General features: G+C 54.7%; 59 protein-coding genes (2 of these 59 only partly in view). 11 read left to right on the forward strand and 48 right to left on the reverse strand.

The features are described 5' to 3' along the window. From A3850_RS03115 to A3850_RS03145, 6 genes are all read right to left on the reverse strand, one after another. On the reverse strand, positions 1-710 hold the 5' portion of the coding sequence (locus A3850_RS03115; protein ID WP_068214106.1) for a hypothetical protein. Its footprint begins 31 nt before the window's first position; 710 of the gene's 741 nt are visible here — the first part of the coding sequence; it begins with the start codon at positions 708-710; the stop codon falls past the left edge of the window. Positions 711-816: 106 nt separating this feature from the next. Continuing rightward, a complete protein-coding gene (locus A3850_RS03120; RefSeq protein WP_068214108.1) occupies positions 817-2244 on the reverse strand; it encodes a regulatory iron-sulfur-containing complex subunit RicT in 1428 nt (475 codons plus the stop codon). 66 nt (positions 2245-2310) lie between these two features. After that, a complete protein-coding gene (locus A3850_RS03125; protein WP_068219366.1) occupies positions 2311-3429 on the reverse strand; it encodes a hypothetical protein in 1119 nt (372 codons plus the stop codon). A gap of 375 nt (positions 3430-3804) precedes the next feature. After that, a complete protein-coding gene (locus A3850_RS03130) occupies positions 3805-5757 on the reverse strand; it encodes a SulP family inorganic anion transporter (RefSeq protein ID WP_068214110.1) in 1953 nt (650 codons plus the stop codon). Between the two features lie 347 nt (positions 5758-6104). Then, the gene (locus A3850_RS03135; protein WP_068214112.1) at positions 6105-6785 is read right to left on the reverse strand and encodes an EB domain-containing protein; all 681 of its coding nucleotides are present in this window, start codon (positions 6783-6785) and stop codon (positions 6105-6107) included. Between the two features lie 358 nt (positions 6786-7143). Further along, positions 7144-8910: an ABC transporter ATP-binding protein gene (locus A3850_RS03145; protein ID WP_068214116.1), complete on the reverse strand. Its 1767-nt coding sequence runs from the start codon at positions 8908-8910 to the stop codon at positions 7144-7146. A 91-nt stretch (positions 8911-9001) separates the two neighbouring features. Between A3850_RS03145 and A3850_RS03150 the strand changes: the two genes are divergently transcribed. Continuing rightward, a complete protein-coding gene (locus A3850_RS03150) occupies positions 9002-9370 on the forward strand; it encodes a DUF2237 family protein (RefSeq protein WP_068214118.1) in 369 nt (122 codons plus the stop codon). 86 nt (positions 9371-9456) lie between these two features. Here A3850_RS03150 and A3850_RS03155 read toward each other — a convergent pair whose 3' ends face one another. The 11 genes from A3850_RS03155 to A3850_RS03210 all read right to left on the reverse strand — a co-directional run bounded on the left by A3850_RS03155 (position 9457) and on the right by A3850_RS03210 (position 52497). Then, complete coding sequence (locus A3850_RS03155) at positions 9457-10005, reverse strand: carboxymuconolactone decarboxylase family protein (protein ID WP_068214120.1); 549 nt, start codon at positions 10003-10005, stop codon at positions 9457-9459. 227 nt (positions 10006-10232) lie between these two features. Beyond that, on the reverse strand, positions 10233-11489 hold the full coding sequence (locus A3850_RS03160) for a 3-phosphoshikimate 1-carboxyvinyltransferase (RefSeq protein WP_068214121.1): 1257 nt from the start codon (positions 11487-11489) through the stop codon (positions 10233-10235). A gap of 139 nt (positions 11490-11628) precedes the next feature. Further along, on the reverse strand, positions 11629-12348 hold the full coding sequence (gene hisA, locus A3850_RS03165; protein WP_068214123.1) for a 1-(5-phosphoribosyl)-5-[(5-phosphoribosylamino)methylideneamino]imidazole-4-carboxamide isomerase: 720 nt from the start codon (positions 12346-12348) through the stop codon (positions 11629-11631). A gap of 70 nt (positions 12349-12418) precedes the next feature. Next, entirely contained in the window at positions 12419-13291 is an 873-nt protein-coding gene (gene sucD, locus A3850_RS03170) for a succinate--CoA ligase subunit alpha (protein WP_068214124.1), read from the reverse strand. A 333-nt stretch (positions 13292-13624) separates the two neighbouring features. Further along, the gene (locus tag A3850_RS03175; protein ID WP_157500852.1) at positions 13625-43231 is read right to left on the reverse strand and encodes an Ig-like domain-containing protein; all 29607 of its coding nucleotides are present in this window, start codon (positions 43229-43231) and stop codon (positions 13625-13627) included. 839 nt (positions 43232-44070) lie between these two features. Next, positions 44071-45168, reverse strand: a complete 1098-nt coding sequence (locus A3850_RS03185; protein WP_068214131.1) for a TIGR03032 family protein — start codon at positions 45166-45168, stop codon at positions 44071-44073. A gap of 163 nt (positions 45169-45331) precedes the next feature. Then, positions 45332-47605 carry an FG-GAP-like repeat-containing protein gene (locus A3850_RS03190; RefSeq protein ID WP_068214133.1) on the reverse strand — a complete coding sequence of 758 codons (2274 nt, stop codon included), beginning with the start codon at positions 47603-47605 and terminating at the stop codon, positions 45332-45334. A 391-nt stretch (positions 47606-47996) separates the two neighbouring features. Next, positions 47997-48317: a septum formation initiator family protein gene (locus tag A3850_RS03195; RefSeq protein WP_068214135.1), complete on the reverse strand. Its 321-nt coding sequence runs from the start codon at positions 48315-48317 to the stop codon at positions 47997-47999. 328 nt (positions 48318-48645) lie between these two features. Beyond that, the gene (gene eno / locus A3850_RS03200) at positions 48646-49941 is read right to left on the reverse strand and encodes a phosphopyruvate hydratase (protein WP_068214137.1); all 1296 of its coding nucleotides are present in this window, start codon (positions 49939-49941) and stop codon (positions 48646-48648) included. 111 nt (positions 49942-50052) lie between these two features. Next, complete coding sequence (gene carA / locus A3850_RS03205) at positions 50053-51171, reverse strand: glutamine-hydrolyzing carbamoyl-phosphate synthase small subunit (RefSeq protein WP_068214139.1); 1119 nt, start codon at positions 51169-51171, stop codon at positions 50053-50055. A gap of 255 nt (positions 51172-51426) precedes the next feature. Further along, the gene (locus A3850_RS03210; RefSeq protein ID WP_068214141.1) at positions 51427-52497 is read right to left on the reverse strand and encodes an App1 family protein; all 1071 of its coding nucleotides are present in this window, start codon (positions 52495-52497) and stop codon (positions 51427-51429) included. Between the two features lie 140 nt (positions 52498-52637). On the opposite strand from A3850_RS03210, the gene mscL reads away from it, so the two are divergent. Both mscL and A3850_RS03220 read left to right on the forward strand, forming a co-directional pair. After that, a complete protein-coding gene (mscL, locus tag A3850_RS03215; protein ID WP_068214144.1) occupies positions 52638-53078 on the forward strand; it encodes a large-conductance mechanosensitive channel protein MscL in 441 nt (146 codons plus the stop codon). A 145-nt stretch (positions 53079-53223) separates the two neighbouring features. After that, entirely contained in the window at positions 53224-54780 is a 1557-nt protein-coding gene (locus A3850_RS03220) for a response regulator (protein ID WP_068214146.1), read from the forward strand. A gap of 139 nt (positions 54781-54919) precedes the next feature. Here the strand turns inward: A3850_RS03220 and A3850_RS03225 are convergent, their stop codons facing one another. Beyond that, positions 54920-56467 (reverse strand): OmpP1/FadL family transporter, encoded by a 1548-nt coding sequence (locus A3850_RS03225; protein WP_157500854.1) that lies wholly within the window; start codon positions 56465-56467, stop codon positions 54920-54922. 248 nt (positions 56468-56715) lie between these two features. Continuing rightward, a complete protein-coding gene (locus tag A3850_RS03230) occupies positions 56716-57753 on the reverse strand; it encodes a hypothetical protein (protein WP_068214149.1) in 1038 nt (345 codons plus the stop codon). A 302-nt stretch (positions 57754-58055) separates the two neighbouring features. Between A3850_RS03230 and proS the strand changes: the two genes are divergently transcribed. Continuing rightward, complete coding sequence (proS, locus tag A3850_RS03235; RefSeq protein WP_068214151.1) at positions 58056-59525, forward strand: proline--tRNA ligase; 1470 nt, start codon at positions 58056-58058, stop codon at positions 59523-59525. A gap of 138 nt (positions 59526-59663) precedes the next feature. Here proS and ileS read toward each other — a convergent pair whose 3' ends face one another. Next, positions 59664-62984 (reverse strand): isoleucine--tRNA ligase, encoded by a 3321-nt coding sequence (ileS, locus tag A3850_RS03240; protein WP_068214153.1) that lies wholly within the window; start codon positions 62982-62984, stop codon positions 59664-59666. Positions 62985-63421: 437 nt separating this feature from the next. Then, entirely contained in the window at positions 63422-63892 is a 471-nt protein-coding gene (locus A3850_RS03245) for an OsmC family protein (protein WP_068214155.1), read from the reverse strand. A gap of 99 nt (positions 63893-63991) precedes the next feature. On the opposite strand from A3850_RS03245, the gene rsgA reads away from it, so the two are divergent. Next, positions 63992-64966, forward strand: a complete 975-nt coding sequence (rsgA, locus tag A3850_RS03250) for a ribosome small subunit-dependent GTPase A (RefSeq protein ID WP_068214157.1) — start codon at positions 63992-63994, stop codon at positions 64964-64966. Positions 64967-64992: 26 nt separating this feature from the next. Here rsgA and A3850_RS03255 read toward each other — a convergent pair whose 3' ends face one another. After that, positions 64993-65868, reverse strand: coding sequence for a hypothetical protein (locus A3850_RS03255; protein ID WP_068214159.1), 876 nt, complete (start codon positions 65866-65868; stop codon positions 64993-64995). Positions 65869-66098: 230 nt separating this feature from the next. Here A3850_RS03255 and A3850_RS03260 point away from each other — a divergent pair, with 230 nt between their 5' ends. Then, positions 66099-67661, forward strand: a complete 1563-nt coding sequence (locus tag A3850_RS03260; protein WP_068214161.1) for a YifB family Mg chelatase-like AAA ATPase — start codon at positions 66099-66101, stop codon at positions 67659-67661. A gap of 207 nt (positions 67662-67868) precedes the next feature. On the opposite strand, the gene A3850_RS03265 is transcribed toward A3850_RS03260, so the two are convergent. The 4 genes from A3850_RS03265 to A3850_RS03280 all read right to left on the reverse strand — a co-directional run bounded on the left by A3850_RS03265 (position 67869) and on the right by A3850_RS03280 (position 77446). Further along, a complete protein-coding gene (locus A3850_RS03265) occupies positions 67869-68594 on the reverse strand; it encodes a LytTR family DNA-binding domain-containing protein (protein WP_082921588.1) in 726 nt (241 codons plus the stop codon). Beyond that, positions 68591-69757, reverse strand: coding sequence for a sensor histidine kinase (locus A3850_RS03270; RefSeq protein ID WP_082921589.1), 1167 nt, complete (start codon positions 69755-69757; stop codon positions 68591-68593). Before A3850_RS03270 ends, A3850_RS03265 begins: the two co-directional genes overlap by 4 nt. A 289-nt stretch (positions 69758-70046) precedes the next feature. Continuing rightward, positions 70047-76058 (reverse strand): alpha-2-macroglobulin, encoded by a 6012-nt coding sequence (locus A3850_RS03275; RefSeq protein WP_068214163.1) that lies wholly within the window; start codon positions 76056-76058, stop codon positions 70047-70049. A 197-nt stretch (positions 76059-76255) separates the two neighbouring features. Continuing rightward, positions 76256-77446 carry an NADP-dependent malic enzyme gene (locus tag A3850_RS03280; RefSeq protein ID WP_068214165.1) on the reverse strand — a complete coding sequence of 397 codons (1191 nt, stop codon included), beginning with the start codon at positions 77444-77446 and terminating at the stop codon, positions 76256-76258. 315 nt (positions 77447-77761) lie between these two features. Between A3850_RS03280 and A3850_RS03285 the strand changes: the two genes are divergently transcribed. Continuing rightward, positions 77762-79123: a DUF2851 family protein gene (locus A3850_RS03285; protein ID WP_068214167.1), complete on the forward strand. Its 1362-nt coding sequence runs from the start codon at positions 77762-77764 to the stop codon at positions 79121-79123. Positions 79124-79163: 40 nt separating this feature from the next. Here the strand turns inward: A3850_RS03285 and A3850_RS03290 are convergent, their stop codons facing one another. Next, complete coding sequence (locus A3850_RS03290) at positions 79164-79679, reverse strand: dihydrofolate reductase (protein WP_068214169.1); 516 nt, start codon at positions 79677-79679, stop codon at positions 79164-79166. Between the two features lie 136 nt (positions 79680-79815). Here A3850_RS03290 and priA point away from each other — a divergent pair, with 136 nt between their 5' ends. Further along, the gene (gene priA, locus A3850_RS03295; RefSeq protein WP_068214171.1) at positions 79816-82299 is read left to right on the forward strand and encodes a primosomal protein N'; all 2484 of its coding nucleotides are present in this window, start codon (positions 79816-79818) and stop codon (positions 82297-82299) included. An 82-nt stretch (positions 82300-82381) separates the two neighbouring features. Here the strand turns inward: priA and A3850_RS03300 are convergent, their stop codons facing one another. From A3850_RS03300 to A3850_RS03340, 9 genes are all read right to left on the reverse strand, one after another. Further along, on the reverse strand, positions 82382-83368 hold the full coding sequence (locus tag A3850_RS03300; RefSeq protein ID WP_068214173.1) for an IS3 family transposase: 987 nt from the start codon (positions 83366-83368) through the stop codon (positions 82382-82384). Next, positions 83365-83766: a transposase gene (locus A3850_RS03305; protein ID WP_068214175.1), complete on the reverse strand. Its 402-nt coding sequence runs from the start codon at positions 83764-83766 to the stop codon at positions 83365-83367. The genes A3850_RS03300 and A3850_RS03305 overlap by 4 nt, the downstream gene beginning before the upstream one ends. Before the next feature lie 74 nt (positions 83767-83840). Then, on the reverse strand, positions 83841-84569 hold the full coding sequence (locus A3850_RS03310; RefSeq protein ID WP_068214177.1) for a head GIN domain-containing protein: 729 nt from the start codon (positions 84567-84569) through the stop codon (positions 83841-83843). A 147-nt stretch (positions 84570-84716) separates the two neighbouring features. After that, positions 84717-86978, reverse strand: coding sequence for a polyribonucleotide nucleotidyltransferase (locus A3850_RS03315; protein WP_068214179.1), 2262 nt, complete (start codon positions 86976-86978; stop codon positions 84717-84719). A gap of 395 nt (positions 86979-87373) precedes the next feature. Beyond that, the gene (locus A3850_RS03320) at positions 87374-87826 is read right to left on the reverse strand and encodes a DinB family protein (protein WP_068214181.1); all 453 of its coding nucleotides are present in this window, start codon (positions 87824-87826) and stop codon (positions 87374-87376) included. A gap of 1 nt (position 87827) precedes the next feature. Then, positions 87828-88643 carry a glutamate racemase gene (gene murI / locus A3850_RS03325; RefSeq protein ID WP_068214183.1) on the reverse strand — a complete coding sequence of 272 codons (816 nt, stop codon included), beginning with the start codon at positions 88641-88643 and terminating at the stop codon, positions 87828-87830. A 229-nt stretch (positions 88644-88872) separates the two neighbouring features. Then, entirely contained in the window at positions 88873-89388 is a 516-nt protein-coding gene (locus A3850_RS03330; RefSeq protein ID WP_068214185.1) for an OmpH family outer membrane protein, read from the reverse strand. Positions 89389-89479: 91 nt separating this feature from the next. Beyond that, complete coding sequence (locus tag A3850_RS03335; RefSeq protein ID WP_068214187.1) at positions 89480-89998, reverse strand: OmpH family outer membrane protein; 519 nt, start codon at positions 89996-89998, stop codon at positions 89480-89482. A 393-nt stretch (positions 89999-90391) separates the two neighbouring features. Beyond that, positions 90392-90820 carry a cupredoxin domain-containing protein gene (locus tag A3850_RS03340; RefSeq protein ID WP_068214189.1) on the reverse strand — a complete coding sequence of 143 codons (429 nt, stop codon included), beginning with the start codon at positions 90818-90820 and terminating at the stop codon, positions 90392-90394. Positions 90821-91380: 560 nt separating this feature from the next. Between A3850_RS03340 and A3850_RS03345 the strand changes: the two genes are divergently transcribed. Next, positions 91381-95391, forward strand: coding sequence for a T9SS type A sorting domain-containing protein (locus tag A3850_RS03345; protein WP_068214191.1), 4011 nt, complete (start codon positions 91381-91383; stop codon positions 95389-95391). A gap of 569 nt (positions 95392-95960) precedes the next feature. On the opposite strand, the gene A3850_RS03350 is transcribed toward A3850_RS03345, so the two are convergent. From A3850_RS03350 to A3850_RS03385, 8 genes are all read right to left on the reverse strand, one after another. Continuing rightward, positions 95961-96185, reverse strand: a complete 225-nt coding sequence (locus A3850_RS03350) for an HTH domain-containing protein (RefSeq protein WP_068214194.1) — start codon at positions 96183-96185, stop codon at positions 95961-95963. Positions 96186-96307: 122 nt separating this feature from the next. Beyond that, the gene (locus A3850_RS03355) at positions 96308-97822 is read right to left on the reverse strand and encodes a tail fiber domain-containing protein (RefSeq protein WP_068214195.1); all 1515 of its coding nucleotides are present in this window, start codon (positions 97820-97822) and stop codon (positions 96308-96310) included. A 399-nt stretch (positions 97823-98221) separates the two neighbouring features. Then, the gene (locus A3850_RS20380; RefSeq protein ID WP_068214197.1) at positions 98222-98428 is read right to left on the reverse strand and encodes a hypothetical protein; all 207 of its coding nucleotides are present in this window, start codon (positions 98426-98428) and stop codon (positions 98222-98224) included. A 9-nt stretch (positions 98429-98437) separates the two neighbouring features. Further along, complete coding sequence (locus tag A3850_RS03365; RefSeq protein WP_068214198.1) at positions 98438-98926, reverse strand: hypothetical protein; 489 nt, start codon at positions 98924-98926, stop codon at positions 98438-98440. Between the two features lie 9 nt (positions 98927-98935). Next, complete coding sequence (locus tag A3850_RS03370; RefSeq protein ID WP_157500856.1) at positions 98936-105454, reverse strand: RHS repeat domain-containing protein; 6519 nt, start codon at positions 105452-105454, stop codon at positions 98936-98938. A gap of 19 nt (positions 105455-105473) precedes the next feature. Continuing rightward, positions 105474-106535, reverse strand: coding sequence for an IS630 family transposase (locus A3850_RS03375; protein ID WP_068214202.1), 1062 nt, complete (start codon positions 106533-106535; stop codon positions 105474-105476). 389 nt (positions 106536-106924) lie between these two features. Next, the gene (gene rnr / locus A3850_RS03380) at positions 106925-109267 is read right to left on the reverse strand and encodes a ribonuclease R (RefSeq protein ID WP_068214204.1); all 2343 of its coding nucleotides are present in this window, start codon (positions 109265-109267) and stop codon (positions 106925-106927) included. Between the two features lie 170 nt (positions 109268-109437). Then, the gene (locus A3850_RS03385; protein WP_068214206.1) at positions 109438-110007 is read right to left on the reverse strand and encodes a GNAT family N-acetyltransferase; all 570 of its coding nucleotides are present in this window, start codon (positions 110005-110007) and stop codon (positions 109438-109440) included. 127 nt (positions 110008-110134) lie between these two features. Between A3850_RS03385 and lysM the strand changes: the two genes are divergently transcribed. Next, positions 110135-110584: a peptidoglycan-binding protein LysM gene (gene lysM, locus A3850_RS03390; protein WP_068214207.1), complete on the forward strand. Its 450-nt coding sequence runs from the start codon at positions 110135-110137 to the stop codon at positions 110582-110584. 139 nt (positions 110585-110723) lie between these two features. Here lysM and A3850_RS03395 read toward each other — a convergent pair whose 3' ends face one another. The 3 genes from A3850_RS03395 to A3850_RS03405 form a co-directional block, all read right to left on the reverse strand. Beyond that, positions 110724-111689: a transketolase family protein gene (locus A3850_RS03395; RefSeq protein ID WP_068214209.1), complete on the reverse strand. Its 966-nt coding sequence runs from the start codon at positions 111687-111689 to the stop codon at positions 110724-110726. A 111-nt stretch (positions 111690-111800) separates the two neighbouring features. Then, entirely contained in the window at positions 111801-112646 is an 846-nt protein-coding gene (locus tag A3850_RS03400; protein WP_068214213.1) for a transketolase, read from the reverse strand. Positions 112647-113072: 426 nt separating this feature from the next. Further along, the gene (locus A3850_RS03405; protein ID WP_068214214.1) at positions 113073-113345 is read right to left on the reverse strand and encodes an HU family DNA-binding protein; all 273 of its coding nucleotides are present in this window, start codon (positions 113343-113345) and stop codon (positions 113073-113075) included. A gap of 165 nt (positions 113346-113510) precedes the next feature. On the opposite strand from A3850_RS03405, the gene A3850_RS03410 reads away from it, so the two are divergent. After that, complete coding sequence (locus tag A3850_RS03410) at positions 113511-113690, forward strand: hypothetical protein (protein WP_068214216.1); 180 nt, start codon at positions 113511-113513, stop codon at positions 113688-113690. A gap of 69 nt (positions 113691-113759) precedes the next feature. Here A3850_RS03410 and A3850_RS03415 read toward each other — a convergent pair whose 3' ends face one another. Next, a protein-coding gene (locus A3850_RS03415; RefSeq protein WP_068219371.1) for a DUF5916 domain-containing protein crosses the window boundary here: on the reverse strand, positions 113760-115343 show its 3' portion. It continues 1059 nt past the right edge of the window; the window shows 1584 of its 2643 coding nt (coding positions 1060-2643); its start codon lies beyond the right edge, outside the window; the stop codon is at positions 113760-113762.

Genomic DNA, 115343 nt, shown 5'->3' on the forward strand with positions numbered 1-115343 from the left:
ACCAGTAGTTGTCCACCGTACACGCAGAGCCACAGCAACAGGGTGGTGAAGGAGAGCGCTTGCGCGTCCGCGTACCAGAACTGACTCCGCATATCCGCCCAATTGTATTTGTAAGCAAAGAAATCCGCTAGCGAAAGCACGGTGTAAGCGACCATGAAGAAAACGACGCCCTTCAGTAGTTTCCTCAGGTACCACAGCAGCCGGGGAAGGCTCCGCTTGTTCATCCTCTTTCGGCGCTGACGCAGGTACATAACGGAGAACAAGACGTACAGTGGCCACCCCATCAGGAAAAGTGCCTGCTCCAAGCCTCCGTAGAACGGATTATAGAAGTACCTCCCCTCCTCGTGCCGGAGGGCTGGCCAGAGCCAGATCGCAATGAAATAGATCGTTTGTCCGATGGGGAGGGACAGGTGCTTGAGGTCCGTCCACCGAAATTGGTACGCCGGGAACAGACTGATCTTCACGTAACTGAAGAGCAGCACGGGCAACCACAGGCTGAAGTAGATGGGGAGGTATTTCCATTCCGGATGTGCCTCGAACTGACCTGTAAAGTCCAATAGGAAGTGGAGCTGGGTGAAACCGCCCGTCAGCAGTAAGGTCCCGTACAAAAAGTTAGCCCTGCGGTCTCCGGATCGTTTGGCAAAATGCAACCCACCGATCAACAGTGCGGCCAGCGTCGTAGCGGCCATCAAAATCGGGGTGAGGAACATGGTGGTTAGGAGCAATTAAGTGGACACAGTAGACGGTGTGACAGTAGGAATAGTTGGCTAGCTAGCCTACATCCCTTACCCAAGATAAACACTACCTCGCAGTCCCTTACTTCTTCTTCCGCGGCGTACGCTTCTTGCGGCCCGTACTGCCACCATCTCCGTTTCCGGATGATGCTTTAGGGGCGTTAGTCTGAGGACTATTGCTAGAAGTGTTCTCTGAACCTTTGGGCTTGTTCCGTTGGGGCCGGCGTTTGGAGCGGCTACTCCGTGGTTTATCACCGGTAGCAGCTGCCTTTTCGCCCGATCCACCTTCGGATTTCTTAGCGGAAGCGTCTCCACCACCAGCACTTGATTTGCTCCGGGACCGTGAGGACCGGCCGCTGCGCCCCGAAGCGCCACCACTGCCTGGTTTGCCGGATTTTTTCTTCCGCCGCTTCTTCCGCTTTTCGGCGGGGAGTTCGATGGCGCCGGTTACGTCCTCGTAGCCAAATACGTCGTCTGGCTCCTCCACTACCAACTGAGCGGACTGGAGATCCGCCGGCAGGTTGCCCGCCTTATTCATGGCCTGCATCTCGTGCACCTTCTCTACCGGGATGGGGTACAGCAGACCGCGATTGTCCTTGTACGTGTAGTACATGATCTGCTTGAAGATGTCCGTCTTGATCAGGATGGCCAGGCCGGCGTGGGTCTTGATCTTGTCCGCGCGCTTAGGGAAGGCCTCGAGGGCTTCCATGTAGGTATCCAACTCGTAGTTGAGGCAGCACTTGAGGCGGCCGCACTGTCCGGAAAGCTTAGCGTTGTTGATGGCCAGGTTCTGGTACCGGGCCGCCGAAGTATTGACGGCGCTAAAGTCACTCAGCCACGTAGAACAACACAGCTCGCGGCCACAGGTGCCGATTCCACCGAGGCGGGCCGTCTCCTGGCGGGGGCCGATCTGCCGCATCTCGACTTTCACCCGGAACTGATGGGAATAAGCCCGCACGATGTGGCGGAAATCCACCCGGTCGTCCGAAGTGTAGTAAATGGTGATCTTCTTACCGTCGCCCCGGTACTCTACGTCGGAGACTTTCATCTTGACGTGGTTCTGCCGGGCGATGGCGCGGGCTTTGACGAGCGTCTCCTTTTGCATCTCGCGGAACTCCAGCATCTTCTCCAGGTCACGCTCGTTGGCGCGGCGGATGATGCTGAGGTTTACGCCACTTTCCTTCGTTTTCTTTTTCTTCATCTGCAGGCGGACGAGGTCGCCGCTCAGCGTGATCCGGCCCACGTTGTAACCCTTGTCATCTTCCACGACGACGTTATCACCCGTGGCGAGTTCCAATTCCGCGGGGGCGAAGCAGAAGCACTGGGTGGTGCCTTCGTTGAAGGACACCTCGACGATGCTTTCCGCGTAGGGGTCGTCAATACCCAGATCCGCCAACCAGTCGTAGGCGCTTCGTTTATTGCAGGCTCCGGTATTGCAGGCGCCCTTCGAGCCGCAGCCCTTGGGGGTGCCGTCTTCGTTCTTACCGGTTCCGCATGATGCACATGCCATTTTAAGTAATTGAGTCGCAAGTTGCGAGTTGCGAGTTTTGCGGTAGTACTTGACTACTCGCTACTCTCAACTCGCAACTCGTAATGCTTGGTGAATACGAATGCCCGCATCCAGAAAGAGAATCTTTGGATTCGCGTTCCTTTCGACGTACTCGGTACATTCGCTAATGATGGTAGCTATAGTTTCAACCTGATCGGGGGAGACCAGCTTGCTTAGTTTTTTTGCGGCCGTAACTTCTTTCTCCGGTAGGCGGGCCTCGTACCCTTCTCCAATGACGGAGATCATCAGGAATTCCCGCCAGAAGTGGATGGCGTAACGCAGGAAGTGCTTCTGGTTCTCCCGGCCGATCTTGGCGAAAGCTTCCGTCCAGGCGACGAGTTTGGAGGCGCTGCCACCGTAGCAGGTGCGGACCCAGGTGAGCAGACGATCATCGTGGGCCGCAGCGCCGGAGTTGGCGATCTGGAGGGCCAGGTTATAGTTGCCGTCCGCCAACCGGGAGGCGTTCGCCGCTTGGTTGGGAGCGACGCCCGTACTACGGAGCCCCGCAGCGATGGCCTCCGTGCTTGGTGCCGTCAACTTGGTGAGTTGACAGCGGCTGAGGATGGTATTCAGGATGAGTTCCACCCGTTCACTCACGAGGAGGAATACCGTATTCTCCGGCGGCTCCTCGATCATTTTGAGCAGGCGGTTGCCTTCGTTGCCGAGGTACTCGGGGAGCCAGATCAGCATGATCTTATACCGCCCCTCAAAGATCTTCAGGTTGAGCTTGCGGATGATGGCCGCACAGTCGTCGCGCGAAAGGTTGCCCTGTTTATTTTCGGCACCGATGCGTTGGAGCCAGTCGTTGGCTTCCTGGTACGGCGTTTCCGCGAGGGACTCCCGCCACTGGGGTAGAAAATTATCGCTCACCATCTTGGAACCGATGGTGGGAAAGGCGAAGTGAAAGTCCGGATGGATGAACTTGCCCGTCTTGCGGCAGGCCCGGCACTTCAGGCAACTCGTGTCCTGGTTCGCTCCCTGCCGATCCTCACACAGCAGGAGGTTGGCGACCGAGATGGCCGCCGCCAGCCCTCCCCCACCCGGCGGCGCCTGGATGATGTTCGCGTGCGGCAACCGGTCCGCCGCCGCCATTTGGCGAAGTTGGTCCAGCGCGGGAGGCGTATGTAGGAGGTTAGAGAATTGCATGGAGCTCGTTACGTAGCTTCCAGCGTTGACGTAGCCCACGAACTTCCGAATTGAATACGGGTACTCAGGTGGCGGCCCCGTACTTGGCGGTACCCGTTCCCTATTTCTCTGCACCCGCGGCAGCGCCCTTTTGAGCGTAAGAACCACGGGAATATTTATCTCAGCTCTTCGAAAAGAGGCGTATTCTTTCGGTTGGGGCCGGGGCCCCGTTTCGCAAGCCGTAACACCGGAGGCATTGGACTTGTGTAGTAAACGCACCGGATGTTCCGGATCGTGCACCCACTGGCAAGCGTGAATTCAAACCTGGCATTTAAGGTGAGAACCGGCGACTTACCGCCCCCAAAGATAGCCAAAAAGAACTGGATATTGGACCGATCAGGCCTCGTCAATATTGTCGCTGATCCGTGGTGGGCCGGCCTGCTGATCGTCGCTGACGCCACTGAGGTTACCCTCCTCCAAACGTTCGCTGAGCCACTTACGGCAATTCTTGAAATCGCGGAAGATGTACTGGTCGGACACGAGCCCGGGGACAAGGTTGATGCGCTCCATCATACTGCGCACCTGCTCGTTCATGCCCACGAAAACAACGGCCACGCCCCGTTTCTGGAGATCAAGAATGGCGTCCTCCATGGCGTACAGGCCGGATTGATCGATGTAGGGCACGCGGCCCATGCGGATGACCACCACGTCCAAATCGGGCAAACTCTGGATGATCGTTTGAAAGGAAGAGACGAAACCGAAGAACAGGGGGCCGTCGAGGTGCTTGATGAATACCCGGTCGCCGACGCGCTCGATGAGGTCCCCTTCATCCTCCCAGGATTCCTCATTCGCGAAGGCTTTAATGGACTCCGACCGGGCGCCAGCCTCCACAGTATCCGCGGACTTCTTCATGTACAGCAACGTGGCCATGACCATGCCCACCGCAACGGCCTCCAGCAGGCCGATGAAGACCGTCAGCAACAGGACGACGATCATGACGGCGGCATCCCCGCGAGGGACGGATTTCAGGTGGCGGAAACCTTTGTAATCGATGATGCCAATACCGACTGCCAGCAGGATACCCGCCAGGACGGCCTTTGGAATGTATTGCACAATTCCACTCAGACCAAGGAGTACGGCCAGCAGGAAAACGCCGGCGATCATTCCAGAGATCTTGGTCCGCCCACCACTCTCTACGTTGATGACCGTCCGGACGGTTGCGCCGGCGCCGGGCAGGCCACCGATAAAGGCCGCGCCCATGTTGCCGATTCCCTGGCCAATTAATTCCTGGTTAGGGTCGTGGCGCGTCTTGGTAATGTTGTCCGCTACGACGGAGGTAAGCAGTGAATCAATCGCCCCCAGTGCCGCCAGCGTTGCGGCGAACTTGAGGATGAGGCCGGTATTGCCGAAATCCAGCATGGCTGCAAAGAAGCTAATGTTGATTGGCGGCAACCCTTGCTGCACCGAACCGATGATGGGTACCGTACCGGGCTCAATGAAGAAGAACGCTACGATGGTCAGCACCACCAAGGCGACGAGGCTGGAGGGAACGGCTTTCGTGATGCGTTTAAAGCCATAGATGATAATAATGGTGGCGGCTGCCAGCAGGAAATTGACCCAATTTATGCCATTCGGTATGGAGAAAGGACGGGTAAACAACGTAAATACACCCGTGGTGCTTTTGGATTCCCGCCGGGCAAGGTTCTGCGCTCTTTCCTGAATCTCCGAATTCTCTACGGCCGTGAAGCGACGGCTGGTTTCGGTGATGACGTTGCCATCCATGGTACCCTTTAGCACCCCTTCCTGTGCTTCCTCCCGGATGATGCCTTCAAGGATCTGTTCTTCCGCCAGGGGAAGTTGGGCGGTAACAAGCTCGGTATCCGCCCCCGCGTCGTAACCTAAGATGGGAAAGATCTGCGTCAGGATGATGATGATGCCGATGCCCGACATAAATCCGGACACGACGGGATAGGGAATGTACTTGATGTACCGCCCCAGCTTGATGATGCCAAAGACCACTTCGAGCGCGCCGGCGATGAAGAAGGTAGCCAGGATCAAGGGGACGGCTTCCGCTACCGTTTCCGCTCCGGTTTCCAGGAGGGCATTGGAGATCACGGAAGCTGAAACTACCGTCATTGGTGCCGTTGGCCCGGAGACTTGCGTGGCCGTCCCGCCAAACAAGGCTGCGAGGATGGCAATGGCGATGGCACCGTATAGGCCGGACATGGGGCCCAGCGCGGTTTGGTCACCAAACGCCAGGGCGAGCGGGAGGGCAACGATACCGGCGGTGAGGCCACCAATGAAGTCACCTTTAATGTTGGAGAAGTCGAATTTGAAGGGGTTCGTCATAGTGCTGGTCGTCCTGGTAAACAATCCCTCACTGTACCGTGGAACGCGGCATCTTGTTCAGATAACCCCGCCATGAAGCGGTGTGGGGACTTATCAGGCCGTTTCCAGGAACTGCATCTCGTAGAGCTCCTTGTACCGACCGTTCTCGTTCTGCAGCAGCTCCTCGTGGGGGCCGATCTCGCTGATCTCTCCCTTCTCCAGGACCATGATGTTGGTCGCGTTGCGGATGGTGCTTAGGCGGTGGTTGGCAACACTGGTAATACGGTGAAGTAGTTAACTGTGTAGCCCGCAGGCCTCCGATACGCCTCTTCATTCAGCTGATATTCGATTAGACACCTCATTGGGTATCACAATATTCGCTTGAACGTAACCGGGTACGTTCTGCTGATTTCCTCTTGCAACCCCGCTGGCAGGAGGGAATCCGGAAGGATGCCCTCGTCGGTTCCATTATCTTGACAGAAATAAATATAGATGTTCCCCTCGATAGTATTCCTATCGGTAAAAGCGCCGACGAAATTTTTTCGGCAGGAATACTTAGGGTAATAATAATAACGGGTTGAAGTGCGAGTCGGCTTATCAATTATCTCCGGAATAATAATGGTATCAACGGGTATATTCGGGTCACCGGGGTAAGGCAGGATGGCTACGAAGTGTGGTAGCTGACCAATAACCCATGGGTCACGGTTGTACATTCTTCCGTCTACTGACCGGTAGTAATTATCTCCATCCTTCCAGGTGTGGGAAAAGGGTTCAACTTCAAACTCGATAACCAACGTATCGATGAGATTATTATACTGATCGTAGGTAATGAAGGTGGGTTTATTCCAGGACTGCAGACAAAATTTTGGTGCAACTTCCAGTACACCCGGAGGGCACTGGCAAAAACCATCGTCGCAAATAGCGAGGCCCTCGCAGCTATCCGACTGACATTCGTTGCCCGTTAAACCTGAACCCATATCGTCATCGGAAGAAGGGCAGCCATAAAATAGTAGGCTGAATAAGAGCGTGAACCAAATATTGTATTTCATCGTACAAGAACTTTACCGGCGACACGGCTTCCATCTTTAAGTTTGGAAGCCACTAAATAGATTTCTACTGGCATGTTGAATCCAGAGAGACGATAAGTACTGGATAGACCTGCAATACAAAATTGGTTAATCAAACGCCCATTAATATCAAATATAGCTAATTCATCGAGCTGATCTGGGCTAAACTTTAGACTCAGCGTCATATCGTTGCTGGTGTGCCCCGTAATGTGGAAAAGATCATCAAAGGTTGCTACAACGTACAGCGACACATCATCTGCCCCATGCACTATATCACGTCATCTACCCAAAGAAAAACCTACAGACCCAAAACCCTAAGAAAGTTCAAGCTTAAATCACCTTACCCAGCCGTTTCCAAAAACTGCATCTCGTAGAGTTCCCGGTACCGACCGTTCTCGTTCTGCAACAATTCCTCGTGGGGGCCGATCTCGCTGATTTCCCCCTTCTCCAGGACCATGATGTTGGTCGCGTTGCGGATGGTGCTTAGGCGGTGGGCGATGATGATGCTGGTACGGCGTGCAATCAGGGTTTCGATGGCGTGTTGGATAACCCCTTCGGTTTCCGGGTCAACGCTGGAAGTAGCCTCGTCCAAAATGAGGATGTTGGGGTCAAATACGAGGGCCCGGACGAAGGAGATGAGTTGGCGTTGCCCCATACTCAGGGTGGCGCCCCGCTCCTGGACATCGTAATCGTAGCCACCCGGCAGCCGGTCGATAAAATCGTGAGCACCAATCATTTTTGCGGCGTCAATAACCTGTTCGCGGGATATTTCTGGGTCCCGTAGCGTGATGTTGTCCATCACCGTCCCCGTGAAGAGGAACACGTCCTGCAATACCATGGCCATCTTACTGCGGAGGGCGTAAAGCTCGTAGTCGCGAATATCCACGCCGTCCACCTCGATGCTGCCCTTTTGGAATTCGTAGAAGCGGTTCACGACGTTCGTGATGGTGGTCTTTCCTGACCCGGTGCTGCCGACGATGGCGAGGGTTTCACCGGGCTCCAGTTCAAAACTAAGGTCCTTGAGGATCCAGTCCTCATCGACGTAAGCGAACCAGACGTTGTTGAAGGAGACGCGCCCGGCAACTTCCGCGGGGGCGTGGGTGCCTTTATTTTCGATGACGTCCGTTCGGTCCAGCACCCCAAACACGCGGCCAGCGGCGATCAATCCCATTTGCAGGGTGTTAAACTTATCCGCCAGCACCCGGATCGGGCGGAACAACTGCTGAATATAGATCGGGAACACAACCAGTGCGCCCAGGGTAACGCCTCCAGCCCGGGCCACGTCCTGAGCCCCCCACCATACCATTAGGGCGAGGGAGGCAGCTACAATGATCTCCACCACGGGAAAAAAGACCGCGTAGTAAAAAATGGCGTTGATGTTCGCCTTGCGGTACTCGCTGTTGATGGCGGCGAAAGAGGCTCGTTCCTGCCGCTCCGCATTGAAGATCTGGACGATGCGCATGCCGCTGATCCGCTCCTGCAGGAAGGCATTCATCTTTTGAATCTGCGTTCGTACGTTTTGGTAAGATTTCTTCACCGCTTCCTTAAAGACGTAGGAGGCTACGATCAGAAACGGCATCGTCGTCAAACAGATCAGGGTAAGCTTCCAACTGGTGATGATCATCATGATCAGGACGGCGATAATCGTCAGCAAATCCGCCATGATCGTCACGATTCCCTCGGTAAAAATGGAGTTGATGCTCTGGATGTCACTTATAGCCCGGGTCGTCGAAGTTCCAATTGGCGTCCTATCAAAATACCCCAGCTGCAAGTTGTTGATGTGCCGGAACACCCGTACCCTGAAGTCACGGATAATGGATTGCCCCAACCAGTTAGAACTATAAATGAAGGCGTACCGGCACAGGGCCTGAAGGACGATCGCCACAAACACAATCATTACCCAAAAGGTAATCCCTTCAATATCCCCCACGAAAATGTAGTCGTCTACAATCTTCTGCACAATGCGCGGTCGGGCAATGGAAAGCGGAGCCAACAGAATAGCCAGCACAACGGCAATGATTGCGATCCGCTTGTAGGGCAACGCCAGTTTGAGTACCCGCTTGAAAAGGCCAAAATCGATCTTCTTTTTCTGGTCTTGCTGCGCCATGGGTTACAGAACAGCTTTCGCCCAATAAAGATGAGTTTATTTGGAACTCTATTTTTCCCTACCTATTTACCCTGCAACAGACCGCTCAACCATGACCAAAAACGTACTCGGCACCCCACTCATCGCTTGCTGCACGGACCCCATGACCGGCTTTTACCGCGACGGCATCTGCAACACGGGGCCCACCGACAGCGGCCGCCACGTCGTATGCGCCATCATGACGGAAGACTTCCTCACCTTCACCAAATCCCGGGGCAACGACCTTTCGACGCCGCGTCCGGAATATCAATTCCCTGGCCTACGCCCGGGCGATGGCTGGTGCCTTTGTGCCCTCCGCTGGAAGGAAGCTTACGACGCCGGCCACGCGCCCTTCGTTAAATTGGAAGCGACCCACGAGAAAGCACTGGAGTACGTCGACTTCGAAGCGCTGCTGGAGTATAAGCTGGTGGTTGAAAAGTAAAGTGGTCAGTCTCGTACCCCACAACGCAAATAGCCACTCATCGCTGAGATGAGTGGCTATTTTTAAAAGCAGATAAGCGCTAAAGCTTACGCATACACTTCCTCCAGGGCTGGCGCGGCGGGGAAGTCAACGGGTACTTGCGTTACGCCGTGTAGGTAGTTGGAGATGGTCTTGTCGCCGATCAAAACGATGGTATCCACCAGGTTTTCCTGCGTAAATCCAGCGGCCAGGAAGGCGTCGGTGACGTCCGCCGTCGGCTTACCGCGGTTAATGGTTACGGCGCGGGAGAAGGCCACCAATGCGTCGAGTTTTGCATCGAAGGAAGCCCGGCCGGCCCGGAGTTCCAGGATCTGTTCGTCGGTAAACCCATTCATTTTGCCCAGCGCAGTGTGGGCAGCCAAACAGTATTCACATTCATTGACTTGGCTGACGGCCAGGTTCACGGCTTCGCGCTCCTTAGCTTTCAGGCTGGTTTTTGCGTTGGAAAGGGCGAGGTAATTACCCAGTGCGTTCTTACTGTGGGCGTAAGTAGCGTAGAGGTTCGGGACGAAACCGAGTCCGCTTTCCAGGTTGTCAAAAATCGCCTGATTAGCTTCAGAAACGGTTGCGCGGGTGGGAACTTGAAAAGTAGCCATGGTATAAAAATTAATTGGAGATTGATAAAATGAATATCACTTCGTTTGTGATACTGCAAATATCAGCGCCTCCCTAGGGCGACCAATTAGCTTTTCTTCCCGGCCATTGACCGAATCTTCCCAACGTTCAAGCGGGCGCTGCCGCAGGTGCGGGGGAAGTAGGCAAGTAGGACTAAAGACGTCCGTTCAAGGTTTAGGATCCCTATTCTGCTAAAGTCCAGCTAGGACTACTCCGCCGTACTCAAGATCCCCAGCTTCTCCAGATCCGTATAGAAATCAGGATAGGACTTCCCCACCACTTCCGGGTCGGCAATCCGGAGTGGGCTCAGGAGTGCCAGTGGAGCCATAGCCATAGCCATCCGGTGATCGTGGTAGGTAGCAAACTCGGGTGGCGTATCCGTAAAGGTGGCCTTCCCCTCCTGCCCGAAGTACTGGATACCGGATTTTCCAGACATCTTGGCCGGGATCTTGTAAAGGGCAATTCCCAACTTACCCATTTCAGTCTTCATGGCCTTAACGCGATCGGTCTCCTTGATGAAGAGCGTCTGCAAACCACTGTACAATCCCTGCACGCCCAGGCCCGCGCAGGTGGCCATTAGGGTTTGGGCAATGTCCGGGCACTCTACGAAATCCTGCTCAAAGAACTCCGGCGCGGGCGTACCAGCAGCCTTAGTGATGTGTACACCGGTACTATTGAAGGTGGACTGTACGCCAAAACGTTCGTAGAGTTTAGCCACCACTGAATCTCCCTGCACACTCTCGGCGAATAAGCCGTCTACCTGGATGTCCGCTCCCTCCGTTGCCAGCGCGGCCAGGCTGTAGTAATAGCTGGCGGCAGACCAATCAGCTTCCACCGTAAATTCCTTGGCTTGATAAGCTTGAGGGGGGACCACGATAGTCTGCCCCTCCCATTCGTGCGCTACCCCAAAATACTGCATCAACGACAGCGTCATCTTGATGTAGGGAACGCTGACGATCTCGCCCTCTAGAGTAAGACGAAGACCTTTCGGCAACGTGGGCGCCAGCATCAACAAACTGGATATGTACTGGCTACTCGTATCGGCGGCAATGGTCAGTTCGTGGGTAGCATCGAGTCTGCTCTGGCCAATACGGAGAGGGGGGTAACTCTCATTTTCGGTGTATTCAATCTCCGCTCCCAACGTGCGTAAGGCATCTACCAGGATTCCGATTGGCCGTTCCTTCATGCGTTGGCTACCCGTCAGTACCTGGTGGCCGGGTCGGCGGCTGAGGTACCCCGTTAAAAAACGGAAGGTCGTACCGGCCGGGCCAGCATCAAGCACTTTGTCAGTGCTAGCTAGTAGTCGCTCCAGCCGCACGGTGTCGTCGGCCGCCGCTAAACGATGAATGGGAAAATGCTCTTCCGTGAGCGCCCGAATGATCAGCGCACGGTTGGCAATGGATTTAGATCCTGTCAGTTGAATTTGCCCCTTCAGCGGGCCACCAGGGTAGGAAAGAGTAAGCATAAAAGTTGGGCTGGTTGGCTTCGGGCGAAACCCATTTTAAAGAACTGAGCCGGAAACAGGATTAGTCCGATTTCGCTGCAATTGGTTCGTTTATCACACCAATTTGGAGTTCTGAGGTTGCCGGTAAAACTACTGCGGCTTATTCTTGGTAGCCAACCAATTCTTCGAGGGAAATACGACCCTCATAAAAGGCCTTGCCCACGATAACTCCGTAGCAGCCAAGAGACTGGACGGCATCGAGGTCCGCGGTTGTAGCTACCCCTCCACTAGCAATCAGGTTAACCCGAGGATTCTCGGCGATGATCTGCCGGTACATAGCTTCGGAAGTACCCGCGAGCATCCCGTCTTTACTGACGTCCGTACAAATAGTGTAGCGCAAGCCCTGCTCTACGTAGTGGCGAATGAAATCATAAACGCCCAGGTCACTACTCTCCTCCCATCCGGATACGGCGATCTTCCCATTTTTCGCGTCTGAGCCAAGGATGATCTTCTCCGGTCCGTAGCGTTCGATCCAACCCATGAACACGTCGGGGTCCTTCACCGCTATCGTCCCACCGGTAACTTGGTGGGCACCGGAAGCGAAGGCGATGCGCAGGTCTTCGTCGGATTTCATTCCCCCACCCCAGTCAATCTCCAGGTTGGTGTGGCCAGCGATGCGCTCCAGTACTTTATGGTTGACGATCCCACCTCCACGGGCCCCGTCAAGGTCCACTACGTGAATTTTCGTCAGCCCGGCAGCCTCGAACTCCTTGGCCTGAGCGAGTGGGTCCTCATTATATACCGTCTTACGGCTATAATCGCCCTGAGAAAGGCGGACGCATTTCCCATCGATCAGATCAATGGCGGGGATGATATACATTTTCAGTCTGTAGTCTGTAGTCCGTAGTCTACAGACTGTGGACTACAGACCATAGACTAGAGACTAAGTTTTATCCTTTCAGCGCAGCCACCATCGTTTTACCAATATCTGCTGGTGACTTGACTACGTGGATGCCACATTCCGCCATGATTTTCATCTTGGCTTCGGCCGTGTCCTCGTGGCCACCTACGATGGCGCCGGCGTGGCCCATGGTACGACCCTTAGGCGCAGTCTGGCCGGCGATAAAGCCGACTACGGGTTTGGTGCCGTGTTCTTTAATGTAGTGGGCCGCATCCGCTTCCATGGTGCCACCAATCTCACCGATCATGACGATGGCATCCGTATCGGGGTCCTCCATCAGGAGTTTTACCGCGTCTTTAGTAGTCGTACCAATGATAGGGTCTCCACCGATTCCGATGCAGGTACTCTGGCCCATTCCGGCCTTGGTGATTTGGTCAACCGCTTCGTAAGTAAGGGTACCGGAGCGAGATACAATACCAATCCGGCCGGGATTGTGAATGAAGCCGGGCATAATGCCACACTTAGCTTCGCCAGGCGTCATTACGCCGGGGCAGTTGGGGCCGATGAGCGTCGTATCGTAATCATTGATGAATGACCGCACTTTCACCATATCCTGTACGGGGATACCCTCCGTGATACAAATGATGACCTTAATGCCGGCAGCGGCTGCTTCCATGATGGCGTCTCCAGCGAATGCGGGGGGAACAAAAATCACGGAGACATCCGCGTTCACCTTCTCTACTGCTTCCTTAACGGAGTTAAAGACCGGAACGCCGACGGCTTCCTGGCCTCCTTTTCCTGGGGTAACACCGCCTACCAAATTGGTACCGTATTCTTTCATCTGGCCGGCGTGGAAACCGCCTTCCTTACCAGTGATTCCCTGGACGATGATGTTTGAGTCTTTGCGTACTAGGACGGCCATATCTTTTAATTTTGCTTTGTTAGTATTGGTCTAGCGGGTCATTTGTTCGGAGAAAGCGCGCCTCAATTGGTGTTGCGTTTCTCTTCGCATTCGAAATTCCTACGAGAGTGAACTTCGTTTCAAGCAGCCAGTGTACTGACCCGGAGGTATGTTCCCGTAGATTGGCGGCGAAGGTAAGGAATTTCACGGCCTTAAGTTGGGCCTCTCATTGCTTTTCGTTTGAGCTTCGGCGCTTGCCTTCATGAGATTTATTGGCAGCGACCAAATCGCCTAAAGCAAAAATGCCCCGGCTACCTACTGGCGGCCGGGGCATTTCATTCGTCCAGCAACGACTTACCTGAGCACCACCATCTTCTTGGTTGCACTCCAGTCGCCACTCGTTACCGTGTACTTCAGTACGCCGGCGGCCTGCATCAATTCCGAACGGTCGAACGTCAGCGTGTTGATACCGGGCATGCCTTCCAGCGTCCGCGTGGCCAGCACCCGACCGCGTACGTCGCTGATCTCCAGCGTCGTCTCGCCGGCCTGAGCCAGTGTGAACGTGATTGTTGTTTGGTCCACAACCGGGTTGGGCGTGTTCTGGTACAACGCATTTTGCTGCGCGGACGCAGGTGCCGAGGTACGGACGAACGACAGACCCAACTGGCCCGGCGTACCGTACTCGTCAACCCCTTCCTGGTACACCAGGTCGTCCGTCAACTCGATCGCTTCGGACAACCGCACCGCGTTCACCGCGCGCACCGTCAGCGTGATCTCACCCTGCGTACGCACCGCAAAGCCGATCAGGCCCTCCGTCTCGTAGTTCAGGTTCAGACCACCCTGGCCCGTGACACTCACGTCCAGTAGCTCCAGGTCGCGGCCGAGATCGAGCGTACCCTGGAAGCCGTACAGATCTTCGTTCGTGAACGTCAGCTCGTGTGTCTGTCCGCTCTCCAACTTCGCGTCCTCCGTCTCTAGGTTCAGGCTCGTACGCCCTGCAGCGTTCAGCACGTTACCCATCTCGACGGCTACGAAGTCCGCGTCCAGGATGTTCGCCGCCAGGTCGTTCACGTTGTACACCTCGGGGAAGGTGTTCATCCACGTGTCCGCCGTCATCGCGAAGTCCGCGTTAACGAAGCGCCAGCTCTCACCCGTACGGTACATGTCGTCCAGACCCAGGATCACCCGTTGGATGGCCACCATGTCCAGCACGTTGATCAGACCGTCCTGCGTCACGTCCGCCGCCACGTAGTCGTACGCGTTGTCGAACGGTGCAATACCCAGGATCATGCGCGAGATGCGCACCACGTCGGATACTTTCACCGACTGCAGGTCGATCGCCACGGCGTGCGCCGGCGTGACCGTGTAGTCCATGCCACTCGGTACTTCCGTGAAGGCAAAGGCACCGTCGGCGTCCGTAGCCCGCATCACGTCCATGTCGTCGCCACCTGTCAGGGTCACTTCAACGTCGCTTACCGGCGCGGCGTCCTGCGTCAGGATCGTACCCGCTACCAGGTTGCCACCCGTTCCGCAGTCTACGTTGTCGCCCTCGTCCACCTGGATGAGCACCTGGCACGAAGCCGGGGCCACTTCACTGGCGTCGAGGTTGTCGCTGAACGCGTACACGTCCACCGAGACAAACTCACCGGCGTCGCTACAGAAGACCTTCAGGCCCGTCTGTTCCGCGGCCAGTTCGGCGCCGCCACCGGCCCGGACGATACCGTAGCTCGTCACTTCGTCACCGAAGCAGTCCACCAGCGGGGAGTTCGTCAGGAAGTCCGTCGCCCACACTTCGGCCATGGCCATCGTGCCTTCGTCGTTCATCTGCAGCGTGGCTACCAGCGTCTGGATACACAGCGGTACCGGAGCTACGTCGCCACATACGCTCAATGGTACGATCACCGGAGTGGCGTTGCCGCAACCGTCGATGGCCGTGATCCGGATGGCGTGGTCGCCGGCCGGTACGCCCGTGGCGTTGATCACGTAGTTGCCGTTGTCGGCGTCCGTGGCATCCAGCGTAATCACTACGCCGTCCACCGTGGCCGCTTCGAACGTACCCGTGAAGTTCGGATCGAGCTCCAGCTGGATACGTGGGGCCAAACAACCGTCAGTGGCCGTGAACGGCAGGCTGACGTCGGCCGTACAGCCGGGGATGCAGGCCGTCGGTGCGGCTACATCGACCACCGGTGAAGTCCGGTCGAAGACGTTGATCGTCTGCACGTAGGTGAACGATCCGCGGCCCGCGCTCGTCGCGTAGCCCGTCAGTTCGTTGTCGTCGTCATCGTTCGGCGTGAACTGCGCGTTGGCGCTGCCGCTCGTGAAGGCCAGGTCATCAGCCGTCGTTGCCGCGTTACCGCTCACTACGTTGAGGTAGAAGACCGACTCGTCGTCCACGTCCAGACCATCGCGCGTGATGAGCGTCGTGCCGCCCAGGGCGGGGTCGTACTCACACGTGTTGATGATGGTGTAGGTCGTCACGATCTGGTAGCACTCCTCACCGGCGGTGTTGAACACTTCCTCCGTGACGCTCGAGACAACGGGTGCGTCGCAGGCACCACCGGTGATGCTCAGCTCCTCGGCTTCGAACTCGTCCATACAGTCGAACGTCGTGGCGTCGCCCGGCAGCGTGATCTGGTAATCGTAGACACCCACGATCGTGATGAGCTGCGTACAGTTGTCGCCGCTCACGCCGCCCTGCGCGTCCGTGGCTACGTAGGACCGAACGGCCGTACCGATACCACACTCGTTGAGGTTGTTGACCACGAAGGTGCTCGTCACCTCGGACTCACAGGTCGAGACAATGCCCGGCGTCCCGAAGGCCGCGTCCAGCTCAGCGCTCGTCGCTTCCTCCAGGTTACCGCCCGGGATGGCCGCACCGAACTCGGAGCAGGTCAGCGTCACCGCGCTCGGCGCGATACAGGTCGGTACGTCGTTCACTTTGAGTTCCACCAGGACCTCACCCCAACAGGTGTTGGAGTTGCCGGCCTCGTCCGTCACCTCGAGGGTTACGAACTGGACGCCGAGGTCGTCACACGTGAAGGTCACCTCGTCGAAGAACTCCGTTGGCATATCCATCGTCGGAGCGAAGGCAATACCGTAGGTCAGGTTCGTCGAACAGTCGTCCTGCGAGCCTTTGTCGAACTGGGCCGGTGTCAGCGTGGCCGTGCCGCCGGGGCGGGAGAGGCTTACGTTGAGGCCGTTCTCACAGAAGGCGGCCGGTCCGCTGCCGTCCACGACCGTGAACGGTACGGTGGTCACCGTCTGGTTACCACACGCGTCGGTGGCCGTGTAGACGAAGGCGTAGTCACCCAGCGGCAGGGCGTCGGATAGCTCCGGCGCGCCGTTGGTCAGTTCAACCGGGTAGGCGCCGTACGGAGCCTGCGTCAGGTCACCCTCGGGGTAGATGGCTACCATCAGCTGTACGGCACTGCCGTCACAGGCGTCGAGGGCAGCTACGCCCGGTCCGTCGAGGCGGACGAAGGCAGCACACTCTCCCCCCACGTTGGTGCGGTAGGTCAGTTCATCGTCGAGGTTACCCTCGCCGTCGATGGTCATGCTCGGGCCGGAGAAGTCCGGTCCGGTCGTATCGCCCACTTTGACGAACTGGCTGAAGGTGCGTACGTCCGTCGGGTTACACCAGTCAACGACCGTGTAGGTGCGCTGGAACTTGACCGTGTTGGGGCAAGTCTGGATGGGGTTGGGCGAGTTCTCGTACGTCACGGCGATCATCGAACACATCGCATCGGCCGAGCCGAGGGAGAAGGTCCGCTCACCGAGCGTGAGTACGGGGTAGTCATCCTCTTCGGGAACGAACTCCAGCGGGGAATCCATATTACCACAGGCTTCAATCTCGACGACGGGCTCGATGCTCATCGCATCGAGGCTATCGAGCGTCGGGCGGTCGAAGGCGATCGTGAAGCTGGTCACGAGTTCGTCGTCGCCAGTCTGCTCGTCGGCGTTGAGCGGAGCACAGCCGTCGGCTTCGTTGGCGCGGAAGAAGCGCTCGATGACCGTCTGTCCACAACCATCGGCCGGGCGGGTGACGATATCGGAGACACACACTTCGATCTCGGAAGCACAGTTGTCGGTGAAGACCGGGATCATGGCCACGTCGGCGTCGGTGTTGTCAAACGGCGCGGGGCTGAGTACCGCCAGCAGTTGTGGGTCGATACTACCGTCGATGATCTGTCCGGCAGCGTCGACGCGGAAACACTTGCTCACATCCGGTCCGAGTTCGTTCACGTTGTTGGCATCTACGTCAGCGCACAGGAGACCTTCGGTGATGTTGTCAGGCGTCTCGACGAGTACCGGAGGCGTTTTGTCCTCGGCATTCACCGTACCCCAGCAGCGATCGAAGCCTACGATCGTCGCGCCGTCGGGCACGCTGACCATGTAGGTGTAAGTACCACAACCGTCGATGATGTTGCCGTTGCTCTCATCGCTGTCGTTGACGACGATGTCGAGTACCAGGTTCGGCATGACGGGCAGGTCACCAGTCAGTACTTGCTGGGCGATGAGTTCGAAGGAACAGTTGTCGTCCAGCGTAACGTTGATCTGGCTGATGCAAGCAACATTCGCAGTGTCGGGGACAACGTTGATGTCAACGAATGCCGTATCGATCAAGCCATTCTCATCAATAACCAAGACGCAGAAGCTGTCAGCGCCCAGGTAGTTGAGATCAGGCGTGTACTCAACGCAACCCGTTTCAAGGTCGACGTTGGTGATACTTCCATTATCTGGATCGTCACAGCTACCCAGTTCTACCAGTTCTCCCGTCAGTTCACTCAGGTCGACACAGACGGTGACCGGGATGTTCTGGAAGGTGGTTACGCTGATGAATTCTGGAATGATTGGGCCTGTGCTTAAGTAAAGCGTGGCCATCGCCATTGCGGGATCATCGACGTTGCTATCGGTAATACCGTAGGGTACTACTTCCGTGCCTACGAAGCCGGGCAGCGGTTCGTAAACGTAACTACCATCGGCGTTCAACGTAAGGATACTTCCGCTCGGTAGCATAAATGGTACACCAATTGTAATGGCGTTGCCTTCACTGTCCGTTGCGGAAGTGACCATCTGGTCATCACCTTCGGGGTCGAAGTCATTCGTCAGGATGTTGCCCGACTGGTCTACCCCGGCGGGGCCGACGCTGACGTCGTCACTGGCAAAGGTTTGGTTACCGAAGTCTGGTAGGATGTTGATACTAAGTGAAGCACCGTCAGTCAATCCGTCCTCATCCTCGATTTCGTACTCCGCCAGCACTTCACCAATGAAGTTGGCTTCGGGAATGAATTCGAAGCTACCATCAGGATTTAGTGTCAGCGTTCCTGCTGGGATGGTGTCCCCGTTGAAACTGATACCAAATACTGGAGTGGGTACGCCAAGCGTCAATACGTCGTCTACCTCCCCATCGCCGTCAAGGTCGGCGAGGCTGCTGACTACGGTGACTTCCTGGCCTTCAGGATCGAAGTCGTTAGGATCAATTACGTTTCCTCCAACAGTTACACCTTGCTCCGTAGTAGCTACGTCGTCAACGGCAACTGGTGGTTGCGGTACGTTTGGATCATTCCCTCCAAATACTTCGATGGTAAGTGTGGCCTGGTCTGAAGCAGGGTTGTCATTGTCGTCAATAACTCCGTAGATCAGGCTGACAGATCCAGTAAAGTCGAGTTCCGGAACGTAGAGGTAAGTACCATCCGCGTTCAACGTAATAACACCGGCACGTACAGTCTCACCATCGCTATTCACACCGAATACTGGAGTCTCGACACCTACCTGTACGGTATCATCAATCATTCCGTCACCATCAAGATCAACGATCAGGAGGTTAAGTTCCTGATTATCTCCCTCTGGGTCAAGATCATTCGTTGGAATTGAGCCTTCAACTGGCGTGTTGATCGGGGTTACATCCACATCATTGACTGCGACCGTAATGTTGGTTGGTGCCAGCGTGGTGAGGTAGAGCGTGGCCATGTCCGTGGCGGGCATGTCCGTGTTGCTGTCAACGAGACCGTACGGGATGGCTTCCGTGCCTACGAAGCCAGGAGCTGGCGTGTAGTCGTAGGATCCGTCCTCGTTGATCGTGATCGTGCTTCCACTTGGCAGCGTGTACTCTACGCCAACCATGATCGTATCACCGTTACTATCCAGAGCGAAGGTGACCGTTTGGTCGTCTCCTTCCGGATCGTTGTCGTTGTCGATCACGTTACCGGCCAGTGGCTCACCGGCGGGGCCGATGTTGACGTCGTCGTTAGCGAAGGTCTGGTTGTCGTCCGCGTTCGGCGTGACGCTGATGCTCAACGTTGCACCGTCGGTCAGCATGTCCTCGTCTTCGATCTCGTAGTCGAGGTTCACTTCACCAACGAAGTTCATCTCAGGATCAAAGTCGTAGCTACCGTCTTCGTTCAGTGTCACTACACCGGCGACGACCGTGTCACCGTTGGTATTCACACCAAAGATCTCCGTCGGAACGCCTAGGACCAGCGTATCGTCATTGATGCCGTCTCCGTCCGTATCGGCTACGCCGTTCGTCAGGGTCAGCATTTGACCTTCGGGATCGTAGTCATTCGTAGAGACCAGTTCGCCGCTAACGTTGACGTCTTGCTCCGTGGAGTTATTGTCGTCAATCGCAACGGGTGGCTGCGGTGTGCCGGGATCGTCCGATGGAATGATGGAGATACTGATCTCAGCGTCATCCGTAGCGGGGTTGTCGTTACCGTCAATCGCAACGTAGCTACCGGGGATCTCTCCAAAGAAGCCAGGCTCGGGAGTGAACTCGTAAGTGCCGTCAGGGTTGACCGTGATCTCACCACCGACGACTACCATACCGTCTTCGTCGATGCCGAAGATTGTTGTCGGAGTTCCGAGGGTTACGGTATCATCTGGCATGCCGTCACCATTGGTGTCGAACAATACGGAGTTGACCATCTGGTCGTCCCCTTCCTGGTCGGAATCGTTGGTGAGCAGGTTACCCGTTGCTGGTGTATCCTCCGGTGTGTTGATGATGTCGTTCTCGGCGATCGTGGCGTTCGGCGGTGCGAGCGTCGTCAGGTAGAGCGTGGCCATGTCCGTGGCGGGCATGTCCGTGTTGCTGTCAACGAGACCGTACGGAATGGCTTCCGTGCCTACGAAGCCAGGAGCTGGCGTGTAGTCGTAGGATCCGTCCTCGTTGATCGTGATCGTGCTTCCACTTGGCAGCGTGTACTCTACGCCAACCATGATCGTATCACCGTTACTATCCAGAGCGAAGGTGACCATCTGGTCGTCTCCTTCCGGATCGTTGTCGTTGTCGATCACGTTACCGGCCAGTGGCTCACCGGCGGGGCCGATGTTGACGTCGTCGTTAGCGAAGGTCTGGTTGTCGTCCGCGTTTGGCGTGACGCTGATGCTCAACGTTGCACCGTCGGTCAGCATGTCCTCGTCTTCGATCTCGTAGTCGAGGTTCACTTCACCAACGAAGTTCATCTCAGGATCAAAGTCGTAGCTACCGTTATCGTTCAGTGTCACTACACCGGCGACGACCGTGTCACCGTTGGTATTCACACCGAAGATCTCCGTCGGTACGCCGAGGACCAGCGTGTCATCATTGATGCCGTCTCCGTCCGTATCGGCTACGCCGCTCGTCAGGGTCAGCATTTGACCTTCGGGATCGTAGTCGTTGGTAGAGACCAGCTCGCCGCTAACGTTGACGTCTTGCTCTGTAGAGTTATTGTCGTCAATCGCAACGGGTGGCTGTGGTGTGCCGGGATCGTCCGATGGAATGATGGAGATACTGATCTCGGCGTCATCCGTAGCGGGATTGTCGTTGCCGTCAATCGCAACGTAGCTACCTGGAATCTCTCCTACGAAGCCAGGCTCGGGAGTGAACTCGTAGGTACCGTCAGGGTTGACCGTGATCTCACCACCGACAACCACCATACCGTCTTCGTCGATGCCGAAGATCGTGGTTGGAGTCCCGAGGGTTACAGTGTCATCCGGCATGCCGTCACCATTAGTGTCGAACAGTACGGAGTTGACCATCTGGTCGTCTCCCTCCTGATCGGAGTCGTTGGTGAGCAGGTTACCCATTGCTGGTGTATCCTCCGGCGCGTTGATGATGTCGTTCTCAGCGATCGTGGCGTTCGGCGGTGCGAGCGTCGTCAGGTAGAGCGTGGCCATGTCCGTGGCGGGCATGTCCGTGTTGCTGTCAACGAGACCGTACGGAATGGCTTCCGTGCCTACGAAGCCAGGAGCTGGCGTGTAGTCGTAGGAGCCATCCTCGTTGATCGTGATCGTGCTTCCGCTTGGCAGCGTGTACTCTACACCAACCATGATCGTATCACCGTTGCTATCCAAGGCGAAGGTGACCATTTGGTCATCGCCTTCCGGATCGTTGTCGTTGTCGATCACGTTACCGGCCAGTGGCTCACCGGCGGGGCCGATGTTCACGTCGTCGTTAGCGAAGGTCTGATTGTCATCCGCGTTCGGTGTGACCGTGATGCTCAGCGTAGCACCGTCGGAAAGCATGTCTTCGTCTTCGATCTCGTAGTCGAGGTTCACTTCACCAACGAAGTTCATCTCAGGATCAAAGTCGTAGCTACCGTCTTCATTCAGTGTAACTACACCGGCGACGACCGTGTCACCGTTGGTGTTCACACCGAAGATCTCCGTCGGTACACCGAGGGCCAATGTATCGTCATTGATACCGTCTCCGTCCGTATCGGCAACGCCGCTCGTCAGAGTCAGCATTTGACCTTCAGGATCGTAGTCATTCGTAGAGACCAGTTCACCGCTGACGTTGACGTCTTGCTCCGTAGAGTTATTGTCGTCAATCGCAACGGGTGGCTGTGGTGTGCCAGGATCGTCCGCGGGGATGATGGAGATGCTGATCTCGGCGTCATCCGTAGCGGGATTGTCGTTGCCGTCAATCGCAACGTAGCTACCTGGAATCTCTCCTACGAAGCCAGGCTCGGGAGTGAACTCGTAGGTACCGTCAGGGTTGACCGTGATCTCACCACCGACAACTACCATACCGTCTTCGTCGATGCCGAAGATCGTGGTTGGAGTCCCGAGGGTTACAGTGTCATCCGGCATGCCGTCACCATTAGTGTCGAACAGTACGGAGTTGACCATCTGGTCGTCTCCCTCCTGATCGGAGTCGTTGGTGAGCAGGTTACCCATTGCTGGTGTATCCTCCGGCGCGTTGATGATGTCGTTCTCAGCGATCGTGGCGTTCGGCGGAGCAACGGTAGTCAGAACGAGTGTGGCCATATCCGTTGCGGGTCCATCAACGCTATCGTCAGTGATACCGTAGGGGATTACTTCCGTGCCGACGAATCCAGGAGCAGGTTCATACTCGTAAGTGCCATCATCATTAATGGTGATCATGCCGCCACTTGGTAGCGTGTACGGCACACCAACAGTGATTGTGTCACCGTTGCTATCAACAGCGAAGGTTACTGTCTGGTCATCTCCTTCGGGATCAAAATCATTTTCCAGGATATCACCGGCTAGTGTTTCACCAGCTGGACCAATATTCAGGTCATCATTTGCGAAGGTCTGGTTCATGCCGAGTAGGTCGGGGACAATCTCGATAGAGAGCGTAGCGTCGTCGGTAAGACCAGTTTCATTCGTGATCTCGTAGGACGAAGGCACATTACCCGTAAAGCCAGATTCTGGCGTGAAGGTGAACGTTCCGTCGGGGTTGACGACCAGTGTACCAGCGGGAATAGTATCTCCCTCGGTGGATACGCCAAATACTGGAGTCGGAGTACCTACCGCAACGGTATCGTCCGCCATACCGTCTCCGTCAAGATCAACGAGAACGGTGGTCACCATGATGTCTTCACCGCTTGGGTCGCTATCATTACCGATGACGGTGCCACTAACTGGTGTGTCAGGATCCGTGGTCGCCACGTCATTGATGGCAACGGGTGGTTCTACCACGTTGGGATCATCGCCGTCGATTACCGTGAGGGTCAGGGTGGCCATATCGGTGGCTACACCTCCGGCGTTGTCATCAACGGCCGTGTAAACTGCGGGTACGTCACCGGTGAATCCGGGCGTGGGTTCGAAGTCGAAGCTACCGTCTTCGTTGACGGTGAGGGTACCGGCAGGCACCATATTGCCTTCAGTATCCGTACCGAACACCGTTGTAGGCGTACCAAATTCGAGGGTATCATTAAGGATACCATCTCCATCGGTATCGGCTACTACGCTCTGTACCATCTGGCCATCACCCTGCAGGTCATAGTCATTGGTAAGGAGGTTGCCGCCAACCGGGGCCGCTACGGGAGTTACAATTACGTCATCACTAGCGATGGTGTTATTCTCCACTGCCGTAGTAGTGAGGAAGAGCGTCGCCATGTCCATGGCGGGGTCATTCGGGTCGTTATCAACGATGTTGTACGGAATCACTTCCGTTCCTACGAAGCCAGGTGCAGGATCGTAGACGTAGCTACCATCTTCGTTAATCGTGACCATACCACCACTCGGGAGGGTGTAGGGTACGCCGACCATAATGGTATCGCCATTGCTATCGGTAGCGAAGGTGACCATTTGGTCGTCGCCTTCCGGATCATTGTCGTTCGTAAGGACATTACCGTCGAGCGGCTGACCGGCAGGACCAATGTTCACATCATCATTGGCGAAGGTCTGGTTCAGTTCAGGATTTGGCGTCACGCTAATGCTTAGCGTAGCGTCGTCCGTTAAACCGTCTTCGTTTGCGATGGTGTACATCAGATTCACTTCACCGATGAAATTCGGATCGGGATCGAAATCGTAGGTACCATCAGGTGTCAGTACGATGGAACCAGCGATAACCGTATCTCCGTTAACGTTTACACCGAAGACGTCAGCGGGTAAACCGACGAGGACTTCGTCATCATTTATGCCGTCGCCATCCAGGTCCGCCAGGATCATGGTCACGGTAAGCATCTGGCCCTGCGGATCATAATCGTTGGGGTCAATCACATTACCGCTGACATCAGTGTCCTGCTCCGTGGAGTTGGCATCATTGATTGCAATTGGAGCTTGCGCACCGGCGGCCGTTGAAGGCGCTGGGATAACCGTGATATCGATAGTAGCCATATCCATTGCGGGATTCGGGTTATCGTCAGTCACGGTGTAATTACCCGGTACATCTCCCGCGAATTCGGGGTCGGGCTCGAACGAGTAGGTGCCATCGGGATTGACGGTCACCATACCCGCAGGTACGATCATACCCGCCGTATCGACGCCAAACACAACCGTTGGGGTGCTTAACATGACGGTATCATCCGGCATTCCGTCACCATCCGTGTCGAAGAGAACGGCGGTTACCATCTGGTTATCACCTTCCTCATCCGAATCGTTCGTGAGCAGGTTACCGTCTGCCGTTACTCCGGCAGGCGTATTGATAACATCATCTTCCGCAACGGTGTAATTCGGGTTGGGAACCGTCGTCAGGTAGAGTGTAGCCATATCCATTGCTGGATCATCCACATTGCCATCAACAATACCGTAAGGAATTACTTCCGTACCGGTGAAGCCCGGTGCGGGGACGTACTCGTAAGAACCATCTTCATTGATCGTCACCATACTTCCACTTGGCAGGGTGTAGGGTACGCCGACCGGAATGGTATCGCCAGCTGGATCGATGGCGAAGGTTACCATTTGGTCGTCGCCTTCAGGATCAAAGTCATTATCCAGGAGGTTACCGGCGAGGGTACTATCCTGAGCGCCGATGTTGACATCGTCACTTGCGAAAGTGTTGTTGGCCGCTGCATCCGGAACAATAGTAATACCCAGGGTCGCGTCATCCGTGAGTCCATCTTCATCGATAATCGTGTAGTTCGCAGGTACTTCACCGACAAAGTTGGGCTCTGGTTCGAAGTTGTAGGAACCGTCAGCGTTCACGCTGAGGACACCCGCCACAACGGTATCACCGTTGACGTTTACTCCGAATACATTGGCTACGCTTCCTACGGCTAGTGGGTCGTCGACCATACCATCACCGTCCAGGTCAACGAGCACGGAGGTAACCATTACTTCCTGCCCTTCGGGGTCGTAGTCATTATCGATCAGGTTACCACCTACCGCAACACCTTGCTCGGTAGTAGCGGCATCATCAATAGCAACTGGTGGCTGTGGTGATACGGGGTCATTGCCAGGAATCACACTAATGTCCAGCGTAGCAGAATTAGTAGCAGGGTTAGCATTATCATCCGTCACCTCATAGCTGGCGGGTACATCACCGGTGAAGCCCATTGCGGGAACATAGTCGTAACTACCGTCTTCATTGACAACCAGCGTACCAGCCGGTACGATGTTGCCATCGCTATCCGTACCGAATACGTCAGCCATTGTACCAGGCGTAATGGTATCGTTAGCGATTCCATCTCCGTCAGTATCAACAACTACAGTTGTTACTTCCTGCAGGTCACCTTCCAGGTCACTATCGTTAGTCAGGAGGTTACCAGAAACCGGGGTGTCCTCAGTAGTCTGATTAACGTCGTTCTCAGCAAACGTGTAGTTCGGTACGGGTAGAGTTGTCAGGTACAACGTGGCCATGGCCATCGCCGGGTCATCGTTATCGTCCGTGATTGCGTAAGGAATCACTTCCGTTCCTACGAAGCCGGGGGCAGGCGTGTAATCGTAAGATCCATCTTCATTGATGGTAATCGTGCCACCGCTTGGTAACGTGAACTCTTCGCCGACGCGAATGGTGTCACCGTCAGCACTGAGCGCGAAGGTTACCGATTGGTCATCTCCTTCGCTATCATTGTCATTGTCGAGTACATTACCGTTGACGGGAGTATCCGCAGGTACGGTTGCAACATCGTCAGAAGCGAACGTAGAGTTCAAATCAGATTGAGGCGTGACGGTGATGGCGAGGTTCGCTTCATCCGTTAGTACATCCTCATCTTCGATGGTGTAGTCCACGTTGACTTCACCCACAAATTCAGGAGACGGTACGTAGTCGTACGTACCATCCTGGTTGAGGGTAATCGTACCGGCGGGTACAATTGCGCCACCGAGGTTGGTACCGAATACCGGAGTTGCCGTTCCAACCGGGAGGGCATCATTCAGCATTCCGTCACCATCCGTATCCGCCAAGGCGGAGATAACGGTGAGGTCCTGACCTTCCGGATCGTAGTCGTTAGAAGCAATAACGCTTCCGCCAACGGGTGTTCCTTGCTCAGTCGTATTTACGTCATCGATTGCAACCGGAGGTTGTGGTTCAACCGGGTCGTTACCAGCAGCCACTGTGATCATGAGCGTAGCCATGTTGGTCGCAGGCATGTCGTTGTCGTCAGTGATGGTGTAGCCACCGGCTACGTCACCCACGAATCCAGGCGCTGGCGTGTAAGTGTAAGTGCCGTCCTCATTAACGGTAATTGTACCGGCGGGCACGGTGTTACCATCCAGATCAGTACCGAATACAGGAGTTTCGGTCATCAATGGTATAACGTTGTCCGGAACTCCATCACCATCCGTATCGGCGGTGAATTCGGTGACCGTTTGTACATCGCCTTCGCCATCGCTATCGTTGGTCAGGAGGTTGCCGCTGACGGGGGTCTCGAATGGTGTTTGATTCACATCATTATCCGCCATCGTGAGATTCACTGGAATCACGTCGATGGTTACCACCGTGGTGTCCTTGAACTCCTGATCGTCGCAGAGCACGATACAGAAAGTATCAACTCCTTCGTAGCCGGGGTTCGGGGTGTAATCTACACAGCCCGTCACGGGGTCGTAGTCAGAAACCATACCGTTCATTGCGTCTCCGCAAGTCACTGCACCAGTAATGTTACCTGGTAACTCAGTGGTATCCAAGCAAACAGTGATGGTACTATCCACAAAGGTGACTACCGGGATGGTATCCGGTGGAGGCAGTACCGTTACCGTTACCGTAGTAGTATCCTTGAAGCCCATGTCGTCACAGAGCACGACACAGAATGTATCGAGACCTACAAATCCAGTGTTGGGGGTATAGTCAATACATCCAGTTACAGGATCATACATGGCGGTTGACCCATTTACTGCATCACCACAACTCACGGCACCTGCGACAGCGCCCGGAATCATGGTAGTATCGAGACATACCGTGATGGTAGAATCTTTCTGTGTGATAACCGGAATAGTATCCGGTGGAGGAATGACCATGATCTCAACGACGAAGGTGTCTTTGAAGCCCTGGTTGTCACAGAGGACCAAGCAGATTTCGTCGTTACCTACGAATCCAGCATCCGGCGTGTAGTCGATACATCCGGTGATTGGGTCGTAAGTGCCCGCCGTACCATCAGTAGGTAGGCCGCAGAATACTGCCCCGGTTACGTCTCCCGGCAGCATAGTAGTGTCCAGACAAACCGTGACCGTACTATCCATTGGGGTAACTACGGGTATAGTATCTACCGGCGGGGTAACCATTACTACGATAGTGGTGGTGTCTTTGAAGTCCATATCATCGCAGAGGACGATGCAGACGGTATCAAATCCGATGTACATGGGGTCGGGCTGATAATCTACACAACCGGTGAGCGGATCGTAGGTAGCCGTTCCGTTGTCCGGATCATCGCAGAACACAGCACCGGTAATCATTCCTGGCAATTCCGTGGTATCGAGACAAACCGTCACGAGGCTATCCATTGGCGTAGTGACCATCAGGGTATCGGGAGTAAGTGGGATCATCGTTACGATGATCGTGGTATCCTTGAAGCCAAGATCATCACAAACAACCAGACAGATGGTGTCAGAAACGCCACCTTCAGCTGGTGCCTGGTAGGTCACACAGCCAGTTGACTGATCGATGTTAGCAAACCCATTTTCGGGGCCTACTCCATCGCAGTAAGCAATACTGGTGAACGTTCCTGGCAGCATGCTGGTGTCCGCGCAGACCATGATGGTGCTATCCGGTGGAACGCTCAGCATGATCGTATCGGATTCCGTTTCTGGAATATTGACAAGTACGACTGTAGTGTCGGTGAAGCCGAGGGTATCGGTAACAACCAAGCAAACGGTATCCATCACTCCTTCCTCGGAGCTGGCGGTGTAGGTTACACAACCAGTAGCCTGATCGAGCACAGCCGTTCCGTTAACGGGCTCTTCGCAAAACTCAACACTGGCGTAAGGACCAGGGAGCATGCTGGTATCCGCACATACGGTTACCGTAGAATCCGGAGCCAGAAGAACCATTACGGTATCCGGGGTAGTTTCCGGGATGTTGACAACTACGATAGTAGAATCGGTGAAGCCAAGGGTATCGGTAACTACTAAGCATATGGTATCCATCACCCCTTCTTCAGGGCTCGTGGTGTAAGTAACACAGCCAGTAGCCTGATCGAGGACGGCCGTACCGTTGGTTGGTTCTTCGCAGAACTCAACGCTGGCGTAGGGGCCAGGGAGCATAGACGTATCCGCACAAACCGTAACCGTGGAATCTGGTGGCAGCAGGAGCATGATTGTATCTGGCGTCGTTTCCGGCGTTTCGATCATGACGATCGTAGTATCCGTAAAGCCAAGCGTATCGGTGACGACCAGACAGATCTCATCCGTGACGCCTTCGTCCGGCCCGGCGGTGTAGGTTACACAGCCCGTGGCCTGATCGAGAACAGCGGTACCGTTAGTTGGCTCTTCACAGAAGGCAACGGACTCGTAAGGAGCGGAGAGCATAGTGGTATCGGCGCAAACCGTAACCATTTCACCCGGAGGCAGTAGAACGGAGATCGTATCGTTCTCATTCATTGGTACGGATACCTGAACGATCGTCGTATCGGTGAAGCCGAGGGTGTCGGTGACTACCAAACAGATCTCGTCCATTACGCCTTCGTCGGGGCCGGCCGTGTAGGTCACACAACCCGTGGCCTGATCGAGGACGGCGGTACCGTTGACTGGTTCTTCACAGAACGCGACACTTGCAAACGGAGCAGAGAGCATGGTCGTATCGGCACAGACCGTAACCATTTCACCAGGTGGGATAACGACAGGGATCGTGTCGTTCTCGTTCATTGGAACTTCGAAGATGATCCGGGTCGTATCCGTTACGCCCAGTGTATCCACCACGACGAGACAGATGGTATCCGAAGATCCTTCTTCGGAACTGGCCGTGTAGGTCACACAACCAGTCTCCTGGTCGAGGACCGCAGTTCCATTAACTGGCTCTTCGCAGAAAGCAACACTCTCGTAGGGAGCAGAGAGCATGGAGGTATCAGCACAAACGGTAACCATTGAATCTGGTGGCACAACTACGAGAAGAGTGTCCGTTACTGTTTCTGGTACCATAATCTCAACGATAGTCGTGTCGGTGAAGCCGAGGGTGTCGGTTACCACCAAACAGATTGAATCCATGACGTCGCCGTCAGGGCCAGCGGTGTAAGTGACGCAGCCAGTAGCCTGATCAAGAACGGCCGTACCGTTTACGGGCTCTTCACAGAAGGCAACGCTTTCGTATGGTGCAGCCAACATAGTAGTGTCGGCACAGACCGTGATCTCTCCATTTGGAGGTACGATGACAGGAATGGTATCATTCTCGTTCATTGGTACGGAGACCTGGACGATCGTGGTGTCGGTGAAACCAAGCGTGTCGGTAACGACCAAGCAGATCTCATCCATGACGCCTTCGTCGGGACCTGCCGTGTAGGTTACGCAACCCGTAGCCTGATCGAGAACGGCGGTACCGTTGGTCGGCATTTCACAGAACTCGACACTTTCGTACGGAGCGGAGAGCATAGTGGTGTCGGCACAGACAGTGACCATTTCGCCCGGAGGTACGACGACAGGAATGGTGTCATTCTCGTTCATTGGTACGGAGACCTGTACGATCGTGGTGTCGGTGAAACCGAGGGTGTCGGTAACTACTAAGCAGATCTCATCCATCACGCCTTCGTCGGGACCTGCCGTGTAGGTCACACAACCGGTAGCCTGGTCGAGGACAGCAGTGCCATTGGTAGGCATTTCGCAGAACTCAACGCTTTCGTAAGGTGCAGAGAGCATGGTGGTATCCGCACATACGGTAACCATTTCACCCGGAGGCACAACGACTGGAATGGTATCATTCTCATTCATTGGTACGGAGACCTGTACGATGGTTGTATCGGTGAAGCCGAGGGTGTCAGTAACAACCAAGCAGATCTCATCCATCACGCCTTCGTCAGGACCAGCCGTGTAGGTGACACAACCCGTAGCCTGATCGAGGACGGCGGTACCGTTCGTCGGCATTTCGCAGAACTCAACGCTCTCATAAGGAGCTGAGAGCATCGTGGTGTCAGCGCAAACGGTCACCATTTCACCCGGAGGCACGACGACTGGAATCGTGTCGGTCTCGTTCATTGGTACGGAGACTTGGACGATGGTTGTATCAGTGAAACCGAGCGTGTCGGTAACTACCAAGCAAATCTCATCCATTACGCCTTCGTCAGGTCCAGCTGTATAGGTAACACAACCCGTGGCCTGATCAAGAATGGCGGTGCCATTTGTAGGCATTTCACAGAACTCGACACTTTCGTAAGGTGCGGAGAGCATGGTGGTGTCCGCACAAACCGTCACCATTTCGCCCGGAGGTACAACTACCGGAATAGTGTCGTTCTCATTCATTGGTACGGAGACCTGGACAATTGTGGTGTCGGTGAAACCGAGGGTATCGGTGACAACCAGACAGATCTCATCCATAACGCCTTCGTCAGGACCGGCCGTGTAGGTGACACAACCCGTAGCCTGATCGAGAACAGCAGTGCCATTGGTAGGCATTTCGCAGAACTCAACACTTTCGTAAGGAGCAGAGAGCATGGTGGTGTCGGCACAAACCGTGACCATCTCACCTGGCGGTACGACTACCGGGATGGTGTCATTCTCATTCATTGGCACGGAGACCTGAACGATCGTGGTGTCGGTGAAGCCGAGGGTATCGGTAACTACCAGGCAAATCTCGTCCATCACGCCTTCGTCGGGCCCGGCGGTATAGGTCACACAGCCAGTAGCCTGATCGAGAACCGCGGTACCGTTCGTCGGCATTTCGCAGAACTCAACGCTTTCGTAAGGTGCAGAAAGCATAGTTGTATCCGCACAAACCGTGACCATTTCACCAGGAGGTACGACGACTGGAATCGTATCGGTCTCGTTCATCGGTACCGAGACCTGGACAATCGTGGTGTCGGTGAAACCGAGCGTATCGGTAACTACCAAGCAAATCTCATCCATGACGCCTTCGTCGGGGCCTGCGGTGTAGGTTACACAGCCAGTAGCCTGATCCAGAACCGCGGTGCCGTTGGTTGGCATTTCGCAGAATTCGACGCTTTCGTAGGGAGCGGAGAGCATGGTGGTATCAGCACATACTATTACCATCTCACCTGGAGGTACGACGACGGGGATAGTATCATTTTCGTTCATCGGTACGGAGACCTGAACGATCGTTGTGTCCGTGAAGCCGAGGGTATCGGTAACGACCAAGCAGATCTCATCCATGACGCCTTCATCAGAACCGGCCGTGTAGGTAACACAACCCGTAGCCTGATCGAGAACGGCTGTGCCGTTGGTTGGCATTTCACAGAACTCAACACTTTCGTACGGAGCAGAGAGCATGGTGGTATCCGCACAGACAGTGACCATCTCACCCGGAGGTACGACGACTGGAATCGTGTCGTTCTCATTCATTGGTACGGAGACCTGAACGATGGTGGTGTCGGTGAATCCGAGCGTGTCGGTGACGACCAAGCAGATCTCATCCATTACGCCTTCATCGGGGCCAGCTGTGTAAGTCACACAACCCGTAGCCTGATCGAGAACAGCAGTACCATTGGTAGGCATTTCGCAAAACTCAACGCTTTCGTAAGGAGCAGAGAGCATGGTGGTGTCCGCACAAACCGTGACCATTTCGCCCGGAGGTACGACTACGGGAATGGTATCATTCTCATTCATGGGTACGGAGACCTGAACGATTGTGGTGTCGGTGAAACCGAGGGTATCGGTAACCACTAAGCAAATCTCGTCCATCACGCCTTCGTCAGGACCGGCAGTGTAGGTAACACAACCCGTGGCCTGATCGAGAACGGCGGTACCGTTAGTAGGCATTTCGCAGAACTCAACGCTTTCGTAAGGTGCAGAGAGCATGGTGGTATCAGCACATACTGTTACCATCTCACCCGGAGGTACGACGACGGGGATCGTATCATTCTCGTTCATTGGTACGGAGACCTGGACAATTGTGGTATCGGTGAAGCCTAGGGTATCGGTGACTACCAAACAGATTTCGTCCATCACCCCTTCGTCGGGACCAGCCGTGTACGTTACACAACCCGTAGCCTGATCCAGAACGGCGGTGCCGTTGGTTGGCATTTCACAGAACTCGACGCTCTCGTAAGGAGCAGAGAGCATGGTGGTATCAGCGCAGACGGTGACCATTTCACCCGGAGGTACAACCACTGGAATAGTGTCGTTCTCATTTTCGGGAACTTCGAAGAATACGCGCGTGGTGTCCGTAATACCCAGCGTATCGGTTACTACCAGACAGATGGTATCCATGATACCTTCTTCAGGCCCGGCGGTATAAGTAACACACCCCGTGGCCTGGTCAAGAACGGCGGTACCATTGGTAGGCATCTCACAGAATGCAACGCTTTCGTAAGGAGCGGAGAGCATACTGGTATCCGCGCAAACGGTGATCATCGAATCCGGAGGAAGGACCACCATTACCGTATCCGGCATGGTGGAAGGAATCATTACCTCCACAATGGTGGTATCCGTAAACCCTAAGGTATCAGTTACGACCAAGCAGATCATATCATCTACACCAGCATCAGGGCCTGCGGTGTACGTCACGCAACCAGTCATTTGGTCGAGGACGGCGGTGCCATTGGTAGGCGTTTCACAGAAGGCTACGCTTTCGTAGGGAGCGGACAACATTGTTGTGTCGGCACACACCGTAACCATTCCGTTAGGAGGCACAATGACGGGGATGGTGTCATTTTCATTCATCGGCACTTCGATGAAGACCCTGGTGGTATCAGTGAATCCAAGAGTATCCGTTACCACGAGGCAGATGGTATCCATTACTCCTTCATCCGGACCGGCAGTGTAGGTAACACAGCCAGTTGCCTGGTCTAGAACAGCCGTTCCGTTGGCAGGTTCCTCACAGAAGGCGACACTTTCGTAGGGTGCAAGTAACTCGGTTGTGTCTGCACATACAGTTACCATGTTATTTGGTGGAACGACCAACATAACGGTATCCGGCACCAGTGGTGGGACCACTTCAATTGGGATGAAGAAGGTATCCTTTACCCCGAAAGTGTCACAGAGGACGACGCAGAATGAGTCGAGACCAGTGAATCCCATATTTGGTGTGTAGGTGATACAACCGTCCTCATCCAATGCAGAGGTCATACCATTCTGCGCATCGCCACAGCTGGCGACTGATTCGATTGGCGCAAATAGTTCGGTAGTGTCGAGACATACGACCACCATGCTATCCTGAGGGATAATTTGGGGGATAGTATCCGGTGGGAGGATTGGACACTCCGCATCGAGAACGATGGGATCTACGACCAGCGGACAAACGCCATTGAAATTAGTTACTTCAACGTTGTAGGTGCCATTTTCCAGATCGGTGAATACACCGCTGGTTTGAGGCGTACCGCCATTGAGGGAGTACATCAATGGAGCGACGCCGCCGGATGCAACGACGGTGATGGATCCATCATCGGTCGTACAGTCAGTAGGTTCTACGCCAGCTGCATTTACGAGCATTGGCATTGGGGGCATCATCAGCGTTACCGGAGTAGCTTGTTGAACGACACAGTTGCCCGCAACGCGTGAGATGGCAATGTTGTAGTCGCCGGCAGCCAGTCCTGGATAAGTTCTGGAGAAGACCCCAAATGGAGGCCCAGGAACCACGGAACCCGCCTGGAAGCTAGCGCCGCCATCGATGCTAAATTGTAGTGGCGCACCGGGGAAGGAACCGTCGGGTTCCTCTTCGATGCTCGCGAAAATGGTAATGGAGCCAGTGCTACCGGCCATACAGTCCATGATGCTGTCTACCACCACGCTGTCAATCGTAGGTGCGGGTGGTGACTTCAGTAGGATCGGGTTGCCAGGAGCGGCAACCGGACAAGCATCCGCTGCGTCAGCAAAACCTGCGTTACGCACGAATACTTCGAAAGTACCTTCCGCCAACATGGTGAAGGTATTGGATGCCTGGTAGGTGGCACCACCGTCAATTGAATACTCGTAGGCGCCAAGGCCACCGCTCGCCGTAATGGTAAGAGCACCCTCCGTCATGTCACACATGTCGGGGTTGGTGGGTGTTACTGCATCCACGGTTGGTAGTGGGTTTGTGGTTACCATCGTAGTTACCTCACAGCCGTCCGCCGTAGTGAAGGTCACTACCTCACTTACGGGGGCGGTAGTCGTATTGTTACCGAGTGTAACGACGCCAGTCATTGCATCGATGGTTGAACCGATGGTTGCGGTAATGGAGAAGGTGCCCATCTGGCCATTTGCCTCAGCGAGAGGAGCCAGCACGGTTCCGCTACAACCCAGGGTATCGGTGATGACTAGCTCTGGTGCGGCGAAGATGGTCAGTGCCACAGCGGTGCGACCACTCGTACAGCCGGTGACGTCGTCAACAGCTTCCGCGTAGAAGGTGTAGGTGCCGGGCATCGTTTCGGTTGGCGTATAGCTCGTAGTGCTGCTGGCAACCTCAGTTCCACCGGTGGCGGCATCAAACCAATTGACGCTGGTTCCAGTGGCAGTCGTTACCGTTAGGGCAGGGTTAGGCTGATCAGAGCAGACGGTTTGGTCACCATCTGAAACTGGGTCCGCAGGTAACGGATTAATCGTAATGTCGAGGGTGTCAGCACCAACACACATAGTGGCGGGGTCCGTGAAGGTATAGATCACTGTTTCCGTGCCCGCACCCAGGGCAGCTGGATCAATCATGGTCACAACCGTACCATCGATGGTAAATTCACCACCCGTTGGCATACCCATTAACGTTACGGCGGGGTCATCAGCACATAGTGCGCCCGGGTCCGTGATCGTCACCATTGGGATTGGTTGCGTCGTGACTTCGATGGTGTCAGCGCATACGTCCGTAGTGAAGATGATCATTTCGGTAACGGGATCCGTACCGGTATTTTGACCGAGGGTGATTTCACCCATTTCAGAAACGGTGGTACCGATTGAGCCCGTAACCGTGAATACACCCGTGCCGTCGTCACCAGCAATGGTAATGGGGCCGAGCATTTCACCGCTACAGCCAGTTGTATCGGCAAGAGTGAGCAGGACGGGGCAGATGGGGAAGCCGTAGTCTTCCACTTCACCGTTGATGAATGAACCGGTGAGGTCAGCCTCAGCGAGTGCTTCAACGGCCGCGCGGACACGGACGTAGACGGAGTCCGTCGTGATGCTGGCTGGTGCCGTTACCGTTACCGGCACGACGGTCAGACCATCGACGTTGGCGGAACCGGAGACGAAAGTCTCGGGTGTACCATCCAGATCAAAATCAAGCCATACGCCGTAGAATACTTCGTCGGCGACGTTGCTGTTCAGGGTGAGGTCAAAGGTGAAATCATTACCAGACGTAACCATCATTGGGAAGTTGCCGATACCGTCTTCGTCAGCGAGGCCGTCGTCATCATCACCCAAAGCATCATTGCTGTTGAGCTGGTTGTCTTCAAAGTCGATAATGGAGCCTAGCCAAACACCTCCGGGGTCGTTGGGAATACCTCCGGGTGCCTCGGCACAGTGGACGTGGTTTGCCGTACCGAATGGTTCGTAATCGGCGAAGTCGTTGAAGATTTCTACTGGTGCATCGTTACAGCGGGCACCGTCGTTACGGGTTAAGCCACCTATGGATTGAGAAACAATTATGGTTTGCGTTTCGTCAACATCCAATGCGTTGATTGCTGTGGCAAACGGAATGCGGTAAATATCCCCCGTTAGGTTGCGGTAGATATACATATTACCATCGACATCGAAGTACTGACCGCCGTAAAGGTCGCTTCCATTACCCACCGGTACTCCACTCGGACCGAAGTCAGTGACAACGCCATTAGATCTTTGAATTCGGTAGAGACGGCCGTTAGTGGCTACCCCCCAAATAAAACCTGTATAAGGCGCGAAGGAAGAGAAAGCGAAGTCAAAGAGCGCCCGGGGTACGGACGGCACGATACTGTCTGTTAGTTGCAGGTAAGTTGGACTCGCCGGATCCACGTCTATTCGATAGATGACGCCACCACTGCTGGACTCGCTAATGTACAGTTCGCCATTGAGCACATCACCGGCTGGGTAGGCACGTTTTGGCAGCCCCTCAATGAAGGGGGAGAGTGAGGTGACCCAGGTATTATTGGGTCCGGGTGACGAAATCGCTACCCTGTTCTGTTGGTCTACCGGGCGGGCAGTAATACCGTAGATCCTGCCGTCTATTTCATTATACCCGATGGCGTTAAGTTCGCCCTGGTAGTTGTCAACTTGGTCGGCAACCGTAGTTCCCTTTGCTAATTCAATCTCATTCCAAAGACTAGTTCCGCCCTGGACCATATAGGCCGTTCCGAGACAGGGTACCATAATTTGGCAGGCAACCTGCCAGTCGGCATTTTGGAAGTCGGGCCCAGCGGAGGTAGAAGCTAATGGTTCACCGCCACCCAATACCGGCACGCCGTTAGCGTCGACGTCCGTCATAGCGTCGAACACTAGGGTAGAATCGGCGGGGTTGAAGCCGTTGTCCATATCAATACCGGCAAAACCTGCTTCCAATGCGTCGGGGCAACCGTCGCCATCGGAGTCTAGGTCACAGAAATCTGGGATACCGTCCATATCGGTATCGAGATCCATAAATCCACAAGCACTAATCGTGAACTGGTGCTCATCGGTTTGAGTCGCTGCGGAACCGTTATCAATGTAAGTGTAAGTGATCGTTGTTAAACCGGCAGGGTCAGTTGCCATGATGGCAATTGTACCAAACCCGTCGCGCGCCTCGTCGTCGATGGTGTTAGGACTAGAGTCTTCCAGGATTCTATTTGCCAGGACTAATTCAGTGCCACCGCTGAGTAGCGTCTCGGTGTGGTCCGTTCCGGTGAACTGAATACGACTGTAGTCCAGACCACGAATCTGTAAGGCGACATCTTTGACGGGTTGGTCAAATGTGATGACCACGTCAATAAAGTCGTTGTTTCTGTTATTGAGGTCGGTGTTCATTACAATTACACCAGCATCGTCAGTTGCTGGGGAATAGATGTCTGAGTTAGCGAAGAAAGTACCGGGAGGGAATAGACGCATCCCCTGGTTAGCACCTACGCCACTATCACCCAAGCTACCACCGGACCGTTCGCTCATTGTAATAGTAAACGGTACATCCGAAACGGTACCGCCAGTAGCCGTTAGGGTTGGTCCACGGGGATTAGCGATGGTGTAGTTCGAGAGATCAGCGTAAAGAGGTACTGAACAAGTTTCGAGGCTATCCAGGATACCATCATTGTCATTATCCAGGTCAACGATATCTGGCACCCCATCTTCGTCCTTATCATCACAAGCGTCCGTATTATCGGGGTCACGGGATGCGCCGGAGTCCATATAATCGATCATGCCGTCACCGTCGGTATCGGCCACTACGGGGATACCGTTGGGTTGTACGCCACCGGTCAGGGTTGAATCGACAGGGTTGAAACCATTTAGTGCGCTGACGCCAGCGATGCCTGCTTCCAGCGCATCGGGGCAGCCGTCGCCGTCAGAGTCCGTATCGCACTCGTCGGAAATGCCGTCGTTATCAAAATCACAGTTGGGGTCGATGTATGCGCTTAGAAAAGCGCCTGCGGGCTCGATACAGGTGTAGGTGCCATCTTGGCCTAAGTCACCCGTGTTACCATCACCGAAGGCACCGGCCTTATTGTGACCAACGTTACAGAAGTTCAACCCTTCCTGAGTAAGCGGGGTGATGTGACCGCCATTTTCAATTGTGAAAATCACAAGACCTTCCGAGCCACGAGGTACCTGAGGCACGTTGATAGTTGCTCCACCTACGGCACCAATTTGCTCCCGATTATTGGAGCCAACGCTGAGGACTCGGCCACCGGTGCGAAGCACAGATGCGGAAGGAAATAGTAGATCATTATCAAGAGCGGAAACATATACAACATCGTCAAGATCAGCCGCCCCAGTTTCGTCGAGCATATTGTCCCATTCAGGGAAGTCTGCGAACGCCCCCAGGCCAAGTTGACCATCATCGCTTTCACCCATCACGTAAACCTTGCCGTCGGAGCCCAGAATATAGTAGCTGGTGCCGTTCGCTGCTGATGGGTTGATTCCGGTAGCATCGCCAGAAATAGCAATCTGGGATAGCTCTACTCCAGCGGGCAGCGGGTTTACCATTAATGTAGGGAGCAGACGCTCCATTACTGGAGAGCCATCTCCCAGGAAGGTGGCGGAACCCCAAGTGTAAAGTTGACCACTTGCTCCTACGGCAAAAACGTTGCCGTAATACGTACGTGCCATCGTAATAGGTTCCGGTAGGACTGGTGTGTGCCATACGGCGTCGTTGCTAGTAGAACCATCTCCGTACACTTCATCCGCAATACCAATGGTCCTCATGGATCCATCGTTCAGAATCATGATAAAGGACTCAGTACCAGCCAAGATCTTCTTGACGTCCGTTGGGGCTACCCCAGGAGGCATAGCGATCTGTTGAAAGTTGCGGCTGGAAGTCAGGCTATTGTCAATGACAATACCTTCAATACCCCAAGCATAGAGACCATCAGTACTCAAGAGGAAGTACTGCGTACGTTCTTGTGATTTACCTCCCACCGTAGCGACTATCGGGTCGCCGGTATAGTTGTATCCGTTTGCCGGAGTAATTAGAGTTGGTATGCCCTGGTCAGCACCAGTAGGACTACTCTGGTCGCCAAAGGCCGCATAGCCTTCCGGAGTTTCCGCGAGTACACCGTGGAAAACGGCTTGGAGCAGGTCAAGACCGTAGCCGTTAGAATTGGTGAAGTTGAAGAGCAGCGCCCCACACTCCTCCGTATCAGGAATACCGTCATTATCGTCATCCAAGTCGTTCTGATCTGGCACCCCATCCATATCCTTGTCGATACAGGGGCCGGGATTAGTGACCGTTACCGTTGCCATGCAGGATAGGTTGGTCGGGTCCGTGATCATGATCGCAAGATCGTTCACGTCTCTGACGGCGGGGATGGTGATGACGTTATCCTGGCCGTAGGCGAGTCCGGTGGTATCAACGGCGCCGCTGATGTTGAACGTAGGTCCGCTCAATTCAGAATCCGCGGTAACGTTGATCGTAAAGGTGAAATCACCACTCGGGCTCATACAAGTAGCGTCGACGCTTGCTGGTGCAGAGATCGTACAGAGACACGCGAGGGCAAACTGGGTATCATCGTTTGCGGACTCAAGCGCAGCAAAAGTTACCGTAGGTGCCGTGTTGGGGACGCCCGTAGTGGCATTAATACCACCGTTGGGGACGAAGTAAGTGATACCATCTACCTCGACCTCCATGATATCGGTACGCTCGAGGTCGGGGTTGTATTCTAAGGCGTCCGGGCAACCATCATTATCTGAATCAGTATCGCAGATGTTAGGGATGCCATCGCCATCCGTATCACAGGGCAAGGACGTAATATTGAAGAAGACTTCCTGAACGGCCAGGTTACGGACAATCCGTCCGCTTATTCCTTGAATCCGGTAACTAGTGTATTCCGTAGAATTCGTGAACGAAAAGTTCGTGGCGGGGCTGGTACCAGACACGACTCCCGTCTGTCCCGTAACTGGGTTGATATCATCCGTTAGTGGCACCCAAGTCATTCCGTCCAACGATCCCTCAATGCGGACTATCTGAGTATTGACCGTATTGAAAATACCGTTCGCAGTCTGGTCCTTCAACTCAATGGCATCAATCGCCGTCGGTACTGGAAGATCAAATTGGAAGATTGTTGCATCACTGTAGGTTACACTGGAAGAAAAGGAGAACGTGTTGGCGGGGAGACTATCAACGACCGCCTGAATGTTTCTCGTACCAAAGGGCAATTCGGAGGTCACAGTGATATCACTCGCGGGGTATCTACAAGCAAACAATTCATCGGCATCGGTTACCCCATCGTTGTCATCATCATCGTCGCAATCGTCAGCGACGCCGTCGCCGTCTTTGTCCTGGCAACTGTCCGTATCATCCAGATCGACCAGCATGTCAAAGTCATTGTCAACGCCGTCGCAGCAATCTTCCTCACAGGACTGGCCGTCGCTACACGTATTATCAACGGGCGTGTAGTTCACACCACCGGCACCGTCGGATACGGCCATGGGAATACCGAAGGCATCCACCATCGCGGCGTTGAAGGAAGAATCGGCGTAGGTTACTGAGTTAGCGGAGGTGTACGTGTCTTCAACTACGAAGCCCTGGAAGCCAGATTCGATGGCGTCCGGGCAGCCGTCGCCGTCGGAATCTAGGTCACAGCTGTTAGCAATACCGTCTCCATCACAATCACAGGGAACTGCCATGGTGCCGAAGTTTACGGAGGTTCTATCCGGAGCTCTTCGGGATCCTGCATTGTCCGAAATACGGTCGATGTTTGCAGTAACCGAGGTGAAGGTTCCGTTTAGCTGAATTACACCGACGGCACCACGGTTAGCACCACCTGCCTGGGCAGCATCCGTACAGGTGAAGAAATCGTTGTTTGTAGTTTCGTTAGAAGCTGCATTGAGCCTGCCCACTAGTAATCCATCTACAGCAAGGTTGCCGTTTCCGCTTAAGAGGTCGATTGAGGTAAGACCGGAGGTGGCACTAAAGTCCCACCGAGCGTAATCCATATTAGTGTAGTAGATCAAAGGGTTTGTGACCGGCTGGTCGTAGGTGATCGTCACGCTACCCAGAGGGGTGCCTAGATTAGCTCGGGGGAAGTCGATCGTAACAACTCCAGCTCCGGGTAGTGGTGCCCCCGAGAAGTTGGAAGTGGTGTAGGTACACTGATCGACTTCGGCGGCGTTGAAAATGATGTTGTCGCTCAGTTCGATCGTCATCCCGATCGTGTTACAAGCGTTTTCTGCGGTTGCATTCAAGGTTTGGCTTCCGCTCGTTACTGCGGTGTAGTCAGAGATGTAGGAGCCACCGTTCTCCTGGGTGTCCAACAGGCCGTCGTTGTCATCATCTAAATCCGTAATGTCAGCAACATTATCCCCGTCCTTATCCGCGCAGGAGCCAGGGTTAGTGATGGTAACCGTATCGCGGCAGGAACCGTTGGTAGGGTCAGAAATGAAGATCATCAGATCAGCATTCGTCTGTACGTTGGGGATGGTAAAAGTGACGTCCGTGTTGTAGGCGTTACCGGTGGAAGAGACCGCCCCATCCACGTCGTAGGTCATGCCACCGTTGATGTCGTCACCGGTTACGTTGAGGGTGAACGTGAAATCACCACTTGGAGCGCTACAGGTAGCAGCTACGGAAGCCGGGGCATCAATGGAGCACAGGCATTCAACAGCAAATGCATCCGGATCGGATACAGTAGAATAGTCTGGCGTCATGCCAGCAATTGCGGTCGGGATACCCGTCATGGGGTCCACACCTCCCGCAATGGTGATGTACTCGCTACCGTCCGCACAAGCGACGGTATCCAGGTCAGCGCGACTAAGGGATGGCCAGTATTCGAGGATGTCCAAACAGCCATCCCCATCCGAGTCAGGGTTACAGTCATCCGTAAGGCTACTGGTTGGGTCAGAACTGAGCTCTTCGCTTGGGTTGGTCGTAGAGATGTAGGAAGCATCGATGGGGCGGAAGGTACCGTTGATGTTCCAGCGCAGTTCCGTATCGGAAGCCACGTTCGGGTCCATGATGTAGAGACGCATGTACCGAATGGTAGAATTACAGGCGGTAGGAGGCGTGCCAACGGGGGCAGTACCGGTAGGGATATCCAGCGTAATACAAGAGTTCACCCCGAATTGCCCGTGGCCCTCGCCGATAAACTTCATACCGGAAGGCTCATCATTATCTGAGAGCAACAGTGCGTAATAGTTGGCCTTCACCCCACAACCCTGCAGGGTGATGACGCCATTGGGCGTGGGGGGGAAGATGACCCATCCTTCCAAAATCTGCCAGTCAAGGTCGCCGTTTCCACTTGCATTCAGGTCCACATTATCATCACCACCCGAAAATCCGGCAGTGGTACCTGTATTCCGTACGGAGATTCCGTTTTCGCTGTCGTAGGGGTTTTGGTTGAGGGCGGGGATGGTGGGGAGGCCAAATTCATCCGTTGCGCTGAAGATGGAAGCGAGCACAGTACCGTTGTGGGGAATACGAGAACCCATAGGGTCGCCACTACGTAACGTACAGGGGCCGAGGGTAGAAGTATCGACGGCACTGAAACTTGCTACCCGCTGCACTGCACTTGCATCCGTACAACCTCCTCGGGGCTGATCGTCGAGAATATCCATAATGACATTATCAGCCAAGTCCATCAACTCTCCATTGCGTAAAGCTTCGTTAGTGTAGGAAGCGTTACTATTAGATCCACCTAATCCTTGAGCACCAGCAATGGAGCCTTTAAGGGTGTAGTGGATAACACTCACATCTCCAGTAGCATTTCCACGAAGGTCCGCCATACCATCCGGCGTCTCACAACCTTCGAGTTCATTGGGTACACCGTCATTATCAACGTCTTCATCCCGGTTATCAGCGACGCCGTCACAGTCCTTATCACACAGCGGGTCCTCGATGGTGATCATATCAGTCCCCTCGTCTCCAGTCTCAATATTTCTCGCCCGAACGACATAATCTCCTAGGTCAAGCGCTAAAAAAATTCCAGAACTATTTGCCCTGAGCGTATCCGTACCCGATTCCAGGGTATAGAGAAACGAATCATCCGCTGTTGCGCCCATTACCGAGGCGGTGGTTCCACCGCGGTAAGAAGGGCACGCTGGTTGGTCTACAGTATTCTCCACCGTAAGGGTGGTTTGCGCCGAAATGACACCACCACCAAGCAGCAAAGAAAGGACAAGGGTACGTGTAAAAAGCTTCATAAGATTATGTTTATAAGACCGCCCAAAGCCAATAAATACAAGGGCTTCAGGACAAAACACTACAGCGCCCTTCTCCCGGTGAGGGGAGAAAGCCGCTATCCTAAAAGTAAAAATCAAAGGGTACGTAACCGCTACAGCGAGCGGGCCATAGATCTGATTTTCATGAGTGCGAGAGGGCGCAAGGAACCCAGAAAAGCTGGGTGAGAAGTTCAAGAACATCCGGGCCGTAGCCCCCTCAATACAAAAGAGTTACACAAATATAATTAGACTATGGACGTATGCAAGTCGCGAAGGAACAAGCCCAAAAATTGTTCGGGAAGGCCAATTCTGGCTGGGGAAGTAGCATTTTGGAACGAACATTCCAAGCGGCAACTACGCATGCAGTTATTTCAACATGTATATTCTGCTGACCTTGCCTCCAATCGAGGATCCGCTACGGTAGTAACACCGTGGACTTACTCCCCCACAATAATGGGCAGGGCCTAAGTATCCTTATGCACGTAGTAACTCTTGCTGGCGAAGTGTTCACGGTTACTCTTCATAGCCAGCTTTTCGGCTTCGGCGGCATCGATCTTGGCGTCGTAGCCATGAAGGCGATTCCCGGAACTAATTCACTTGTAACGTGGATCTGCTTAGCTAGGCCATCCCAAACTGATCCAATCAATCGTTTTTTTGCGTAATCATCTTTCACAGTGCCTCAACGATCCGAGCTCACTCGCCCACCTCCCCGGCACCCGCGGCAGCGCCAACAAGACGTATGCGGGCGCTGCCGCAGGTGCGAAGTAAGGGGGAAACAACAGGACCATTCAAAGCACGATTGGTGAACGGTTTTGGGAGGATCAGCCCTCCCCTTCTTCACTCCCCCAGAAGCTCATGGCGGGTGACGTAAGTGCCCGTTGGTGCGTATTGGTAATGGTATTGAGGACGTTGACGCGGCGCTTGCCCACGAGGACGTGCACGTCGTAAATCTCGTCCACCGAGGCGGCGTAGGCCATCTCACCGACTTTGGCGCCGCTGGGGAGGTAGATGACCACGACGCTCGCGCGGTCGGCCGATTTAGCGAAGTCGAGTTGCGCGAAGGTGGAACTGTTCTTGCGCAGTTTGGAAGTCGCCACGAACAGGTAGTCGCCGGCCCTGGCCATGCCCCGCACGAAGCCGCCGACGTGGCAAACCGTCGTCAATTTTCCAGAGTCCAGATCTACGGTAGAGACGAGCCCCTTCGCCGTTTGCAGGACGTACAACTTACCGTCGTACCAACGTGGCGAATGGGGCATGGCCACGCCGGAGCTAATCGTCTCGCCCGACGCCACGTCCACGATCACGCCGGAGGTAGTGACGGTATCCCGCCAGCCCTGGGGCGTATTGGTGGTGCTGAAGGCCGTTGCGTAGGCCGGCCGGCCCTCGCGCATGGCCATGCCGTTGAGGTGGCAGCGGTCTTCGGGCATGAGCGCGTCGATCCACTTTGGTTGCCAAACGGGCGTAAAGCTGTACTGGTCGCCCAATTGCATGATGCAACTGAAGCGGGTATTGACGGCGTAGAGGGATTTGCCACCGTCGCCAAAGCGCAGGTCGTGAATATCGAGCGGGCCGGTGTGGTAGGTCATGCGGGGCAGGTAGAGCGCGTCGTACTTGCCCGGCCCGTTCGGGTAGCTGGGTGCCGCCATCGGTGCGTTGCGCAGGACGATCACTTCGTCGCGGCAAGCGATGGCAAGCCGGTCGGTAGCCGGGTCCTCGGTAATGCCCATGGGCCGGTTGAAACTGCGGGGTAGCTGGACGATCCGCTCATCGTCCACCGCGCTGAGCATTACCACTTTGCCCGCCTGATAGGTACTCAGCATGAGCGTAATGCCCAACTGGTGGAGGAGCTCGGGCAACTGGGGAGTAGACTGGAGCGCGAAGGGCGGCGGCGCCTGGCCGACTTTAGGGGGAGTTGCCATGGAAGCTGAGCGTAATTAGTGGGGGAGTAATAAGTAAGAGATTAAATTGGATTAACTCCCTTGCTTTACGAGCACGGTAGCAGGCATTGAACCTTACCTACCAGTCTTCCCCGCCTATGCTGGAGCTAACTGATTGGCCAATTCAAGTATTGCTCTACCCGCCCTACTCCGGCAACCCAATCCGTATCGTCAGCTGTGTCCCGCTAAAGTCCGCCACTTCGTTGAACTGCCGGGCCTCCAGGAAGATCGTCCCCGGCTGGGTCGAGGCCTGGATGGCGGGGGTGATGCCTTCGTAGTACAAATCGGTTTCTTCCAGATAGACGGTGCCGGTTACGGCTTCACCCGTTACGTCAAAAGCTGCCATGGCCCCTTCGTCGGTAGTGACGCTAATGCCAGCGGACTTTATCCCCGCCGAGCCGGGCGTGAACTGGACGTCGAAGGTGGCCGACTCTCCCCCTGCCAGAGTGGTCGCGCTGAGATTGGACACGGTGAAATCATCGTTATCTGCTACGACCGTGAGGTTCGTAATGGGGTCGCCACCATCGTTGGTCACTGTGTAGGTGATGGTCGCACCATTCTCTTCGTTTTGAAAAATAGAGGAGCCAAAATCGGTGCCGGCGGTAGCCTCGTTGGTGCTTATCAGTGATGCAACGCCAGTAATATTCTTGAAAAGGCGAAAGAATCCTCTACTATTCCCCGAAACTAGGTCTTGATCCCCGTCCCCGTCAATGTCGACGAATGTGGGCGTGGAGTTACTGCCGACATCAAAACCATCCAGAGGGTTAGGGTTAGCCTCGGTGAAAACGTTCATCCCATCATTATAGAAGATCTTAAAGGAGCCGTCACGCGCGCCTGAGACTAAGTCTTGGTCCCCGTCTCCGTCGATATCGACAAAGGTCGGTTTGGATCTATTGCCGACGTCAAAGCTATCAAAAGGGTTAGAAACAGCCGCGGAAAAACCATTCGTACCGCCGTTTGTAAACACTACAAATGTACCGTACGCATTTCCGGAGACGAGGTCCAGGTCACCATCTCCGTCAACATCGACAAAGGCGGGGGCGGAGTTTTCTCCACCGCGGAGACCATCCAGAGGATTGGGGTCTGCCTTGACAAATGTGTTTGATCCGTCGTTCAAAAAAACATCAAACCTACCATCGTAGCCGCCCGAGACCAGGTCCTGGTCCATGTCCCCATCAATATCCACGAAAGTGGGGGTAGTGTACAGGTCGGTCCTTAAGCCCCCTAGAAGATAGAGGTTAGGTCCGTTGAAAGCGCCCGATGCATCTTGACTGAAAACGATGAGCTCGCCGTATTCATTTCCTGAGACGAGATCCTCGTCCCCGTCTCCATCTAGATCGAAGAAAGTCGGCGAGGAATTACTTTGTGCGAACAAGTCAGCCAATGGATCATCGATGACCTCAGTGAAGTTGTTCGATCCGTCGTTGCTGAAGACGAGAAAAATACCGGCATAGTTTCCTGACACTAAATCCTGATCCCCGTCTCCATCAATATCAGCAAAAGTAGGTGTGGCATAGCCATCGGTATTAAACCCGTCAAGGGGATTCAAACTGGCCTCGGAGAAGATATTATTTCCGTCATTGAGAAACACGAGAAATTCGCCATTGAGGTTCCCCGAAATGAGATCTTCGTGCTCATCCCCATCTATATCAAAAAAGGTAGGATGGGCTAAACTGCCAACATCAAAGCTAGAAAAAGGATTGGTGGGCGCCGTGATGAAGGTGCCCGTACCATCTTTAATAAACAAACTGAAGTTGCCATTTCCCTCTCCTACAACCAGGTCTTCGTCTCCGTCGTCGTCGATGTCGACAAAGCTGGGTGCCGATCGATTATTAACGGATACGCCGGGCAATGGGCTGCCAGCGGAAAAGGCTCCGTTCCCATCGTTGCTAAATACGATGACTTCTCCAGATGATGCCCCCGATATTAGGTCTTCGTCGCCGTCCCCATCAATATCGGCAAAGCTTGGGTTAGCATAATTACCGACGTCAAAGCCACCAAACGGATTGTCATTAGCCTCGATGAAATTACCTGACCCATCGTTGGTGAAGAGAATAAAGTTGCCGTCGAAGTTTCCCGCGACGAGGTCCTGATCCCCGTCCCCGTCGATATCGACGTAGGCGGGACTGGAGTAATAGCCAACATCATTCGGCACCTCGATAAAGGTTGGCACCTGCTGCGCCTGAACCGGGTTGGCCGCTAGCAGCGTGAGAATAAATGCTGCCGACCCCCCTACGGCTCGCACATTCGTGCCCATCCGTTCCAGCGCAGTAACGTAGCGTTGCAATCGGGCGCGGACGCGGGTGCTGTATTTAGTGGAGGGCGCGCTGCGCAACCGGCGCTCGATGCGCGTAGCTAATTTGTTGAATTTCCGCAGCAGATCGCGCTTGCGGGGGGAATGAGTGTTTTGAGTACTCATAACATCAAAGGTAGTATGTTAACAGTGTGATATGCGTGACAAAAGTAGTAAGACTACTCCAATTATCGAAGTGGAGCGTTTACACTTTCTGTGCTTCAACATGAATGATCACTTTCGGATCACCCTCCTAGATTCCTAACATCTATAGTCCCGTCACCAAATCCAGGCGTCTTTGTTTGGCGGAAAAGTTACTTGAGGTCACTTCCAAGGGTCATATAGCTCGCCAGGATCGGTTTCGTAATGGCTACTCCAAACGATTAGTTGATCGCTGATGAACTTGGTGGACCAAGTGTTGACGTGTTGCCGTAACTATGGTACTACGGGCGCAGTCAGAAAAAATCAGGCAAAACTTGACCCTGATCACAAGAATGGGCAGCCTCAGTTCCGCTACCTACTCCTCCTCCACAATAATGAACACGTCCTCATCATCCTTCTGCATGTAGTAACTCTCGCGGGCGAAGCGTTCGCGGTTACTTTCCATGTCCAGCTTTTCGGCTTCGGCGGCGTCGATCTTGGCGTCGTATCCAGCCAGTTCTTCCTCCAGGCGGTCAACGGTGCTACTGAGTTGGAGTTGGGTGAGGACGTCGTGGCGATCCATAAAGACCATCCAGATGGTGAAGAGGACGAGCGTAACGAAGTAGCGGTTGCGCACGTAGGGTGGCAGCTTGTTGATGAGGGTCGTTACGGGGTCGGTCTTTTTCTTCGTAGCCATGAGGGTGGCCAAGATAGGATGGTTCCCGGTACTTTTTGGGATTCGGTACGGACTTTATGTGGATCGGGCCCTCCTACCCTAGTCCATCAACCCCAATTATGGGTAGTTGTCCTCCATAATCCGGCTCCTACCTAAGTTTACTTACCCACCTCCCCGGCACCTGCGGCAGCGCCCAAAATGGCTTGAGTAAGGTTGTAATTGGCTAGGGCTTTAGTAATGAACACCGCCAACCTTATGGACAGCGCACTAAAAAAGGGCACTCCCCCATAACGGAGAAGTGCCCTATTCATTTAGAATTTAAGGCAGAGTTGCCCAGCAAACAGCTAGTTTACTTACCCAACTTCTTCAGCAAATCGCGGCCGGGGAAGTAGGCCGTGCTACCGAGCTCCTCCTCGATGCGGAGCAACTGGTTGTACTTGGCGATTCTGTCGGAACGGCTGGCGGAACCAGTCTTGATCTGGCCACAGTTGAGGGCCACGGCGAGGTCGGCGATGGTAACATCTTCCGTTTCACCGGAGCGGTGGCTCATTACGCTGGTGTAGCCGGCGCGGTGGGCCATGTTGACGGTGTTGATCGTTTCGGTAAGGCTACCGATCTGGTTAACCTTGACGAGGATGGAGTTGGCGCTGCCTTCGGCGATGCCGCGACTGAGCCGCTCGGTGTTGGTAACGAACAGGTCGTCCCCCACCAACTGGCAACGGTCGCCGAAGCTTTGGTTGAGGGCGGCCCAACCTTTCCAGTCGTCCTCGTCGAGGCCGTCTTCAATGGAGAAGATCGGGTACTTGTCCACCCACTGCTTCCAGTAGTCAACCATGGCGGCAGATTCGATCTTGCGGCCGTCGGACTTGTGGAAGTGGTAAACACCCTCCTTGCTGTCGAAGAACTCGGAAGCAGCGGCATCCATGGCGATCATCATATCGTCGCCGGGCTTGTAGCCGGCCTTTTCGATGGATTCGAGGACGATCTCGATGGCCTCGTCGTTGCTCTTGATGTTGGGGGCAAAACCGCCTTCGTCACCGACGTTGGTGGAGTAGCCTTTGGACTTCAGCACGCTCTTCAGGTGGTGGAAGGTCTCCGTGCCCATGCGCAGGGCCTCGCTGAACGTATCGGCTCCGAGGGGCACGATCATGAATTCCTGGAAGTCGATGCTGTTATCCGCGTGGCTACCGCCGTTGAGGATGTTCATCATCGGCACGGGCATCGTGTGGGCGTTCACGCCACCGACGTAACGGTAGAGGGGCAGATTCTGCTCCAAGGCCGCAGCTTTCGCACAGGCGAGGGAAACACCGAGGATGGCGTTGGCACCGAGCTTGCTCTTGTTGGGCGTGCCGTCGAGCTCGAGCATGGTCTCGTCGATGTACCGCTGGTCGGTCACGTCGACGCCGATGAGTTCTTCGCCGATCTTTTCTTCGACGTTGGCGACGGCCTTGAGGACGCCCTTGCCCAGGTAGACATCCTTGTCACCGTCACGGAGTTCCACTGCTTCGTACTTGCCGGTGGAGGCGCCGGAAGGAACGGCTGCGCGGCCGACAATGCCTTCGCCGGTAATTACTTCTACCTCAACGGTAGGGTTGCCACGGGAATCAAGGATTTGCCGGGCGCGGATGTCTAAGATTGAGCTCATGTATTTAGATATTTTGGGTTTTTAGTATCGAGTTGCGATTATCAAGTTGCGAGTTGCGAGATTCGAGTAGCACTCGCTACTTGCAACTCGACACTTACAACTTGCAACTCGCTACTTTTTACTCATTTTGATGGAGTCGACGAACTGGTCAAACAGGTAAGCGGCGTCGTGCGGGCCGGGGCTTGCTTCCGGGTGGTACTGTACGGAGAAGGCGGGCTTGCCGACGATGCGGATGCCTTCGATCGTGTCGTCGTTCAGGTTGCGGTGGGTCACTTCCACTACGTCGAGGTTGGCCTCGATGGCTTCGGGGCTTACGCCGAAACCGTGGTTCTGGCTGGTGATCTCGGATTTACCCGTGATCAGGTTCTTAACGGGGTGGTTGATCCCCCGGTGCCCGTGGTGCATCTTGTAGGTGGGGATATCCACGGCGCGGGCCAGGATCTGGTGGCCGAGGCAGATGCCGAACATCGGCTTCTCCTCTTCCAGCATCGCTTTGGCGGTATCGACGGCGTAATCCATCGCGCCGGGGTCGCCGGGGCCATTGGAGATGAAGAGGCCGTCGGGGTTGAAGGCGCGGATGGCTTCCATGCCGGATTTGGCGGGGAATACCTTCACGAAGCAATCCCGCTTGGTGAAGTTGCGCAATATGTTCTGCTTGGTGCCCAGGTCCAGCACGGCCACGCGGTACTTCGCCGTCGCCTCGTCACCGAGGGTGTAGGCTTCCTTGGTCGTCACCTTGCTAGCCAGCTCCAGGCCGTCCATATCGGGGGCCGCGGCGAGCTGCTTTTTCAGTGCGTCCAGGTCGAATTTACCGTCCGTGCTTTCGCTGGAGATGATGCCGTTCATGGCGCCCTTCGTGCGGATGTGGCGTACGATGGCGCGGGTATCCACGTCGCTGATGCCCACGAGGCCTTCCTTTTCTAGGTAGTCCTGGATGGAAGCATCCGCGAGGTTGCGGCTGTAGGGCACCGTGAAGTTCTTCACGATCAGGCCGGCAATCTTCACGGAGTCAGATTCCGTATCCGCGTCCGCCGTCCCGTAATTCCCGATGTGGGCGTTCGTCGCTACGAGCAACTGGCCGTAGTAGCTGGGGTCGGTAAATACCTCCTGGTAGCCGGTCATCCCGGTGTTAAAACAGATCTCACCAACGGTGGTGCCAATCTTTCCGGCGGCCTTCCCCTCGAAGGTCGTGCCGTCAGCCAGTAGTAGGATTGCGGGTTGTTGTTCCATGTGCGAATGTATGGGTACGGAATTCGCGCAAAGATATGGAAACGCAGGTTAGCGATTAAGCGTGGGGCTGGCAATGTTTATTCGCCGATTTACAGCGTAAAGCAACGAGCTAGCGTACCCGATCTCACTAAGCAGAACTGATTTTGGGCGCTGACGCAGGTGCGGGGTGATGGGGGAGTAACGAGAAACGAGTAACGAGTAGCGAGTTGCGACTCCTTACTCACTACTTGCAACTTGCAACTCGCTACTCGCAACTCAAACCACCCAGCCACGTTCCCGAGCGTGAGTGAGCGCGTCCGCGTAGTCGCCGACGAGTTGCACTTCGATGTCGGTTGTGTTTTCGATGAGGGCTTCGATGCGTTTGGCCCGCCGTTCACTCTGGACGTCCCGGATGTAAATGCATAGGATGCGGCCGGGGTTGTTGCGGGCGGCCTCGAGGTAGATGTCCGTATCGTGTTCGCCGGAGTCACCTACCAAGATGAAGTTGAGGTGGGGATAGGTATCGAGCACCCGCTTCACCATATCGGCCTTGTGGGTCTTGTAGCTGAAGGTCTTGTCCTCACTGGGCAGACCAAAATCACGCAGCAGGACGGGCCCGCGGGGGAAGTGGTTGATGCTGAGAAAGTCCACCAGCAAATCGTACAAGTTCCAGGGGGAATTGGAGACGTAGAAGAAGGGGTTGAAACCCTTTTCGTCCGGCCCGAGCTTGAGGGCATTGTAGAAATCGGATACGCCGGCAAAGGCAAGGCGATTCCCCGCGTTCTTCAGGATGGTGTGGATCATCGTTTTGATCTTGAACCTGCTGGTCACATCCGTCTTGAGGATCGTATCGTCGATATCGCTGATGATTCCAAACTCCGCTTCGGTGGGCACGACGACGGCCGAATGGGAGACAATGTTGAGGTCCGCCTCGTCGGGAATACTGACGACGGTGATCTCCGCCTCCTGCCACAGCCCGTCGTCAGACCGGACCGTTTTGTCCTCGGGGCAGTGGTGTTCAACGTGGAAGTAGCCTTCGTCATTGGTCGTCCGCTCAAAAGTGTAGTCACCCCAGGTGATCTTGACCTTGGCGCCGGGAATCTCCCGGGAGTTAAAGCGGCGGAAGTTGTTGGAGATGTTGTCCCACAGCTTATCGCGCTCGTCGCGGCGGATACCCCGGTCCCGCAGCACCCGGCCGGTGATGAAGAGGTAATCCTCCCGGCCAAAACCGATGTAGTTGGCGACGGTGACGGGTTTGTCGTTCCCCCAGTTGAGGCGGTCGACGAGGTCGTCCCATTCCCGGTGAGCGAATTTACCGATGGATTTTAGTGCGGATGATATGGCCATATCCACCCAACGCAGAGTGGGCGGTCAAATGTTCTGGGGGCAACGAAAGCGAATCGGTGCGGACCGTCCACATTTTTTTGGCGTAGCCAACTAACATTGGCTAAGGCAAAGGGGTACTATCGGCAATCAATTTTCCAGCTATGAGTGGTTTCTTCCAAGAATTCAAAAAGTTTGCCGTCAAGGGCAACATGATCGACTTGGCGGTTGGCATCATCATCGGTGCCGCGTTTAATAAGATCGTTGACGTACTCGTCAAGCAAATCATCATGCCTCCCCTCGGCTGGCTGACGGCCGGGGTAGACTTGGCGGATCTGAAATGGGTCATCGACCCGCCTAAACTGGACGAAGCCGGTGCCGTCGTTTCCCCGGGAGTAGTGATTGGCTACGGCATGTTCATCGAAGCAATGATGGATTTCTTCATAGTTGCCCTGACGCTGTTCGTCGTGATTCGTTTCATTAACCGGCTTAAGGATAAGGCGGAGGACGATAAGAACCAGACCGTTCCTACCCCAAAGGACATCCAGTTGCTCTCCGAGATCCGCGACGAAATGAAGTTGATGAACGGGAAGTCAGCTGCGTAAGGTTACTCGCGGGTGCAGCCGGGATTTTCTAAAGAGACTTGTGGTGCAAAAGACTAACCGCCTAGCCCGGCTCGTTCCAACCATCCCCGCTAAAAACTTGTCCTGATAACCGGACTACTTGACTACACATAACCCCACCAACTGAATGGACGCCATTAAAATTCTCTGGGCCGACGACGAGATCGACCTGCTCAAACCCCAACTCCTCTTCCTCAAAAAGAAAGGCTACGAAGTCACTACCGTCACCAACGGCCACGACGCCCTGGAAGAACTGGAGGGGGACGTAGAATTTGACGTCGTATTCCTCGATGAGTCCATGCCCGGTCTCACCGGTCTGGAAACCCTAAGCCGGATCCGCAATACGAATACCTCCATCCCCGTGGTGATGATCACCAAGAATGAGGCCGAGGACGTGATGGAAGAAGCCATCGGCAGCCAGATTGCCGGCTACCTGCTCAAGCCCGTCAACCCCATGCAGATCCTGCTGACGCTGAAGCGGATCATCGACGAGAAACGCCTCGTCCGCGAAAAAACCAACACGGAATACCAGCAGGACTTCCGCCAACTCCTCATGGAGATCAACAGCGGCCTCAACAAGGAGGAGTGGGTCGATATGTACAAGAAGATCATCAACTGGGAACTGAAGCTGGACGACAGCCAGAGCGAACAGATGGGCGAGATCCTGGCCGTCCAGAAAAAGGAAGCCAACGCAGAATTCTGCAAGTTCATCGAACGCAACTACCTCGACTGGGTGAAGGGGGAGGACGCCCCCACCATGTCCCACAACCTGATGCGTAAAAAGGTGCTACCCCATCTCAGCAAGGACGTCCCTACCGTAATGGTGCTGCTCGACAACATGCGCTTCGACCAGTGGAAGGTCATCGAGCCCTACCTGAGCGAACTCTTCCGCGTGGAGGAAGAGGACTACTTCTACAGCATCCTCCCCACGGCGACGCAGTACTCCCGCAACGCCATTTTCGCGGGGATGATGCCCTCCGACATCGCTAAACACTACAAACAGTGGTGGAAGAACGACGCGGACGAAGGTGGCAAGAACATGCACGAAGCCGACCTCCTCGGCAAGCAAATGGAGCGCCTGATGAAGCGCAAGGAGATCAAGTGGGATTACACCAAGGTCACCCGTACCAACTTCGCCCGCCAGATGCAGGACCGGGCCTTGGACTTCCTCAACAATGACTTCTCCGTCATCGTATACAACTTCATCGACATGCTCAGCCACGCGCGCACGGAGATGGAAGTCCTTAAGGAGTTGGCCGGCGACGAAAAGGCCTACCGCAGCCTCACCCGCAGCTGGTTCGAGAATTCCCCCCTCTGGGCCACCCTCCGCAAACTGGCCGAGCGCGACGTGCAGTTGATCGTGACGACCGACCACGGCACCATCCGCGTCAACACCCCCAGCCGGGTGGTGGGGGACCGGGATACCAGTACCAATCTCCGTTACAAATTAGGCCGCAACCTCAACTACGAGGAACGGGACGTACTTGAGGTGCGGGATCCCCAAAAAGCCCTCCTCCCCCGCCCCAACCTGAGCTCCTCGTTCATCTTTGCGAAGGAGGATAAATTCTTCCTCTACCCCAACAACTACAACTACTACAACAATTACTACCGCGATACCTTCCAGCACGGCGGCATCTCGCTGGAGGAGGTGATCTGTCCGGTCATTCGTTTGCGGTCGCGCTAGTAACTGACGGGCCAGTATCGGCGCAAAACTGGATACTGAGGTAATGATACTTCTACGAAAAGTGGGTACGCTCCTCCCGGAACGTACCCACTTTGCATTTCTGGAAAAGACGTGATCGCTAACAATTCAAGTCAATTTCCTAGAAACCCCGGTAGCCCACGGTCAGTACTCCGGTGATGCGGGTTCTTTCCGTGTCCACTACGTTGGGATCCACGAAGAAAGTACGGTAGGGTGCGTAAGCGTTGTTCCTCCCCGCGTAGCGAGCGGCTACGTCCACAAAGAAACGACCAGCGTTGTAGCCTAGGCCCGTGGAGTAGGTAATGATTGATTCATCCTGATCGAAGCGTGGCTCCAGCGAGGGCAAGGTTTGGTATCCAACGCCAAAGCGTAGTTGCAGCGGGTTGAGGTTGATCTCCCCACCGGCACGAACGTTGAAGGTGGATCCCAACGTAGCGTCGATATCGGCATTGGCGGCCTCATCCACCAGCGTGAAGTCGAGTTCGCTGAAGGCGTTACCGGCGTAATTCACGTAGTCCGCATCGATAGAAAGGAAGCCGCTAGTACCGATAATGTAGCCCGCGCCGGCCGAGAACCGCCAGGGCGTCCGCAGATTGACGATTACTGGTTGACCGTTGGCTCGCGCGTTACCGCCGAGGGCTTCATCACGGAAAGTGTAGTTGTAAGTCAATTCCGTCTGGTAAGTCTCGTCAATCGTCATGAAGGTGGGCGACTGAATGGACAAGCTGATTCGAGCGGCGGGGGTGGGCAAGTAAATGGCCCCCAGTTTAAAATTGGCGCCGGAGCCCTGTTGCGTCAGCACTTCGTCGAAGGAAGCGTCCTCAAAGCGGGTGACCTCATCGCGGCCATCCACCTCGTCGTAGGTTTTGGTTTCGGTAAAGGAGAAGAAGGGGATGCCAAGGCCAATACCCCACATAAGTTTATCGTCAAGGTTGCCACCCAAGCTCAGCGCGAACTCGTGCATGCTGCCCGACCGGTCCACGGTACCGCTCCGAGTGATTTGTGCCTGTTGGGCGTCATCAAAATCGAAGTCGGAGAAGTAGCCAAATTCATCCTGCAGCAAAGCGCGGCGGTCATTTTGCGGAAGCACGTCGATGTTATCAAATAAGGTGGGGTCGATGACGTTGAGCAGGTTACTCCTGAAATCATCGAAGAAACTGTCGTTAAAATCCTCCGTGAGGGCATCGAGGATGGAGCCACCACTGTCACCGGAATAGCGAATCACTTCGTTGTAGTCTGCTATACGGGCCAGGCTGAAGCCAAAGTTCAACGAATTGTAGTCGCTCTCCTGGCTGCTGTTGGTATAGACAAAAGAGAGGTTCGGTACCGTGATGGTGCCCGTATTCTCAGATATACCACGGTTCGTTCCGTTACCGCGCAGCAGGGAGGTGATGGATCGGTTAGTATAACCCACTGACGCCGAGGCGTAACTACTTCGGTTGTAGCCAATGCCCGCTGGATTGACGTGCATGGTCGAAACGTCCACTCCAATCGGCGTCATACTCCCCCCGGTGCCCATAAAGCGGGCGGAACCTTGCAGATTGACCGTAGAGAGCCGAATGGCATCTTCTACCCGGCTGGGCAGTACCTGAGGCAGCGGTGCTTGGGCCATCAGCTCGGAAACTGACAACAGGAGAAGGGGAAGAACGGAAAGGAATAAACGCGTCATGTGGCTTAACTTTTGCTGGGTGCAACCATGGCACGGCAGCTGATGCTGGTTGCTACCCTAAGTAAAGCCTAATTCCCCATTGGGTTCACTATCGCTACCTCCACCGCGCTACCGTAAGTAATTCTTAACGGCCTGAGGTGATGTGCCCGTCGTTTGCGGGCCAGTTATACGGTTGGAGGGGAACCGTGCAAAACAGGCGGAGGCACCAACAATGTTGATGCCTCCGCAGATGATTTCAAATTTAGTGCTTACCGACCACCACGTGAAGAACCACTGCGGCTTCTGGAAGGAGCGCTTCTACTGGGGCTCACACTGCGGCTGGGAGATACGCTCCGGCTGGGGCTGATACTCCGGCTACGGGAAGGCGCAACTGATCGCGAACGCGTATCCGTTGAACGTGTCCGCACCGGTGCGCGCTGAACGCTCGGCCGCGCGGAAGACCGGGTACGCGTTGGGGTAGTACTGCGCGTTCGTACCGGGTTGCGATTTCCGGAAGTAGATCTGCTCTGGGCGCTGGAATTACTCTTTTCGCCTCCAGAGTAGCCACCGTTGTTACGGCTGACCGTAGTCCGGCGCCGATCGATCCGATCCTGAATGGAGGTAGTTGATCCACGCGGCGTCCTTACGGTAGACTGGCCGGGAATCTGACGGGTATTCCCGGCAACGTTGTAAAAGGTATTGCCAAACGCCGGTGGGCAGTAATAACCACCACCTACTCCAGCAACGCCGAAACCACCGAAACGATTGAACCCTACCCCACCGTAGATCCCGGGGTTGAAAAAGGGATCATTCCAGTAGCCAAAGCGGTTGAATCCGTTCTGAAAGGCAAAGCGATCGTAGGGGGAGGCAAAGCCGAAGCGGTCTACCGCAACAACCCGCGGTCCGTAGGGCGTATACACCCGCTGAAAGGCAACGGAAGGCGTATTGTAGATCAGCGTCGTATTAAACCCGCCCCGGAAGAAGGGGTCGTAGTAGCCAGCGTCCACGTAAAAGGGATCGTAGTAACCAAAGCTCCCCACGGGCCGGCGGAAACGGCGGATGCGACTGGTGTACTCGTAGTCCGAAGCTTGTCGGTTAGCTAATTCTTCCGGGTCCGGCACGTCGTCGTAATCATCCTCATAGGAGTAGCCATCGTCGTCGATAGCATCATCTAATGAGATGGTATTCGCCCTTTTTTCTTTGGAGGGGACGAAGTAGACGTCATCGTATTGCGCCGCGAGGGTAGTCGTACCGGCAACGAAGGCCAGTAGGAACAGGAGGCGGGCGGAAAAGCGAAGCGTGCGCATGTTAATTCAGTTTGGGCTTTGGGAAAGCTGATGCCTACCCAAAGACGGTCTTTAAAATGATTACTTTTGCCCACTCAAATTTAGCCGGGTCGGTAAAAGCTGAGCAACCTTTCACTTTCACGAAAAGTCGCCCCTTAGCCGCACCTTCCGGCTTCGTTTGGCCGTTGATGCGTAGCGTCTGCGGGGTCGCAATCAAGATAAACGATGGTACGGACTAATTCGTCACCCATTGTTCATCCCACTTGCTTAGCACCCGCGGCAGCGCCCCTTTAAAACATTGATTTTCAGACAATAGTTCGAATATGGCAAGTGCCGTTACCCCCAGAAACGAAGATTACTCCCAGTGGTACCTGGACATCGTGAAGAACGCCAACCTGGCGCAAAATTCGGCCGTCCGCGGCTGCATGGTCATCAAACCTTACGGCTTCGGCATCTGGGAACGGATGCAGCGGCAACTGGACGATATGTTCAAGGAAACCGGCCACCAGAACGCCTACTTTCCCATCTTCATCCCGAAGTCCTTCCTGAGTAAAGAGGCCGCCCACGTGGAGGGTTTCGCCAAGGAATGCGCCGTCGTAACCCACTACCGCCTGAAAAATGCGGAGGACGGCAGCGGCGTCATCGTCGACCCCGAAGCCAAGCTGGAGGAGGAACTGATCGTCCGGCCCACCTCCGAAACGATCATCTGGAACACTTACCGCGACTGGATCACCAGTTACCGCGATCTGCCCCTGCTCGTTAACCAGTGGGCCAACGTCGTCCGCTGGGAGATGCGGACCCGCCTCTTCCTGCGCACCGCCGAATTCCTGTGGCAGGAAGGGCACACCGCCCACGCCACGCCCGAAGAAGCCCAGGAGGAAACGTTGAAGATGCAGGAGGTGTACGCCACCTTCGCCGAAGAATTCATGGCCATGCCCGTCATCCGCGGCGTGAAGACCGAGAACGAACGCTTCGCCGGCGCCGACAACACCTACACGATCGAGGCGATGATGCAGGACGGCAAGGCGCTGCAGGCCGGCACCAGCCACAACCTGGGCCAGAACTTCGCCAAGGCCTTCGACGTGAAGTTCGCCAACGAAAACAATAAGGAAGAGTACGTCTGGGCAACCAGCTGGGGCGTTTCCACCCGCCTCATTGGTGGCCTCATCATGACGCACTCAGACGACCAGGGCCTCGTGCTCCCGCCCAAACTGGCGCCCATTCAGGTCGTCATCATCCCCATCCCGAAACCGAACGACGAGCTCGACGCCAAGGCCCACGAGATCATGGCCGAACTGAAGAGCCGCGGCATCCGCGTCAAGTACGACAACGATGCCAAGAAGCGGCCCGGTTTCAAATTTGCTGAAAACGAACTGCAGGGTATCCCCGTCCGCCTCGGCCTCGGCAAGCGCGACCTCGCCAACGGCACCATCGAAGTGGCCCGGCGGGATACCAAGGAAAAATCCAGCCAACCCCTGGAAGGCATCGTGGACCACGTCGCCAGTCTGCTCGATGAGATCCAGCAGAACCTCTTCCAGACCGCGCTCGACTTCCGCGCCGAGCACAGCCACACCGTCGATACGATGGAAGAATTCAAGGCCATCCTCGACCGCGACATCCCCGGCTTCATCTACGCCCACTGGGACGGCACGACCGAAACGGAGAAGAAGATCAAGGAGCTCACCAAGGCTACGATCCGCTGCATCCCCAACGATTCCGTCGCCGAAGCCGGCACCTGCATCCTGACCGGCAAGCCCAGCGAACGCCGGGTCATCTTCGCTAAATCTTACTAGCGGCCGTTCCGGTTGGAACTTCGGCGAATAGCAAAAGGCGCGACTTACACTAGGTAAGTCGCGCCTCGTTATATGCATTTGGCGCTCACGCAGGTGCAAAGCAAAGGGTTAAGCTGCGCGCCACCCGAAGGCTTGGGACTATACCCGACTGACGGCGAGGAAGACCTCTTCCCCATTGGGTAACTCAAGTGCGTCACCGGCCACGTCACCATCGAGGACCAGGCTATCGGCCAATACCTCGTCGGCAATGTAATCCCGGTATGTCGTTGCCGCCTGCTCAATTTTCGGGGAACCCTGGAGGCGAACGCGGATGCGGTCCGTCACCTCAAAACCCTGGTCCTTACGGAGGTTCTGGATGCGGTTGACGAGCTCCCGGGCCAGGCCTTCGGAGGCTAGTTCGTCGGTGATCGTGACGTCGAGGGCGACGGTGAGTTCGCCGTCGGTGGCCACCTTCCAGCCGGGGATGTCCTCGGTGGTGATGGAGACGTCCTCCGGCGTGAGGGTAACGGTTTCATCCCCGACGGCCAGGTCGTAAGACCCGGTAGATTCCAGCGTGGAGATCTGGTCGACCGTCATTTGGTTGACGGCGCCGGCGACCTGCTTCATCATCTTACCCACCTTCTTACCAAGGACGCGGAAGTTGGGTTTGATGCTTTTCTTCAGGAAGTCGCCATCCGTCAGCAGTTCGACCTCCTTGATGTTGGTCTCATTCTTGACGATCTCGGCGATGGCCTCGATGCGGCGTTGGACATCGGGGTCGGTGGCCGGCACGAGGATCTTTTGCAGGGGCTGGCGTACGCGCAGGTTATCGGCCTTCCGGAGCGAAAGGGTGAGGGAACTGAGGCGTTGGGCGTAGTCCATCCGTACTTCGAGATCCCGGTCAATGAGTTGCTCATCGGCCTGGGGGAGGATACTCAGGTGGACGGAGTCACCCTTTTTACCATCTTCCCCGGCACCTGCGTGAGCGCCCGTCAAATCGCGGTACAGCTGTTCGGCGTAGAAGGGGGCGACGGGTGACATTAGCTGGGCCACCCGCACGAGGCAGGTGTGCAGCGTCTGGTAGGCCGCGCGCTTATCGGTGGACATTTCCCCCTTCCAGAACCGGCGCCGGCACTGGCGGACGTACCAATTGGAAAGCTCGGCGTTCACGAAACGGTCGATGGCCCGGCAGGCCGGCGTGGCGTCGTAGGCGGCGAAGCGTTCGGTGACCTCCTTAGTGAGGCTGTTCAGTTTGCTAATGATCCAGTGGTCCAGCTCGGCCAGGTCCTTCTTGGCGACGGGCTTGTCCGTAGTCGGATCGTAACCGTCGACGTTGGCGTAGAGGGCAAAGAAGCCGTAGGTGTTGTAGAGCGTGCCGAAGAACGTGCGCCGCACTTCCTGGATGCCCTCTTCGTCGAACTTGAGGTTATCCCAGGGGTTGGCGTTGCTGATCATGTACCAGCGGGTAGCGTCGGCGCCGTAGGTATCGATGGTGGTGAAGGGGTCGACGGCGTTGCCGCGACTTTTAGACATCTTCACTCCGTTTCTATCAAGGACTAAGCCATTTGACACTACGTTCTTAAACGCAACGGAATCAAAAGTCATGGTAGCAATTGCGTGAAGGGTATAAAACCAGCCTCTTGTCTGGTCAACACCTTCGGCGATAAAATCAGCCGGAAAAACGCGGCCAAAATCCTTCTCATTCTCAAAAGGGTAATGCCATTGTGCGTAAGGCATTGAACCTGAATCAAACCATACGTCGATTAGATCAAGTTCGCGAGTCAGTTCTTTACCGTTCTTCCACAGTTTCACCTCATCGATGTAGGGACGATGAAGGTCTTTCGGCATTTGTTGCTCTAGCCCTAGTTCTTGGTTAGCTAGTTCAATAGCTTCTTCCAATTCAGCCATGGACCCAATGCATACCTCTTCTTCGCCATCTTCGCTGCGCCAGATAGGTAATGGGGTACCCCAGTAGCGAGATCGGCTCAGGTTCCAGTCTAAAAGGTTTTCAAGCCACTTGCCAAAACGCCCCGTCCCGGTGCTTTCTGGCTGCCAATTGATTGTTTTGTTCAACTCAGCCATCCGCTCTTTAACCGAACTGGCTTTTATGAACCAACTATCGAGGGGATAGTACAATACTGGTTTATCGGTTCTCCAACAGTGAGGGTAGCTGTGGTTGTACTTGGCCACATTGAAAGCTTGTCCTACTGTTTTCAGGTGGATGGCAATGTCTACATTGACATCCTTGTAATCAGGATCTTCCTTGTAATTTTTAACATACCTACCCGCGAATTGACCTGCCTCATCAGTAAACTTACCCTGCTTATCAACAAGTGTTAGCGAGCCTATACCATTGACTCTACCTACCGCCATATCGTCCTGGCCAAAGCTGGGGGCGGTGTGAACGATACCAGTGCCGGCATCCGTCGTGACGAAATTGCCCGGGATGATGCGGAAGGCATCACCGTCTTCCACGGCCGGGCCGTCGAGGAGTCGTTCGTACCGGAGCCCAACGAGTTGCTCACCGGTGAAGGGCTCGGAGATGGCTTCGATGGTGGGTTGGTTGTGCCCGCCAAACCATTTGCCGACCAGTTCCTTGGCCAACACCACGTCGTTCGGTTCACCGGTGTACTGGTTCTTCGTCCGGACTTTTACGTATTCGATCTTCGGGCCTACGGTGAGGGCCGTGTTGGAGGGGAGCGTCCAAGGCGTGGTCGTCCAGGCGATGATGTGGAGGTTGGTACTGTCCGCACTTCCTAGCATGGCACCTGCGTCAGCGCCCTCTTCTACCTGGGGCGTAACCGGCAGACTCCACAACCAGCTATGGTCGCTGGATTTAGTAGCCTTGAACATCGCTACCACTGTGGTGTCACTCACGTCCTGATAAGCGCCGGGCATGTTCAGTTCAGCAGTACTCAGGCCAGTGCCTGCGGCAGGTGAGTAAGGCTGGATGGTGTAGCCTTTATACATCAGGCCCTTGTCGTAGATTTTCTTCAACAGCCACCAGACGGACTCCATGTACTCGTTCTCATAGGTCACGTATGGATTTTCCAGGTCGACCCAATAACCCATTTTACGCGTGATGTCATCCCAGACATCTTTGTAGCGCATCACGGTCTCCTTACAAGTTTTATTATACTCGTCGACTGAGATTTTCTTTCCAATGTCTTCTTTGGTAATTCCTAGCTCTTTCTCTACAGCTAGCTCAATCGGCAAACCGTGGGTATCCCAGCCCCCTTTGCGCTCTACCCGTTTGCCCTGTAGGGTCTGGAAGCGGCAGAAGATGTCCTTGATCGTCCGGGCCATAACGTGGTGGATACCGGGCATCCCGTTGGCGGAGGGTGGGCCTTCGTAGAACACGAATGAGTTGTCTTCGGAGCGCTCGGTGATGCTCCGCTGAAAGACGTCGTTGGCCGCCCAGAAATCGAGGATGGCTTTGTCTACTTCGGGGAGGTCGAGGTTTTTATACTCTTGGAACATGGGGGGAGATTGGGAGGAATGGGAAAACGGAGGGCAAAAGTAGGTAAACAAAAAGCCCCGGCGGATGGTCCGTCGGGGCTTTTCGTTTGCAGTGCAGTGCAGCGGTAAAGCTTACGGACGGGCGGGCCGCCGAATAATTATACCGCTAATAATGAGCTGATTCTGCATAGGGCAAAGGTAACAACGGCACCTCAATTGAAGTTGCGGCTAAGCGTAAGCAAGGTGTTTAGGTGCTCAGGCTCACTTTTTTAGCCACAAAGCACAATTTTTTTCAATCGATTGCTTGACAGTCCGCCAATTTATCCTATCTTAGAAGCAAGTTGACGCGGAAGCTAATTCCGCCCACCAACTTTCTATTTAGTTTTCATTTGGTTTTTTGGGGTTATTGGGAGGCAACGTCGTTGCCTCTTTTTTTGTGCCCGCTGCAAAACGTCGGTCTAACCCGCAACAATTTCGCCAGCGTACTCCACGTCCACCTTGATGGAATTGGCGATGAAGCACTTCCTGCCCGCCTCGGCGTGTAACTCCCGCGCCCGCTCGGCTTTATCCGCCTGGGCGATGGTGATCCTGGGATTGAGGACGATGCGCGTAAACTGCCCACTACCGTCCGCGCCCTCTTCCATCGTGCCCGTAGCGCTGTCTACGTATTCGAGCACGGTGATTTTGTTGACGCTGGCCAAATGCAGGTACCAGAGCATATGGCAGGAACTTACCGAAGCGAGGAACATCTCTTCCGGGTTGATGCGGGAGTCGTCGCCCCGAAAATTGGGATCGGAACTCGCATCGATCTCCTCCTTACCCTCAACGCTGACGACGTGGTCGCGCGAATAAGCCCGGTAATCCAGCGTGCCGGAGCCGAGGTTGCCGGTCCAGATGATGTCCACCGCATAATTGTGTTGGCGCGCCATTGCTTCAGATTTTACCTTATTTGACTATTGTTGGGCCCATCTCCGCAACTTTAGTGAGCCACCGCGTTATTGGAGAGAGCGCAAAACGCACCTGAATATATGCAAAAAGGCACCGTAACTAAATCCACCGGAAGTTGGTACAAGGTCAAGCTGGACGAGCCCACGCCCGATGGCCACTACGAGCTACGTTGCCGCGTCGCGGGCCGGTTCCGGCTCCAGGACAAACAACTCACCAACCCCATCGCCGTCGGTGACCGCGTTTCGGTGGAAGTCGAAACCAACAACGACGAAGAAACCGGGGCTATTCGCAAGATTGAGGACCGGTCTAACTACGTCGTCCGCCAAAGCCCCCGCAAGAAACACGAGCTGCACTTGCTGGCCTCCAACATTGACCAGGCCGTGCTCATCGTAACCGTCATTTGGCCGGACGTGAAGCTGGGATTCATCGACCGCTTTTTGCTGATGACGGAACCCTTCGGCATCCCCACCACGATCGTCTTTAATAAGGCGGACCTCTACGACGAGGACACGATGGAAACCTACGAGGTGATCAAGCAGATCTACGAAGACATTGGCTACCAAGTCATGCTCGTTTCCGCCCAGGAAGGGATCGGCATCGAAGCTTTTCAGGAGCTACTGAAGGACAAACGCAGCCTACTCAGTGGCCAGAGCGGCGTAGGGAAATCCACCCTCGTCAACGCCGTCGCGCCGGATCTCGACCTCACCACCGGCGAGCTCTCCGAGTACACGGGGAAGGGGCAACACACCACCACCTTTGCGGAACTCTACGAACTGCCCTTTGGCGGAGAGTTGATCGACCCGCCGGGCATCAAGAACCTATCCTTTAACTACCTCGAACCCATCGAGGTAGCCTATTACTATCGCGAAATCTTTGCCCTCAGCCCGGAGTGTAAATTTGGCGGCACGTGTCTGCACCGCAGCGAGCCGGGTTGCGCCGTGATCGCTTCCGTCGAGGCGGGCGACGACCGGGTCACCGACCTACGGTACAACTCTTACCTCACCCTCCTGGAAGAAACGGAGGCCCAGAATTACTGGGAACGGAAGAAGGTATAAACGGTAAAACCCGCGGTTAATTCCTGTCAGTAAGGTGCACCTAAAGTCCGATCCGAAGCTGGCTTGTGTCCCCGCTCAAACGCGCCTTCCGAGAAGGGGTCTGGCACCACCGGGGCAACGTTTTCCTCGTAAAACAGTAGGGACAACACGGCGACCAGGCCCACCAGTAACAGGATATTGACCAATTGCCGCCGCCGTTTTTTCCGTTCGGCGCGGGTAGCTCCGTACTCCGGTCGCTCTTCGATGACCTTCAGGATTTCCTTTTTCTTTCCGTAGGGATCGAGGTAATTATTGAAGGTGTGGCGCGGGGCCGGCTCCGTTTTGATTTTCAGTTTCCCCCGCTTATTCACTACGATCAGGCCGATCCGGTTTTTGCGGCACTGTCGGTGCAGGGCGGCGTAATCTTCTTCCTTCGTAATGGTGTCTTCACCAATCGCGATCCACTGTTCGTTGGCCGGGTATCGGCTCAATTGCTCGATCGCGCCGACGGATTGCAGCCGCGTCAGTACCAACCACCGCATTACGGAAGTGATGATCACCGATCCCAATAGAAAAAGGGACAGTAGAAGAACGGTATTCACCGCATTGAAATACCACTGGTAGCCGAGCGTTCCGGAGAGCAGGGCGAGGAGAATGAGCGTCACTCCCCTACCCGTCCACCGTAGTCTCTTATGATTATCCTTCAGCTTGAGTTGGTGGATCGTGGTCCGGCTTTTCGCTTCCACCACCACTACGTAGGGACTGTTACGCGCGCGCATGAAGGCGAGCAAAACGTCCGCCCGTTTCAGCTTCGTGTACGCCTCCGTTGCCACGTAAGCGGAGCGGCGGCGGTAGTACTTCTTATTCAATCTTTCGGCGACGGCGTTCTGCACAAACCGCTCCGTCATGGGTTTTGCGGGCATCGGCGCAAAACTAACAAATAGTTTTTAACACTGTGGCCCCGTACTCAATAGCGGGATCCTGGACGCCATTTTAACGCACCTAAAAACGACCGCTATCACAACGATTATGCGCTGCCGCAGGTACCAGGGAATGACCGAGCAAGATGGATAAATTAAAATACATTTTGTTTTCTATTGGCTGGCGACCTACATTTACCGCTGAAAGAGTGTGCTACAAACTAATTGTAGCCATGTTATGTACCACATTTGCCAGCGCCGTTGAAGGCGTTGATGCCCGTATGATCACCGTCGAAGTGAACGCGGGGGGCGTCGTCCAGGAGAATTCCCCCTGGTACCACGTCGTTGGCCTGCCGGATTCCGCCATCCGGGAAGGATCCTTCCGTATTGACGCCGCCGTCAAGAACTCCGGTTTGGAGCTCAGACGGATGAAGACCGTCATCAACCTGGCACCCGCCGATATCCGCAAGGAAGGCGCCGCCTACGATCTCCCGATTGCCGTCGCCTTGCTGACGGCCACGAAAGAGATCGTCGTCCCCGACATGAACGAATACATGATCATGGGCGAGCTTTCCCTCAGTGGGGAGTTGCGACCAATCAAGGGTGCCCTCCCGATTGCCATTGAGGCCCGCGCCCGTGGGTACAAGGGATTCATCCTGCCCGAAAAGAACGCCCGGGAAGCCGCCATCGTCAGTGACCTCCCTGTATACGGCGCTAAAACCCTCCGCGAAGCCGTGGATTTTCTGACGGGGACGGCCACCATCAAACCCACCGAAGTCAATACCCGGGAAGAGTTTTACCGCGACCGGACCACCCACGACGTGGACTTCAGCGACGTGAAGGGGCAGGAGAACATCAAACGCGCCATGACCATCGCCGCGGCTGGTGGCCACAACGTGATCCTGATTGGCCCTCCGGGAGCGGGGAAGACGATGTTAGCCCGTCGCTTACCGACCATTCTACCACCGTTAGATTTACGGGAGGCTTTGGAAACGACGAAGATCCATTCCGTAGCGGGTATCCTGCCTTCCGGGAAAGCCCTCATCACGCAACGGCCATTCCGGGCTCCGCACCATACCATCAGCGACGTAGCCTTGGTAGGCGGTGGGAGTTACCCTTCACCGGGGGAGATTTCCTTAAGCCACAACGGCGTCCTTTTCCTGGACGAACTACCGGAGTTCAAGCGCAGCGCCCTCGAAGTGATGCGCCAGCCAATGGAGGAGCGCCGCATCATCATCTCCCGGGCCAAAGTCACCGTAGATTTCCCCGCCGGCTTCATGTTGATCGCCAGCATGAACCCCTGCCCCTGCGGCTACTTCAACCATCCCCAGAAAGAATGCACCTGCCCACCCGGAACGGTGAAACGTTACCTCAGCAAAATTAGTGGCCCTTTACTGGATCGGATCGATTTACAGGTAGAAGTAACCCCCGTCCCCCTCGAGAAATTAGCCAGCCGTAAAACGGAGACCGAAGACAGCGCCACCATTGCCGCCCGCGTCCTGGCCGCCCGCAAAATTCAGGCCGAGCGGTACGCCGGAGAAAAAGGCATCTATTGCAACGCCCAGATGCCCAGCCGCATGGTCCGCAATCGCTGCGAGATCAACCAGGCGGGCCAAACCCTCCTCACCAACGCCATGGACCGCCTCCAACTCAGCGCCCGGGCTTACGACCGCATCTTGAAAGTCTCCCGTACCATCGCCGATCTGGAAGGTGAGGACAAAATCCTCCCTCACCACCTGGCCGAAGCCATCAACTTCCGCGGCCTCGACCGGGAAAGCTGGGGTGAAATGCGCTAAACTAAAGCGTAGCGAACGGCGAAGCCGTGCGTAGCGCCCCGTAGCGTACGGCTTTAGCCGTACACCGCGCACCGGCACGTAAAGTGCGACTTTAGTCGCACAAAGCGCGAAGCGCAAAGAGTGCGGGTGCAGCTGTGCCCACCATAGAAAGCCATCTCCACCCAAAAAATCCCGGCCCATGAAGGAACCTTAGCGAACTCCATTCCCCTACAACTTAAACTCATCAATCCGCGCCGCCAGCACCTCCCGGTAGCTCTTACCCACCGGCAACGAAGTCGTCTTCCCCTTCTCTTTCACCTCAACCATGTTACCCTGCACCGCCTCAATGCGCTTCAGGTTAACGATGTAGCTACGGTGGATCCGCTGAAAGGTATTGTCCGGCAACCGGGCGTCGAGGGATTTCATCGTTTGCAGGGTGATCACCCGGTCGTTAGGCATCCGAATGATGACGTAGTCCTTCAGCCCTTCGATGTAGACGATCTCGTCCATGTTGACGCGGACGAGTTTCTTATCGGCCTTGACGAAGAAGAAACCGGGGCCACCGTCTTCCACTTCGCCGGCGTTGGCTTTCTGGCGGAGTTCGACCTGCTCAACGGCCCGGTTGCAAGCTTGAAGGAAGCGGTCCGTACTGATCGGCTTGACGAGGTAATCCAGCGCATTCAGCTCGAAACCATCCAACGCGTAGTTGGGATACGCCGTAGTGAAGATCGTGACCGGCGGGTTTTTGAGTCCCCGCAAGAACTCCGTTCCCGTCAGCTGCGGCATGTTGATGTCGAGGAACATCAGGTCCACATCGTGTGCCTTCAGTACGTCGTTGGCCTCAAAGGCGTTATCGCATTTGGCGACGAGTTCAATCTGGGGGATCTTCTGTAGGTAAGTTTCCAGGATATCCTGAGCCAGGGGCTCGTCGTCGACAATAATGGCATTGATCATGGGTGGAATGCTTTTGTACCAGCGTTGGGCTGGAAGTTAATCGGGTGCTTTTGTGGGAGCTTCACCAAGGGCGAAGGCTGTAGTTCTAGCTGGAGGGTAACTGTATAAGTGGCGGGCGTTTCGGTAACGGACAGATCGTACGCATCCGGATAGAGCAATTGCAACCGGCGGCGCACGTTGACCAGCCCGATCCCCCCACTCGGGCGGTTGCCGTGCAATTGGGTCGGCATCACGCTGCCCTTACTGTTTACCAGCGTAAAGGTGACGTCCTGATCCTGGACATCAAGGGTTGCGTGAACGAACCCGTCCTTGATGTTGGCATTCACCCCGTGCTTAAAGCTGTTCTCCAAAAAGGGAATGAACATCAAAGGGGCTACCATCTGGTCGGCGACGTTGCCCTCTACGTGGAGTTGGATATCGATTCCCTTACGCTGGCGGAGGCGTTCGAGGTCCAGGTAGTTCTGGAGGTAATTGACTTCCTTGCGCAGCGGCACTTTCGGCTCGTTGCACTCATACAGCATGTACCGCATCATCTCCGAGAGTTTGATGACAATATCCGGAGCCTTATCGTCCTTCTTCAACGTCAGTGCGTACAGACTATTTAGGGTATTGAACAAGAAGTGAGGATTGATCTGGCTCTTCAGGAAGCGGAGTTCAGACTGCATCGTTTCGTTCTGCGCCTTCTCCTTTTTACGGTTCTGGACGATCCAGTCCACCATTATCTTCCCTACGGTCGTCAGGGCCGCCACCAGGAACATACTGACGAAGTAGCTATTCAGATTATCAAGGATGTCCTGCCGCATCCCCCCTTCCTTCGTGAAGAGGATGTACTTGATGATGAGCTTCAGTGGCGTTAGGACCACGGCTGCAGCCAGCACCAACAGGAGGTACTGCCAGATCTTGCCCCGTTTCAGGTAGTTAGGGAATAGGAACAACAGGTTGATGTAGACGATCAGCGCGTAAAAGACCAAATTGATCACCTGGCTACTCACGGAGACCCAAAAACTGTAGTTACCCGTCCGCATCTCCGTGGCGACGAGCATCATCAGGAAGGCCAGCCAACCACCCGCATGGTAGTAAGGCCGTTGAGTTAGCGTCTTTCCCAGGCTATCCAGGAAAGTCCCCGCCTGATCGGGCAACTTGTCGGTCGTGAAGGATGACATTAGGGCAAATTACGGCAAGCCGATCACATTGCCGGGTAGGCTTTCGACGGACGAGCCAATTTCGAGGATGGACAACGCTAACACGTCCCACTTACTACATAAGCCGCTACCCTATATTATTTCACCTGACTGGCTCAGGAAACAGTTTCCTTGGTAGTCGCAATCAAAACAATTCTCAAATCACATCAGCTATACCCATTGCTGTTGGTAAGGACCTGCCGTCCCTCCAGAAGTATTTCCAACCTCCGGAGGAACGACTGTACTCAGTTTCGTACAACCTACCCAACCACTACTCCTCTACCGATGCGACGGAGATCATCGCTCCACTAGTATTCGCCCCAAACTCCGGTGCGTACATACACTGGATGCGGCCTAATCCATTACTGAACGATCCGGAGAAGGTGGCAAACAGATCGTACTCAATCGTATGGGTGCCCTTCGGTAGATTGTCGAGGAAGAAGTTGGTGGCCAAATCACCCGGCGCGGCGTAGTAACCCAGCCCGTTTTGGTATTCGTAGCGGGAGAGTTGTTGCACCGGCTCAAAGGTGGCAGCGCGGCGATCCTTCAGGTGCACGTAATCCATATCGCGGTCCGACCGGACGATTAACCGCACCGTCACCCGGTCGCCGGGCTGCAGGGGGTGGTCCGCCGTAATGGGGTCAAGGCGGATACCATCTTCGGTAGCGATTCGGTGGAATAACTGTCGCTCCAGGGTTAGTGGCCCGTCATTGCTGGCTTCTACCTTCGTAGCGAGTTCCGTATACTGCCAGTAGACGCCGCCCCAGACTAGATCATTGGAGCTATTCTTTACGGAAACGGAGGCCAAGTCACGAGTCACCTCATCACCGGAGAGGCTGACTTTGAAGCTGCCCGTGGCTGCTTCGGCGGAAGCCTGGGTTTCCCTCACCCGTTGCTTCATGCGGAGGCGCCGGTTCGCCTGGGGCCAGCTCACCTGGATAGGTTGGCCATCCTTGGCCGTCCAGTCGGAACCGGAATTAAGCAGGGCGTAAACGGCCGCAGCGGTGCTCTTGGTGGTCGGCCACCGGTTGGTCCGTTTGTTGGTCAGCAGCCACAAGCGCATTTCGTCGGTCTCCTCGGTAGTGCCACCAGCTAACTGGAAAGCCTCCAGGATTCGGCAGTGGGTTTCCAGGGGGAGTTGGCTCCAACGGTAGCCCCGGCCATACTTCCAGTACATCCCGAACTCATCCTTGCGGATGGCCCGTTCGCGTAAGGATTCAACAATGGTCTGGGCGACGGCTTTGCCCGGCGCGTCACCTCCCGGAGCGGCTCCCATCGAAGCAACTAAGGCTTGCTCGTACAACCCGTAGTCCGTCCACATTTTGAGGACCTGCTTGCGGTAGAAGTCGTAAGCCTGCCGCTGGTTCTTTCCCTCTACGGGATCGGTACCGGCAAGGGCGCGGGCGTACAGGTAATGAACGGTCAGGCTTCCTGGGCGGTAGGCCTCAGGGTCAAACTCATCGTTACCCGCTTCCCGCTCCATCAGCTTACGGTAATCCTTGGCTAATTCTTGGTCCAGGAAGCGGACGGCTTGGTTAAGGATACGGTCCACCTTATCCGTCTGGTCCGGGGTAATGACGCCGAGTTGGCGCATCCGGGCGAGGGTTTCCACGACGTACTGAGTGATGTACCGGTTCTCGGGGCCACCGGGGAACCAACTATAGTAGCCACCATTATCCTGCCGCTTGGCCAGCTTATCCAACGCCTGCGTCTGGCTGGCGGCCAGCGTTTTCAGGTCGAACAGATTAGCAATTCGGGCCCGTTGTTCGGCTTCGGACTGGGCGGCGCGCACCCAGGGCGTTTCCGTGAGCAGGGCATTCTTCAGGGTTGGATTGCGCTCCAGTTCGCTCTTCAACGCGTCCGGATCGGCCTGCCACTTACGGAAGACCTCTTCAAGGACGGGTTTGTCACTCACCGTCACGAAAGCCAATTGGTTAGCGAAGTAGCGGTTGGCCACCTGCTCGGTACAATCGTAAGGGTACTCCATCAGGTAGGGCAACGCCTTGAGCGCCATCCAGGCAGGGTTGGTCGTTGCTTCGAACGTGTACCCAACGTGTTGGAGGGTGTTGCTATCGTAGCCATCCAGGAGCGGCAGGGTAACCTCTTTGTCGGTATTCTTCTTCAGGTAAAAGGCTTGGCTCACGGTAATGAGCGTCCGGTCGGTCAGGACGGGGAATACGTTTTCTTCGCCGTCGGAAAAACTGCCGGCCCGGGCGATCACCCGGTAGCCGAGTGGCCCCCGGCTAGCGAAACCGTCGGGAATGTTCAGCGGGAAACAGAAGGTCTTTCCACTATTGGCCCCTACTATTTGCTCCTCAATACATTCCCCGGCACCTGCGGCAGCGCCCACGTTGATGACTTCGTTCGTTTCGGGGTTGAAGAACTCGATGGTGGCGCGCACCCGCATATCCTGTTCAGTCAGATTGTTGACCCGCGCGGTCAGTTCCAGCGCATCGCCTTCCCGGAGGAAGCGGGGCACGTTGGGCAGGATCATCAGTTCCTTTTGGGTGACAATCTCCCGCTCGGAGTACCCGTAGTTCAACTCCTGGTCGTGGGTAAGCACGCGGAAGCGCCACCGCGTCAGGGCCTCCGGGCTCGTGAACGATACGACGAGATCGCCGCCATCATTCGTCGTGAGCTCTGGAAGCCAGAAGGCGGTTTCCTGAAGGTTTTTGCGGAGGGATACTTCACCCTCAGGCGCCGTTTGGTCCGCTTTGTCGTTAGGAGTGGCGGGGGCGGGCGCCGCAGCCGTTTTCACCAGGGCCGTTTCTTCGACCACGTCTGCAGACATCATGGATTCCGCCTCCATGGCGGGTGCGCCCGCCTCATTCCGAAACTCCCGCACCATCGCCCGGCTCCCCCTCAATCTTACGAGGCCTCCGTAAAAATTCCAACTGAAGGGCGAGAGATCAAGCTCTGGTTGCTCGGCATCTTTGCTCACCGTGGTCTTTACGGAAGGAATATCCACGTAGCTACTTCGGCTCCCCCGCAGGACCATACTGGCAAAATTGCGGTAACGATCAATCCCGGGATACGGGCTGAGTGACCAGCGATTAGCCGGCGTGATCTGGTCCAAGCTCATGTCGTACATCGAGGCGAGGGCCGCCGCGTTTACGGGAGACCCATCGGCGTTACGGATCGTCAGCGTCCAGGTTTCCGGCGTGCCGGGGCGGAGCTTGTCGCGGAAGGTGGCGTAATCGACGCTCAGTTCCTTATTCTCCCAACCAAAGTCCAGGTTAAAGCGATCCTGGTGCAGTTCACCACCGTGAACGAAAGCAAGGTCCAGTACAATCCCACCGCGGTCCTCATCCGTCGGGACGTAGGAAATGGTAGCTGTTTTATTGGCTGCTACCTTACCGGTCGTTACGCCCCGCCGACTAAGAAAACTGTAAGTAATGTGAGGTAAGGCCTCAGCGGCCACCAGTTTAAAAGTGATGGCTTGGCCCGGTTGTACCGTTGGTGATTGGCGTTCGATGGTGTACAACATCCCTTCTGGTAACTGCTCTCGCTCAAGATCGCTTACCGTGAAGGTGAGTGGCTCGCCGGCGGTTCCGTCCGGGTAGGCCCAGTCGATGCGGTAATGGCCGGGCGCGTAGCCGTCGAGTTTGATCTTTTCAGTTCCCTTTCCTTCCGTTATTTGTAGGGCTCGAGCGGAAACAACCCGATTGATTACCGGCCAATCCTTTAGATCAGCAGGCTCCTCGGCGGGGAGTTGAGGGAATAGATTTCGGTACTCCGTGGCACTCAGCAACGGGCGGTCCGGGAAGCCCCACTTTCTGTTTTCGAGCGTGGCGTCCGGCTTCGATACTCGCGAGATAGAATAGTTGATCGCGAGCGATTCATCACTACCCGCGGCCTTGATGGTAAGGGTATCACCTACTTCGAGGGAGCCATCCACCGAAAGGCCGACAGAAGGTTTAGTGCTGCGCAGGCTGGTCGTTGTGCTAGCCGAGTGGGTCTCACCGGTCGCATCGGCAACATCTACTTCAATGATGTACTGGTAACCGATCCGGCGTTTGGCGAGATTTTCGTCCGGGGTGAAGGACAGGCTAAAAGCACCATCCTCATCCGTTTCTGTTTCTCCGAAACTGACGAGTTCGCGATCCCCACTGCCGCCGCCGCGCGACCACCAGTACCAGCGGCGTTGCTCGACGAAAACCCGGTAGTTCACCTTGGCGTCGTTTACCGCGGGGCCGGCGAATAGATTGGCCTGGCCAGTGATCTCCGCGGCCTCACCACCCACCACGTAGTCCGGGCCCTCGAGCTCTACCTGGAAGCGGGGGCGCTTGTATTCTTCTACGCGAAATGACGCCCCTCCCCCATCGGTCTCCAGGCGAAAAACGCCCGTCAGGCCGCTTTCCGGCAGCACGAAGGAAACGTTGAAGCGGCCGTACTCGTCACTACTGGCCGTCTTGACTTCCACTTCCTGGTAGTTGGCATCGCGCAGTTGAATCTTTCGTTCCTCACCCGTCAGCAAGCTGGGCATTTGGCGGCGGTCCTTCAGCATCGTGATACCGTAGACGTGGACGGTCTGGCCGGGGCGGTAGATGGCCCGGTCGGTGAATAGCGGGGTGAAGTTCGTTTCTCGGTTACGGTTCCGACGGTCATTATCGTACACGTATTGGTTTGGCGTGATCAGCACGTCCTCGCCCCGCCGCAGGGTGATGTAGATCTGCTGGCGGTTTACGTTTGGAACGGTGAAGCGGCCTTCCTGATCAGTCCGTACCGATCGTACCTGTTTCCAGTCGCCGCTGCGGCGGTTTTCCCGGGCGAACACGGTCACCTCCACACCGGGGCGGGGTGCACCGGTAGTGAGGTCCTGCACTTCGTAATAATCTTCCTCGCCATCGTCGAACTTGACCAGCGCCAAACCACTCACCTGGAAGGGCGTCACGCCGAGAGATTTGGGGTCGTTAAAGCGGCCGTTATAACTCGTCAGCAGAACGTAGGCACCGAGACGTTGCTCGGGCAGCCAGGTTTCGGTCCGGTGGGGTTGGTAGTCATCATTGGCCGGCAGATCGAAGGTTTTTTCGGCGACCGGCGTGCCGCGGAGTAACTTCTTCAGTACCTTATCATCAAAGCTATTGGCGGAGAAGTTTACGTAGCGGCTCTCCGGCAGCCGGTACAGCCGGTGATGCACGGCCGTCACGTTGCGGTAGCCGTGTTCCAGCAAGATGTTGCGGCCCTCTCGGTACACCTTCTGGGCAGTCGTCGAAAGCGACTGCGCAGTAATGTTGGCCCGGAGGCGCTGCACGTCGTTCTGTATTTCTGCGTCCTGGTCCTTAATTAATTCAAGCACTTCCAGCGCTTTGACGAGCGGTAGCTTTAGCTCCGCGGGTGGCTGGTTAACGTACAGGTTGGCCTTCAGCAACAGGAATAGATCTCGGCCCCGAACGCCGGCGTACCGAGCGTAACTGCGGTCGATTGCTGAGAGGTAGTCTTCCGCCTTGGCACCGAGCTGGCGGACGTACACGAGGCGGCGGTAATCCGCACGCAGTAAGCCTTCTCCACCACTTTTCAGGTGGTAACGAAGCTGCTCCTGGTGCAATTTCAGGCGGCGGGCCGGGCCGGTCTGCTCGTCCAGATCACTGAAATCCAAGGCCACGAAATCTTCGGGTGCGGCTAACCAGGCGGGCGCTGCCGCGGGTGCGGTGTTGTTGACAACGAGCAACGGATTGTTGAGGAGGTTGCCAATATCTTCCGTCAGGGCGTCAAATAAGGTAGCGTCCTGCGGGTCATTATTGGGATTGCGAACGATGGCCGGCAGGGCGGAAAGGCGCGTCCGCTGCGCTCCCGCTTCCCGGATGGCGGCGTATAGGTACCGATCGGCCGCGTCCGCTAGCTGGCGGAGGTTCCAGTCCTCGAGTGGCGTATCGATGGTGTGTGGGGTATCGTCCGTCGTAGCCGTTGCGTTCCGGAGGCGGTAGGATTGCTGTTGGGCGTAGGCGTAGTATCCCTTACCGATCAGGTAATTAAGGATCGGGCTGACGACGGGCCGGTTGCGGTTGGCCGCCAATTCACTGAGGAGGAGCTTTAGTGTTGCTTCGGCGCCCTCTTCCTCGAGCTCCAGTGTATAGGCTGCCCGGTGCATGAGGGCTTTGACGATGTCGTCCTCATCTCCCGCGCTGGCGGCTTTCCCGTACAGATCGTCGGCCCTTTGGAGGGCGGAGCGGTACTTCCCTTCGTTGGCTAGCTTTTCGATTTCCCGGTAGTCCTGTGAGTAATCCTGGGCCATAAGTAGCGAACTGAAGAGAAAGGTGATGAGGAAAATGAGGTGACGCATGGCGTTGAAAATTAAGTCCGTTAAGATAGGGGAACGGTTGGGGTAGTCAGTAGATAGTTCCTTCCCAGGATGCTGGGGCCGGTCAAAATGCACATAGAGAGGGTGTGAAAATGGGGTTCGTTCCATTTATTCAGGTGTCGTCCTGTTTACCACCTATTGCTGGGCACCTGCGGCAGCGCCCGTTTGATCTAATTGGTCTACCCCCGCTGGCCGAACTCTTCGATGGCCACGCGGCGCACCTCATCGGCCACCCGCCAGGCCACCTGCTCGTCAAGTGTGGGAGGGATGACGCCGTCGACGGTCGGGTTACGGATGTGTTCTGCGATGGCGTGGGCGGCGGCCAGTTTCATATTGGGCGTGATGCGCGGCGCACGGGCGTCGAGGGCCCCACGGAAGATGCCGGGGAAACCAAGGACGTTATTGATCTGATTCGGAAGATCACTCCGGCCAGTACCGACGATGGCAGCGCCACCCGCCTTGGCTTCTTCGGGCATGATTTCCGGCGTGGGGTTGGCCATCGCGAAAATGATGCTGTCGCGGGCCATCGTAGCGATGTCGTTGCGGTCCAACAGATCAGCGATGGAGACGCCGATGAAGACATCCGCGCCAACAAGGGCATCCTTCAGCGTACCTTCTTCATCGTTCTCGTTCGTGAATTCCAGGAGCTCAATCTTGGCGTAATTAAGGTTATCCCGCTTGCGGTGGATGATGCCCTTGCTATCGCAAACCACGATGTTTTTCACCGGCGTAGCGTAAGCGGAATCCGGATTATCGACGGCCTTGAGCAGGCGGGCAATCGCGATTCCCGCAGCACCGGCACCGTTGATGACGACCTTGAGGTCCTCCATTTTCTTGTTGACCAGTTTGCAGCCGTTAAGCAGCCCCGCTAGGGTAACGATGGCGGTACCGTGCTGATCGTCGTGGAAAACGGGGATGCCCAGATCCTGCAGCCGGCGCTCAATCTCGAAGCTGCGGGGCGCGGAAATATCCTCCAGATTAACCCCACCAAAAACGGGAGCGATGAGCCGGACGGTCTCGACGATCTTGTCGGTATCCTGGGTATCTAAACAGATGGGGAAAGCATCGATGTTAGCGAAGCGCTTGAAGAGCATCGCCTTTCCCTCCATAACCGGGATGGAGGCCGCCGGGCCAATATCACCAAGCCCGAGCACGGCCGAACCATCCGTGACGATGGCTACCGTATTACTCTTGATGGTGTACTTGTAAACGTCGTCCGGATTAGCGGCGATGGCGCGGCAGGGTGCGGCTACGCCGGGGCTATAAACGAGGGAGAGATCGTCCTTACTCCGCACATCCATTTTAGCGGAGACGCGGATTTTCCCCTTGAGGGAGCGGTGGAGGTTCAGGCTTTCTTCAAAATAATTCATGCGTGGTGATTCGGTTAAGGCTCAGCGAAAAGAATAGATGATGGTGTGCTTCAGACAACAGCAATGCGGCACGCGGCCCGAACCTCATATTGCTTCGGTCGGCTACGGCTACGCAAGACTAACAAAAATTGCTCTATATGTTCGGGCCCTCCCCTGAATAATGCGGACCTGGTGGGCAACACCAATTAAACCTACAAAACAAACCACCTTCTTAAAAGTAAAACTATTTGTTTAATTAATCACTCCGAATTACCTTTGGCCTAGGAAAACTGTTTGAAAAGTTTAGAGCCGCGCTGCAAAGCATCTACCATGCACATGCGCGAAGATTTTATCCATTTCCTCTGGCGCCAGGCCCGCTTCAATTTGCGGGACTTACAAACGACGACCGGAGCCCCCCTGAGTATTCAACATTTTGGCACCCACAACCACGATGCTGGCCCGGACTTTAGTGCCGGCCAGGTGAGGATCGATGGCGTCCAGTGGGCTGGCCACATTGAAATGCACGTCAACGCCAGCCAGTGGTACGAGCACGGCCACGATTCGGATCCGGCCTACGACAACGTCATTCTCCACGTTGTATTTGAGGAAGACCGACCGGTTTACCGCCGCAACGGGCAGCGGATCCCCTGCCTGGAATTACACGGTCGCATCCCCCCAAACCTCTACAAGTCTTATTGGCGGCTCCAGCACAACGAGTACTGGGTCCCTTGCCAGCACCAGCTTCACTTGGTCAGCGACCCCGTAAAAACGCAGTGGCTGGGTACGCTCCTCAACGAACGCCTTGCCGAAAAGAGTCAGCGCATCACCGAACGCCTCGCTGCCAACGGGCGAGACTGGGAGGATACCTTCTACCAATCCCTGGCCCGGAGTTTGGGTGGCCGGGTGAACGCGGACGCCATGGAGATGCTCGCCCGGTCCCTTCCCTTAAGAATTCTGCTGAAGCATAAGCATAGCCTTATCCAACTGGAAGCTCTGTTTTTTGGTCAGTCCGGATTACTTCCTGAACCAGGTGAAGAGGAAGACGCATACGTGACCCTGTTGCGGCGGGAATACCAGTTGCTGCGGACCAAGCATTCTCTACGGCCTGTCCCTGCGACAGCCTGGAGATACCTACGGTTGCGGCCCAATAACTTTCCGACGATCAGGATTGCTCAACTCGCGACGATGGTATTCCGCACCGGCCAGCTTTTCGGCAAAACCCTGGCGGCCGCTAATGCGAAAGAGCTATCCAACATGTACGAGGTAGAACTCTCCAACTATTGGCGCACTCACTATCGGTTCGGCAAGACTGGCAAAGCTGGCAAACGACGCTTAGGGGTGGACATGATCAACTCCATTCTCCTCAATACGGTCGCGCCCGCCCTCGTTTCTTACAGTCATCACCGGCTCGATGAGCGGTACTTGGAACGCGCCGTTGGCCTTCTGGAGCAACTACCGGCGGAGAACAATAAGATTATCCGCAAGTGGAAACAGTTGGGCTTCGAAGCCAAAAACGCCGGGGAAAGCCAGGCACTCCTCCACCTGAAGAAGCAATACTGCGAACCCACCCGTTGCACCGATTGCGCCATCGGCTGTACGCTACTCACCAAGACCTTTGACAATCTGGACGCGCAACCTCTGCTCACCCTCAACGAAGAGGCCGTCGTCTACGGTGTACTAGCGGATGAGCGAGCTTGAATGAACGGATTACCCTAATGAACGAACATTGAGCATGAGCCTACCGCCGTTCCCACCGGCTAAACCGGTAGGCCAGTTCATTCTTACCGTGAGGGCGGTGGGCCTCACTCCACACTTCCTTCCAATCCGCAGGGTCGAGCTTGGGAAAAAAGGCATCCCCGTCTTCGATCTCCGCATCCACGATGGTGAGGTAAACCGTTGACACGAGGTCCAGGCTCTGCTTGTACAACTCCCCCCCACCGATAATGAAGGACTGGTCGGACTCCAGCACGGAAGAATGGTTCAGGGCCTCCGCCAGACTGTGGGCGATCACTACCCCCGTTGCGGTAAAGAAAGCATCGCGAGTAAGGACGACGTTCGTGCGCTTCGGAAGCGGCCGGCCGATGCTGCGGAAGGTCTTCCGCCCCATGATAACGGGGTGGCCCAGCGTAACGGATTTGAAAAACTTGAGATCGGCCGGTAAGTACCAGGGGATGTCCCCATCTTTGCCGATGGTACCTTTTCGGTCCGTCGCAACGATGGCGGATAGTTGGGGGGCTTGCCGGCTTGTACTCATGGCGTGAAGGTATAAAGCGACCGGCCAAAGCGACCGCCATTGCCAGGAAGAAAACGGTGCGGCACCAGAAAATGACGGGCTAGTGGTTCAACTATCTGCCCTGGCTCAACGTACTTTTACAACAAATACTTTCAATTTGCCTGCTCCTCCAACTACGCCAGACGACCTCAGCCAAGCCGGCACGGTGTACGCGGAGGTGATCGTACCACTTGCGGTGAAGGATACCTATTCCTTCGCCGTACCCGAAGAATTGGTGGGTGGGGTGAAGCGTGGTCTCCGCGTTGAGGTACAGTTCGGTAAGAACAAGCACTATACCGGGATTATTGATCGGCTCCACGCGCAGCGGCCGGACCACCAGGTAAAGGAGATTCTCAGCGTCATCGACGTGGAGCCCTCCGTCACCGAAAAGCAACTCCAACTCTGGCGGTGGATGGCGGACTATTACGTCTGCAACATCGGCGAAGTGATGACGGCCGGCCTACCAAGCCACCTGAAACTGACGAGTGAAACCATCGTCACCCTCGGGCCGCTCTTCAGCGAAGACGCTACCGAACTGGACGACGAGGAATACATGATCGTGGAAGCCCTGACCATCCAGCAGGAGCTCTCCCTGAAAAACATTCAGGACATCCTCCAGCGCAAGGTGATTCTCCCCGTCATCCGGCGGCTGATCGATCGGCGGGTAATTCTATTACAAGAGAACCTGGTGGAGCGCTATAAGGCCAAAAAGATCGCCTGTGTCCGCCTAACCGAACAATTCACTCCGGAAGAAACCTGGAACGATGCCTTCGAACTCGTTTCCCGCTCCGAAAAGCAAACGGAAGTATTGCTGGAGTACGTCCAACTCTTCCGCACCATCCCCTTCGTCCGGCGGGCGGACCTCACCAAGCGGACGGGAAATTCATCTTCCGTGATCAATCAAATGGTCAAAAAGGGCGTCTTCGAACTCTACGAACAGGAGATCAGCCGCATCTCCGCCGCCGAATCGATTCAGGATGGGAATCACCCCTTAAGCCCCCAGCAAACTTCCGCCCTGAGTGAGATTCGGGATGCGCACGCCGCGAATAAGCCCGTACTCCTCCACGGCGTTACCGGCAGCGGGAAGACCAGGGTGTACGTGGAACTGATTAAGGAAACGCTGGACCGGGGGCAGCAAATGCTCTACCTCTTACCGGAAATTGCCCTGACGAGTCAGATCGTCAAACGCATCCAACAGGTGTTGGGGGATAAAGTCGTCGTCTACCACAGCCGCCTCAGCAGCATGGAACGCGTGGAGATCTGGCAGGCGGTACTGCGGGGGGAGAAATCCATCATCGGCGCCCGGTCGGCGGTCTTCCTGCCCTTTAAAGATCTTGGCTTGGTGGTAGTGGACGAGGAGCACGACCCCAGTTTCAAGCAGCAGGAGCCCAACCCGCGCTATAATGGCCGGGACGTTGCAGTCTTCCTGGCTCACCTGCACGGCGCCAAAACCATTCTCGGAACGGCTACGCCCAGCCTCGAAAGCTGGGAGAATACCACCCGGGGGAAGTACCGGCTGGTGAGTATGCCGGAGCGGTTTGGAGGCATCCAACTCCCCAAAATGTTGGTCGCCAACGCCCGGGAGACCAACGAGAAGGGAGTAGCTCACCCGTTCTTCACCCCTACCCTGCTCACTGAGATCAAAGCGACGCTGGCGCGTGGGGAACAAGTGATTTTGTTCCAGAACCGTCGGGGTTTCGCCCCCACTTACTTCTGCCCGACCTGCGACCTCACGGTACAGTGCGTCAACTGCGACGTGAGCCTGACTTACCACCGGTACCGGGACCAATTACGTTGCCACTGCTGTGGCTACTCCCGCTCCAAACCAGATTCCTGCCCGGCCTGCAATAGCGTGGGCATGAAGCTCAGCGGTACCGGCACCGAAAAGATAGAGGATGAGCTCAAGATCTTCCTCCCGGAGGCACGAATCGCCCGCATGGACCTCGATACTACCCGTGGTAAGGAAGCCCTCGGTAAACTCATCGGCCGCTTCGAAGCCGGGGAACTGGACATCCTCGTAGGCACCCAAATGGTCACGAAAGGCCTGGACTTTGAGCGGGTCGGCCTGGTGGGCATCATCAACGCCGATCAGATCCTGCATTACCCGGACTTCCGGGCCGATGAACGAGCCTATCACCTCATGACCCAGGTTGCCGGACGAGCGGGCCGTCGCCACCGGCGCGGGAAGGTCATTATCCAGGCAATGGATCTGCAGCACGTCATCCTGAAAAACGTGGTCGGGGGAGAGTGGAAGGAATTCATCGATCGGGAACAGACCAACCGCCGGGAAGCGGCCTTCCCACCCTACGTAAAAATGATGCACCTGCAACTCCGCCACCCACAACGGGGCAGGACCGAGGAAGCCGCCAAGTTGTTACATTCCTGGCTGGCGCCGGTGCTAGGCGGAATGATCACGGCCCCCTTCGAACCCAGCGTCGCGCGGTTGCGGACCTATTACTTACAGGACATGGTCGTCCGTGTCCAACCCATCCCCAGCGAGGTGAAGCGGGTGAAGGGTATTTTGCGCAAGGCCATCGCTCACCTGAACGTAGCACCGAAGCTGACGGGGGTGAGGGTGGTGTTGGACGTAGATCCTTATTAGATTTTAGACGCTAGAAGTTGGATTTTATACAATCTTGTGCCTAACCAAATAGCGTTGACAGATTAATAATGAAGTCGCGCCATTACGCACGACGGTTTTTAAATTTTTCCTCAGTTAGGTACTTGACACCGGCGGGGAGTATTTGCCCACGCCCCTCACGGGCATACTTGCCGGGCGTGGGTAAATACTTCACGACGGTTGGGCACAGGTCTTCATTCACCCCCTGGCCGTCCTTGATCAAGAGCGCATAGCGGTAGCCTGGCTGATCCGATCGCCAGCCGGCCACAAAGGCTTTGGGACTGCTTCGCAACGGCAACCTTCCGTGGATCCGTTTGGTATTATAGTGCTTCACGGCTCTGTTTACCAGGCGCTTTAGCTGGTCAAAGTCTTTGGGTTGCCAGTGGTCGAGGTACTCTTGTTTGATCACACCGTTGAGGCGTTCAGCGTAAGCATTGTCCAGCGCTACGTCGCACATACTACTTGAGATGCCTCTGCTACGCAGTCGTTCGACGAACTGACGACTACGATACTGCGAACCACCATCGCTGTGGAAGATGAGACCCTGTAGATCTGACTGACCACACTGGCGAAAAGCGCTTTCCAAGGCAGCGATGTTTGCCGTTGCCAGTAGGTGTTTGCTCGTATGGACACCTACGATCTGACGGCTATAAACGTCAATGATGAAGGTGATGTAGTAAAAGCTATTGTTGATGCGATAGTACGTCGTATCGCTCTGCCATACTTGGTTAACCCCATTGATAATCAGTTCTTTAATTAAATTAGGATAGCGATAGGACCCCGATCGGGTTACCCGCACGTAGTTGCGTTTACGGACTAGGGCATAGCCACGCCGGGTCATCTCACGGCAGAATGCGTTGCGCGAGATATGCCGCGGCCGTAGCATACTCCAGGCTTTCTGTAGGCCCAGGCCGGGGTGTTCTCTGCGCAACAGTTTTAACTGAGACTCAGCTCCGTTCATGGCATCCTCGTACTTAGCTCGGCGCTTCCAAAAAGCAGCGTGAGCTTGTCGACTAACGCCCAAGGCTAAATAGATCGTTTGCTTCGTCATTGGCTCTTCTTTTTGCTCGAAGAGTCGGCTGAGCGCAGTGTGGAAGCAGCTTTTTTTTTGAACTCCGGCATCTCCTCTTCGTAAATGGCCAGCATTCTCGTTTTGTGGTCAAGTTGAATGGCCATCCGACCGAGGAGGGCTTGCTGTTCGGCGAGCTGACGTTGCAGTTCTGCAAGCTTAGCAGTTTGACTATTGGGGACTTCGACGATAACGGCATTCTTCTTGGCCATGCTACTGTATTTAGCGATCCAGTTGTAGATCGTTTGATAAGATACGCCGTAAAGCTGGACCATTTGCTTGACACTAAAGGTGCCCTCCTCAAAATCTTTGACGCGGGCTCGTTTGAAGCACTCGCCGTAGCGCTTGGTGGGACGGATCTTCCGATTTTTTGTTGACATTTCGATGCATTGGTGTCAACGTATTTGGTTTAGGACATCTAGCGTCTAAAATCTAGGTTCCAGCGTCTACCATTTTACTGCTTGCGCACCTTCCCGCCGGAGCTGGCGTCAGAATTGACCTGAGCAGGAGTCCCGGAATACCGGATGCTTCCACCAGAGCTTGCGTCGGCCCGCAACTTTTCGGTGACGTGGATCTCAATGTCGGCGCCGGAGCTGACGTCTGCATCGACTTCCTGTGCAGTGGCTTCGGTGGCGTCAACATTTGCGCCGGAACTAGCTTCGGCACGGAGGCGATTGATGGTTCCTTTGACAATGACTTCGCCGCCACTACTGGCGTCTATCCGTGCTGCTTCACCGGAGAACATGACGCGTACTTTGGATCCACTGCTGCTTTCCAGGCGCAGCGTCTCTCCCCGGAAACTGCCTTTGGTGTAAATGTCAGCGCTACTTGAGGCGTCTACCTTGGTCAGTTCCGGCATGGTGATGTATACCTCAATATTTTCCTTCTGGCGGACCTGCACCTTATCCCTGAAACCAATGTCAAGCGTCGTTCCGAGCACCTTGGTTTCGATGTATTCCATCAGATTGCTTTCCGCCTTGATGAGGACGGAAAATTCGTTCCCCTGAGTGATTTCCACATTCATGCTGCAGCAGGCCTTGATGCCATCAAAATCTTCGAGGTCGCGTTTGTCTTCAGTTACCTCGCCGTTTCCGCGAATGGTTTTGTTCCACCCCCAGTTCTGAGCCTGGGTGCTGGCGGTGGTGAATAGGGTAACGAGGAGGAGCGTGTATAGAATTCTCATAGTTCTTATTGGTGTGTTTGGCTTGAAGGACGAGCCAGTCAATCCAGGGTTGCACCAAATATAAAAACGCCGCCCTCCCATTGCTGGGAGGACGGCGCTTTTGTGTTGGATTCGGAGGTAAACACCCGAATGCATCTGGGTGACGGATTAGTCACGGCGATCGCGGCGGTCTCCGCGGCGTCCACCACCACGGCGGTCTCCACGGTCACCACGGTCGCGGCGGGGGCGGTCCTTGGCGGCCTGGCGCTCGGCGGCGAGTTCCTCATCCGTGGGGATGGTTCCGTCGGCGCGGGGCATGATGGCCTTGCGGCTGAGGCGGAGTTTACCGGTGCGCTCGTCGATATCGACGATCTTAAAGGTCACCTCGTCGCCTTCGCTGAAGGCATCCTCAACGTTATCGATGCGGCTGTGGCTCATTTCGGAGACGTGCAGCAGGCCGTCCTTTCCACCCTCGAAGCCTACGAATACACCGTAGGGCATAATGGTCTTGACGGTACCGGTGTAGACACCACCCACTTCGGGAGTAAAGGTGATCTTCTTGATCCGGGCAACGGCGTCGTCGATGCTGTCCTTATCGCTGGAGGCAATGGAAACGTGGCCCTTACCATCGATCTCTTCGATGTTGATGTTGGTACCGGTCATTTCCTGGAGCTCCTGGATGATCTTACCACCAGGTCCGATTACGGCACCGATGTAAGACTTCTCGATGACGAGCTTGACGATCCGTGGGGCGTGGGCCTTCAGGTCGGCAGCGGGCTCAGCGATGGTCTTGGCCATTTCACCGAGGATGTGGAGGCGGCCTTCGCGGGCCTGGTCCAACGCCTGCTGGAGTTGCTCGTAGGGGAGGCCGTCGATCTTGATGTCCATCTGGCAGGCCGTGATACCCTTTTCGGTACCGGTCAGTTTGAAGTCCATATCACCGAGGGCGTCCTCGTCGCCGAGGATGTCGGAGAGGATGGCAATCTTGCCACCTTCAGCGACCATACCCATCGCGATACCGGCAACGGGGCGCTTGAGTTTCACGCCACCATCCATGAGGGCCATGGAGCCGGCACAAACAGTTGCCATTGAAGAGGAACCGTTGGACTCCATGATGTCGGATACCAAGCGGATCGTGTGCGTCATCTCGTCGGGCAGTACCTGGCGGATGGAGCGGTGGGCGAGGTTGGCGTGGCCAACTTCCCGGCGGCCGGGGCCGCGCATTGGCTTGGTCTCACCTACGGAGTAAGCGGGGAAGTTGTAGTGGAGGATGAAGTCCGCGTAGCTGTTTTCGTACGCGATGTCCACCATCTGCTGGTCGGTCTTCGTACCGAGGGTGAGGCTGGTCAGGGACTGGGTCTCACCACGGTTGAAGATGGCCGAACCGTGAGCGGAGGGCAGGTAGTCGATCTCCGTCCAGATATCACGGACCTGGTCGAACTTACGGCCGTCGAGGCGGACGCTTTCGTTGAGCATCAGGTCACGGATGGTCTTCTTCTGGATCTTGTCGTAAGCAGCGCTGAGGTCAGCCTTGTTTTCGGCGACCCACTCTTCTCCTTTTTCTTCGAGGACGGCTTCCTTGTAGTCCGCCTTCACTTGCTTGAAGGCATCCTTACGCTGGGCCTTGTTGAGGGCACCACGGGCAACTTCCTGGATTGCGGCTTTCACCTTTCCTTCCACGTAGTTGATGATCTCTTCGGATACCTGGTGGATATCCACTTCGCGGGTAGTGGCTTTGTCGCCCACCATTTCGCGGAGTTCGAGCTGTGCCTTACACTGGGCCTTGATGGCTTCGTGGCCTACTTTGAGCGCTTCGATAATGGACGCTTCGTCCACTTCCTTGCCTTCACCTTCTACCATCATGATGTTATCCGCGTCGGCGGCAACGATAAGGTCGAGGTCGGCGTCCTTCAGTGCGGAACGGTCGGGGTTAACGACGTACTCACCGTCGATGCGAGCCACGCGGCACTCGGAGATCGGCCCGGCGAAGGGGATGTTCGAGGTGACGAGGGCGGCGGAAGCGGCGAGGCCGGCCAGGGCATCGGGCATCACCTCGGGGTCGAGGCTGATGAGGTTGATGATCACCTGCGTATCGAACATGTAGCCCTTCGGGAAGAGGGGGCGGATGGCACGGTCGACGATCCGCGAGATCAGGATCTCGTAATCGTTCAGGCGGGTTTCGCGGCGGAAGAAGTTACCGGGGATGCGGCCGGCGGCGGCAAACTTCTCCTGGTAATCCACGCTGAGAGGGAAGAAGGACTGGCCTTCGCGCACGCTCGTCCCGGAAACAACGGAACAGAAAAGCATGGTTTTGCCGCACTTTACGACAACGGAACCATTGGCCTGCGTGGCCAACTTACCGGTTTCGATGGTGACTTCCCGGCCGTTCGGCAGGTCGAAGCTCACCGTCATTGGGGTCTTATTACCCATAATATGAATGTGACTTAGTTAAATATTTACGTTTGGTCCGCCAGCCCGTAGGCCGGCCTTATCCACCCTTTACCCGGCACCTGCGGCAGCGCCAAATCGGCATCCCTAATAGAAAGGAATACCAGATCGGCACGTACGTCGATACGCGGTTTGGGGCGCCGCCACGGGAAACGCGTGACGGAGGGAACACAGCCTTGGAGAGGGGGAGTAATTGCCGAAAGGCAGGCCTGAACGTTCGGAACGCTCAAATCTTACGCCGGAGATCCGCTACCGGCCGCCGCACATTTGCGGGCGTAAAGCTATGGTCATCGTGATAATTGGTGCGAAGATAAGCTTTTTTCCCGCCGTAAGAAAAGTATGCCGCCCGACAGGTAAGCGGGGCCTCAACCAGGGAATTAAACCAGCTTGTTGAGCGCAATCACGGTACCCAAGTGCATGGCTTCGTGCACGGAATTGAAGGTGAGCGCATCCTCAACATCCCGCAGCGTAATGCCGTAGCTCGTGGGGTACTCCCGAAAATTGCTGAAGTCGAGGCCGTCCCAATCCTCCCGCAGACGGCGGACGCTCGTGATGAGGCTGCTGAAGATCTCCTCGATCTCTTCTTTGCCGACGGACACCTCCGGCTTGGTCCCCTTGCGGTAGCGCTGGATAAATTCCTTACCGGAAGGACTCGGCAAACCGCTGAGGCCGTAGGTCAGGCCTTCCATGGTGGCGATGACGTGGCCGAGGTTCCAGATGATGTTGTTGTTGAAGCCCGGCGGGATGCGGTTGAGTTGCTCGTCCGTCAGGTCCTTACAGATTTTGATCAGGTTCTTGCGGGTGGCCAGCAGGATGTCGAATTGGGTCATTTCAGCTTAATTGTACGTTCGGAACGAGGAGGCGGCGGTGGCGGTTGAGTGCGGGCAACCCCAGCAGCGTGCGTTGCAAGGCGCGGCCATCGCCCGTCGCCAGGAAGTCGTGTGCAATCCTTTGCGCCCCCGGTTCTGCTAAGATTCCGGCTTCTTCCAGGCGGCGCTTCACCTGGCGGGCCGCCGCCGGGGAGGGGTCGATCACCCGCACGCCGTGGCCGGCCACGGCCTGGATATCCGCCTTTACCATGGGGTAATGAGTGCAGCCCAGGACGAGGGTGTCCACGCCATCATTGACGAGCGGATGCAGGATAGAATTCAGTTTTTCCCGAAGGCGGGGGCTCCCCGTCGCTTCCGCTTCGATGATGGGCACGAGGCCGACGCAGGGGTCTTCCCGCACCGTTTTGCCACCGAGGTACTTCTCCTTCAGCACCAGGTAGCGCGGGCTGGCGAGGGTGGCCCGGGTAGCGAGGACGCCAATAGTCTCGCCGGAAGCGGCGGGCTTTACCGCTGGCTCCAGTCCAACGAAGGGCATTTCCGGAAAGTCGCGTCGCAGTTGGTCAATGGCAATGCTCGTCGCCGTATTGCAGGCTACGACGATCAGCTTTGCTCCCTGACCAATTAGGTGCCGGGTGATCTCGCGGCTGTAAGCCAGGATGGACTTTGCGGATTGCGGGCCGTAGGGTGCGCGGGCGTTATCCGCCACGTACAATAAGCGTTCATCGGGGAGAATCTCCGCAATCGCGGCGGCGACGGAGAGGCCACCGATGCCGGAATCAAAAATGCCGATGGGGCCGTTCTGGGGTGCTGGTTCCACGGGGTGAAGATAGGGTTAGTCTCAAGCTTTGCTTTATGCTCACTATATAACTGTTGCCCCCGTGATTCCTCTCCCCCGGCCCCATTCGCTACGCGGCTACTGCGTGGTCCGAAGGAGAGGGGAGATGTGATAGGTGTGAACGTAGCGAAAAGTACAAATCACTTAACGTAAAACGGGCTGCAGCATTCAGTGATGTTGCAGCCCGTTTGGAAAACTAGTGCTGATAAGCTTAGTTACCAGAAACGCCGAGGCGTGCCTTCACGTCCTTGCTCACGTTAGCGGCTTCGATGCCGTAGAGGAGGGTCTGCTGGTCGAGGATGTAGTCGTAGCCTTTTTCTTTAGCGACGGCTTCGATCACTTCGTTGACTTCCTTGTAGATCGGCTCGAGGAGTTCGGCGCGTTTTTTCTGGAGGTCCTCCATCATCTGCTGCTCGAACTTGGCGATCTCTTCCTGGCGGGCCTGGAATTTAGCGCCTTCTTCCTCCTCCTGCTTGGGGGAGAGGCCACCCTGGGCGGCGAGGGCCTGTACCTTCTGCACTTCTTCCTGGTAGGAAGCGACCATCTGCTGGCCCTTCTTCTGGAGCTGCTTCTGCAGGCCTTCGAGGTTGGATTCGGCGGCCTTCATCTGGGGCAGGCTGGCGAGGATCTCGGCGACGTTCACGTAGCCGATCTTCTGAGCGGAAACGGAAGCGGTGGCGGCGAAGACCATGACGGCCATCAGAGCGAGTTGAATGTACTTTTTCATATTCTGTTTAGTTGAGTAGTTTGAGGTCGAACCGGCTACCGATCGGTGAAAGTCTGGTGGCGCCGGCCCGTATTGGGGTTGATTGGGATTATTATTTTTGGAGGGCCCGCAGGATGTCATCCGTCTTATCGTACGCATCGCTGCCGAAGATGATACCCGGCATGGAAGCCCGGTCGAGGATGAAGTCGTAACCGCGGGCGCGGGAGTAATTTTCAACGGCTTCGTAAACGGCGTCCTGGATGGGCTTCACCAGTTCCTGGCGGCGCTCGAACAGTAAGCCATCGGCACCGAAGCGGCGGCGTTGGAGTTCGCGTACGGCCTTTTCTTTGTTGACGATCTCTTCTTCGCGCGCGGTGCGCTGGTCTTCGGTCAGCAACACCTGCTCGGCCTGGTACTTATTGTACATCCCCTTGATGTCATCGTACTGCTGATTGATCTCCTGGTTCCACTTGGCGGCCAGTTGGTCGAGTTGCTCCTGGGCATCCTGGTATTCCGTGATGCTGGTCAGAATACGCTCCATATCAATGGTAGCGATCTTTTGGGCGCTGACGCTGGTGCTGAGAAATAGGCAAGCAACGAGGGCAGCAAAAAAGGAGGTGCGTAAACGCATACGAATGGGATAGTTTGAAAAAGCCCTCAAAAGTAGCGCAGCCACCTTGGAACCTTCGGGTAAATAGACGCTCTGTCAACGCTGAAGTTACGCCGTTGGGAAAGTTTTAACGCCACCCCAATCAACGTAAGCCACTGACAAACAATTAATTACCCCTAACGCCAGGAAAACAGCCCGTGTTCTGTTTAACGTAATCTTAACGGCGCTCCCACCAGTAAACTCTTCCCCCAACGAAAAAACCCGGAGCCAGCCTTCAGGATTTGAAGACCAGCCCCGGGTCGGGTGGTGAGATTTGTCCGGTGAACTTAGCCGGTGAGAGCCGGTAAGCAACGGGACATCCCCATTGTCAAGCCAGCTATCCTTATGTAGGATGTAGCTGTTTGCTAACGGTCCTTACTTGACCGTCAGCGTGTAGTGAGGCGTCGGGTTCAGGGGGCAGCTGTACTGGTAGGTACCTTCCGTCAGGGTGACGACGCCGGTGCGCTGGGTCTTCCCTTTTTCTACGAGCGCGGCGACGCCGGAGTTAGCCACTTGTGCTTCGGTGGCATCCTGCAGGTAAAAGCCGAGGCCTTTGTCTACTTCCAGGTTGGTGACTTCGAAGACGTACTTGCCGGGGGCCAACGTCAGCGATTCCGTATTGTAGACGCCTTCGGACTGGCTGAGCTTGATAACGGTGTAGTCGGCCTTGTCGGCCATCATGGTTTCGCCGTGCTTGGCATCCATCTTGTCCATTTTGTCCATGGTAGCCGACTGGGCGTTGGCGGTGGTGGAGAAGATCGCTGCGAAAAGAACGAGTGCGAGGAGGGAGAGAAAATTTTTCATCTTACAGAAATTGATTGGTTATGGCTTTCGCCGTTGTTATTGATATAGCAAAATTAGATGCCGTAATGAGGGCCTCAACTACCAATCATTCCTGGGAGGGTGTCAATTTTTCCTGAGGTGGCAGAAACAGTTGTTTGTCTAATAGAATTTCGTCGTACAACCTGATTAAATCATGGCGAATTGGAGCGTGTGCCAACCAATCAACCAATTTATGCTAAGGTGTTTCTCGCTATATGTATAGTACTAGCATTGAGCACTTCTCAAAGCTATTGAGAAGAAATCTTATCCCAGTGACCGAACATGTGTAGCTACAGACACTTTAGACAGACGAATATCGCCCCAACACGCTGTTAGGCGGAATTTATGCGCTGGCTAACTCGAGATGGCCGGCATTTTTCATACGAGACGAGATCGTTGTTTGCGATGCTGTTTCGCTTTCCATTAACCTGAGCTTTCATTCAGCCATTGCTAATTTTTCTGCCTGACCCGCCGCCGCGTGGGGCCAGTTGTGGATTGTATTGTCCGTGCCTGTCTGACTGATTCAACCTAAGCAAACATTTATGAACCAGTATTTACTCAAGGGAATGAGCGCCGTGGCGTTAGTTCTATTTTTATTTACCGGCGCTTTCGCGCAAGTAGTCACTTCTACGGCCGACTCCGGCCCGGGTAGTCTGCGTGACGTCGTGGCAGCCGCCCTTCCGGGTGGCGTTATTACGTTTGATGCCTCTACGGATGGTACGCCAATCACCCTTACCTCCGGTGAGATCGTAATCGACAAACTGCTTACCATTAGCGGAAACGGCGTTGACAACACGATGATCAGCGGCGGTAACAGCAGTCGGATCTTTAATATCACTCCACCACTCGCCATCACGGTGATCATGAACGATCTCATGCTGACCGAAGGCAACGCCGATATGGGCGGTGCCATTATGGTAGCTGCCCTGACTTCCGCAACGTTGACGGACGTTAGCATCACGAATAGCGAGGCAACCGGTGCGGACGCAAGCATGGGTGGCGGCGCCATCGCAGTTATGGGTGGAATCGTCACGGTCGCATCATCCACGTTTTCTGGCAACTCCGCCAGTGGTGCCAGCGGTAGCGGCGGTGCAATCATCGTTGGCGATGGTGGTACCCTAACCGTTGACGGTAGCACCTTTAGCGGCAACTCCGCCTCCCGCGCGGGTGGCGCCATTGAAGATGTATCCGGTGACGCTACGGTAACCAACATTACCGACACCAATATGTCCGGCAACTCTACCGGCAGTGCTCCCGGTAACGGCGGCGCCGTCCACGTAACGGGTGCGGGTGATCTCAACTACACCGGTGGCCGCGTGATTGACAACGTTGCCGCCAGCGAAGGTGGCGGATTATGGATCGGTACCGGTACGATGACCGTAACCAACGTATTACTCCTCAGAAACGTAGCCTCGGGTGACGAGGCGACGAATGGTGGTGGCGCGCTCTTTAGCGCCGGTGGCACCCTGAACGTATCCAATAGCCGCATCCTGGCCAATAGCGCCAACGGTTCCGCCGGTAGCGGTGGCGGTATCTTCAACGATGCTGGTACGCTTACCGTAGAGAATACGCTGATCAGAAACAATTCCGCGGTCCGCGCGGGTGGTGGTATCGAAGAAACGGAAGGTGGTACGGCTACCTTAACTAACGTACGCCTCACGGCTAACAACGCCGGCTCTTCCCCCGGCAACGGTGGCGGTATGCACATCACGGGTGCGGGTGACGTAGTGGTGAACGGTGGCGCCGTAGTTCAGAACACGGCGAGTAACGAAGGTGGTGGCCTTTGGAATGGCGCCGGCACGATGGACATTAACGACGTTTATTTCCGCCGCAACGTAGCGAGCGGTGATGATGCCGACACCGGTGGTGGTGGCGTCTTCAACCTGGCCGGTACGGTCAACATCAATGCCGGTACGGTTTTCCGCCAAAACGTAGCTGACGGTGCTTCCGGCAGCGGCGGTGGCCTGCTGAACGACGTAGGTGGTACCGTTAACATTACTGGCGCGGAATTCGCGCTCAATACCGCCAACCGCGCGGGTGGTGCCATTGAGGACGTTTCCGGCGCCGAGACGATGGTAACCATCACCGACACCAAATTCCTGAGCAACTTTGCCGGTGACGCCCCCGGTAATGGTGGTGCCATCCACATCACCGGCCCCGGTGAAATGAGCATCACGGGTGGCGTGGCCAACCAGAACGTAGCCAGCCAGGAAGGCGGTGGCTTCTGGAACGGTAGCGGTACGATGACGGTAACGGACGTGACCTTCAGTTCCAACGAAGCCCTGGGTACGGCCGCCGACGACGGTGGTGGAGCCCTCTTCAACAACGGCGGTACACTCGTCGTCAACGGTGGTGTATTCGATCGCAACGTAGCCACGGAAGGTTCCGGTAGTGGTGGTGCCATTCACAACGCTATTGGCGGTACACTCACGGTAACTGGTGGCCGCTACACCCGCAACGAAGCAGCCCGCGCCGGTGGCGCCATTGAGGATGCTTCCGACGTAGGTACGATGATGACCATTACTGACGCAACGATGAGCCAGAACATGACTGGCCCAATGCCCGGTAACGGTGGTGCCATTCACATTACCGCTTCGGGTGACGCAGAAATCACCGGTGGTCTTTACAACGACAACGTAGCAACCAGCGAAGGTGGTGCGCTATGGAACGGTGGTGGTACCATGACCGTAAGTGGCGTAGCCATCAATGGCAACCGCGCCGAAGGTGACATGGCCGACCAAGGTGGCGGTGGCATCTTCAATGAAGGTGGTATCCTGATGGTCATGAATAAGACCCAGATCATTTTTAACGAAGCAACCGGTGCTTCCGGTAGCGGTGGTGGTATCCTCAACAATACGGGTGGCCAACTGACGGTCAACCGCAGCCAGCTCAAGAACAACAGCGCTAGCCGCGCGGGTGGTGGTATTGAAGATAATTCCGCGGAAGAAGGCACCGTAAGTATGGTTTTCGCCAACCTGATCGGTAACACGACGGGTAGCGCACCGGGCAATGGTGGTGGTCTCCACGTCACTGGCCCCGGTACCGTCGATATTGATGGTGGCTTGATCCTGAACAACACGGCAGCCTCCGAAGGTGGTGGCCTCTGGAACGGTACGGGCACCATGACGGTGAGCCGCGCCAAAATCGTCAACAACATTGCCATGGGTGACGACGCGACCAACGGTGGTGGCGGTATCTTCAACCTCGACGGCGGTACGCTGATGGTGAGTACTTCCACTCGCTTCTCGGGCAACCAGGCCACTGGTGCATCCGGTAGTGGCGGTGCCATCTTCAACAGTGAGGGAAGTTCCCTTACCGTAGATCGGTCCTTCTTCAACAACAACTCCGCGAGCCGCGCGGGTGGTGCGATCGAGGACAACTCCCAGAGTGGTACCACGGTAATCATCAGCAGCTCCAACTTCGACGGTAACACGACCGGTAGCGCACCGGGTAACGGTGGCGCCATTCATATCACCGGCGACGGTGACATGGAAATTAGCCGCAGTAATTTCACCAACAACACGGCTGCCCTTGAAGGTGGTGCTCTCTGGAACGGTGCCGGTCTGATGACCGTAACCCAAACGGACGTGCTCGACAACGAAGCTCAGGGTCCAGCCCTCGACGACGGTGGTGGCGGTGTCTTCAACAACGGTGGTGCCCTGGTACTGGAGCGTTCTACGGTGTCCAACAACTCGGCCACGGGTAGCGGTGCTTCCGGTGGTGGCGTCCTCAGTATCGGTGGTAGCATCCAGGTGATGGTATCTACGATTACGGGTAACGAAGCACCCATCGGTGGTGGCGTCCACGCCATTGGCGAGAACGTATTCAGCAGCTCCACGATTGCGGCGAATAACGCAACTATGAGTGGTGGTGGTATCATCGTTACCGGCGAAAGTTCCGCTACGCTCTACAGTAATATCGTAGCCGCGAACACTTCCGCTGGTATTGCGGACCTGGAAGGTGACGTCGGTTCTTTCTTCTCCGATGGGTTCAACCTCATTGGTCAAGACGACATGGGTGTTCTCGCTGCGATCGATACGGATACCTCCGGTGTTTCCGGTGCTCCCATCGACCCCATGGTCGGCCCATTGGCCCAGAATGGTGGCCCCACGCAGACGCACAACCTGCTCTGTGGTAGCCCCGCCATCGACGCCGGTAACCCATCCGATACCGACCTCGACCAGGGTGGCCGCGGTGTATTCGGCGGCATCCGTGACATTGGTGCCTTCGAGCGCCGGAGCACTTGTTCCGCGCCCGACGTAACCGCTCTGCAGAGCAGCCCCGTGGCGAAGTCCTTTGAGGCAGCCACTACGGACCGCGTCAGCGTTTACCCGAACCCCGTTAGCGCCGAGGCCGTCAATGTCGCCATCCCCACTGAGTACGGAACGGATGTACGTTTGGACCTGCTCGACCTCACCGGTCGTTTGATCAGCAGTCTCCAGGCTACCGCCGGTAACGTTGCCCTGCCACTGGCTAACCAGCAGCCGGGCACCTACCTCGTCCGCATCACGGCGGGTGAGCTGACGGAAACGCAGAAGTTGATCATTCGGTAAATGATCTTCACGCGCAAGCGTGAACCGCGTTTAGAAGAATGCCGCACAAATCGTTGATTTGTGCGGCATTTTTTTTGTGTCGGTTTTTTACTGAATGGGGATATCTCACTTACCTCGCTACACTTACTCTACTATTGAATAAGGAAGGTGGGTTGAGATTTGTCCGGTGACAGAATTTACCCATGACCAGGCCGCTGGCTTATTGGTCGGTGAGGAGTTGGCGGATGGTAGCCGGAGAGTGGCGGATACCGTACCTTTGTTGGAAGGCAATACTCCGGCGCCAGTCTTGCATGTTTAAGGTGGCGTTGTTCGGACGCTTACGTATATCCAATCATCTCCGAAGTGCAAGGTTCTGCAAGTACAATACGCAGATTCCATGCATTAGGGTTGTTTTGGAAATTTAATTTTCCCCGTGAAAGCTAGCAGCATAAAGGGATTGAGGACTTATTGAGGGCGCCCTACCGTAGACCCATTATCTAGCGTTAGCTGAGTTGGGAGATTTAAATGATTATAGATGATTGTTTGTCCTAACCTACCTCGCATCAGGTATATGTTTAGGATAATTTTTCCTAAGCAACCATGCTGAGTTCAAAAGGACTTTCGTAGTAGTACCTTTGTTGGTTTTTGCAGTAGGCGATCGGAGCACCGCTATCTTTCAGCATCGCGAGCATTCTAAATATGGTTGCCCGGGAAACGCCCATCTTGCGGGCGAGCTCAACTGGTGAGCCGGTGGCACCCCTTGAAATGAGCTTGTGTAAACGAAGTAAACGCTGGTAAGGTAAAAGAATACGCATGGGGTTTGGATTGGTGGTTAATAAATACTGAAGGACTACAAGAATGCAAACACTAATTCTAGAAACATCACACAAGGCAATAGTTAAGTCCAGCAACAATGCTCGCACGGACTAGTAGGCCTCTACTCAATAATAATCTTTTCGCTGCCTATTGTTCGCTGTTCGACTAAATTAAAAATCTCTAAAAGGTACATTCCTGCAGGAAGGTTATTCAATTCGATACGATGGTCCGTTGATTTAATGGTCTCTTCTTTCAACAGTCGCCCGGAAGCATCGAATAATCTTAACTCGTGATTCTTGACGGGTGGCCCCATCACGCGCAACCACTTACTTGCTGGATTGGGAAAAATGGTGTAGCCGCTTTCGCTGAGTTGGGGGATTATTTGCGGGATGGATTTCTCGTTTGGTAAGTTTAACCCGTTGGAATTGAAAAGTCTGCCAGGGAGCTCAAGACCACACCCTACACACTCTATAAGAGAAGAAATCGAAGCAGTTAATGATGCTAATTCACTTCTGATCTCATTAATCTCATCCTGTTGGCTCTCAATAAGGTCAGCCTGGGTTGAGATAAGTTTATCTTGTTCCTGGTATCCTTCAACAAGGATAGCGATAAAATCGCTGTACCGGATGGTCTTGATCTCTTGTGCTTCGCGAATCAATCGCATGGTGCCTTCTTCTCCTTCCGCATCGTCGAGCTGTTCATAGCGAGCGGGGTTGGTTACTGTTGTCACCAAGTCGGGCAGTACTTCTTCCACCTCTTGGGCTAGAAATCCATAATGCATGGACTGCGTTTCTAAGGTAATTCCCTGATCTTCAAGAAAAGAGTAGGTCATCGGCTTCAATTGCGACAGTATATCACCGGCATTATTCAAATCGACGATGTCAGTTTTTAGTCGCAGATCAGAAGTTTGCATCATACTTCCAGTGACGACAACGTTACCTTCAAAATATCCGGCGTAATTAGTGTTGCTACTTGAATTCGCTCCTTCGGTGCCACCCAAAACGCCATAAGCAATTGATCCTGCTACGTCATTTCTAGCTGTTCCGGATACACCCACCACTATTCCAGAACCATTGCCCTGATAACTTACATCTGCAGCCACGCCGACGATGTAGTTGTGATTAACCGAAGCAATGTTAGAGTAAATACCAACCGCTGAGGAATAACCAGGAAAATTTTTGGCGGTCAAACTGTTGATCCAGGAGAACATACCCCTAGCATAAGTTGGAGCTCCTATAGTTCTGTTGTGAATACCAGTATGTACGTAAGGGTCTCCTTCATACAGGTTATAGATACCCGTTTGGTTGCCAGCTGGATTATTCGGCACCCCATTAAACAGACCTTTGTTGTATACACCATAGATACTTCCTCCGGAAGTTACCTGATTATACAAGCCAAAACTATTGTCTCCCGTAGAACTTTGGTCCAGGAGATACAAGTTTAAATTTGCCTTGAGACCATTGCCGTATACTGTAGTTTGACCTTCTTGTTCCGGGGTCCCAATAGTTTCGTCACCAATTACGACATCGTTACCAGACTGAATTTTAATTTGGGCGGAGAGCGATGCATGTACTTGAAGTAAGAACAGGGAAAAGAAAAGCACTTTGGCGAGTTTCTTCTGGATGGTCAATTTCATATTAGGTTCTTTGAGGTTTGGAATAATAGAAGTGTCTAGGACCAATTTTACCACTATGGAATATTACTTCCAAAATCGGAGATCATTGAGAATTTTAACGCGGAGAAGACCGTTGTTAAGGTTATAGCTTGAAACAAATACCCAACAAGTGGCGGAAGATGCAGTATTGTCACATTCATTATAGTAATTAGTCCTGCTGGACGCTTGCATACTTGTCAATCACGCAAGTATTTTCATCAACTACTTCGTATCTCGGTGCGCTTACTGTAAAATACGTACTTGCCAGTCTCATTACTTGAGACGGTCAGGTAGATTTTTTAGAAAATTTTGGGTGAGTCTGTACATACACCAACAGCTGTCAACGCTGGCAACCAACCCCGGCCCAGCGCGCCGCCTCCCTTACTCTGGCTGCATCGGCTCGGTCGTTTTCCGCGCCGAACCGACCTTCGTAAAGCACAAAAAAGTGACTCGCAGCAAAGCTGCATTGTCGCTATTCGCAGCATAGTACATCGTGCTCGTACCAGTCAACGTGAAAGTAAAATTATCCGCACAATAGAGAGCGCCACCGCCAACCGCCTTGAAGGCGACTGCGTTGGTACCAATCATTAGGAGAATTCATTCATATTTATTCAATATAAATGTGACGTTATTGATCGCCACTAAGAAGTAATTCCCCTGCTTGTCTTCTAGTAAAAGGTGGTCGTAAGGAGCTTTCTCAGAATAAAAATATCCATCAAAATTTACGAATTTGTAGACGCTTGAACCATCAAAATTGATTTGAGCATTAGAAAGGATATCTAGCAGTGGTTGCCCAAATGATGGAATAGCACTTATATAATGCGTAGGAATTCTATCAGGAAATCTCACCCTTTCACTGTTGATCGAACAGTCCGCACCCTCTCCGTACACCTCCAAATAGTTGTCAGTTGGCAATATAGCTGTCTCAACATATAATTCCCAGTGGAATTGTAGCCAATCATTTAAGATATCTTTGTGTGCAAATTCATCAATATTTTTCAAAGAGTGTACATAAAGCTGTAAGCTTGTCCAGTGTTGGTTAAGAAAATCAGCAAAACGCTTGACTGCATAGTTGACATCTGTCATAGTAATAATTTATCCGCCATTTAACATTCTTAGCTCACCTTCAGTAGGTGATCGCTTGTGTCCTTTTCCTGAACGCGTACCGGTATTTCTTGCTGAACCCTGAGGCAATCCATATTTTTTAAAATTCACAGCATCACCATACTGAGAACTAGGGTTCCTTGGATTTCTAATGAATTCTTTGACCCTGTCTTTAGTAATGTCGTAAGTCTTATTACCCTTTTGCACCACGATGCGTGTCGAAGATCTTTTTACAACACGCCCTCCTGTGGCATCAACCATTCGCGTAGCTGCACTTGGAACTCTTATTCCTGTGCGTGCTGATCTTACAGCTCTTATACCCTTGGGCGTTGGACCATATGTCAAAAGAGCCTCACTGATTAATCCAGGCATCTCAGCGATCGCCTCGGCTTCTCTATCACTAAATCCTTCTAAGAATTCTTGGCTGGACATTCCTTGGACTTGGCGAGCCAAAGCCTGATCGTATGCCCCTTCTTCTGATTTTGATACAGTAGCATAAACCTCTTGTTGGTAATGAATAACGTAACCAGTCTTACCCTCTACGATATGCCAAGCTCCGAGGGCGGTTTCACCTTCTTTAGCTTCAGTCCGGTCTTCCCAGTATTCCTCGTTCGTTTCATTATTCCGGAACCAATCCATCCCATCTGGGTCAATGTTAGAGATTGGATTATTCACAACATAATTGTAAGGGCTATGCGATATATTGTGATCTAATTCCGCCAATGGGTCTATTGACGTCCACCTAGAGATTGCTGGGTCGTAATACCTAGCTCCATAATCATACAACCCCAACTCCTCATTAAATATCTTTCCATTATACCGATAGCGGTTGTCCTCAACACCAATATTGCTAGAGCTATTCCACTCCCCCTGCATCTCCATCCCGAAGGGATAATAATGCATCTCTTCCTTCACGGTTGCCTGTTCGCCAAATCTCACCCTTACGTTTCCTAGGTGATCGGTGAGGTAGAATTCGGCCTCGTAGCTACTGAAGTCGTTTGCATCTCCGGTAGGGAGGAACCTGCCCTCGGAGTGGTGGATGCTCTGAATGTCGTCGTCCAGCCTGATTCTTTCGGGCAGGTAGAATCGCGAGCTGGTGATTATTTCACTCTCTACGAACTTCGTAGTCTCCTCTTTCAGCTTTTGGCCCGTAGCGTCATAGGTGATGACGATGTCACGCCCATCCTCAAAGATAAATCGTTGGGGGAGATTTAAATGATTGTAGACTACTTCCTGAAGACCAAGGTCAATGTTCTTTGTTTGGTTGCCGTTGTCGTCGTATTCGTAAGGCGTACTGCCTCTTTCTACGAAACCACCCCGGAAAGAATTGTGGAGGAGCGCCGTATCCACTTCCGCCAGGAATCCTCCGCCGGCGACGTCGGTTTGGAAACCAGCTTCCAGCTTTACGCTGGACCCCGCCCTAAACTGAGTTTGACCTTGGTAGTTGGTGTTGGCGGTGTTCGCGTTCGCAATGATAGATTTTTTGGCGGCGTGACTTTTTGGAGCTATTGGAGACTTATCCAGAATTAGGTGGTCGGGGTGTTGGATGCCGCTGGTTTCTGCTAGGTCGTAGACTCCAGTCAACCGGTCCGTCTCCCCGTGATAAAGGTAAACCAAATCGTCTATCTTGCCATAAGTTCCGGGAGCAGCATCCTGGCGCTGCCCTTCTCTTCTGATTGTCAGCAGATTGCCTCTGGCGTCGTAGGAGTAATTTGTATCGTACTTTCCTGATTCGATTCCATTGTGCCCTGAAACCGCCGAAGTAATCCGATTCAGATAGTCATAAGTGAAACGATAGTGGCTTTCACCTTGGTTGGGCGTAATCCACAGCAATTCAGAGATATTGCCATCCAGCCTGGGTACGCTGTTTGGGAGTACGGGAGCGTCGTATGCTAGCCGTAGGGCAAAGAGATCGGAACCAACCTTGTCGACATCATTAATGTCCGTCAGATATCCATTTTCTCGGTAAGTGTAGTCTACCGTTTGGGCCGGTTGGAAAAGCGTCCCACCGAGTAGCTTTTTTACCTGTTGGTCTTTCGTCGAGTACTCAAAAGCTGCGATGAATTTTTCACTACCCCCATCGAGCGTTTGGTATGTGGCTGCTGTTCGGGACCAACGATCAAATTCGGACCGCGACTTTACCGTGAAAGCAGCTATGCCAGACTGCTTATGCAATGATGATGATTCTAATAAATTGTCAGCGCTATCGTAGATAAAATCCGTTTCCTCGGCATCCAGATGGCTAGGTAAGATTAGACTGTTACCCACTGAGTTGATCAGGCGCCCAAAATCATCATAAGTATGCGTCATCTCCAGAAAGTCAGAACCGGAACCATTCAGGATCAAAAACTTTTCGTGGGTTATTTGATCGAGGTTATTGGGTAATGAACCATAAGTACTCTCAGTAAGTAGCTGTGCTATTGTCGGGTTGTCGGGAGCACTTAGATCATGAGCAAACCCACTTTCAGTTAGTCTTCCGTAATCGTCGTAAATATTTGCAATCCACTTGCCTTCATTTTTTTGATTTGGATCCTGAGATCCTGCTAGTAGCCGTTTAGAATTGTAGGCGAACTGTGAAGTGCCTACTTGATTGGGCGTGTAGGATTGTTCGATTTGCCCGAAGCCCGTATAGTCGTATTTGAAACAAAGGTCATCACCCATGACAGCTCCCGGAGGAATGACCTGGTACGGTTGATCCAAATTGTCATATACCGTATGCGTAGCCTGTTGTTGCCCTGCCGAACCACTTTGCGCTGACTTTACCAATCGCCCTGCCTTGTCCGTGTAATTGACCGTTCGGTTACCTTCCGCACTAATTATCTCCTCAACGAATAGTTGACCGGGCAGATAATCGCTGCCGGTAGTAGGGTCAATCACTTCGCCTTGAAGATTTGTTCGGTAGTTCATGGTTGTTAGATACCAATCGGAATGTGTGCGACTCAACTCACGGCCTAGTGGGGATTCCTCATACGTGTAAGACGTGCCCGGTGTGTTGTTTGGGGTTGGCTGGTAGGATCCATCCGATGAATTTACGGAGAACGGGTCAAAAACAGTCTTTTTCCTACCCCGGGCATCGTAGGAGATGGAATTGATGACATCGACGAGGGTACCGTCATCATCGTGCTTCTCTTGTTGAACGGCTTGAACCAAACGCCCGAGGCCATCGGTATATTCTATGCTGTGAAGGATTCTGCCGGGGTCAACGTCAGTTGCCGCAAAGGTTACCGTGGATAGCCGCTGATTGGGGGTGCCCAGGTCTGGTTGGCCATAGTTGTAGGCATACGTATTCACTACTTCAAACTCGTTGTTCGCGTTTTTTCTCGTTTTAACTTCCTGTAGGCGAGCTAATTCATCAAAGCCATAGATAGTCTCGACCCCATTGACGGCTACTGAGGTGGCGGGCAAGTTGGATCCACCATGGTAGGTAGTGAGCCATTCAAAATCCTGGTAACTTCTTTTGGTAATATTACCATTTTCCCATTCGTAGAATTGCGGCTCCCAACCCGTTCGTAGTAGCGACGTAGGCTTTCCCTTACTCAGTGAGTTGGCCGGATAATACTTGGGGATTTCACCTGCGAGATACTGGTGTATCGGCTGTAAAACACCGTTAACCGATGCGCGCTCTCCTTCGAAAAAGCGATGAGGCCTGGGTATGGAGCTGGTGGAATTATTGATCAATTGACCTGACGCGATATCAAACTGTTGAAACTCAACCTTAGTGAACTTTACTAAGTCTCCATTGACGTACTGTTCGGTGAGCCACGGACGGGCTAGTAGATTGTAATCGTCTACAAGTTGATCTCTAATCATGATCGACGGATAGTCCGGCGAATAGGAAAACGCTACCCTCCGCGTTTCCGCCGGCTGGTTGGTCCCAATCTTACTGTTTTCGGTAATGATAGCGGTAGGCTGATTGTGTCTGTGGGAGGAATCATACTCCCTAGTTATTGTATTCGACACGCCGTCCAGATAGGAAGTTTCCGTACCCTCTAAGCGGGCAGTACTTCGAAGCGGGTAGTTGTAAGTAAGTGTCAGGCCCCCAGGCAAAGTGGTAACCCTGATGCCTAACCTTGAAGTGTCGTACACACTGTAACCACCGGGCAGGTAGGTCGTTGCTGCAACCTCATTCGAATCTGACTCGTATACCGATTTAGTGCTCAGTTTACCGTGGGTTCTGCTCTTTCCAAATCCAAATATATTGTAGTTATACCAGGAGGTTTGTGAAAATATGTATGGTAAACGGACTTCCCCTAGTATGTCATTTATCCTTATCGAGTAAAAATGGGTCAAATCGAATTCATTAGGATGAATTGGAGCATGACCCTCTCCGATAATCATTCCGATATCACTATTTTCTATCGGTGAAACATAAAAGCTATACTCCGAGTAGCCTTCTCCGGGAATATTTTCCTGAACAGTCCGATAACTTAGATGCCGTCCATCATTTCCAGCTAGCATTTTGTAAGAGGTATCAGTATATTTTATCGTAATGCCATCAGGATTTGGGTCATTGGTGCCCCGTGCGATATACTTTGCACTAAGATAGTAGCTCGGTCTTTCGTATAGCGCACCGGAGGAAATTCCCTGATGATCCAAGTAGGTGAATGTCTTTACCACTGGTGGATTTATACTAAGGCCATCGAAAGATTCGATCTTCTTTACCCGGAGTCCGCCGACTAATTTAGAGAAGAATCCTTGATTCCCCGTTCTTAACTGGAAAGTGCCATGACAATTGTTGGTAGTCAAACGAAAAGTGTACGCTACGCCATGCTCAAGTTGGTACCAAGGGTGAATTTCATCTAAAGACACATTTTGCTCGGATAGTGAAAAGTTTTCAAGCTGTTTCGTGTAACTTCCCAGTAGGGAATCTCCTTCAAGAAGTGAAATAGTCACCGTCTCGTCACCATAATTACCGTTTGCAAAGCAACTGTTCTGTTGAGTGCTGTTAGTTGATTGCATTGGTACGAAGCCAGTCAGGTCAAATACTGCATCCTTTGCTTCTTGTGCCAAGTTGAACGTATACGAGTCTGAGAACGAACGTTGATCACACCAGTTAAGGAACACATCGTTTTCGTAGCTTTTGATAAATGTTCTGTCAGCCATATTGAGCACACCGTGATCTTTAACCTGATTGCCTTCCATTTCGTAAGCAGTACTCCCTCCGGTAGGGTAAATAACCTTAGTTAAAGTTCCCAGCAACATCGATGCTTCATCCGCTTCACGCTTTGCGGATCCGGCATTATACTCTTGCAAGTATCCACTTACGAACATGATTACCGTAGTTGGGGGAATGTTAATGCCAATCCCACCGGAGGTGTTGTTGCCATTTTCCCCATTGTAAAAACCCCAGTGATCGATGGCCTTCGACAGCCGGTGTGGGAAGTCGACAATACCATTTTCGTCTTCCCCGTAGTACTGAAAATCATACTGGGGCTTCTGGACGGAGCCTGTACAGCTCATCTCCTGAACAGCATCCAGCGATAGCCGGTAATCGTAGGGCATGGCAGCTGAGCTCACGCTCTCGTCGTGAAAATACTTATACTGGAAGTCGAATTGAGTGCAACGGTACGTACCGTGGTTTATTTCGATCCGATCAAGTGCTCGTGCTCCGTCCAGGTCAGTCCGATCACTCGCGGATGGTATAAAGTCCATACTACCCGTACCGTAATCCACGCTCACCAACCGGTAGCCAGCCACAAATTGATGGACGTAGGGAAAATGAGCCCTTTCGACGCCGTTTTGCCCCGGGTGGCTGGTGTAAACGCCAACTTCAGAACTAAAAATGTGGTGCCCGGAGGCGGGCGTCCGATAGTTGTATGATTCAGCTTCGTAGCCAAAGTCGATACTATAAAGTCCATCGGGGCTGGTGATTTGTACAAGCATCCAGTTAGTCCGGTAAGGACTGACGGCAGTTCCAGCCTGCATGGTCTCACAAACTGACGTTCCCGTACCAGAGGCAGCCCTACCAAAGTAATATTTGACCCCATTGGGCAGGGTAAGTGTGAACTGTTCGAACTGACCGTTTACCAGATCATACTCAATTTTGAGATCTAACTCTCTATCTAGCAAAATAGGTGCATCACTTCCGTTGAGGATAAACTGTCCGGAAATAGAGCCAGTATTAAAAGTGAAGATGTCAGGCTCGGAGTCTGCTAAGCCGTCCTTAATTTCGGTAATAAAATTTGCATACTCAACCGTATGCGGGTCTAGCATTGTTTTATACGCTTCGTAGTAATAGCCTCCCGCTCCCTCATCACGTAACCCTTGTACCGTCCGGGTTATCATTCCTGCACCTTGCAATGACCAGCCCAACCCCACCCAGCTTGCTGGTTGACTTACACGAATACCTGCTGCATGATAGCTTAAGCCAAAGGAATGTTGCAACGGCCCATCCTTTACTGTGTGAATTGGCACGGCAATTTGTGGCAGTCCGCTAGCTAGTGTAATTGGTTGCGTGGTGTACTGGCCTAATGATGCTGCATTGGGCGGGGGCATCACTACGTCGTTCACCAATGAATTATTATACGCATCACGAAGAGGTTTGGGACAAATGCACGGAAGTGCCTCCCACTGTCCTGAAGTTTAAAGTCAGTAGGCTACGTAATTCTTCCTTATACAATTTTATCCCACCCAGAAATGAAACGATGGCCGCTTCAAATTCACTAGACTTCTCGTAATAAGTTGAGTTCAATACCTTAACTCGCATAAAGTGCCATAGGCGCTCGATTAAGTTTAGGTTAGGTGAGTAGGTTGGTAGATAAACGAACTCGATCCGTTGGCCATCCGCCCACTCCGTTAGCATCTTGTTGCGATTGTAGCGAGCGTTGTCACAAATGAAGTAAATCTTTTTGCCCGGATGTTTGCGTAGTAACTGGCGGCATAAACGCTGAGTAGACTGAGCATTGATGGTGTCAGCAATCTCGTATACTAAATGTTCCGGCTTGAGCGCATTGACGGCCGCATTAATATTCACTCGCTGTCGACCATTGTTGCAATCCACTTCGAAATCTTCCCCCTTGCGTATCCAGCCGCGACTCGTCTTTGTATTGTGAGTAGGATGACAGCCATCAGCATAGTAAACAACTGCATCGCCGGTGGCTACCTCTTCTAAAAGCGCGGGTAGTTCTTCCTCAACGAAGGCACGCTGTGCTTCTTCGTCAGCCTTAGCCGGCACGGACTTGCTCTTCTTAAACACGAAACCAAGCCGGTGCAACAAATCGGTCATACCGCCAACGCTGTAGTCTACCCCAAAGCGCTCGAGGACGTAGGCAGCAATGGATTTTGCATCAGGGTATAGGTAGTCATCCAGATGCTTAGCTAAGGCTTCTTCTTGCTTGTCAGTTAACCGACCGGTGTAAGCTACATAGCTATCGTCCAGAAAGTCGGACAGACCGGCTTTGTAATAGGCGCGCTGGTAACGATAGATCGTATTGTCGTCAATACCCAATGCCGCCTCGATTGTCTTGACCGAATGGCCTTGGTGCAGCATGATGAGTACCGTTACTTTGCGGTAACGCCGCTTTGAAAGCCCAGCTGTGTTTTGTTCCAGCTGAAGTGCTTCGAGTTCATCCTTGGTTAGTATTAGCGACATAGCCCTTTAAAAACATCCTGTGTCCCAAACCAGTTCAAGAGTGGTATAGGTTGGCCCCAAAGAAAAACATTGGATAGTACGCAAATTATGAATATAGGGTAATAGGTCTTTCTGAGGAGCATACATCAAATATCTCCCGCGGCAGTATCATTCTATGAGACCAGACAGTAAATAGTAGTTAATAGCCCTTTCGTGTGGGTAAATTATCGTTCCACATATCGTGTGCATGAATGTAACCAATGACAATATCGAATAGAAAAAAAATGGGAACTTTCGATTACAATAGCTACCGTTCCATCCCTCCGTGGCGAACCCTGGAGAAATCATTGCCGGGCATTTCCCAACGAAGCCAATCAAAAGGTTCCATCCCCCCAAGCAACCATTTCCCCCTAACGCCGCTTCCCCCCACGTCCCTTCCTAGGTCCTTTGTTCGCACCTGCGGCAGCGCCTGATTTGGAAGACTTTCGGGTTTTAGAACGGGATGGGCGGGTGCTACCGCTACTGTTAGAACGAGGAGTTCGCTTAGCCTTTTGCTCATCTTCCCCAGAAGTGCCGTGAATTTCAAGCACGTCCACCAGGGCCATATCGATGCGGCGGCGGTCGAGGTCTACGTCTTCGATGCGGACGCGGAGGGCGTCGCCCATCTTCAGGCGCTTGCCGGATTTTTTGCCGGTGATGTAGAGTTTGCCGGGGCCGATGTCGTAGGGCTCGTCCATATCGTCGTAGCTGATCATGCCTTCTACGAAGTTGGCGCTGAGTTCCACGAAGACGCCGAAGTCGGCCAGGCCATTGATGATGCCGTCGAATTCCTCGCCGATGTTATCGAGCATGAACTCGGTCTGCTTGTACTTGATGGATTCCCGTTCGGCGGTGGTCGCCTTGCGCTCCTGGGCGGAGATGTGCTTGCAAGTTTCCTCGAGTTTCATGGCGTTGGCCTTGTAGAGGCTGCCCTTTTCGAGGTTCTTATCCAGGATCCGGTGCACCAGCACGTCGGCGTAGCGGCGGATGGGGCTCGTGAAGTGGCTGTAATTATCGAAGCCCAGCCCGTAGTGGCCGATGTTTTCCGTAGTATAAATGGCCTTGGCCATCGTACGGATCGCAATGGGCGAAAGCATCTTCACCATGGGGTCTTCGGCGGCTTTGGAGAGCAGGGCGGTGTAGGACTTGGCGATACTTTGCGGCGTGCGCAGGTCCATCTCGTAGCCGAGGGATTCGGCGAAGCGGGCCAGTTCGGTCACCTTGTCGATGTCGGGCTCGTCGTGGACGCGGTAGACGAAGGGGATGTTCTCCTTCAGCCGTTCCTCCTTCTTGATGATGTAGGTGGCGACCTCCTTGTTGGCGAGCAACATGAAGTCCTCGATCAACATATTGGTGTCGATACGCTCCTTGATGTAAACTTCCAGCGGGGTGCCGTCATCCGCCAGGCGGAAGCGGACCTCGTTGGTCGCGAAATCGATGGCGCCTTCCTTGAAGCGCTTCTTGCGGAGCACCTTGGAGATCTTGTCGAGCAGGTGGAGCTCCTCGACAAAGTCGCCTTTATCCGTATCCAGCACTTCCTGGGCCTCCTCGTAGGTGAAGCGGCGGTCGGAGTGGGTGACGGTGCGGCCAAACCAGCGTTTGCGGATCTGGTAGGTCTTGGGGTCCAGCGTGAAAACGGCCGAGAAGGTCAGTTTGTCCTCGTGGGGGCGGAGGGAACAGAGTTCGTTGGAGATGCGCTCGGGGAGCATCGGGCAAACCCGATCGACGAGGTAAACGCTCGTCGTGCGTTCGGCGGCCTCCCGGTCGAGGGCACTGCCGGGCCGGACGTAGTGGCTCACGTCCGCAATGTGGACACCGACCTCGATCTGGCCATTCTCCAGGTGTTGGATGGAAAGCGCGTCATCGAAGTCCTTGGCGGTCAGGGGGTCAATCGTGAAGGTGGTCACCTCCCGCATGTCGCGGCGGATGTTGATCTCCTGGGGGCTGATCTTGGCGGGTAGTGCCTCGCTCTCGGCGATGACGTCATCCGGGAAGGTGATCTGGAAGCCATTGTTGATGAGGATGGACTGCATCTCGATCTCGCTGCTGCCTTCCTCGCCGAGGACGGCCGTGAGCGTTCCCGACAACTGGCCGAAGCGGTTGGCTTCCCAGTTATCGATGCGGACGACGACTTTCTCGTTCGTCTCCGCCCCGAGGTTCTCGGCGCGGTGGACGGCGACGAGCAGCTTGGTCGTGCTGCCGGGCTGGTCGACCTCGACTTCGGCGTACTTAGGGTACTCTTTGTAGGTACCGACGAAGTGAGTGACGCTGCGTTCGAGGACTTCCGTCACTTCTCCCTCCGGCTTGCGGCGGCGGGTGAGCGTCCAGTAGCGGACCTTCACCTTATCACCATCCTGGGCGTTGCCGAGGCGGCGGCCGGGGACGAAGATGTCCTGGTCGTCACCGTCCACGACGATGTAAGCATCGCCGGAGCGGGTTTTGTCGACGCGGCCTTCGATGTAGTCCGAGCTGGTTTGTTGCTGGTAATTGCGGGCGATCTGGTACTTGTAGTCGCCGTTGCTGCGTACAGTCTTTTGCTGTTCGAGTTTCTCCAGTGCGGAGAGGACGGAATCCTGAGAGTTTTTGATCTTCAGTTTCCGGATGAGTTGTTTGGGATTGTACTGCTTGCGGTCGTTCAGTTTCAGTTCCTTGAGGATTGCGCGTTCCAAATCACGCGCCTTGAGCTTTGCGCCCTTCGTTTTCTTATTAGCCATTAGGTTGTTATGCTGGGTGTAACCGCGAAAGTGGACGGTAATTCTGTATTCGTCGTCCTAACGTATGCGGGCCGCGGAAGTGCGGACTTTGTCTGGGTTTCAAGTAATTCTACCGTGCAAACCGATTGAATGGGTGGAAAGTTGCGCGGGAGATCACTATGCCCCCTACCCTACTTACGCCAGTCCCACCCGACGACGACCCATTCCTGCCCGGTGGGCGCCGTGGCCGTCCGCAGTTCTTGAAAACGCATTCGTTGGTGGACGCGGCGGGAACGGGTGTTATGCTCGTCGATGGAGGTGATGAGGTAGGGGTAGTGCAAACTGTAGCAGGTGCGCAGGTACTTATACATCCGGTCCACCAGTTTGCGGCCGCGGTATTCCTTATCCACGCAGACCTGCCCCATCCCGAGGTAGTTGACGTTCCCGAGTATTTCTCCGTTGAGTTCGGCACCATCCTGTATTTCCCAAACGGCGGTGAGGGTAGGCACCTTATCGGCGAAGTCGCGCGTCATGGCCAGGGCGTAGCCAACCACGCGGGTACCGTCCTTTGCGATGACGGCGGCCGTAGCGCTGTTCATTTCTTCCAGGACGTCATAGTCGTGCACGGCGGTGACGAAACCCTGATCGGTGGCCTCCTCCTCACTGAGGGCCGCCTTCAGGTTGGCCCGTTGCAGGTCAATGATCTGCTTGAGTTCCGTCTTTTTACGGGCCAGGGTGATGCGAACGTCTTGCTTGAACATGGGATGAGGGGGTAAAAATTAAAAAGTTGGCCGCGAACAAGGTTCTTCCGTAATCCGCTTGTTATAATGGGCCGGCGGAGCAATTCCGTTGCCCGTTATTCTTTCATCAAATAAACCTATTCATTTTATGGGACTCATTTCCTTCCTTAAAGACAAGGGCCGCAAGATCTTCGGCAAAAAAGAAGAAGAGGTGACCAAAGAGGTCGTCCTCACCAAGACACAGAAGCTCGAGCAGGAGATTGCTCGCCTTGGCCTTAACGTCAACGACCTCAAGCTGGAACTCTGCGAGCAGGTCATCGTCACCGGCACGGCGCACGATACGCCCACCGCGGAGCGGGTCATCCTCGCCCTCGGTAACGTCGAAGGCGTCGGTTCCGTTGACAACCAACTCAACGTAGCCAACCCTACCGTGGAAGCCAAGTACTACACCGTCCAATCCGGAGATAGCCTCTCCAAGATCTCCAAAGCGATGTACGGCGACCCGATGAAGTACCAGCAGATTTTCGAAGCGAATAAGCCGATGCTGGAGCACCCGGATAAGATTTATCCTGGGCAGAAATTGCGTATTCCACAGTAGTTAGTCTTTAGTCTGCAGTCTATAGTCTGTAGTTGCTAGCGTGACACCTCAGACTACAGACTGTAGACTACAGACTAAAAAAAAAAAACGGCTTCCCTCAACCGAGAGAAGCCGTTTTTCTATGTCCGTACTAGAGGTTTTACCCCTTCGCAGCAACCGCACGCTTCGCAGCAGCAACGATATCCTTGATCCCAAGGCCATACTTATCGAGCAGTTGCTCGGCAGTGCCGGATTCACCGAAGGTATCGTCAGTGGCGACGAATTCCTGGCGGGTCGGGTGATTCATGGAGAGGCATTCGGAGATGGCGCTACCTAGACCACCGTACTTGTTGTGTTCCTCGCAGGAAACTACGGCACCGGTCTTTTTGGCGGAGGCGATCACGGCTTCTTCATCCAGAGGCTTGATGGTGTGGATGTTGATCAGGTCCACGCTGATGCCTTCTTTGGCCAGTTCGCGGGCGGCTTCAATGGCGTACCAGACGAGGTGGCCGGTGGCGAAGATGGAAACGTCGGAGCCCTCGTTCAGGTGAAGGGCTTTACCGATCACGAACTCCTGGTCTTCCGGAATGAAGATGGGCCAACCGGGGCGGCCGAAGCGGAGGTAAACCGGGCCGTGGTGCTCGGCGATGGCCTGCACGGCGGCTTTGGTCTGGTTGTAATCGCAGGGGTTGATGACCGTCATGCCGGGCAACATCCGCATCATGCCGATGTCCTCCAGGATCTGGTGGGTTGCCCCATCCTCACCGAGCGTAAGGCCGGCGTGGCTGGCACAGATCTTCACGTTCTTATCGCTGTAAGCGATACTCTGGCGGATCTGATCGTAGACGCGGCCGGTAGAGAAGTTAGCGAAGGTCGTCGTCATGGGGATCTTCCCAGCGGTGGCCAGACCGGCGGCAACGCCCATCATATTAGCTTCGGAAATACCACACTGCACGAAGCGGTCGGGGTAAGTCGTGATGAAATCTTCGGACTTCATGGAGCCACGAAGGTCAGCCGTCAGCATGATCACGTTGTCGTGCTTGTCGCCGGCGGCTTTGAGTCCGGCACCGAACCCGTCGCGGGTAGCTTTCTTGCCGGTGGATTGTAGTTTATCTAGGGATAGCATTTGCTATGGTTGTTATTGTTATTGAATGGCTTTCGCCGATTTTTGGGGATACAGTCTGCAGTCTGTAGTCGCAGTGTCACTATAGACTATAGACTACAGACTAGTAACTGATCACGCCGGAAAATCCCCCAACGTCTCCTCCAGCTGGTTCAGCGCCGTCTCGGTCTGTTCCGCGTTCGGCGCCTTACCGTGCCACTTGTGGGTACCGACCATGAAGTCGACGCCCTGGCCCATTTCGGTTTTCATGACGATACAGCAGGGCTTGCCGTTGCGCATCTCCTGTACTTCCTTGAGTACCCGGACAGTTTCCTCCATGTTGTTGCCATCCATGTGGTGGATGTTCCAGCCGAAGGCCTCGTACTTATCGGCGAAGTTGCCGAGCTTAAGTACTTCCTCCGTGGGGCCGTCGATCTGCTGGCCGTTGTCATCGATGATGAGCACGAGGTTGTCCAATTTGTTGTGGGGAGCGAACAGGGCCGCTTCCCAAATTTGTCCTTCTTGCTGCTCACCGTCGCCGGTCAGTACGAAGACCGTCCGGTCGTCGCCGTTCATTTTTTTGGCTAAGGCCATACCGCACGCAACGCTGACGCCCTGTCCGAGGGAACCGGAAGCAATACGGACGCCGGGCAGACCCTCGTGGGTAGTTGGGTGGCCCTGCACGCGAGAATTGATCTGGCGGAAGGTAGCCAGTTCCTCTACGGGGAAGTAACCAGCACGGGCCAGTACGCTGTAGAAGACGGGGCTGATGTGGCCGTTGGAGAGGAAGAATACGTCTTCCCCCTTCGCCTCCATATTAAATGAGGTATCGTGCTTCATTACCTCAAAGTAAAGTGCGGTCAACAGATCGGCGTTGCCGAGGGAGCCGCCGGGGTGGCCACTTTGGCAGAGCGAGACCTGCCGGATAATATCGCGCCGAACCTGGCTGGCGATGGATTCAAGTTTCTGGATGTCTGGCATAAATAGTGTGGTTTGGATAGCCCGTAAGCTGAGGGCTGGGTTCTCAAGATTAATCCTTAGGCAAGATACGGGTTAATTAGTTTAATTGTGAAACTAAGTCCGCTTTTCCGCTTGCCGTAGCTGCATTCTAACGGGTGGTGGTGCACTTTGTGCGAAGGGGCGGTGGGAGATGTTTTCGACAAGGGGTTAAAGGAGACAAAGGGGGAAAGGAGGGATGCGCTGCGCGCAACTAGGGGTTTGTTTCGCAAAGAAGATTAAGGGGGAAGAGACGACTGAGACGAGCAGCACTGGTCTGGCGGAGCCACATCCCCTTATCCTTCTTATCCTCCCTTGCCTTCTTGTAGAAAACACCCTCCTCCCAAAACGAACAGTGGCCCACCTTCCAAAGAAGATGAGCCACCGTAGCTTTCGATCGTGCGATCAACCTTAGTTCAGGCTATCGCTCAGTTTCTTGCCGGGCTTGAACTTGGCAACCGTCTTGGCGGCGATGCGAATCGTCTCACCAGTACGTGGGTTGCGGCCGTCGCGCGCGGGGCGCTCGTTGGCAGAGAAGGTACCGAAACCTACGAGGCTTACGCTGTCGCCAGATTTCAGTGCATCCTGGATGCTTTCGAGGGTAGCGGCCAGTGCTGATTCAGCCTGGCTCTGCGTGATGTCTGCTTTTTCGGCAATGGATGCCACGAGTTCTCCTTTGTTCATAGTAGTAGAATTTTAAGGGGGATGGATTAAAAATGTCTAGCAAATATTGACGTTGGAGCGTGAACCCACAACAATTCTTGCTAAAAATGTGATTTTTGAACGTTTTTTAGGTCAAAACACCGGTTTCTACCGTTGTTTAGCCATCAATAACAGTCACTACAACGCATGAGAGCTAAGCGTGTTTACCTCCTGAGCCTTTTGTTTATCGCGCTTTCCTGCCTTTTCGTGAGCAGCTGCAGCCGTAAATCCGGGTGCCCCGCCGTCGATAAGATCAACAACAAAAAGGTCAAAAAGAAAAACAACACCAATCTCTTCGATAAGAAGACGAGACGGAAGATGGGGTAAACAGTCTGTAGTCTACAGTCTGTAGTCTATAGCGCTGCAGACTGTAGACTACGGACTATAGACTTCCCCTCACCGCACCCACCGGTAAGCCGCTTTCACCAAAAACGTATTCCGAATCTCCGAGTCAAACAGATCCGTCGCGAAGGTCTCGTACACGTTCTGGCTCGGGTCCGCCCCACCCGTCACGCCCTGCTGCCAAACGAAGAAGAGCGTCGAGCTCGGCCGGTACTCCCAGCGAAAGACCAGGTTAGACCGAAACTGCACGAAATTGAAATCCGGGTCGTCAAACGTATAGTCCACCGCTCGGTCCAGGTTATCATCTACGGAATACACGCCGGCCTCCTCATTAAAGGAAACCTGCCCCTCCGCGTACCGGGGGAAGCGCTCCGTGAAGTCCCGCGCGTCCGCATCACCTAGGCGATTGAAGTCGGTATACGTCCCCCGCGTAATGAAGGGTTGGGCGTAGTACTGCACGGTGAAGTCTGGCGTCAGGTTATATATGGCCCGCACCGTCAGCGTGAGGGTCTCGTTTTCGATCCGGCCGTGTACGTAACGTTGCTCTCCATCTACTTCCTCAATACTGATAAATTGGTCATTCCGGCCGCCCCAGTTGTAAGTGGGTTCAAAACTCAGGCCCAGGGCGTCGTTAGCTTGCCAACGGACTTCAAAACCGGCACCCCTCCCCCACGTATTGCCATCGTAAGAGCCGCCGCCCCGGCCGAAGAGGGCGAGTGTAACCGGCTTGCGTTCATCCGACCGCACAAAAGCCCCCGTGAAGAAGCCCGGTGAGCGGCGCAGTAGCGGCCCACCCCGCAACGCATTCTTATTTACGTCCTGCTGTTCCAGGTTGAGGAAAACCCGGGCGAAGGAGAAATTCTTAAAGGTGGCGTTATAGTTCGTGTTGTAACTCCGCCCCAGAGAGGAGCCGTCAAAATCCCACCCGAAGTAAAGGTTATGGTTCCACTGCCGGCGGTTGAAGATGCCCTGCGGTTTCCGCCAGACCCTGGCCCCCCAGGCAAAAGCGTTGATCTGGTCGGTATTACTCAGAAAGCCAATGTCGTTCAGCTCCAGCCCCGGACTGCGGTAGGTGGCACCGGCCTCAAAGATCCAATCGCCGGCGAAATTGCCCACCGTTACCGTTCCGCCCGTTCCGGCCAGGCTGCGCAGCGTCGTATCTACTTCAAGGTGGTCCGCATCCGGCCGTTGGAAGAGGTGCTCGAAGGAGCGCTGCGTCCGGGTAATGGCTTGCTCCGTCCCCCGCACCTGGCTGGCGAGGAGATTAGCGCGCAGTTGCCAGGCCCGGTTCTTCCAGCGGTGAACGAGGTCCAGCCCCCCGGAGTACGCCGCGTCGTGCAGGAATTGCAGATCCTCCAGCCCCTCCAGGTCGCGGTTTACCGACGTCAGAATGACGCCGATGCTGCTTTGACGGTCGTTAAAATCTTGCTGCACCCGGCCTACGTTGTAGCTCGTCAGTGGCTCCACCACCTGCCGGCTTTCTTCGTCGATGTCGATGATGTCCGCGATTTCGCGTTCGGTAACGGAACTCAACAGACCGAGCGAAAGGCCACTCTGCGTCTTTCCACTCACCTTCGCGGCGCCCAATATGGTCGTATTCTCGGGTTGCTTCACGTAGCGTCCGTTCACCGGGTCGCC

Source organism: Lewinella sp. 4G2, assembly GCF_001625015.1.
Taxonomy (GTDB): domain Bacteria; phylum Bacteroidota; class Bacteroidia; order Chitinophagales; family Saprospiraceae; genus Neolewinella.

Coding starts and splice junctions, on each gene's coding strand:
- A3850_RS03120 (WP_068214108.1), bottom strand. CDS start 2,244: ATGGCATGTGCATCATGCGGAACCGGTAAGAACGAAGACGGCACCCCC.
- A3850_RS03125 (WP_068219366.1), bottom strand. CDS start 3,429: ATGCAATTCTCTAACCTCCTACATACGCCTCCCGCGCTGGACCAACTT.
- A3850_RS03130 (WP_068214110.1), bottom strand. CDS start 5,757: ATGACGAACCCCTTCAAATTCGACTTCTCCAACATTAAAGGTGACTTC.
- A3850_RS03135 (WP_068214112.1), bottom strand. CDS start 6,785: ATGAAATACAATATTTGGTTCACGCTCTTATTCAGCCTACTATTTTAT.
- A3850_RS03145 (WP_068214116.1), bottom strand. CDS start 8,910: ATGGCGCAGCAAGACCAGAAAAAGAAGATCGATTTTGGCCTTTTCAAG.
- A3850_RS03150 (WP_068214118.1), top strand. CDS start 9,002: ATGACCAAAAACGTACTCGGCACCCCACTCATCGCTTGCTGCACGGAC.
- A3850_RS03155 (WP_068214120.1), bottom strand. CDS start 10,005: ATGGCTACTTTTCAAGTTCCCACCCGCGCAACCGTTTCTGAAGCTAAT.
- A3850_RS03160 (WP_068214121.1), bottom strand. CDS start 11,489: ATGCTTACTCTTTCCTACCCTGGTGGCCCGCTGAAGGGGCAAATTCAA.
- hisA (WP_068214123.1), bottom strand. CDS start 12,348: ATGTATATCATCCCCGCCATTGATCTGATCGATGGGAAATGCGTCCGC.
- sucD (WP_068214124.1), bottom strand. CDS start 13,291: ATGGCCGTCCTAGTACGCAAAGACTCAAACATCATCGTCCAGGGAATC.
- A3850_RS03175 (WP_157500852.1), bottom strand. CDS start 43,231: ATGAAGCTTTTTACACGTACCCTTGTCCTTTCTTTGCTGCTTGGTGGT.
- A3850_RS03185 (WP_068214131.1), bottom strand. CDS start 45,168: ATGGCAACTCCCCCTAAAGTCGGCCAGGCGCCGCCGCCCTTCGCGCTC.
- A3850_RS03190 (WP_068214133.1), bottom strand. CDS start 47,605: ATGAGTACTCAAAACACTCATTCCCCCCGCAAGCGCGATCTGCTGCGG.
- A3850_RS03195 (WP_068214135.1), bottom strand. CDS start 48,317: ATGGCTACGAAGAAAAAGACCGACCCCGTAACGACCCTCATCAACAAG.
- eno (WP_068214137.1), bottom strand. CDS start 49,941: ATGAGCTCAATCTTAGACATCCGCGCCCGGCAAATCCTTGATTCCCGT.
- carA (WP_068214139.1), bottom strand. CDS start 51,171: ATGGAACAACAACCCGCAATCCTACTACTGGCTGACGGCACGACCTTC.
- A3850_RS03210 (WP_068214141.1), bottom strand. CDS start 52,497: ATGGCCATATCATCCGCACTAAAATCCATCGGTAAATTCGCTCACCGG.
- mscL (WP_068214144.1), top strand. CDS start 52,638: ATGAGTGGTTTCTTCCAAGAATTCAAAAAGTTTGCCGTCAAGGGCAAC.
- A3850_RS03220 (WP_068214146.1), top strand. CDS start 53,224: ATGGACGCCATTAAAATTCTCTGGGCCGACGACGAGATCGACCTGCTC.
- A3850_RS03225 (WP_157500854.1), bottom strand. CDS start 56,467: ATGACGCGTTTATTCCTTTCCGTTCTTCCCCTTCTCCTGTTGTCAGTT.
- A3850_RS03230 (WP_068214149.1), bottom strand. CDS start 57,753: ATGCGCACGCTTCGCTTTTCCGCCCGCCTCCTGTTCCTACTGGCCTTC.
- proS (WP_068214151.1), top strand. CDS start 58,056: ATGGCAAGTGCCGTTACCCCCAGAAACGAAGATTACTCCCAGTGGTAC.
- ileS (WP_068214153.1), bottom strand. CDS start 62,984: ATGTTCCAAGAGTATAAAAACCTCGACCTCCCCGAAGTAGACAAAGCC.
- A3850_RS03245 (WP_068214155.1), bottom strand. CDS start 63,892: ATGGCGCGCCAACACAATTATGCGGTGGACATCATCTGGACCGGCAAC.
- rsgA (WP_068214157.1), top strand. CDS start 63,992: ATGCAAAAAGGCACCGTAACTAAATCCACCGGAAGTTGGTACAAGGTC.
- A3850_RS03255 (WP_068214159.1), bottom strand. CDS start 65,868: ATGCCCGCAAAACCCATGACGGAGCGGTTTGTGCAGAACGCCGTCGCC.
- A3850_RS03260 (WP_068214161.1), top strand. CDS start 66,099: ATGTTATGTACCACATTTGCCAGCGCCGTTGAAGGCGTTGATGCCCGT.
- A3850_RS03265 (WP_082921588.1), bottom strand. CDS start 68,594: ATGATCAATGCCATTATTGTCGACGACGAGCCCCTGGCTCAGGATATC.
- A3850_RS03270 (WP_082921589.1), bottom strand. CDS start 69,757: ATGTCATCCTTCACGACCGACAAGTTGCCCGATCAGGCGGGGACTTTC.
- A3850_RS03275 (WP_068214163.1), bottom strand. CDS start 76,058: ATGCGTCACCTCATTTTCCTCATCACCTTTCTCTTCAGTTCGCTACTT.
- A3850_RS03280 (WP_068214165.1), bottom strand. CDS start 77,446: ATGAATTATTTTGAAGAAAGCCTGAACCTCCACCGCTCCCTCAAGGGG.
- A3850_RS03285 (WP_068214167.1), top strand. CDS start 77,762: ATGCGCGAAGATTTTATCCATTTCCTCTGGCGCCAGGCCCGCTTCAAT.
- A3850_RS03290 (WP_068214169.1), bottom strand. CDS start 79,679: ATGAGTACAAGCCGGCAAGCCCCCCAACTATCCGCCATCGTTGCGACG.
- A3850_RS03300 (WP_068214173.1), bottom strand. CDS start 83,368: ATGACGAAGCAAACGATCTATTTAGCCTTGGGCGTTAGTCGACAAGCT.
- A3850_RS03305 (WP_068214175.1), bottom strand. CDS start 83,766: ATGTCAACAAAAAATCGGAAGATCCGTCCCACCAAGCGCTACGGCGAG.
- A3850_RS03310 (WP_068214177.1), bottom strand. CDS start 84,569: ATGAGAATTCTATACACGCTCCTCCTCGTTACCCTATTCACCACCGCC.
- A3850_RS03315 (WP_068214179.1), bottom strand. CDS start 86,978: ATGGGTAATAAGACCCCAATGACGGTGAGCTTCGACCTGCCGAACGGC.
- A3850_RS03320 (WP_068214181.1), bottom strand. CDS start 87,826: ATGACCCAATTCGACATCCTGCTGGCCACCCGCAAGAACCTGATCAAA.
- A3850_RS03330 (WP_068214185.1), bottom strand. CDS start 89,388: ATGAAAAAGTACATTCAACTCGCTCTGATGGCCGTCATGGTCTTCGCC.
- A3850_RS03335 (WP_068214187.1), bottom strand. CDS start 89,998: ATGCGTTTACGCACCTCCTTTTTTGCTGCCCTCGTTGCTTGCCTATTT.
- A3850_RS03340 (WP_068214189.1), bottom strand. CDS start 90,820: ATGAAAAATTTTCTCTCCCTCCTCGCACTCGTTCTTTTCGCAGCGATC.
- A3850_RS03345 (WP_068214191.1), top strand. CDS start 91,381: ATGAACCAGTATTTACTCAAGGGAATGAGCGCCGTGGCGTTAGTTCTA.
- A3850_RS03350 (WP_068214194.1), bottom strand. CDS start 96,185: ATGCGTATTCTTTTACCTTACCAGCGTTTACTTCGTTTACACAAGCTC.
- A3850_RS03355 (WP_068214195.1), bottom strand. CDS start 97,822: ATGAAATTGACCATCCAGAAGAAACTCGCCAAAGTGCTTTTCTTTTCC.
- A3850_RS20380 (WP_068214197.1), bottom strand. CDS start 98,428: ATGATTGGTACCAACGCAGTCGCCTTCAAGGCGGTTGGCGGTGGCGCT.
- A3850_RS03365 (WP_068214198.1), bottom strand. CDS start 98,926: ATGACAGATGTCAACTATGCAGTCAAGCGTTTTGCTGATTTTCTTAAC.
- A3850_RS03375 (WP_068214202.1), bottom strand. CDS start 106,535: ATGTCGCTAATACTAACCAAGGATGAACTCGAAGCACTTCAGCTGGAA.
- rnr (WP_068214204.1), bottom strand. CDS start 109,267: ATGGCTAATAAGAAAACGAAGGGCGCAAAGCTCAAGGCGCGTGATTTG.
- A3850_RS03385 (WP_068214206.1), bottom strand. CDS start 110,007: ATGTTCAAGCAAGACGTTCGCATCACCCTGGCCCGTAAAAAGACGGAA.
- lysM (WP_068214207.1), top strand. CDS start 110,135: ATGGGACTCATTTCCTTCCTTAAAGACAAGGGCCGCAAGATCTTCGGC.
- A3850_RS03395 (WP_068214209.1), bottom strand. CDS start 111,689: ATGCTATCCCTAGATAAACTACAATCCACCGGCAAGAAAGCTACCCGC.
- A3850_RS03400 (WP_068214213.1), bottom strand. CDS start 112,646: ATGCCAGACATCCAGAAACTTGAATCCATCGCCAGCCAGGTTCGGCGC.
- A3850_RS03405 (WP_068214214.1), bottom strand. CDS start 113,345: ATGAACAAAGGAGAACTCGTGGCATCCATTGCCGAAAAAGCAGACATC.
- A3850_RS03410 (WP_068214216.1), top strand. CDS start 113,511: ATGAGAGCTAAGCGTGTTTACCTCCTGAGCCTTTTGTTTATCGCGCTT.